This is a genomic window from Campylobacter canis, from assembly GCF_045504005.1.
Taxonomy (GTDB): Bacteria; Campylobacterota; Campylobacteria; order Campylobacterales; family Campylobacteraceae; genus Campylobacter_A; species Campylobacter_A canis.
In genome coordinates, this window is the sequence record NZ_JBJJXH010000007.1 from 1 (window position 1) to 110879 (window position 110879).

At 37.2% G+C, this 110879-nt stretch carries 93 protein-coding genes and 1 pseudogene; 55 read left to right on the top strand and 39 right to left on the bottom strand.

The window, feature by feature from the left end:
• A partial coding sequence (locus ACHJH3_RS07840) for a cache domain-containing protein (RefSeq protein WP_407064337.1) occupies positions 1 to 1034 on the bottom strand: 1034 nt, incomplete at its 3' end.
• 112 nt (positions 1035 to 1146) lie between these two features.
• On the bottom strand, positions 1147 to 2265 hold the full coding sequence (gene tgt, locus ACHJH3_RS07845) for a tRNA guanosine(34) transglycosylase Tgt (RefSeq protein WP_407064338.1): 1119 nt from the start codon (positions 2263 to 2265) through the stop codon (positions 1147 to 1149).
• Between the two features lie 36 nt (positions 2266 to 2301).
• Between tgt and ACHJH3_RS07850 the strand changes: the two genes are divergently transcribed.
• The 6 genes from ACHJH3_RS07850 to mog are packed head-to-tail and all read left to right on the top strand — an operon-like array spanning position 2302 to position 9876.
• Positions 2302 to 3717: a COG3400 family protein gene (locus tag ACHJH3_RS07850; RefSeq protein WP_407064339.1), complete on the top strand. Its 1416-nt coding sequence runs from the start codon at positions 2302 to 2304 to the stop codon at positions 3715 to 3717.
• Between the two features lie 43 nt (positions 3718 to 3760).
• On the top strand, positions 3761 to 4801 hold the full coding sequence (gene aroB / locus ACHJH3_RS07855) for a 3-dehydroquinate synthase (RefSeq protein WP_407064340.1): 1041 nt from the start codon (positions 3761 to 3763) through the stop codon (positions 4799 to 4801).
• Positions 4798 to 6390 carry a mechanosensitive ion channel domain-containing protein gene (locus ACHJH3_RS07860; RefSeq protein WP_407064341.1) on the top strand — a complete coding sequence of 531 codons (1593 nt, stop codon included), beginning with the start codon at positions 4798 to 4800 and terminating at the stop codon, positions 6388 to 6390. Before aroB ends, ACHJH3_RS07860 begins: the two co-directional genes overlap by 4 nt.
• A complete protein-coding gene (gene mtaB / locus ACHJH3_RS07865; protein ID WP_407064342.1) occupies positions 6387 to 7631 on the top strand; it encodes a tRNA (N(6)-L-threonylcarbamoyladenosine(37)-C(2))-methylthiotransferase MtaB in 1245 nt (414 codons plus the stop codon). The genes ACHJH3_RS07860 and mtaB overlap by 4 nt, the downstream gene beginning before the upstream one ends.
• Entirely contained in the window at positions 7618 to 9285 is a 1668-nt protein-coding gene (locus ACHJH3_RS07870) for an AAA family ATPase (RefSeq protein ID WP_407064343.1), read from the top strand. The genes mtaB and ACHJH3_RS07870 overlap by 14 nt, the downstream gene beginning before the upstream one ends.
• 51 nt (positions 9286 to 9336) lie before the next feature.
• Positions 9337 to 9876, top strand: a complete 540-nt coding sequence (mog, locus tag ACHJH3_RS07875; protein ID WP_407064344.1) for a molybdopterin adenylyltransferase — start codon at positions 9337 to 9339, stop codon at positions 9874 to 9876.
• Positions 9877 to 9944: 68 nt separating this feature from the next.
• Here the strand turns inward: mog and ACHJH3_RS07880 are convergent, their stop codons facing one another.
• From ACHJH3_RS07880 to pbpC, 20 genes are all read right to left on the bottom strand, one after another.
• Positions 9945 to 10682, bottom strand: a complete 738-nt coding sequence (locus ACHJH3_RS07880; RefSeq protein WP_407064345.1) for a glycosyltransferase family 2 protein — start codon at positions 10680 to 10682, stop codon at positions 9945 to 9947.
• The gene (locus ACHJH3_RS07885) at positions 10679 to 11455 is read right to left on the bottom strand and encodes a polysaccharide deacetylase family protein (protein ID WP_407064346.1); all 777 of its coding nucleotides are present in this window, start codon (positions 11453 to 11455) and stop codon (positions 10679 to 10681) included. Before ACHJH3_RS07885 ends, ACHJH3_RS07880 begins: the two co-directional genes overlap by 4 nt.
• A complete protein-coding gene (locus tag ACHJH3_RS07890; protein ID WP_407064347.1) occupies positions 11452 to 12441 on the bottom strand; it encodes a glycosyltransferase in 990 nt (329 codons plus the stop codon). Before ACHJH3_RS07890 ends, ACHJH3_RS07885 begins: the two co-directional genes overlap by 4 nt.
• Complete coding sequence (locus ACHJH3_RS07895) at positions 12438 to 13493, bottom strand: glycosyltransferase family protein (protein ID WP_407064348.1); 1056 nt, start codon at positions 13491 to 13493, stop codon at positions 12438 to 12440. Before ACHJH3_RS07895 ends, ACHJH3_RS07890 begins: the two co-directional genes overlap by 4 nt.
• Complete coding sequence (locus tag ACHJH3_RS07900; protein ID WP_407064349.1) at positions 13490 to 14467, bottom strand: glycosyltransferase; 978 nt, start codon at positions 14465 to 14467, stop codon at positions 13490 to 13492. The genes ACHJH3_RS07895 and ACHJH3_RS07900 overlap by 4 nt, the downstream gene beginning before the upstream one ends.
• Positions 14464 to 15267 (bottom strand): polysaccharide deacetylase family protein, encoded by an 804-nt coding sequence (locus ACHJH3_RS07905; RefSeq protein ID WP_407064350.1) that lies wholly within the window; start codon positions 15265 to 15267, stop codon positions 14464 to 14466. The genes ACHJH3_RS07900 and ACHJH3_RS07905 overlap by 4 nt, the downstream gene beginning before the upstream one ends.
• Positions 15264 to 16466 (bottom strand): O-antigen ligase family protein, encoded by a 1203-nt coding sequence (locus tag ACHJH3_RS07910; RefSeq protein ID WP_407064351.1) that lies wholly within the window; start codon positions 16464 to 16466, stop codon positions 15264 to 15266. Before ACHJH3_RS07910 ends, ACHJH3_RS07905 begins: the two co-directional genes overlap by 4 nt.
• Positions 16459 to 17547, bottom strand: coding sequence for a glycosyltransferase family 4 protein (locus ACHJH3_RS07915; RefSeq protein WP_407064352.1), 1089 nt, complete (start codon positions 17545 to 17547; stop codon positions 16459 to 16461). Before ACHJH3_RS07915 ends, ACHJH3_RS07910 begins: the two co-directional genes overlap by 8 nt.
• Positions 17544 to 18437, bottom strand: a complete 894-nt coding sequence (locus ACHJH3_RS07920) for an ELM1/GtrOC1 family putative glycosyltransferase (RefSeq protein ID WP_407064353.1) — start codon at positions 18435 to 18437, stop codon at positions 17544 to 17546. Before ACHJH3_RS07920 ends, ACHJH3_RS07915 begins: the two co-directional genes overlap by 4 nt.
• Positions 18434 to 19312, bottom strand: a complete 879-nt coding sequence (locus tag ACHJH3_RS07925) for a lysophospholipid acyltransferase family protein (protein ID WP_407064354.1) — start codon at positions 19310 to 19312, stop codon at positions 18434 to 18436. Before ACHJH3_RS07925 ends, ACHJH3_RS07920 begins: the two co-directional genes overlap by 4 nt.
• 51 nt (positions 19313 to 19363) lie before the next feature.
• Positions 19364 to 19963 (bottom strand): DedA family protein, encoded by a 600-nt coding sequence (locus tag ACHJH3_RS07930; protein ID WP_407064355.1) that lies wholly within the window; start codon positions 19961 to 19963, stop codon positions 19364 to 19366.
• Between the two features lie 200 nt (positions 19964 to 20163).
• The gene (locus tag ACHJH3_RS07935; protein WP_407064356.1) at positions 20164 to 20376 is read right to left on the bottom strand and encodes a MetQ/NlpA family ABC transporter substrate-binding protein; all 213 of its coding nucleotides are present in this window, start codon (positions 20374 to 20376) and stop codon (positions 20164 to 20166) included.
• 324 nt (positions 20377 to 20700) lie between these two features.
• Entirely contained in the window at positions 20701 to 21477 is a 777-nt protein-coding gene (locus tag ACHJH3_RS07940) for a MetQ/NlpA family ABC transporter substrate-binding protein (RefSeq protein WP_407064357.1), read from the bottom strand.
• A gap of 264 nt (positions 21478 to 21741) precedes the next feature.
• Positions 21742 to 22416, bottom strand: a complete 675-nt coding sequence (locus ACHJH3_RS07945) for a methionine ABC transporter permease (protein WP_407064358.1) — start codon at positions 22414 to 22416, stop codon at positions 21742 to 21744.
• Complete coding sequence (locus tag ACHJH3_RS07950; protein ID WP_407064359.1) at positions 22416 to 23372, bottom strand: methionine ABC transporter ATP-binding protein; 957 nt, start codon at positions 23370 to 23372, stop codon at positions 22416 to 22418. Before ACHJH3_RS07950 ends, ACHJH3_RS07945 begins: the two co-directional genes overlap by 1 nt.
• A gap of 17 nt (positions 23373 to 23389) precedes the next feature.
• The gene (locus tag ACHJH3_RS07955) at positions 23390 to 23536 is read right to left on the bottom strand and encodes a hypothetical protein (protein WP_169974737.1); all 147 of its coding nucleotides are present in this window, start codon (positions 23534 to 23536) and stop codon (positions 23390 to 23392) included.
• A gap of 20 nt (positions 23537 to 23556) precedes the next feature.
• Positions 23557 to 23712 carry a hypothetical protein gene (locus ACHJH3_RS07960; RefSeq protein WP_169940971.1) on the bottom strand — a complete coding sequence of 52 codons (156 nt, stop codon included), beginning with the start codon at positions 23710 to 23712 and terminating at the stop codon, positions 23557 to 23559.
• 20 nt (positions 23713 to 23732) lie between these two features.
• Positions 23733 to 26351: a valine--tRNA ligase gene (locus tag ACHJH3_RS07965; RefSeq protein ID WP_407064360.1), complete on the bottom strand. Its 2619-nt coding sequence runs from the start codon at positions 26349 to 26351 to the stop codon at positions 23733 to 23735.
• Between the two features lie 138 nt (positions 26352 to 26489).
• Positions 26490 to 31682 carry an alpha-2-macroglobulin family protein gene (locus tag ACHJH3_RS07970; protein ID WP_407064361.1) on the bottom strand — a complete coding sequence of 1731 codons (5193 nt, stop codon included), beginning with the start codon at positions 31680 to 31682 and terminating at the stop codon, positions 26490 to 26492.
• Positions 31682 to 33850, bottom strand: coding sequence for a penicillin-binding protein 1C (pbpC, locus tag ACHJH3_RS07975; RefSeq protein WP_407064362.1), 2169 nt, complete (start codon positions 33848 to 33850; stop codon positions 31682 to 31684). Before pbpC ends, ACHJH3_RS07970 begins: the two co-directional genes overlap by 1 nt.
• A gap of 89 nt (positions 33851 to 33939) precedes the next feature.
• On the opposite strand from pbpC, the gene fumC reads away from it, so the two are divergent.
• The 19 genes from fumC to ACHJH3_RS08070 all read left to right on the top strand — a co-directional run bounded on the left by fumC (position 33940) and on the right by ACHJH3_RS08070 (position 54697).
• The gene (gene fumC / locus ACHJH3_RS07980) at positions 33940 to 35337 is read left to right on the top strand and encodes a class II fumarate hydratase (RefSeq protein WP_407064363.1); all 1398 of its coding nucleotides are present in this window, start codon (positions 33940 to 33942) and stop codon (positions 35335 to 35337) included.
• 100 nt (positions 35338 to 35437) lie between these two features.
• Positions 35438 to 35767 (top strand): hypothetical protein, encoded by a 330-nt coding sequence (locus ACHJH3_RS07985; protein WP_407064364.1) that lies wholly within the window; start codon positions 35438 to 35440, stop codon positions 35765 to 35767.
• Between the two features lie 170 nt (positions 35768 to 35937).
• Positions 35938 to 36927 (top strand): cation diffusion facilitator family transporter, encoded by a 990-nt coding sequence (locus ACHJH3_RS07990; RefSeq protein ID WP_407064365.1) that lies wholly within the window; start codon positions 35938 to 35940, stop codon positions 36925 to 36927.
• Positions 36928 to 37317: 390 nt separating this feature from the next.
• A complete protein-coding gene (locus ACHJH3_RS07995) occupies positions 37318 to 38475 on the top strand; it encodes a hydrogenase small subunit (RefSeq protein ID WP_173031044.1) in 1158 nt (385 codons plus the stop codon).
• 2 nt (positions 38476 to 38477) lie between these two features.
• On the top strand, positions 38478 to 40196 hold the full coding sequence (locus tag ACHJH3_RS08000; RefSeq protein WP_407064366.1) for a nickel-dependent hydrogenase large subunit: 1719 nt from the start codon (positions 38478 to 38480) through the stop codon (positions 40194 to 40196).
• Positions 40197 to 40205: 9 nt separating this feature from the next.
• On the top strand, positions 40206 to 40889 hold the full coding sequence (cybH, locus tag ACHJH3_RS08005; RefSeq protein WP_169940953.1) for a Ni/Fe-hydrogenase, b-type cytochrome subunit: 684 nt from the start codon (positions 40206 to 40208) through the stop codon (positions 40887 to 40889).
• Positions 40890 to 40892: 3 nt separating this feature from the next.
• Entirely contained in the window at positions 40893 to 41432 is a 540-nt protein-coding gene (locus tag ACHJH3_RS08010) for a HyaD/HybD family hydrogenase maturation endopeptidase (RefSeq protein ID WP_407064367.1), read from the top strand.
• Entirely contained in the window at positions 41432 to 42985 is a 1554-nt protein-coding gene (locus ACHJH3_RS08015) for a hypothetical protein (RefSeq protein ID WP_407064368.1), read from the top strand. Before ACHJH3_RS08010 ends, ACHJH3_RS08015 begins: the two co-directional genes overlap by 1 nt.
• Positions 42963 to 45191: a carbamoyltransferase HypF gene (gene hypF / locus ACHJH3_RS08020; RefSeq protein ID WP_407064369.1), complete on the top strand. Its 2229-nt coding sequence runs from the start codon at positions 42963 to 42965 to the stop codon at positions 45189 to 45191. The genes ACHJH3_RS08015 and hypF overlap by 23 nt, the downstream gene beginning before the upstream one ends.
• 53 nt (positions 45192 to 45244) lie before the next feature.
• On the top strand, positions 45245 to 45658 hold the full coding sequence (nikR, locus tag ACHJH3_RS08025) for a nickel-responsive transcriptional regulator NikR (protein ID WP_169940945.1): 414 nt from the start codon (positions 45245 to 45247) through the stop codon (positions 45656 to 45658).
• Between the two features lie 138 nt (positions 45659 to 45796).
• The gene (gene nhaA / locus ACHJH3_RS08030) at positions 45797 to 46987 is read left to right on the top strand and encodes a Na+/H+ antiporter NhaA (RefSeq protein WP_407064370.1); all 1191 of its coding nucleotides are present in this window, start codon (positions 45797 to 45799) and stop codon (positions 46985 to 46987) included.
• A complete protein-coding gene (locus ACHJH3_RS08035) occupies positions 46984 to 48228 on the top strand; it encodes a DUF2157 domain-containing protein (RefSeq protein WP_407064371.1) in 1245 nt (414 codons plus the stop codon). The genes nhaA and ACHJH3_RS08035 overlap by 4 nt, the downstream gene beginning before the upstream one ends.
• Complete coding sequence (locus ACHJH3_RS08040) at positions 48225 to 48767, top strand: GDYXXLXY domain-containing protein (RefSeq protein WP_407064372.1); 543 nt, start codon at positions 48225 to 48227, stop codon at positions 48765 to 48767. Before ACHJH3_RS08035 ends, ACHJH3_RS08040 begins: the two co-directional genes overlap by 4 nt.
• A gap of 37 nt (positions 48768 to 48804) precedes the next feature.
• On the top strand, positions 48805 to 49713 hold the full coding sequence (gene hypB, locus ACHJH3_RS08045) for a hydrogenase nickel incorporation protein HypB (protein WP_407064373.1): 909 nt from the start codon (positions 48805 to 48807) through the stop codon (positions 49711 to 49713).
• The gene (locus ACHJH3_RS08050; protein WP_407064374.1) at positions 49713 to 50000 is read left to right on the top strand and encodes a HypC/HybG/HupF family hydrogenase formation chaperone; all 288 of its coding nucleotides are present in this window, start codon (positions 49713 to 49715) and stop codon (positions 49998 to 50000) included. Before hypB ends, ACHJH3_RS08050 begins: the two co-directional genes overlap by 1 nt.
• Complete coding sequence (hypD, locus tag ACHJH3_RS08055) at positions 49997 to 51088, top strand: hydrogenase formation protein HypD (protein ID WP_407064375.1); 1092 nt, start codon at positions 49997 to 49999, stop codon at positions 51086 to 51088. Before ACHJH3_RS08050 ends, hypD begins: the two co-directional genes overlap by 4 nt.
• A gap of 165 nt (positions 51089 to 51253) precedes the next feature.
• On the top strand, positions 51254 to 52315 hold the full coding sequence (gene hypE / locus ACHJH3_RS08060) for a hydrogenase expression/formation protein HypE (protein ID WP_407064376.1): 1062 nt from the start codon (positions 51254 to 51256) through the stop codon (positions 52313 to 52315).
• Positions 52316 to 52329: 14 nt separating this feature from the next.
• Entirely contained in the window at positions 52330 to 52671 is a 342-nt protein-coding gene (hypA, locus tag ACHJH3_RS08065) for a hydrogenase maturation nickel metallochaperone HypA (RefSeq protein ID WP_407064377.1), read from the top strand.
• A 31-nt stretch (positions 52672 to 52702) separates the two neighbouring features.
• Entirely contained in the window at positions 52703 to 54697 is a 1995-nt protein-coding gene (locus ACHJH3_RS08070) for a hypothetical protein (RefSeq protein WP_407064378.1), read from the top strand.
• On the opposite strand, the gene ACHJH3_RS08075 is transcribed toward ACHJH3_RS08070, so the two are convergent.
• Complete coding sequence (locus tag ACHJH3_RS08075) at positions 54692 to 55471, bottom strand: TSUP family transporter (RefSeq protein ID WP_407064379.1); 780 nt, start codon at positions 55469 to 55471, stop codon at positions 54692 to 54694. The two genes, ACHJH3_RS08070 and ACHJH3_RS08075, sit on opposite strands and share 6 nt — an antisense overlap.
• A gap of 12 nt (positions 55472 to 55483) precedes the next feature.
• Complete coding sequence (locus ACHJH3_RS08080; RefSeq protein WP_407064380.1) at positions 55484 to 58030, bottom strand: YhdP family protein; 2547 nt, start codon at positions 58028 to 58030, stop codon at positions 55484 to 55486.
• Here ACHJH3_RS08080 and mltG point away from each other — a divergent pair.
• The 18 genes from mltG to ACHJH3_RS08170 all read left to right on the top strand — a co-directional run bounded on the left by mltG (position 57960) and on the right by ACHJH3_RS08170 (position 74895).
• Positions 57960 to 58922, top strand: coding sequence for an endolytic transglycosylase MltG (mltG, locus tag ACHJH3_RS08085; RefSeq protein WP_407064381.1), 963 nt, complete (start codon positions 57960 to 57962; stop codon positions 58920 to 58922). The two genes, ACHJH3_RS08080 and mltG, sit on opposite strands and share 71 nt — an antisense overlap.
• 60 nt (positions 58923 to 58982) lie before the next feature.
• Positions 58983 to 61193: an NADP-dependent isocitrate dehydrogenase gene (locus tag ACHJH3_RS08090; RefSeq protein WP_407064382.1), complete on the top strand. Its 2211-nt coding sequence runs from the start codon at positions 58983 to 58985 to the stop codon at positions 61191 to 61193.
• Positions 61194 to 62084 carry a lactate/malate family dehydrogenase gene (locus tag ACHJH3_RS08095; protein ID WP_407064383.1) on the top strand — a complete coding sequence of 297 codons (891 nt, stop codon included), beginning with the start codon at positions 61194 to 61196 and terminating at the stop codon, positions 62082 to 62084.
• Between the two features lie 5 nt (positions 62085 to 62089).
• Complete coding sequence (gene sucC, locus ACHJH3_RS08100; RefSeq protein WP_407064384.1) at positions 62090 to 63268, top strand: ADP-forming succinate--CoA ligase subunit beta; 1179 nt, start codon at positions 62090 to 62092, stop codon at positions 63266 to 63268.
• Positions 63265 to 64143, top strand: a complete 879-nt coding sequence (sucD, locus tag ACHJH3_RS08105; protein ID WP_407064385.1) for a succinate--CoA ligase subunit alpha — start codon at positions 63265 to 63267, stop codon at positions 64141 to 64143. Before sucC ends, sucD begins: the two co-directional genes overlap by 4 nt.
• A gap of 126 nt (positions 64144 to 64269) precedes the next feature.
• A complete protein-coding gene (locus ACHJH3_RS08110; protein ID WP_173031066.1) occupies positions 64270 to 64575 on the top strand; it encodes a 4Fe-4S binding protein in 306 nt (101 codons plus the stop codon).
• A 1-nt stretch (position 64576) separates the two neighbouring features.
• Complete coding sequence (locus tag ACHJH3_RS08115) at positions 64577 to 65698, top strand: 2-oxoglutarate synthase subunit alpha (RefSeq protein WP_407064386.1); 1122 nt, start codon at positions 64577 to 64579, stop codon at positions 65696 to 65698.
• Between the two features lies 1 nt (position 65699).
• A complete protein-coding gene (locus tag ACHJH3_RS08120; RefSeq protein WP_407064387.1) occupies positions 65700 to 66545 on the top strand; it encodes a 2-oxoglutarate ferredoxin oxidoreductase subunit beta in 846 nt (281 codons plus the stop codon).
• Positions 66542 to 67093, top strand: coding sequence for a 2-oxoacid:acceptor oxidoreductase family protein (locus ACHJH3_RS08125; protein WP_407064388.1), 552 nt, complete (start codon positions 66542 to 66544; stop codon positions 67091 to 67093). Before ACHJH3_RS08120 ends, ACHJH3_RS08125 begins: the two co-directional genes overlap by 4 nt.
• The gene (locus ACHJH3_RS08130) at positions 67090 to 67572 is read left to right on the top strand and encodes a flavodoxin domain-containing protein (protein WP_407064389.1); all 483 of its coding nucleotides are present in this window, start codon (positions 67090 to 67092) and stop codon (positions 67570 to 67572) included. The genes ACHJH3_RS08125 and ACHJH3_RS08130 overlap by 4 nt, the downstream gene beginning before the upstream one ends.
• A gap of 403 nt (positions 67573 to 67975) precedes the next feature.
• Positions 67976 to 69034, top strand: a complete 1059-nt coding sequence (locus tag ACHJH3_RS08135) for a tetratricopeptide repeat protein (RefSeq protein WP_407064390.1) — start codon at positions 67976 to 67978, stop codon at positions 69032 to 69034.
• A gap of 80 nt (positions 69035 to 69114) precedes the next feature.
• Positions 69115 to 69705 (top strand): LemA family protein, encoded by a 591-nt coding sequence (locus tag ACHJH3_RS08140; protein WP_407064391.1) that lies wholly within the window; start codon positions 69115 to 69117, stop codon positions 69703 to 69705.
• Between the two features lie 18 nt (positions 69706 to 69723).
• Positions 69724 to 70608, top strand: coding sequence for a TPM domain-containing protein (locus ACHJH3_RS08145; RefSeq protein ID WP_407064392.1), 885 nt, complete (start codon positions 69724 to 69726; stop codon positions 70606 to 70608).
• 85 nt (positions 70609 to 70693) lie between these two features.
• On the top strand, positions 70694 to 71584 hold the full coding sequence (locus tag ACHJH3_RS08150) for a TPM domain-containing protein (protein WP_407064393.1): 891 nt from the start codon (positions 70694 to 70696) through the stop codon (positions 71582 to 71584).
• A gap of 23 nt (positions 71585 to 71607) precedes the next feature.
• Positions 71608 to 72396, top strand: a complete 789-nt coding sequence (locus ACHJH3_RS08155) for a TPM domain-containing protein (protein WP_407064394.1) — start codon at positions 71608 to 71610, stop codon at positions 72394 to 72396.
• A gap of 10 nt (positions 72397 to 72406) precedes the next feature.
• The gene (locus ACHJH3_RS08160; RefSeq protein WP_407064395.1) at positions 72407 to 73297 is read left to right on the top strand and encodes a TPM domain-containing protein; all 891 of its coding nucleotides are present in this window, start codon (positions 72407 to 72409) and stop codon (positions 73295 to 73297) included.
• A 353-nt stretch (positions 73298 to 73650) separates the two neighbouring features.
• Positions 73651 to 74151 (top strand): PAS domain-containing protein, encoded by a 501-nt coding sequence (locus ACHJH3_RS08165; protein ID WP_407064396.1) that lies wholly within the window; start codon positions 73651 to 73653, stop codon positions 74149 to 74151.
• A 3-nt stretch (positions 74152 to 74154) separates the two neighbouring features.
• On the top strand, positions 74155 to 74895 hold the full coding sequence (locus tag ACHJH3_RS08170; RefSeq protein ID WP_407064397.1) for an imidazole glycerol phosphate synthase: 741 nt from the start codon (positions 74155 to 74157) through the stop codon (positions 74893 to 74895).
• On the opposite strand, the gene murG is transcribed toward ACHJH3_RS08170, so the two are convergent.
• Together murG and ACHJH3_RS08180 are read right to left on the bottom strand one after the other, a co-directional pair.
• On the bottom strand, positions 74873 to 75901 hold the full coding sequence (gene murG, locus ACHJH3_RS08175) for an undecaprenyldiphospho-muramoylpentapeptide beta-N-acetylglucosaminyltransferase (protein WP_407064398.1): 1029 nt from the start codon (positions 75899 to 75901) through the stop codon (positions 74873 to 74875). The genes ACHJH3_RS08170 and murG overlap by 23 nt on opposite strands.
• Positions 75898 to 77058 (bottom strand): FtsW/RodA/SpoVE family cell cycle protein, encoded by a 1161-nt coding sequence (locus tag ACHJH3_RS08180; protein WP_407064399.1) that lies wholly within the window; start codon positions 77056 to 77058, stop codon positions 75898 to 75900. Before ACHJH3_RS08180 ends, murG begins: the two co-directional genes overlap by 4 nt.
• 270 nt (positions 77059 to 77328) lie before the next feature.
• Here ACHJH3_RS08180 and ACHJH3_RS08185 point away from each other — a divergent pair, with 270 nt between their 5' ends.
• Together ACHJH3_RS08185 and ACHJH3_RS08190 are read left to right on the top strand one after the other, a co-directional pair.
• The gene (locus ACHJH3_RS08185) at positions 77329 to 79365 is read left to right on the top strand and encodes an ATP-dependent helicase (RefSeq protein WP_407064400.1); all 2037 of its coding nucleotides are present in this window, start codon (positions 77329 to 77331) and stop codon (positions 79363 to 79365) included.
• 9 nt (positions 79366 to 79374) lie between these two features.
• Positions 79375 to 79743 carry a rhodanese-like domain-containing protein gene (locus tag ACHJH3_RS08190; protein WP_407064401.1) on the top strand — a complete coding sequence of 123 codons (369 nt, stop codon included), beginning with the start codon at positions 79375 to 79377 and terminating at the stop codon, positions 79741 to 79743.
• A gap of 135 nt (positions 79744 to 79878) precedes the next feature.
• Here ACHJH3_RS08190 and ACHJH3_RS08195 read toward each other — a convergent pair.
• The 9 genes and pseudogenes from ACHJH3_RS08195 to ACHJH3_RS08235 all read right to left on the bottom strand — a co-directional run.
• Positions 79879 to 80373 (bottom strand): annotated as a pseudogene (locus ACHJH3_RS08195) (methyl-accepting chemotaxis protein); the annotation flags it as partial.
• 1271 nt (positions 80374 to 81644) lie between these two features.
• The gene (gene htpG, locus ACHJH3_RS08200; protein WP_407064402.1) at positions 81645 to 83510 is read right to left on the bottom strand and encodes a molecular chaperone HtpG; all 1866 of its coding nucleotides are present in this window, start codon (positions 83508 to 83510) and stop codon (positions 81645 to 81647) included.
• Between the two features lie 178 nt (positions 83511 to 83688).
• A complete protein-coding gene (locus tag ACHJH3_RS08205) occupies positions 83689 to 84573 on the bottom strand; it encodes an ankyrin repeat domain-containing protein (RefSeq protein WP_407064403.1) in 885 nt (294 codons plus the stop codon).
• 57 nt (positions 84574 to 84630) lie between these two features.
• Complete coding sequence (locus ACHJH3_RS08210) at positions 84631 to 85326, bottom strand: lysophospholipid acyltransferase family protein (RefSeq protein ID WP_407064404.1); 696 nt, start codon at positions 85324 to 85326, stop codon at positions 84631 to 84633.
• Positions 85307 to 86503: an SH3 domain-containing protein gene (locus ACHJH3_RS08215; RefSeq protein WP_407064405.1), complete on the bottom strand. Its 1197-nt coding sequence runs from the start codon at positions 86501 to 86503 to the stop codon at positions 85307 to 85309. The genes ACHJH3_RS08210 and ACHJH3_RS08215 overlap by 20 nt, the downstream gene beginning before the upstream one ends.
• Entirely contained in the window at positions 86497 to 87162 is a 666-nt protein-coding gene (purQ, locus tag ACHJH3_RS08220) for a phosphoribosylformylglycinamidine synthase subunit PurQ (protein ID WP_407064406.1), read from the bottom strand. The genes ACHJH3_RS08215 and purQ overlap by 7 nt, the downstream gene beginning before the upstream one ends.
• Positions 87159 to 87395 carry a phosphoribosylformylglycinamidine synthase subunit PurS gene (purS, locus tag ACHJH3_RS08225; RefSeq protein ID WP_169940805.1) on the bottom strand — a complete coding sequence of 79 codons (237 nt, stop codon included), beginning with the start codon at positions 87393 to 87395 and terminating at the stop codon, positions 87159 to 87161. Before purS ends, purQ begins: the two co-directional genes overlap by 4 nt.
• Positions 87396 to 87403: 8 nt before the next feature.
• Positions 87404 to 88114: a phosphoribosylaminoimidazolesuccinocarboxamide synthase gene (purC, locus tag ACHJH3_RS08230; protein ID WP_407064407.1), complete on the bottom strand. Its 711-nt coding sequence runs from the start codon at positions 88112 to 88114 to the stop codon at positions 87404 to 87406.
• Between the two features lie 12 nt (positions 88115 to 88126).
• Positions 88127 to 89446, bottom strand: coding sequence for a S41 family peptidase (locus tag ACHJH3_RS08235; RefSeq protein WP_407064408.1), 1320 nt, complete (start codon positions 89444 to 89446; stop codon positions 88127 to 88129).
• Positions 89447 to 89753: 307 nt separating this feature from the next.
• Here ACHJH3_RS08235 and ACHJH3_RS08240 point away from each other — a divergent pair, with 307 nt between their 5' ends.
• Entirely contained in the window at positions 89754 to 92327 is a 2574-nt protein-coding gene (locus ACHJH3_RS08240; RefSeq protein WP_407064409.1) for an ATP-dependent Clp protease ATP-binding subunit, read from the top strand.
• 62 nt (positions 92328 to 92389) lie between these two features.
• Complete coding sequence (locus ACHJH3_RS08245) at positions 92390 to 94726, top strand: pentapeptide repeat-containing protein (protein WP_407064410.1); 2337 nt, start codon at positions 92390 to 92392, stop codon at positions 94724 to 94726.
• Positions 94727 to 94744: 18 nt separating this feature from the next.
• Here the strand turns inward: ACHJH3_RS08245 and ACHJH3_RS08250 are convergent, their stop codons facing one another.
• Positions 94745 to 95806: a tyrosine-type recombinase/integrase gene (locus ACHJH3_RS08250; RefSeq protein ID WP_407064411.1), complete on the bottom strand. Its 1062-nt coding sequence runs from the start codon at positions 95804 to 95806 to the stop codon at positions 94745 to 94747.
• Positions 95807 to 95959: 153 nt separating this feature from the next.
• Here ACHJH3_RS08250 and ACHJH3_RS08255 point away from each other — a divergent pair, with 153 nt between their 5' ends.
• The 4 genes from ACHJH3_RS08255 (at position 95960) to ACHJH3_RS08270 (ending at position 100751) form a co-directional block, all read left to right on the top strand.
• Entirely contained in the window at positions 95960 to 96700 is a 741-nt protein-coding gene (locus ACHJH3_RS08255; protein WP_407064412.1) for a 4Fe-4S dicluster domain-containing protein, read from the top strand.
• Between the two features lie 12 nt (positions 96701 to 96712).
• On the top strand, positions 96713 to 99703 hold the full coding sequence (locus ACHJH3_RS08260) for a molybdopterin-dependent oxidoreductase (RefSeq protein ID WP_407064413.1): 2991 nt from the start codon (positions 96713 to 96715) through the stop codon (positions 99701 to 99703).
• A 91-nt stretch (positions 99704 to 99794) separates the two neighbouring features.
• On the top strand, positions 99795 to 100409 hold the full coding sequence (locus ACHJH3_RS08265; protein ID WP_407064414.1) for a hypothetical protein: 615 nt from the start codon (positions 99795 to 99797) through the stop codon (positions 100407 to 100409).
• 21 nt (positions 100410 to 100430) lie between these two features.
• The gene (locus ACHJH3_RS08270) at positions 100431 to 100751 is read left to right on the top strand and encodes a hypothetical protein (RefSeq protein WP_407064415.1); all 321 of its coding nucleotides are present in this window, start codon (positions 100431 to 100433) and stop codon (positions 100749 to 100751) included.
• Positions 100752 to 100772: 21 nt separating this feature from the next.
• Here ACHJH3_RS08270 and ACHJH3_RS08275 read toward each other — a convergent pair whose 3' ends face one another.
• Positions 100773 to 101969, bottom strand: coding sequence for an acetate kinase (locus ACHJH3_RS08275; protein ID WP_407064416.1), 1197 nt, complete (start codon positions 101967 to 101969; stop codon positions 100773 to 100775).
• A complete protein-coding gene (gene pta, locus ACHJH3_RS08280) occupies positions 101969 to 103348 on the bottom strand; it encodes a phosphate acetyltransferase (protein ID WP_407064417.1) in 1380 nt (459 codons plus the stop codon). The genes ACHJH3_RS08275 and pta overlap by 1 nt, the downstream gene beginning before the upstream one ends.
• A gap of 71 nt (positions 103349 to 103419) precedes the next feature.
• Here pta and flgH point away from each other — a divergent pair, with 71 nt between their 5' ends.
• Entirely contained in the window at positions 103420 to 104124 is a 705-nt protein-coding gene (flgH, locus tag ACHJH3_RS08285; RefSeq protein ID WP_407064418.1) for a flagellar basal body L-ring protein FlgH, read from the top strand.
• 42 nt (positions 104125 to 104166) lie between these two features.
• On the opposite strand, the gene ACHJH3_RS08290 is transcribed toward flgH, so the two are convergent.
• A complete protein-coding gene (locus ACHJH3_RS08290; protein ID WP_407064419.1) occupies positions 104167 to 107361 on the bottom strand; it encodes a S8 family serine peptidase in 3195 nt (1064 codons plus the stop codon).
• Between the two features lie 193 nt (positions 107362 to 107554).
• Here ACHJH3_RS08290 and ACHJH3_RS08295 point away from each other — a divergent pair, with 193 nt between their 5' ends.
• From ACHJH3_RS08295 to lpxD, 3 genes are read left to right on the top strand one after another with little or no spacing between them, the layout of a single operon-like run.
• Complete coding sequence (locus tag ACHJH3_RS08295) at positions 107555 to 109243, top strand: acetolactate synthase large subunit (protein WP_407064420.1); 1689 nt, start codon at positions 107555 to 107557, stop codon at positions 109241 to 109243.
• Between the two features lie 9 nt (positions 109244 to 109252).
• A complete protein-coding gene (ilvN, locus tag ACHJH3_RS08300; protein WP_169941008.1) occupies positions 109253 to 109714 on the top strand; it encodes an acetolactate synthase small subunit in 462 nt (153 codons plus the stop codon).
• Entirely contained in the window at positions 109714 to 110670 is a 957-nt protein-coding gene (lpxD, locus tag ACHJH3_RS08305; protein WP_407064421.1) for a UDP-3-O-(3-hydroxymyristoyl)glucosamine N-acyltransferase, read from the top strand. Before ilvN ends, lpxD begins: the two co-directional genes overlap by 1 nt.
• The last annotated feature ends 209 nt before the right edge of the window (positions 110671 to 110879 follow it).

A 110879-nucleotide genomic window follows, 5' to 3' on the forward strand; every position in this document is an offset into this window, starting at 1 on the left:
GGCTCTTTTATCTCATGGTTTAGGAATTTAAAGAAGGATATTAGTCCTGTTGAGATTAGGTTGAGGGGTTTGAGGAAGCGAGAGACGATGAATATCAGGACGGTAACAATGATTATTATAAAAAAGGTAAAAAATATCGTCTGTTCAAATAAAATTGTTTTCAATGTATCATCATAATCAGAAACCGAATTCGTAGAGCAAACCAACCAATTTAAAGTGTCATACATACTGCAAGCGGCTAATTTTTCATTGCCGTCTATGTTATATGAAAATGTTTTGCCGTTATGTTGATTGTAGTAGTTTATAAAACTTTCTACTACTTTTGCGCTATTTTCATCTTTTTCAACCACAAGCTTTCTGTCTGGATGATAAACCATGGTTTTTGCGCTCATGTCTATGATAAACACAACTCCGCTAGGACTATCTTTTATCCCGCCGAGTGATTTTGCAAGCTCATCTATAAGCATATCCATTCCAAGTACCGCAACTACTTTTCCATTTACTACAACAGGTTTTACGGCACTCATTACGAGCAAGCCTTTTGATTTGGTTACATAAGGAGCTGTAAATGCAAGCCCTCCTTTTGCAACGGCGGTCTTATACCAGCCGCGAGTTCTTGCATCGTATTGCTTATTTTGCATATTAAAAACAGCCACTTTAGGCTTCTTTCTATCTTCGGTTAATGATATGGTAGCCATTTCGCCGTCATTTGCAAAGCCTATAAAAAACTCCTCCAAGTTCATAAAAGTAGTTACATTAGCAAGGTCTTTTATCAAATTTGACCTATCTCCAAAAAGTAATTCATGGTTGTGCTCAAGATAACTTACCGCATCCTCTACAGCTTTTATCCTTGAGCTCATATACTCATCCACAAATATACTACTCGCAAGAGCCGTCGACTCCTTAGAACCGTGTGTGACATCTAAAAGAACGTCTTTTGTCTTACTGTAATTTATAATTGCCATTATAAAAAACACTACCGACAATAATAAAAATATACAGACAGCTATCTTGCTTGAAATTTTCCTCAACACCATAAACTCCTTTTTATATTTTTGTAAATTATTTTATTGGAGTTAATATTTTATTTATATAATATTAAATTACAATTAATCAATAAAACAAATTTGATTTTTGTGTAAAATTTTAGTTTCTTTTATTGTAGAAATTTCTTTTAAATTCGCTAAATTTACCTTGCAATATCGCTTCTCTCATCTGCTTCATCAAATTTAGATAGTAGTGCAAGTTATGCAGACTTGCTAAGCGGAAAAATGTAAGTTCGCGCGCTTTGTAGAGGTGATTTAAGTAGCCGCGCGAGTAGTTTTGGCAGGTATAGCATGAGCACTCTGGATCTATTGGTGCGTGGTCGTTTATAAATTTGGCCGATTTGATATTTATCTTGCCAAAGCTTGTAAATAAAGTTCCGTTTCGCGCATTTCTGGTCGGCATTACGCAGTCAAACATATCAACTCCACGCTCTACGTTTTCTACCAAATCTTCAGGCGTTCCAACTCCCATTAGATATCGCGGGCGATTTGCGTCTATATAAGGCATAACTCCCTCGACCGTATCATACATCTGCTGGTTGCTCTCTCCTACGCTTAAGCCGCCTATCGCAAGTCCGTCAAATTCCATCTCGCAAAGCGCTTGGGCGCAAAATTTACGCGCTTCATAGTCCGTCCCGCCTTGGATGATACCAAATATATTTTGCGTTAGTCCTGCCCCATTAGTTTGTTTGAATTTATGATAATCAATAGCCTCTTTAGCCCAATTTATCGTCCTTCTTATACTAAGCTCGACGCGTTTAGGCTCGGCCGGTAGGGCGATAAGATCATCAAGTATCATCATGATGTCCGAGTTTAGATCATACTGCGTATCAAGCACGCTTTTTGGCGTAAAATAGTGAGAGCTGCCGTCTATATGGCTTTTAAAGTGGATTCCGTGCTCATCCGGTTTTGAAATTTTGCTAAGAGAAAACGCCTGAAAGCCGCCGCTATCGGTTAAAAAAGAGCGGTTAAATTTGCTAAATCCATGAAGTCCGCCAAATTCTTTTACAACCTTGCTCGTAGGGCGTAGATATAAGTGATATGTGTTTCCTAAAATGATCTTGGCGTCTAAAATTTCCATCATATCTTTTGCGTCTAAACTCTTAACGGCGCCAACCGTTCCTACAGGCATAAAAACAGGGGTTTGTATGGTCGAATGAGCGGTGGTTAAAGTGCCTGCGCGTGCGTTGCCGTCCGTTTTATCTATACTAAAAGTCATTTTGCTATAATGTCCTTTTTAAATTTTGGAGTTGTTATGAAAAATATTTTGATAATTGCAGATGGAATTGTAGCAAAACATTTCTTAGAAAGATTGTTTGTAACCAAGAACAGTTCGCATCACTACAGTATCATAACCCACAAAGAGGGCATCGTGCCTAGCGGGCTTAAGATAGAAAATTTTTCATTTTATAACTTTGATCCAACCAGTCTTGATAGATTAAAACGCGCAGCTGACGGGTATTTTAGCCAGTTTTTGATAGTGCTTGAGGATAAATTTGAAGCTCTTAGCGTTTATAGAAATTTACGTCAAATAAGCAAAAAAACCGATATGCTTATCTTTGATACGTGGGGGCTTAATGACGATAATGAAATAAGCCAAGATAAGCATTTGACGCTACTTGACGGACGAAATATAATGACAATTAGGCTTATGGACTATCTTCCGGATATGCCAGTGATTGCCGACAATATAGGTCTTGGCGAAGGCGAGATAATGGAGGTCAAAGTTCCCGTGGGAAGCTCTTTCATGTATCGCCACATAGGCTCCGTGCAGCAGAAAAAATGGCGTATCGCTATGGTTTATCGCGGATCAAATTTTATGATAGCGCGTCCAAATTTGATGATCTTGCCAAACGATACCTTGCTGATAGTGGGTGAACCAAGCGTGCTTTTAAGCGTATTTAAAAGCATAAAGCGTGAAAAAGGGCAGTTTCCTAGTCCGTTTGGGTTAAATTTATATACTCTTTTGGATATGAAACACATGAGTCAAGGCGAGTGCATGAGGCTGATTGACGAGAGTATAGCGCTAAATGAGCGTCTAAATAATCGTCGCTTGTATATAAAAGTGATAAATCCGACGATGAATCCTGTCTACGAGAGGCTAAAAGAGCTTGAAGATAGCTCCATAATCATATCTTTTGATTATTTCTCATGCTCGGCTGGTGTGATAAAGTCTGATATTTTAGCATTTGATATAGGGCTTGTGATAACCGATAATAAATTTTTTAAAGCCAACAAAAAGCTGTTGTTTGATATCAAAAAGCCTGTTATGAAGATAGGAGTCGGGAATTTAAGCCAACTTAAAAAGGGTGTTATCTTAAGCGGAAGCGAGGATATGGAGAGCCACTCTTCGGTGATACTTGATTGTTGCTCGCAACTTGATGTGGATATCACGCTATATCACTTTGATACTATGAATTCAAACGATGATCAAAGTATCGTCGAGCACTTTGAAAATTTGTCTAAAATTTTCGGCAAAAAAGTTGAAATCATAAACGATAAAAGCGAAAATCCGCTCGTAAAACTTTCAAATGAAAAAAATCTGCTTCAGTTTATATCTTTTTCTAAAAAGATGAGCAGGAGGGATATTTTTGCTATTTTTTCAAACGATATGAACAGGCTTTATGGTAAATTAAGCGACAATATTCAAATTTTTATACCGATAAACTAGGAAATTTAGATAAAATAGAGTTAATAAAATATTAAGGCAAAGCGTGAAAATCGATATAAATTTAAAAGACGAATCAAGAAACTACACTGTTTTTATAAATGAGCTAAGAGAGCTTAAAATTGATACTAAAGTAGCCGTTATAACCAATCCGAAAGTCGCAGGATTGCACCTTAATGGCTTGCTTGAAAATTTAGAATGCAAAGAAAAATTTATAATAAGCGTGCCGGATGGCGAAGAGTATAAAAACCTAGGCACTATAGAGCAAATTTTAGAAGAGCTTTTTACCAGCAAGCTTGATAGAAGTAGCGTTATCATAGCTTTTGGTGGCGGCGTGATAAGCGATATGGCGGGATTTGCGGCAAGTATTTATCAAAGAGGGATTAAGTTTATAAACATCCCTACCACGCTTCTAGCTCAAGTTGATGCAAGCGTAGGCGGAAAAACAGGGGTTAATAATAAATTCGGCAAAAACCTAATCGGCTCGTTTTATCAACCGCGAGCCGTTTATTGCGAGAGTAAATTTCTAAAAACGCTTCCAAAGCGCGAATTTGCGGCAGGAGTAGCAGAAGCCATAAAGATGGCTGTGATGTTTGATAAAGATATGTTTGAGTGGCTTGAGGGCGCAAATTTGCAAGATGAAGCTAATTTGCAGCAGCTTATATATAAAAGCGTCCTTTTAAAAGCTAAAGCCGTTGAAGCCGATGAGCTTGAAAAGGGCGTAAGAGCGGTGCTAAACTACGGACACACCTTTGCTCACGTGATAGAAAACGAGACTGAGTATAAGAAATTTTTACACGGTGAAGCCGTAGCCATCGGTATGAATATGGCTAATGCTTTAGCCGTTAGAATCGGGCTTTTAAGCTTAGAAGAAAAAGACAGAGTTGAAAATTTGCTACTTAAATTTAACCTTCCGACAAGATATAGCATAGCTAATGCGGATAGCTTTTATGAAGCGTTTTTCCTTGATAAGAAGAGCGAAAATTCAGCTATCAAATTTATTTTACCAAAGGGAATTGGCGGATATGAGATAAGAAAAGATATCAACAAGGATATCGTAATGGAAATTTTAAGCGAGTTCAGATGAAAAAGTTGCTTGTATCTTTGGTTTTTTGCTTGTTTGCTTTTGGTGCAAATGAAGTGGCGCAGGATTATAACTCTACTAAAGAGGCCGCTTTGCTTGATTTAAGAACTGCACTTACTTCTATCGACGAGCAGTTATCGGGCAATATCTGGATAACAAGATACTCAAACTACAATACCTTTCAAAAGCTCACAGCCGAGCTTACAGAGGTTGAGGCTAATTTAAAAAAAGTGCCTAAATCAAACAGCGAAAAGATGCTTGAACTGCAAAAAAAACAGAACACGCTAAGAGAGCAGATAGAGCTTTTAAAAGAATTTGAAAAAGCGCCATTTTCGAGTATGATCACGGCTCCAGAGATAGAAAATTTACAAAAGATCACAAATCCCGTGGCTGTTATCTCGGGATTTTCTTACATAAAGCAGCTTAGAAGTGAAAAGGACGAGTATAAAGAGCGCTTAACTGGACTTGATAAGATCATAACCGAACTTAATAAAAAAGAGGAAATTTTATCAAATATCGTAAGACTGAACGATGATGAAAAATTTAAGAGCGATCTTATCGAGCTTAGGCAAGAGATAGTTGAATTTAACGCTGCTAGAGATATAGCTCAAACCACTTATAGCGTCTATGAAAAAAGAGTTAGCGAGGCTATGGATAGAGCAAGCGAGGATATAAAGGCTCAGGCTATAAAGGCTCTTAATATTGCAATTTTATTAGTTATTATCATAGTTCTTTCGTTTTTATTTAAATTTATCACCAAAAAGACTATAGCCGACAACGAGCGCTTATATACGGCGAACAAATTTATAAATTTGGTAAATATCACTCTTGTTATCGTTATCTTGCTTTTTGCCTATATCGAAAACGTAACTTATCTGGTTACCGTGCTTGGTTTTGCCTCGGCGGGTATCGCTATTGCTATGAAAGATATGTTTATGAGCATGCTTGGCTGGACGGTTATCGTTTTTGGCGGTAGTTTTCACGTAGGAGATCGTATCAAGGTGCGAAAGGACGGTGAAAATTTCGTAGGCGACATCATAGATATCTCGCTTTTAAGAATGACGATTTATGAAGATGTAACTCTGAATACTTATATGTTTAATCGCCGTGCAGGTCGTATCATCTTCGTGCCAAACAACTATATATTTACCGATCTTATAGCCAATTTTTCACACCAAGGCATGAAGACGGTTTGGGACGGTATAGATATCACGCTTAGTTTTGACTCAAACCATAAAAAAGCAATGTATATCATGAAAAATATCGTGCGCAAATACTCCAAAGGCTACACCGATATCGCCAAAAAGCAGATGAGCAAGCTGAGAAATCAATACAGTATTAAAAATCCAAACGTGGAGCCTAGAATTTTTTCTCTGATTGAGCCTCACGGTATGAAAATTTCTGTTTGGTATATGACAAATTCCTTTGCTACGCTAACTCTTAGAAGCACGATAAGTGCCGAGATCATCGAAAGTTTTGCGGCGGAAGACGATATCGTGATAGCATATCCTACTCAGACTCTTTATATGGATAAGCGTGTGCAGGCGGCAGAGAAAAAACCGATAGAAAATAGCGAAGAAGTAAGTTTATGAGAGAGAAAATTTACTTTAAAACCTTTGGATGTCGCACAAATATCTACGACACCGAGCTTATGAAAAGCTACATAAAAGACTACGATATCACAAACAACGAAAACGAAGCCGATATCGTAGTGATAAACTCATGCACCGTTACAAACAGCGCAGATAGCGGCACTAGAAGCTATATAAACAGCGTTAAAAAACGTGGCGCAAGGGTGATACTTACAGGATGCGGTGCGGTTAGTAAGGGCAGGGAGCTTTTTGATAAAAGCTCTGTTTTTGGTGTAATAGGGGCTAGTAAAAAAGAAGACATAAATTCGCTCTTAAAATTTAAAAACCCGTTTTTTGAGCTTGGAAATTTAGAAAGTATCGATAAAAATATCGTTACAAACTATGAAAATCACACTAAGGCTTTTATCAAAATTCAAGAAGGATGCGACTTCATCTGTAGCTACTGCATTATCCCCTCGGTACGTGGCAAAGCAAGAAGTATGGATGAAGAAAGCATACTAAAAGAGGCTAAAATTTTAGCTTCAAACGGCTATAACGAGCTGGTTTTAACAGGAACTAATATCGGCAGCTACGGCAAGGATACGGGCTCATCGCTTGGAAAGCTACTTCATAGGCTTGGGAGCATAAACGGCATAAAGCGAATTCGCCTTGGAAGTATCGAGCCAAGCCAGATAGATGAGAGCTTTAGAGAAATTTTAAAAGAAAGTTGGTTAGAAAGACACCTTCATATCGCGCTTCAGCATACAAGCGAAGATATGCTTAAGATAATGAGGCGCAGAAACAGAGCGCTTAAGGATATTGAGCTGTTTTTAGAACTAGCGGAGCTTGGATTTGCTCTTGGGACTGATTTTATCGTAGGACATCCGGGAGAGAGCGAGCAAATTTGGACCGAAGCGCTAGAAAATTTTAAAAAATTTCCACTCACTCACTTGCACTGCTTTGCTTATTCACCAAGAAACAACACTCACTCAGCAACTATGAAGATCGATGTGAGCGGAGATGTGGCAAAAAAGAGGATGAAAATTCTCCAAGAGATAGTGGCGCAAAATAATTTGAAATTTAGAAGTGATAATAAGACAGCTTTAAATATCTTAGTTGAACAGAAAAACGGTGAATTTTATGAAGGATTTGATCAGTTTTATAACAAAGCGAAGATAAAAACTGAAAAAGATATACAAAAAGAGTGGGTGGTATTAGATGAGTATGAGATCAAAAGCGAGGCAAACTATGCGCAAATTTAAACTTAGCAAAAAGGGAATCATCTTAGCTCTAGCCTTAATACTGGCTATCTTGATGCTTAATGTGGTCTTAAATAACCGACCTAAAAGCCTAATATATGAAAGTTACGAGCAATTACTTGACGGAAATTTGATTAAAAAAGCCATGGTAGCGCAAGATGAGATAATCATAACGACCAGCGGCGGACACAAATACTCTATCGTTAAAGATGGAATCGATATGAATAAATTGGTTCAAAAAGTGCCCGTAAGTATAGATAAAGAGTACCCTATCGTGCAAGAAATTTTAGCGATCATTTTTCTTATCGGGCTTGGTTACGGCGCGCTGTTTTTTTATACAAGATTTAAGCTAAGACAAAAAAACGAAAGCAAAAATAGCGAAAAAGTTAATGTTTATGATTCTGAAAATATCTTTGCAAGCTCGGTGATGCCTGCTATTTCAAACGTAAGCTTTAGCGATGTAGCGGGCATAAAAGACGTAAAATTTGAGCTTAGCGAGATAGTGGATTTCTTAAAAAATCCTATTAAATATAAAAAATTCGGTATTAAAATGCCAAAAGGTGTGCTTATGATAGGGCCTCCCGGAGTCGGTAAGACGCTTGTGGCAAAGGCCGTAGCTGGAGAGGCTAACGTACCGTTTTTTTACCAAAGCGGTGCGGCGTTTGTGCAAATTTACGTAGGAATGGGCGCAAAAAGGGTTAGAGAGCTGTTTTTAAAGGCTAAGGCTTACGCACCTTCGATAATCTTTATCGACGAGATAGATGCGGTGGGTAAAGTGCGCGGAGGAAGTAGAAACGATGAGCGCGAGGCTACGCTAAATCAGCTTCTTACCGAAATGGACGGCTTTGAGGATAACTCGGGCGTCATAGTGATAGCTGCAACAAATAGGATCGAGATGATAGATGAGGCATTGCTTCGCTCGGGCAGATTTGATAGGAGAATTTATCTATCGATGCCTGATTTTTCAGACAGAGTTGAAATTTTAAAATCGTATCTGAAAGATAAAAGCTCTAGCGTATCGCCTGAGGATATCGCTAAGATAAGTGTCGGATTTTCAGGAGCCGCGCTTGCCACTTTGGTCAATGAAGCTGCCATAAACGCACTTAGGAACAACAAAGGCACAATAGATATGAGTGATTTTGAAAGTGTGCTTAATAAAGTCTTGCTTGGTAAAAAACGAGTGCTTAGCTATAGCGACGAAGAGAAGAAAATTCAAGCTCTTTATCAGAGCGCAAAGGCTCTAAGTGCTTATTGGTTCGGGGTTGAATTTGAAAAAATTTCGCTTGTGGAAGATCACTTCAGAGCTGCCGAGCGAGAGATAGAGTCTAAGACTCAAATGCTTTCTCGCATAAAGGTATGCTTAGCCGGTATGAGTGCGCTAAAAGAGAGTAGGGATGATGTGTTTTCAAATGCGCATAGCGACATAGCAAAAGCAAAAGAGATCGCTCAAAATATGGTCTTTGAATACGGCATGGGCAAAACCCTTGTGCCAAATCCTGCCGATGTTGAGGCTATACTTCAAGAGGCTTACGGTGAGATATCGGAATTTTTACGCGGTATGAAGGATCAAACGGAAATAATTTGCGAATACATACTAGCAAATGAAAGTATAGACAAGGCGAGTATTAAAAATATAATACAAAGCTCTTATGAATGATTTGCAATAATATGCTAAAATCGCACATATTTTAAAAACGGAGTAAATTTTATGAAGATAAAAATAGGAATTTTAACGCTTAGCGATAGAGCTAGCGACGGTACTTACGAGGATTTATCAGGACCCGCGATAAAAGAGGTCTTAGATGGCTGGATAACAAGTGAATGTGAGTATGTGTATGAGGTGATTCCCGATGAGTTTGATTTAATCAAAGAAAGACTCATAAATATGAGCGATAACTTAAAATGCGATCTCATACTAACAACAGGTGGCACGGGTCCTGCGCTTCGGGATGTAACTCCTGAGGCGACTGAGGCTGTTTGTGAAAAGATGATGCCTGGCTTTGGCGAGCTTATGAGAACCGCAAGCTTAAAGTACGTCCCTACGGCCATTTTATCACGTCAAACCGCAGGAATTCGTAAAAACAGCCTGATAGTAAATTTGCCGGGCAATCCAAAGGCCATTCGTGAGTGTTTAGAGCCGATATTTCCTGCGATTCCTTATTGTATAGACCTTATAGAGGGCGGATATATACAAACCGATGAAAATGCAATGAAGGTCTTTAGACCAAAGCAAAAGAAGATTTCTTAGAAAACCTTCTTTTGTTAAAAGAAATTTAAAAACAAGTTGGTTATATTTGTTTTTAAATTTCTATAGAATTAACTTATTTCAAGCTCATACAGTTTTGCTTCTTTTAAGAAAGCATAGAAAGCCAAATTTGTAGAAACTATTAAACCTCTTTTTCCGTTTAAAAAATTTCTTCTTATAAAATAAGATTTAAAAAAAGTTATCGGGAATAAAAAGAAAAGTTTTAACACAGATGATTTTTTATTTTTATGAAATTTTTCTATTGCTCTTAAAGATGAGTAATTATTTATTTTATTGATATGAGATTTGATTTTATTGCTGCCGTAATCGTATATAAAATTTTTACTATTCTTGATTCTTCCATTAAATTTTATGCTTTCATGAACAAGCTTATCTGGATAGTATCCCATATTTTTTTTAAAAAATCTTATTCTTTGAATAAACCTGCCATATTTATTGAATGAGCCTAAATACATACTAGAAATTTTAATGTTCAGCGCATCTATATTATTGTCTTTTATGGTTTGTTCTATTTCTTTTTTTAATTCCGACGATAATTCCTCATCGGCATCCAAATTTAAAACCCACTCCTTAGAGCATAGGTTTTTTGCATACTCTTTTTGATCTGCATAGTTTGTAAAATTTCTATGATAAATTTTATCAGTATATCTTCTGGCTATTTCTAATGTATTATCACTACTTCCACTGTCCAGGATGATAATTTCCTCAAAGTCTTTAACGCTTTGTAAAACCCTATTTATATGCCCTTCTTCATTTTTACATATAATATACACCGAAGCACTGATCATAATTTATTCCTAACTCTAGTAATTTTTAACCAAAAATCAATAAAACTTTCAGTTCCTAATATACCTATACGTTTTATTTCAAATTTGTCATCGCCTTTTTTATAAACTCCTCGTTTTACGGTTACTGCGTTTTTATATCCTGCTTCCATACAAATTTTTGATAATGCAAAGTTATATTTTCCGTATGGATAAGCAAATGAATTACACTCTATTTTTGTAATTTTTTCTACTGCTTTTTTTGAGTTTTTTAACTCATCAACAACTTCTTTGATCTCTAGTTTTTCTAAATTTATGTGTGACATTGTATGCGATCCAAATTCTACAATATCGCACATTTGTATTATTTGTTCATTGTTAAGCATACAAGATAGAAAAGATGTATTTTTTTGATCCCAGTGATTATTTATTTGATTTGGAACAATGTAAATTGTAGCCTTAAATCCATATTTTTTTAGTATCGGATAAGCATTTTTATAATTATCCATAAAGCCATCGTCAAATGTTATACAAACTGCTTTTTTCGGTAGTGTTTTTAGACTCAATAATTCGCTTATAGTATAGCTGTTAAATCCATTTTTTTTAAGCCAAGATATATGTTTTTCAAAATCTTTCGGAGCTACTCTCCATTTATCAAATTTTTCGTTTTTATGTTCGTTTATGCTATGATACATTAATATTCTTGGATGATTATAAGATATCGGTATTCTCCACCAATTATACCTAAGAGATACTGCTGCTAGGCTTATTAAAAGCAGATAAAATAACCAAATCATTTTAATAAACTCTTATAGGCTTGTATATATTTTTGAGTCATAGTCGTTATGCTAAATTGCTCTTTTTTTTCTTTTATTTGACTAAATATTTCCATAAATTTATCATAGTTTTCATGCACATTGTTTAATTTTTCTGCAAGTGTATTTTCATCACGCCGAAATACAAGCTCTTTTCCTATTATATCCTTATGGTTTGAAATATCTGAAGCTACTAGAAGCTTTGCATATAAAATAGCCTCTATAAGAGATATTGAAAGACCTTCCGTTTCTGAAGCGATAACCTGTAAATCTGTTGAATAAACGTAGTCTGCAACATTTTCTTGAAAACCTTTAAATTCGACTTTGTTTGATATGTTTAAATCTTTTGCAAGTTTTTCCAAGTTGTTTTTTTCATTACCTTCACCTAATATAATAAGATTAAAATCAAAATTAACTTTCGATAATGCTTTTAAAAGTAGATCGAATCCTTTAACTTTAGCCAATCTTCCGACTGCTAAAATGTTAAAATTTTTACCAAGTTCTATTTTGTGCGGTGTTTTTGTCGCGACCCCATTTGTAATTAATATATTTTTTTTGGAATTCATGTACTCCATTGTCTCGGTAGAGACAGCCACTCCGATATCTGCATAAGAGTTGTTCTTTTTAAATTCAGCATTATGCCTAGTCACGACAAGCGGTATTTTGTAGTCTAAAAATAACTGAGCATATTTCATTATCTCAAGTTCTTTTGTATTGTGACAATGAATTATATCCGGTTTTATTTTTTTTAAAATTTTAGCTGTTTGCAATAAAAAAATAGGGTTGTATCTATTTTTTTCAAAATCAAACTCAATCAGTGTTACTTTTTCTTGCTCTAGGTATTTTTGAATTTCTGATTTACTTAAAATATATACATCATGTTTTCTAGACATCTCATTACAAAGATCCGTGCAGACTTTTTCGGTTCCTGCAAATTGAACCCAATGAAGAGTATGTAAAATTTTCATACTGTCTCTCCATTTTTATAAATAATATCTTTCCATTCGTAGTTTTCACTAAAACTTTTATTATATATAGTCTCTATCATAAATTTACTCACTCTTTTTGCATTAGCTATTTCTAAAGCTTTCCCTCTTCCTCTTTGTGCTATTTCAATAAATTTGTCATTGGTTAAATAGTCTTTTATTTTATTAAAACAATCATTTGGATTGTCAAAATATACTATCTCTTTACCGTCCTCAAAAAATCTTTCAAATCCATTTATCCTGGGACTAAATGTGCAAATACCTGCCCCCATAAATTGAGCCATTCTATCGCTTGCTCCTAGAAATTTATTAGAATGATCCGCTTCTAACTTATCATCTCTGTTAAAATTAATAGCTATCTTTGCTTTTGCTATTTCTTGAAAAAAATCATCTCCAAATACGGGCTTATTACCAAGACTTGCATAAATTTTGCATTTTATGTTGTTCTCTTTGCAAAATTTATCCAACAAGGTTGCAAATTTATATCTTATATCTTCTTTATAGTCACGTGCTATATATATGATATCCGTCTCTTTTCTTAAGTCGTATTTTTTATCTAGCGTAGAGTCTGATATATTTGGAATAAATGCAAATTTAGTATTATGGTAAATTTTGCTAAGCTCTTCTAAATTAATAGCATTTGGATAAAAAAACACTTCAATCTCTTTTAAATTTTCGAAAAATTGAGGAATTTCTTGCAGGTGATCTACGTACCACTGTGCTACTTTTAAACCAGGAAGCTTTTTCTTTATTTTTTCTATGGTATTTGTTGTTATTTTTTCCGCTTTTCCCATAAGCAATAGATCTGGTTTTATGTTTATGCAAATTTCAATAAGTTTTTCATTCATTTTTTTAAGACCGCTATTTTTTATATTGCAAAATCTCAAGCTTCTTTCCCAGTCTCTATAACTAAAATCATATACAAAGTGTCCGTTTTGTATAAGACCGTGAGATATCTTCCTTTCCATTCCGTAAAAAAAGTTGCCATTATCATATTCGTTAAATATTGCACAATGTATTATTTTAAGACTCATTTTAAATTCTCATAATAATTTAATAAATTATTCAAGTAGCTACTAAAACTAAACTTATGTCGTTCATTATTTACAAACAAAGCAAACTCTTTGTTAAATTTATCATAATTTTCTTTTACTTCAATTATTTTTTTTGCACAATCTTCTTTATTTGGACTAAAGAGGAATTTGGAGTTTAATACCTCACTTATACCGCCAACCCTTGTTGCAATCAAGACATTTGAATAAAAAATGCCTTCAATTAAAGTATTTGGCAACCCTTCGCTTCTTGACGAGATAACTTGCAGGTTCGCTCCTTTTAAGATTTCTAATATATCAGTTCTAAAACCCAGAATGGTGACTTTATCGTTTAATTCAAGATCAGTTATAAGTTGTTTTAAATTATTTTCTTCTTTTCCTCTTCCTATTATAAATAACCTAAAATCAAAATTTAATTTTGATGAGGCTTTTATTAGTTCGTCAAAGCCTTTGATGTAATCAAGTCTTCCAATGGCAACTATGCTAAATTTTTCAGTAAGTTTTTTTGGTTGGATATCTACCTTTTCTATACCAAAATACAATACTTTGCTTTTTTGTCCTATGGTATTTGCTACTTCTTTAGAGACACTAATGACGTTTTGTATCTTGTTAAAAATTTTACCTTTTCTGATGTTATGTTTTGTAGCAACAAATTTTTTATTTATAAATTTATTGATAATGTAAAATATTTGACTTGCTTTGGCTCCGTGTGTATGTATTAAATCGTATTTAGAAACTATTTTGTATATTTCTAAATACAAAAAAGGGTTGTATCTTTTATCAAAACTTTTATATTCATACACTTTAATTTGACAATTAAGTTTATATGTATACTCACAGCCTTTTGGAACCACTAAGGCTACTTCGTGTTTTAAACAAAGGGCGTTTAGTGTTTTTATTATAATATTTTCAACTCCTCCAAAAATAGTAGAACAAGAAATATAGCAGATTTTCATCTTGCTCGTCCTTTTTTTATTTTAAGCATAAAGCTTAATATGCCGCTTCTTCCACTTATTAATATTCTTGGTATTTCATGATTTGAATAGCTACTTTTATATACATCGTTATGTGTTGTAGTTGCAAAATGATAGTATTTTTTGGCTATTTTAACGCATTTATCATTCAAAAACCCAAACGGATAGGCAAAACTTTTACATTCTATACAAAAAGTGTTTTCTATAAGTCTTTTTGATTCACCTAATTCAAAATCTAATTCTTCCTCGTCTAGATTTGGCAAATTAGCATGTGTTATTGTGTGAGAACCAATCTCTATAATACCACTCTTTAAAAGTTCTCTTACATCATTGTTAGACAGCATTATCTCTTTGTTCAGTTCATTGCTACTTTCCCCACTGTCTCTATCTTTTGCCCAGTTGTTATTCAACCTGTCTACGACAATAAAAATGGTTGCTTTAAAGCCGTATTTTTTTAGTAAAGGCAAAGCATTTATAAGGTTATCTTTATATCCGTCATCAAAAGTTAAAATTATTGATTTTTTAGGTAAGTTGCTTGAAATTTCACTCAAAAAATAGCTTGTAAAACCATTTTTTTTCAACCAAATAAGATGTTTTTCAAACTGTTTTGGTTTTACTCTCAATCTATTGAATTTTGACTCTTTTTCATCTAAATGTTCACTTATCATATGGTACATTAGTACTCTTGGATATGCTAAGTCAATATCCTTTTTCCACCATTTAAAACGTATGGAAAATATCGCAAAAAAAATAAAAATTAAACAAACTATAAAATATATCAAACTACTGCCTTGTCTTTCATTGCCAAAAAACTAAAAATAGTAACATAGCTTAGAAGTTCTTTTGAGCTAAAAATTCCAAAATCAAATTGGCAAACTACATATATATAAAAAAACATTATCATTATTTTATAATTTTTATTTTTAAGTATAGTTAATAATATATATAAATTTATGGTTGTAAAAAATATAAAACCGACAATCCCTGTGCTAAAAAGGATTTCCATAATCATATTATGTGGAGCTGAATAATTTGGGTTAGTTAAAAATGGAGCATTTGGTAGATATTGAAAGCTATCTAGCCCGTATCCAAAAAATGGCTGCTCTATAATTTTGCTAAACGTATAGCTCCATATACCAAGCCTATGGCTGGAATTACCTTCAATAAGCTGAGAAAATCTATGTTGTAGACTATCCGATAATAAATAAAAAATCATGATTGTAGATAATATAATTATAACTAAAATTATATGATTTTTTGTGACAGTTTTTAAATTAATTAGATAGTAAAAAGATATGGCTACTATACTTGCCACCCATGATGAGCGAGAAAAAGAGAATGCTACCAAAGTAACAAAAATTAATAGCAAAATATTTTTGAGCAAGCTATCTTTCAAGAACACTAATATCGTAACAAGACCTATTCCTGATATAAGACCAAAGCCGTTTCTGTTTCTAAGAACTCCTGTTAGACCATATCCGGAATGACTGTTAAAGATAATGTATTGATATTTGTATATCAATTGAAACAATCCTCCTGCAGCAAGAATACAAATGCCGAATATAAAAAAGTATATTAAATCAGAGTCTCTAAAAAAAGATAATTTGTAAAAATAGCAAAGAGCTAAAAATACAAAGGCAAATCTAAGTACAAAGTAAATAGTATGATGCCAAGATTTTGGACTTAAAATACTATGGTTTAATAAGTTTGAAGCTATCATCACGAGACAAAGCCCTGAAAATAAAAACACTATAGGTTTTATGGATGTTAAAATATCCTTAATAATATGCCAGCTCCTGTAATATACAATATGTGTTATAAATAATAAATTTAGTAAAACCCAACCTATTTGATATATTGCATTATCAAATGGTATAGACGTGCACCAAATAAAAAGCGTAAATATAAACACCAACTCAAAAGTAGATTTTGTTTTGAGATAACAGCCAATTTTTTTTACTTGAAATTTAAAATTATTCACTTAGAATTTCCTTGTATAGCTCTATAGTATCTTTGCTCATATTTGCTAAGTTAAAAGTTTTTGATATATAATTAAAGCCATCAAATTTTAGACCTTTTGCTTTTAGTATTTTTTTTGCTAATTCATTTTCATCTGTAGGCTCAAAAAAATAACCATTTGTATTTTCTATTATTATATCTTTTACACCCCCGTGATTACTTGCTACAACAGGAGTGTTTATGGATATAGCTTCAGCTATGCTTCTTCCAAAACTCTCTGGTTTTATTGATGGACTGATTATGACATCGCAAAGCTTATAAATTTGAGATATGTTGTTAACGTTTCCAGTGAATATTACATTTTGTTCAACTTTTAGCTCTTTTCTTATATTGAGAAGCATTTCAAAATATTTTTTACGTTTTTTATGTACACTTCCTACAATTAATGCTTTTATATTGGGGTGTGTTCTCTTAATAATACTAACAGCCTTTATTAGTGTTTGTATATTTTTAGTTTGAGAGATCCTGCCTACGCAAGCAATTATAAAATCATCTTTTTTGTATCCAAAATTTTCTCTAATAGTATACTTGTCTGGAAGTGCTTTAGGATCAAAGTTTGATAAATCCACCCCTCTAAAAATCACTTTTATTTTTGAAGTGGGAGTTTTAAAGTGTTTAATGACATGATTTTTAACATAGTTGCTTACGCATATTATCCTGTCGGCCTTTGTCATTATTTTACTATAGCAATTTGGGGAATTTAGTCCATGAACAGTACTTACTATTTTAAAATTTAAATTATGTTTTGCAAAATATAAAATCCATGCAGGAAATCGACTTCTAACATGAACGATATCCGGAGATATGTCTCGTAGTATTCTTCTAAGAATAAATACTCTAGGTATAAAAGTTAAAATATTTTTGCTAAAGACATTGCATCGTATATGCTTTGTTTTGCTATTTTTAAGTTGGTTTAGTAAATTTCCACCACCACTTATAATAAACGACTCTATATTGTTTTTATCAAATTCTTTGGCCAGTTCTATTGTCCCTCGCTCAACTCCACCTTCATTTAGCTCAGGTAAAATTTGAACTACCCTCAAAGCTTAACCTTTGATATTATTTCTTTTAAGTCTAATTTTTTTGTTTTTTTAAAAATAATATTTTCTTTGTATATTTGAATTAAATTTTTATTTTCTAGTGTATTTATGAAATTGTCAAATTTATTGTATTTATCTTTTTTTTTAAGAGGTATTACAACGACACTGGCATTTAGATTTGAAACGCTTTCGCTTATCATGGACACAGAATCTTGTGTTATAAATACAAATTCACAATGTTTTAGAAAGTCATATATGGGATTTATTTGATCTTGGCTATAATTTACAAAAAAATCAAAATCATCATACAAAAGAGCATCTTGTACTTTTTGCGGAGTCCTTGGTGACGTTGTTATTAAGAATTCATACTCTTTAAATTTATTTTTTATAAGATTTATTAAATCAACTACAGATTCGTCCATTGTAAAGCTTTTGTTGTTGCCCCCTATAATAAATCCTATTGACTTTGCTTTTGGTTGATAGTAATTTGTCTTTTTCAAATAATTTATATTAACAGGAAGTTTAATGATGCTTTGCTTGTCTTTTTGTTGGTTATGATAAGTAGAAAAAATAATAGTAAAATTGTCTCTAAAGCCTTTTGGATACATCATTGATATATTTTTAGCCTTAAATTTTTTTGCAAAAAATTTATTTGCATAATATGTGGTTGAGCCTGCTGATATAATTAAATCGTAGTTTTTTAATTTTGGCTTTTGATAATTAAAAATCTGAATATAAATTCCCGCAAAATCAAGAATATATGATAAAAGCTTTAATATTTTGCTTTTATATGAAATTAATATAATTTCATACTTTAAGCCTTTTAATATACAAAAAGCTTCGCTTTGACTTTGATGACCTATTCTGCCATCACTTATTATGAGCGTTTTCAATCTATTTTCCAACGATTATGCATCCAGAACCACTGAGCTGGATCTATTCTAACAACTTCCTCAAAAATATTATTTATACCTTGAGTTATACTTAATATATCAGTGTTTTTATCTCCTGTAGGTTTAAATTCAAAATTTTTCACTACTATTTTATATTTGCCATTAGGTTGTCTTAATGCAAATATTGGGATGATTATAGGATTAAATTTTAACTTTAATGATCCAATGGTTTTTGATGTTTTGCATTCTCTGTTAAAAAATTTAGTTATTACAGAATTTACATTACCAGCTTTTTGATCAATAAGCAGACCTATATTGTGATTTTCTTTTAAAAATTTTACCATTTTTATCATTGCATTGTCTTTGTTTGCTACCTGATTGCCAAATTTTTGCCTAAATGGAATGGTGATATTCTTTTCAATTAAAGTATTATTTCCTTCTCGGCCAACGATCATTAATTTAAACCCTATAGATCCAAAATAATGAGCTAAAACTTCCCAGTTTCCGAAATGAGCGGTCGTGAAGAGTATCGGTTTTGTATTGTTTCTAGAAAGATTATTAACAACATCTAATGCTTCTTGAGGGTTTTCTAGAAAGTCTTTTAGTTTTTTTTTGTTATTATAAATCAGAAGTATTTCGTTTATAACTATTGCTAAATTTTGATAGTTTTTTTTTGCTATTTCGTAAATTTTTTTATCTGTTAGTTCCGGGTACGCTAATTTTAAATTTGAGATCGCCATTTTCCTTCTTGAAGGTATAATCTGAAATATAAAAATAGAAATACATTTTAGTGTTTTGAGCATAATATTTTCGGGCAAAATTTTAGATAGCCAGATAAGTATTATTGCTAAAAAATATTCAAATCTTTCTCTCAAGATATTAGCCTTTTAAAATAGTTATTCATTATAACTAAAAATATTTTAACCTTATTTAAAACGTTTTAAATAAGCTATGTATATTAAAGCAAGAATCAGTACTAGACTAAGCAAAATAAATGTTATCTGGGTTAAATATTGCGAAATTATTTCTTTATTGTCCCCTAGATAATACCCTAACGTAAGCAAAATCGCCACCCAAATTCCAGCACCTAGTGTCGTATATAGAGAAAATTTAAGCAGATTCATCTTGGCAAGTCCTGCAGGAAGACTGATGTATTGACGAATTCCCGGGATTAGCCTGCAATTAAATGTAGAAATTTCACCGTGCTTATTAAAGAAATTTTCAAATTTTTGCATTTTTTCTTCTGTAATTCCTACAAATTTGCCGTATTTTTCTATCAGACCTCTTCCGAAAAAATAACACAAGTAGTAGTTAAACACAGCTCCTCCTAAAGAGCCTCCTGTGCCTGCTAAAAATGCTATAATGATGTTCATTTCGCCTTTGCTTGCAAGATATCCCGCAGGTATCATAACTATCTCGCTAGGAAATGGAAAAAACGAACTTTCCAAAAACATCATGCAAAATATCCCAATATATCCCCAGTCGCTAACTGTCTGAACTATGAAATTTATAATATCGTTAAGCAAAAAAGCCCTTTATAATTTAAATTTAAAGAGAGATTGTAGTGAAATTTGATTTAAAACTTTATTGCAAAAGAGACTTGGTAGGTCTTTTTATTTAAAACACAGGCAATATCGCGCCTTGATAGCGTTTGATTATAAATTCTTTCGCTTGAGGGTTTGTTAGGGCAGTATTAAGTGCTTTTGCTTTATCGCTACTTTTCTCGTTATTGGACTATCGGTATCTTATATGATAAGAGTGACTTTTGACAGGGGGTCATATCTATATCAAGCACGAAATTTGTGCTTATCGGCGGTAAATCCACATCGTTAAACAAGCGCGGGATTTGCACCTCTTTAAGCTCTATAAATTTTAGGTTTTTAGGATTTTTCACAATATCGTGTAAAGTGGCTTGAGTAGCTTTTTTATATATCTTCATAATGCCATTTTATCGATAATTCTAAGCACTATGTTGCCGTTGCTAGAATCGTATGTGATAGCGACTTTCGAATTTTTTAGACATTTGATGTTTTTGCAGTAAAAGCCCATCTGTTCAATATGAACGCCTACGGTTTAACCAAATTTAAGCCTCGGTTTTTATTTTACTCATCAAAATACGGCAAAGGTTGGAATGAATTTGCATCAAGATTGCCTTGATCTGTGGCTATGTTTTTTGGGGTAAAGTAACGAATTATCTCTTTTATCACAAATTTTTAAAAGCTTTTGTGTAAAAGCAAAGGAGGGCGAACCCTCCAAAAGTAAATTAAAATGACGGAAGTATAGCACCTTCGTATTTGCTCTTTATAAAGCTTCTAATTTCATCTGAATTTATGGCTTTATTCAAAGCTTTTGTTTTAGAGCTATTTTCATTGCCAGCTTTTACTACCACGTAGTTTGTATAAGGACTTTCTGTGCTCTCAAGAGCAAGTGCGTCTTTTGACGGGTTTAGCTTGGCGTTTAGAGCGTAGTTTGTGTTGATAACAGCTATAGTTACATCTCCAAGCGTTCTTGGAATTTGCGCCGCTTCGATCTCGCTAAATTTTAGATTTTTAGGATTTTCCACGATATCAAGTGGAGTTTTAAGTGGATTATCGTTTAGTTTGATAAGTCCTGCGCTTGCAAGCACGTCTAGTGCGCGGCTTTCGTTTGTAGGATCATTTGGTATCGCTACGGTGTCGCCATTTTTTAGCTCGTTTAGATCTTTTATCTTAGCCGAATAAACTCCCATTGGCTCAAGATGAACACCTACTGTTTTAACCAGATGAGTGCCTTTGTTTTTATTAAATTCGTTTAAGTAAGGCAAATGCTGGAAGAAATTTGCGTCAAGATCGCCGTCTTCGGTTGCTAAATTTGGGATCGTGTAGTCGTTAAACTCTTTTATTTCAAGCTTAAAGCCTTCTTTTTCAAGTAGAGGTTTGGTAGCTTCAAGAATTTCTGCGTGAGGAACAGGTGTAGCGCCAACTATGATTGTTTTAGCTTTATCGGCTGAGCTTAAAGTTACTGCAAGTAGTGCACCAAGTAGAATTTTAGAAAATTTCATTTTTTATCCTTTAAATTTTAAATACAGCTAATTCATTTAAAAGGATAGTATAGGCGAGAAGCTTATTAAATTTCTTTTTAAATGTTTAGCTTGAACTAAGCACTTAAAAAGAAATTTGTGCTTAGCGTTAGTCTTTCGACGACTTAAATTTTACACAACGACACATTTCGCACATATCTGATTTCATTTCAATCCTTTCTTTTAAAATAATTTTGAGATTGTAGATAAAAAATATTTAAAAAAAAATAAAAGTAGCACAAAATGCTACTTTTTTGTTATTTTGTAGAGTAAATTTCCGATTGACTGGAAAATTTGAACCATTATGATTAAGATAACTACGGTGTAAAGCATGATATCAGGTCTAAAGCGCTGATATCCGTAGTTGATCGCAACCGCTCCAAGACCGCCTCCGCCTACTGCTCCCGCCATTGCCGAAAAGCCGACAATAACTATCAAGGTAAGGGTTATGGCAGATATTATGCCGGGAAGCGCTTCAACGAACATTATCTTAAATATTATCTGCGAATTTGAGGCTCCAAAGCTCTTTGCGGCTTCAATTATGCCTCTATCAACCTCTTTTAGTGCGCTTTCAATGAGCCTTGCGATAAAAGGAGCAGCACCTATAGTTAATGGAACTATCGCAGCCGTAGTGCCTATACTTGTTCCCACTATCATTTTGGTTAGCGGAAAAAGAACTATTATGAGTATTATAAAAGGAAAGCTTCTAAGCGTATTTACAAGTATGTCAAGCACGAAATATAGCTTTTTGTTCGGCTCAAGTCCATCTTTATCGCTAAGCACCAAAAGCACCGCAGGGATAAGCCCAACTGCAAATGCAAGCAGCGTGGAAACCAAGCTCATATAAAGCGTCTCATTTATCGCAGGAAGTAAAATTCGCTCAAACACGCTTAGAAATTTAGAAAAATCTATCCCAAACATTACGCCACCTCCCATAAAACGCCACTTTGCTTGATATACTCTAGCACTTTTTGCTCGTCTTCTTTATCTATGTTTATCACAAGCGAGCCAAGGACGTTTTCGTTTAGCTTTTCAAGCTTGCCCCAAACGATGTTAAAATCAACATTTAGTGTTCGCGCCATATGAGTTATGATGCTTTTTTGCGCTACTTCTTTTGGAAAAAACAAGCGTATATTAACACCACTTTGAGGTAAAATTTCAACCTCTCCTAAAAATTCCTTCATCTTCTCATCCGGCTTTAAAAATAGATCTTCGATGCTTCCTGAGCCTATGATTTTGCCATGTTCTAGAAGGATCGCTCTATGCGCGGTTGATTTTACCACTTCCATCTCGTGAGTAACGATAACTATGCTTATTTTTAACTCGCGATTTATCTTCTTTAAAAGCTCGAGAATCGAATTTGTCGTATTTGGATCAAGGGCCGAAGTCGCCTCGTCGCTCAATAAAATTTTAGGATTTAAGGCAAGCGCTCTTGCTATGGCTACGCGCTGCTTTTGACCGCCGCTTAGTTCGCTTGGATAACTTTTTGCTTTGTTGCTTAGTCCTACGAGTTCAAGAAGTTCGCTTACTCTTTTTTGAATTTCGCTTTTTGGATATTTCCAAAATTCAAGCGGAGTTGCGACGTTTTCAAATACGTTTTTTCTAGCCATCAGGGCAAAATGCTGAAATATCATACCGACATCTTTCCTAAAATGTCTAAGCTCATTTGCGCTGATATCTTTTATTTCTTTGCCATATACTTTAACAGAGCCGCTTTTGTAGCTCTCAAGTCCGTTTATGCAGCGAAGCAGGGTGGATTTACCCGCTCCGCTATGTCCGACAAGTGCGAAAATTTCGCTCTCATTTACCGTAAAACTAACATCATCTATGACTCTTGTATCGCCATAGTATTTGATTAAATTTGAAATTTCTATCATTAGGTTTGCGTGCCTTATTATTTAAATAGAAAATAATAAATTACATAAAACCAACTAAGAAATCCATGTATAATCGCCCACAAAATGCTTTTGTTTGCGCCCCATGATAGAGCTACCGCAACGACTGTTCCTAGTGTAAATCCACCAAATCCTAAACCCTTCATGTTCATCCTTTCTACGGTTATTATCTTTTATTTTTAATTAGCAGATGATATATCACATAAAACCAGCTAAAAAATCCATGAATTATAGCCCATAAAATACTTTTGTTTGCACCCCAAGAGAGTGCGACCGCTATCAATGTACCTAAAGAAAAACCGCCTATTCCAAAATATTGCATTCCTTCTCCTTCCTAAAAATTTATTTGCTGAATTTTTTAAGCTCAGCTTCTACTTTTTCAAACTGCTCTTTTGCGCTTGCAAGACCGGCTTTGTTTGTCTCTATGACATCAGCAGGAGCATTTGCCACAAATTTTTCGTTATTAAGCATGTTTGAAAGCTTAATTATCTCTTTTTCAAGCTTGTTTTTCTGCGCGGTTAATCTACTTATCATTGCCGACATATCAACTCCTTCAAGCGAGATAAATACCTCTAAATTTTCACTTACATCGCATACGGAGTCATTTATTTTCTCAGTGCAGAATTCTATCTCTTTGCATTTTGAAAGTAGGGCAATATATTCTTTCGCGTCGTTTAGATCTATATCTTTATTTATCTTTATATAGGCTTTTGAAATTTTTGAATTTCCTAGATCGATAGTTGCTTTTGCACGTCTTATGGCAACTATCGCTTCAATTACCAGTGAAAAAATGCCTTCGATTTCTAAATTTTGCTCTTTTATCTCAGGATAGCGCGAGATCATTATCGAGCTAGAGCTTTCTAAATTTGTACCGCTTAGCTCGTGATATAGGTATTCGCTTATAAAAGGCATAAAAGGACTTAATAACCTCATCGCCTCTTTAAACACGCTTCCAAGCTCTTTTACGCTACTTTTATCGGCTTTGCTAAGCTCGATCCCCCAGTCGCAAAACTCATCCCAAAGGAATTTATAAAGCGCATTTGCAGCGTCATTAAAGCGGTAAGCATCAATATTTTCGCGCACCTGTTTAACGCACTCGTTAAAGCGGCTAGCCATATAAATTCCAAGCTTAGTTTTAAGCTCTATCTTATGAATATCTTCAAATTTGCTCTCGTTTAGCAGCAAGTATTTGCTGGCGTTATAAAGCTTGTTGGTGAAATTTCTTACTAGCTTCATCTTATCGTCGCTTAGCTTTATATCTCGCCCTTGAACTGCAAGCAAGGCAAGCGTAAAGCGCAAGATGTCCGCACTATACTCCTCAATACTATCAAGCGGATCTATGACGTTTCCAAGGCTTTTACTCATCTTTCTACCTTGCTCGTCCTTAACTAAAGCATGCAGGTATATATCGCTAAAAGGAAGCTTGCCTAGTGCATTTTGCCCCTGAAACATCATCCTTGCAACCCAGAAAAACAAGATGTCAAAGCCTGTTATAAGAAGGTTATTTGGATAAAATTCAGCTAAATCGTTTTCAAACCATTTTTCATCTTTAAGCTCATCGCCGTTACCCCAACCAAGCGTGCTAAAAGGCCAAAGACCGCTAGAGAACCAAGTATCAAGCACGTCCGGATCTTGATGAAAATTTTTGCTTTTACACTTTCTGCACTCTGTCGGTTCGTCCTCATCAGCCCACTCATGACCGCAATCATCGCAATAAAAAACGGGAATTTGATGTCCCCACCAAAGCTGGCGAGAAATACACCAGTCGCGAAGTTCTCTCATCCAAGCGTTAAAGCTATTTATCCAGTGCGGAGGATAAAATTTAGCAAGACCACTTGCCACATCTGCAATCGCTTGATCGGCTATCTCGCGTTTTACAAACCACTGCTTTGAGATATAAGGCTCTACGGCATTTTTGCAGCGGTAGCAGTAGCCTACTTGATTTTCATAGTCTTCAATCTTTTCGATATTGCCGATTTTTTCAAGCTCTGAAACTATGACATCTCTTGCTTCAAGGCGCTCAAGACCCTTAAAGTGCGCGCATTCTTCGTTTAGGATTCCGGCCTCGTCAAAGCATGTGATAAAATCCAAATTATGGCGCTTGCCGACTTCGTAGTCATTCATATCGTGAGCCGGAGTAACTTTAACAAGTCCTGTTCCAAACTCCATATCCACGTGCTCATCGGCAATTATCTCTATCTTGCGGTTTATGATAGGCAAGATTACTTTTTTACCTATTAAATGCTTATATCTTTCGTCGTTTGGATTGACCATTACGGCTGTATCGCCGAAGTAAGTTTCCGGACGAGTCGTAGCGACTACTACAAATTTACTAGGCTCATCGGCAAAATAATACCTGATATGATAAAGCTTGCCTTTGTTGTCTTTGTGCTCGACCTCGATATCGCTAAGCGCTCCGTCATGCGTACACCAGTTTATCATGTAGTTTCCGCGAACTATCGTGCCGTTTTCATAAAGCTTTACAAAGGCTTTTTTAACGGCTTTTTTAAGCCCCTCATCCATGGTAAATCTTTGGCGACTCCAAGCAGGAGTTATTCCAAGGCGGCGCATCTGATGAACTATCATTCCGCCGCTTTTTTCCTTCCATTGCCATACACGATTTACAAACTCTTCGCGTCCTATGCTCTCTTTTGTTATTCCTTGAGCTAAAAGTTGCTTTTCAACGACGTTTTGAGTAGCTATGCCTGCGTGATCAAGTCCCGGCTGCCAAAGCGTCTTGTATCCGTCCATTCTTTTATATCTTGTCATTATGTCTTGAAGCGTAAAGGTAAGAGAGTGTCCTATGTGAAGCGAACCGGTTACATTTGGAGGAGGCATCATAATGCAAAATTTGCGACCTTCTTTTTGGATATCTTTGTTTGCATCAATCTCGAAATATCCGCGCTCTTCCCAAATTTTATAAAATTTTTCTTCAACCTCTTTTGCGTTGTAAAAACTCACTTCAAATCCTTTTAGGTTTTATCAAAAATGCTCGATTTTATCAGAATTTTACTAATAGGGCGATTAAATTTATAAAAGTAGGCTGAAATTTAAGGATAATAAAAGCGGCTTTAATTAACAAAGCCGCTTTTTGTGAAGTTATTTTACGATGAATTCTTTTTGAGCTAAATCGTAATCGCTCATGCTCTCATCATACATATTTTCAGTTATGACTGCAGGAAGCATGCACTTGCCGCTCATCACAACTCTAAGCGGAGTGTAAAGGGTAAATGGCGTCTTATCCTTTTCATTCACGTATCCTGAGCTAAGAGAGTAGAATGTAAGCACTCTATCATCAGCTATCACGTTATGCTCCACATTTAGAGTATTTGTGGTTGCTTTGGTTCTTAAATTTGGAGCTATGTTTTCGTTTATGATCTCAAAGCAAGGGCTGATTTGCTCGTTTATAACTCCGTTTCTTATGTAGTCATCGGTTTTGATCATAAGCTTAGAGTATATCACATCGTTTAACTTAAGGTTGTTGATATCTATCTCTTTGCCGTCTTTGCCGACAAATTTTCTCATGATATCAAGCCCTTTTTTATCAAATTTGTGATTTATCTCAAGCGGCTTGTAAGCATAGCTTGTCACTCCAAGATATACGCTTGAACCTTTTTCAGGCACGATCGTGATCTCGGGCTTGATAGGCGTGATATTTATAGCGCCGAGTCCGTCAAATTTAAGCTCGTGACCGTCGCTGATAAGCTTAAATTTATTCTCGCCGCTTGTGTCTTTGATGTATTCTCTAAGTGCTCTTAGTGTAAAGGCTCTCTCTTGAGTCGAGTAGAGTTTATCTACTCGCTTGATCAGATAATCCGCCATCTCATCACTAAATGCATTTTTCTCAAAGTGGTTTGCATGGATTAGCAGCATAAACGCGGTGTTTCTGATCCTTGAGCCAAAGTTATCAGGCAGGTCGCTTTCTTTATCGTAAAAAGTTTTACTTATCTCTTTTAGTACTTTTGAGCTTTCTTTGTTTAGCCCTTCATTTTTTAAGATAGCTGCCATCAAGTAACCATCAAGCGCGCTGTTTGTATATCTTTTTTGATCATAAAGCGCATTTAAAACCGAGCGATCAAGCTTCTTTTGTCCGCTTAAGATATAAGCTGCATATAGAGCTTGGAAATTGTCGTTTGAGCCAAAATTTTCAAGCCATTTTATCGCTCTTGATTTTACCGCTTTATCTATTTCAAAGCCTGATTTTTCAAGCGTTAAGATAGTATCTATGGCATAAATCGAAGCGAAGTTATTTGTATAGCTTAGCTCGCTCCAGTAGCCAAAACTTCCGTCGCTCTTTTGCATTTTAATGAGGTCGTTAAGTCCCGCATTTAAAAATCTCTTAACATCGGCTTCATCGGCTTTTGCTTGAGCTTTGCTTTTGTCTTTGTTTGTTAAAACCATATAGTTTAGCTCTAAAAGCCTTGAAGAGCGTTGCTCTGAGCATCCGTAAGGATAGTTGATAAGCTTATCGCTATTTGCCCCAAGCATGCTTTTTATAGAATTTGACGCATCTATTCTTATGCTCTTAAAATCACTATCAAGAGTTATTGTTTTTTGCTCGCTTGCTTGGAATGATTTTGCAAAAGTGCTAAGCGGATAAGGGTGTATAGCGTCAAAATTTAGCTTATGACTATAAGTTTCCTTGCCGTCATTTGCGCTAAATTTCAGATATGACTTGCCTGTTTCGTTTACGTCAAGTGCAACTGCTATCTTTAAATTTTCATTTGGTTTTAGACTTATCTTATCTTTTTCGAGTTTGGCTTTTAAATTTGTCTCAAGTGTTAAATTTAGCTCCTTGGCTTCGTTTGTGGTATTTATAACTCTTAAGATGTAGTTTATGTTATCGCCTTTTATAAAGTAAGCGCTTTGCGTAGGTTTAAGGATGATATCGTCTTTTACATCAACGGCTTTTATGCTACTGCCTAATTTATTTTCAGTTGTCGCTATGACTGCTAAATTTATCTGAGAGTTAAAGTCGCTTGGAACCTCTACATCAAAGCTAACATCTCCGTTTGCGTCGGCTTTTGCTGTTTGCATTTTGATATAGGTTTTGATGTTTTTCTTATCGACAGGGCTTGCAAATTTCGCCATTCTCATCTCCATTAGAGCCATAGCGCCGTCTCCACCGAAGCTAAGAACTTTACCTTCTTTTTTAAACCCTGTCAAATTTGAGTAGATGTCAAAGTCAATAACGAAATCAGCAAGCATCTTGTCAAAGAATTCAAGAGGGCTTTTTAGTTTTTGATTTGTGACTTGAAGCACTCCCTCATCAACCGCAAAGAGAGTAACTTTTGCGTTTGGATCGGTCTTTACGCTTGCTTTAAATTTGGAGTTTGATCTAACCGTTTTTGGTGCATTTACACTTACGTTTAGCATTCTGTGTGATTTATCAGCTTTTGCATAAACCTTATCGTAAGTTCTAAACGGAAGCAAGTCATTATCAGCTACACGCACAATCGTCGCGCTTACATATAACCCTTCAAAGTCAAAATCAAGCTCAAATTTGGCGTTTGCGGAGTTGTTTTGGATATTTACTACTTTGTATTTTTTAACTCCGTCGCTTTCAAGAGTGATGATACCAAGAGCGTTTTTAAGCACAGAACTTACATCAACGCTCATCACGTCGCCCTTTTTGTAGCTTTTTTGATTTAGCTTGATTTGAGCTTTGGCAAGCTCTTTTGTAGGCTGCAAGGAGCTATAGTCCCAACCGCTTACGTCGATACGAACGCTCGCGCTATGTCCGCTTGAAACGTCGCTTATTATAACTTCATAATCACCACTTTGCGTAAAATTATATGTAAAATTATTTGTATCTTGAGATAAATTTTCTACCAGCTCATAAGAGCTGTTCCATCTTAATACGCCTTGACTATCGAAGTTATAACTCCAAATTTTTCTTTTTATCTCGATAGCCTTTGGAGTATCTTTTATCTCTTCTGATGTAAAAGGATCAATGCTAATGAAGCTAAAATTCACGTTTTCATTGGTATCTACGTAGTCTTTATCGGCTTTTATGCCCACCATCGATTTAAAAGGATATATGGTTAAATTTTCGCTTGAACTTACGTTTTTGCCATCATCATTTATGCTAAATACAATCGCGCCTCCAACGATACTTGCGGTATATTCAGGTCTTAAATCGGATATTTTAAAAATCTTGCTTGCCTTGCCGTTGTTATCAAGAGTTACAGGTTTTTCTATCTGGTTTAAGCCGTTATTTTTTAGCTCGTCGTTACTAAATTTAAAGTCTTTAAATTTATCGTTTTTATACTCTGTTTGATAGAGCTGAAGGCTTACGTTTCCTTGTAAATTTGAAGCAGGCGAGCCAAAGAGATAATTACTTTGCAAGTCGGCTTGGATTATCTCGTCTATGCCGTAAATTTTCTTTTTAAGCGCTATGCTGTTTTTTATGCGTTGAGGAGTGAATGACTCAACCGAAAAATTATATTCGCCTATGATTTTATTTGCAAAGATTATCTCAAATCTAAACGAGCCTGTTAGAGCCGAGTTGATAAATTCATCGAAATTTATTACGCCAAGTTCGTTGGTCTGAAAATTTTTATTTAAGATGATTTTATTTTGCGGATCTTTGATTTTGATTTTAACCGGCATCTTTGCAAGAGCTTTAAACAGCTCGTTTTTGATGATTATCTCGCCTTTTATATTTTCTTCAGGTCTTATGATATTGCTTGCAAAATGCACGTAAGCATCGTATTTTTCGGCTCTATCGCCGGTTTGAAAATATCCGTTTGAGTTTAGCTTTTCGTTTTGAGCAAGTATTATAAACCCTTGTTCTTTTCCGAGACTAACGGTTGCGGAAGCTATATCTTTACCTATGTCTTTTTTATTAAATTTAAAGACACCCTCGTCGTTTGTTATGCCTGATGCGATTACGTCGTTTTTGACCGAGTAAATTTTAACGTCGGCATTTGCTACTACGGCATTTTGGCTAAGTCTTGAAGCAAACAAAAACACTTCATCGTTTGAGACTTTTACGTTAAGTCCGATATCGCTTAGATATACCGCCTTTTGCGCTCTTTTATCCTTGTCGTAATAAATCGTTATGAGATATACGCCATCACCGCTATTTGGAAAATCAAGCTTTATTTTATGCTTTAAAATTTCGTTTTTAACTCCGCCCAGCTCGTAGTTTTTGCTTGCAACTTCTTCGACATAAGAGTTTAAATTTGAGCTATTGAAATTTAAAAAATATCTATAGTTTTGCTCTTTTAGCTTTTCTACTACTACTTTAGCAGTAGGAGTATTTACGCTTTCTATGCCGATTTCGCCGATGTTTGAGATATAAAGCATATTGTCGCTAAATTTTAAAAACGGATTTAAATCGCCAAATTTTATATCAAAATCAACCCGCTCTCTTACAAGTGCATAGTCATCTCCAAAGCCTTCGTTAAAGATGATTTGATACTTGGTTTGAGGCTTAAATTCGTCACTTGTGATATCTATGAAATAATAATACCCCTCGTTTGCCATACTGTCTGAGGTGTAGTATGTTTCGCTTACTTGAAAGCTCTCAACTCCTTGTATCTTTATAAATTTCTTGATGTTGTTATCGTAAGTTGATATCCAATCTTTTAAATAAAGCCTAGCAGCTAGCTTGCCGCCCTCAAGACTCTTGGCTTCAAGCATATCAAGGATGAGGGTTCTTGCCTTTGGATTATCGACGAAATTTGGTTCAGAGAAGTCTTGATTAGCGGAAATTATGTAGTCATCATCTAAATTTCCGCCCGCTATATTTTTTAAATTTTTAGATATAAAAAATTCTAAATTTTTAGGCTCTTCAAGTATCTTTATGACAAAACCCTTGTCGCCATTTTTTGTTATTTTGTATTTTACGTCGTGTTTGGATAGGTTGTCTTTATTGTAAATTTTTACGTTTTTTACGAATTCCTCTTCGGTTAGCTTGTCGTTAAAATTTACCGAAAAATCCTTGCTTGAAAATATAAATAAAGAATCAAGTATAAAATTTCCTCCATAAAAATTAATCGAAGATTCGCTATTTTTGCATGTATAATCAACCCCTTTTCTAAAGCCGTTTTTTGGATATACGATCAGGTAGTCTTGCGCATATTCATATACGGCATCAAGCTGTGGAGTGCACTCTAAAAGCTTTTTATGCGTTATGGTGCCGATTTGTGATTTTTTAAACGGCTTATCTTTTGATATGCCAAGCATTATGCTTTCGCCGTCGGCATTTTTAAGCTCACCCGTCAGGATAAAAGCATTGAGATTAAAAGCTAGCAAAAGCATAGCCAGTAAAGACCTTAAAAGCATTAAAACCTCCTTATTTCGATATTTACTTCACTTAAATTTGAATTTTCATCCAGACATCCGATCTTGTGCTTGCCAAAATCTAAAAACAGCATATTATCCATGCCGTTTTGGCTTTTTTGCCACTCGTTTTGATTTAATTTATAATAAATTTCATCACCGATATATGCGTAACATTTTAGCACAACTTTAGTTGCGTTATCGTCACTTAATAAAATTTGATTGTTAAACGGCGCAGCTATCAGCGGTCTAAATTTTTTAAACTCATCATAACAAGGGCTGTTTAGCAAATCATCTTTTGAAATTTGGTTATTTTTAAGCAAAAACGCTATCTCTTCGCTACGAATCATCTTGCACTTATCTTTTGGTAAAACTCCCTTGATAAGCTCGTCTTCTTGTTTGTTTCTGCACTCTTTAAACGCAAAAGCGTCAAGGCATGTAGGTTCATAAGCTATATTTTCGGGTCTATTTATAAAGCTTAAATTTTCTCTTTGCGCAAGCAGCTTAAATATATCAAAAACCGCTCTTGAAGCATCGTGAATTCCGCTTAGATTGTCTGTTTTTTTGCCATTAAAATTTCCAAACCAAACAGCCACGGTATAGTTTTTATTAACTCCTATGGCGTATATGTCGCGTGAGCCGTAGCTTGTACCCGTCTTAAAAGCTATTTGCGGAGTATCTTTGGCGTATTGCCATATCATCCCAAGGTAAGCTCTTGATGCGCTTGAGAGCATTTTAGCGGTTAAAAACGCACTTTGCGGGCTTATGAGCTGCATGTCTTTATCTATGATTTTGCCCGCTACTTCAAGCGGTTTTAGCCTGCCTTCGTTTGCGTAGATAGTGTAAAGATGAGCTAAATTTAAAAGACTCATCTCAGCGCTTCCTAAAGCTATACTCTCGCCGTAAAATTCCTTGCTTTTTTGGACTAAATTTAACCTTTTAAGCAGCTCGTAAAGAGAATTTTCGCCAAGTTTGTTGTTTAAATTTACAGAAGGGATATTTAGGCTAAGAGCAAGCGCTTCGGTAGCCGAAACCAGTCCTAGAAATTCGTTGTCATAGTTTTTAGGAACGTATTCTCCAAGGAAAATTTCCGTATCTATCATCTGCATTTTAGGCGTTATAATCCCCTCGTCAAGCCCAAGTGAAAATATAAAAGGCTTTAGGGTTGAGCCCACGTTTCTACTCATTAAAACGCCGTCGTTTTGCCCTTCAAACGCTCTTTCGTCATGTGAGCCTACATAGGCTATAACGCTCATATTTTCATTGTCTATTATGATTCCTGCGGCATTATGAGCCTTTTTTTGGATAAAAGAATTTGCCGTAAATTTTAGATTCGTATTTAAAATTTTTTGGAAACCAAGATCTAAATTTGAGTTTGATATACCGCTTTTTAGAGCGATTTGAGAGTATTGCTTAGCCTCAAAAGGGGCGCTAAATCTTTGGTTTTTAAAAGGCTCTTGTTTAGCTCTGTTAAATCCGCTCTTATCTATCACTTTAGCTTCGTAAAGTAGCTTTACGACACGGTTTTTAAGCGAGTTTATATTTGATTTTTTATCAAGACGATTTGCGTTTGGGTTTTTAGGAATCGTGCTAAGAAGAGCCATTTGAGCAATGCTTAGATCTTTTAGATTTTTATTAAAATAAAACCTCGCAGCCGCCCCAACGCCTTCTATATTGCCGCCATAAGGAGCGAGATTAAAGTAAAATTTTAAAATTTCATCTTTTGTGTAGTGCCATTCAAGCTGAAAGGCGGTAAAAATTTCTTTGATTTTATTTGCGTATGTCCGCTCTTTCGGGCTCATCATGCGGGCTACTTGCATTGTTATGGTTGAAGCTCCTATGCGGTTTTTGTGGGTTAAATTATGAAGCGCGGCTCTAGCCATCGAAAAAGGATTAAAGCCAAAATGGTAGTAGAAGTATCTATCCTCAAAGAGCAAAACGCTATCTTTTAGCACTTTTGGTATATTTTGAGCGTCAAAACGCCAAATTTTATCCTTGCTTGGACGCATTGTGATTATCTTGCCGTGTTTGTCAAATATAATTACCGAATTTTCTCTTTTTAAAGCGTTTTTATTAAGCGGGTAGGCGTAGTCTAGCACCAAAAACAGTGCAAAGCAAACGGCGCAAAAAACGGTTATATAGATGAGAGGCTTGATTAATTTTTTATTCATTGTAAAATTATATCAGATTTTATGATTTGGATTAAATTTATAAAATATCATATATAATTACTAACATTAATTTTTTTAAAAGGAAAGACATGGATTACCGCATAGAAAAAGACACTATGGGCGAAATTCAGGTGCCAAACGATAAGTATTGGGGTGCTCAAACCGAAAGAAGTTTTGAGAACTTTAAAATAGGCGAAGAGAAGATGCCAAGAGAGGTCATTAAAGGCTTTGCATATCTTAAAAAAGCTTGCGCCATAGTCAATCACAAGTTAAACAGGCTTGATGAGTCAAAAACCAAAGCCATATCACAAGCCTGTGATGAGATTATAGACGGCAAACTGTGCGGAAATTTCCCTCTTGTAGTCTGGCAGACAGGTTCAGGCACGCAGTCAAACATGAACCTAAATGAAGTTATCGCAAACAGAGCCACTGAAATTTTGGGAGAGGACTTTAGGGTAAAAAAACTCGTTCATCCAAACGATGACGTAAATAAGGGCCAAAGCTCAAACGACACGTATCCGACTGCGATGAGAATAGCCTTTGTGATAGAGCTTCAAAAGCAGCTTTTGCCAGCTATCAGCAAGCTTAAAAAGACTTTAGAGAGCAAGAGCGAGAAATTTAAAGATATAGTCAAAATAGGGCGCACGCACCTTCAAGACGCTACTCCGCTAACCCTTGGACAAGAGCTTAGCGGATATGTCGAGATGCTAAGAAAAGCGCAGCTTCAAGTAAATGACTCTATGAAATATCTTTGTGAGCTTGCTATAGGCGGAACCGCCGTAGGAACGGGACTAAATTCGCACCCTGAGTTCTCAAATTTAGTAAGCGAAGAGTTAAACAATCTAACTAAAAGCGAGTTTAAATTTATCTCTCATCCGAATAAATTTCACGGGCTTACAAGCCATGACGGCGAGGTGTTTTTAAGCGGTGCGCTTGATGGACTAGCCGCAAATTTGATGAAAATCGCAAACGACATAAGATGGCTTGCAAGCGGTCCAAGATGCGGTATAGGCGAAATTTTTATCCCTGAAAACGAGCCTGGAAGCTCCATAATGCCGGGCAAAGTAAATCCGACGCAGTGCGAAGCGATGACGATGGTATCGGTTCAAGTCATGGCAAATCACTTTGCGGTAACTCTTAGCGCCTCTCAAGGAAATTTCGAGCTAAATGTGTTTAAACCGGTGCTTACTTATAACTTGCTTCAATCAATCAGACTTTTAAGCGATGCGATGATAAGCTTTAACGATCACTGTGCTGTGGGGATTGAGCCGAATTTAAAAGTGATAGACGGCTATTTGCACGGCTCGCTTATGCTAGTAACTGCGCTAAATCCTTATATAGGATATGAAAATGCGGCTAAAATAGCTAAAACCGCTCATCAAAACGGCACCACGCTAAAAGAAGAGGCTGTAAATTTAGGAATTTTAACAGCTGAAGAATTTGACAAATACGTTCGTCCAGAAGAGATGACCTATCCTAAAAAATAGACTTAATTTTACCTCGCTTAATGCTTTGGCGAGGTAAAATTTAAAAACCTCTAAAATTTCGCCTTAAATTTCCGATTTATTTATCAGGTAAAGACTTGATATGAATATAAATTTAAATTTAAGCGGATTTAACCTCTATACCCCTAAAGAACATAGGAATTTGGAGAAGGCAAAACAGCTTTCAAGTGAAATTTTAACCTCTTCAAACGAGAGTAGCGACGAGATGATTAAAAAGCTAAAGGAGATCTTAAAAGAGCTTCAAAAGCAGCTTGAAGAGATAAACGCCAAAATAAAAGAGCTGAGTAAAAACGAAAATCCTTATGCAAAAGAGATGCTAAAGAGCTTAAGCGTCCAAAGCGCTACTATAAACGGTAAAATTTTACAGATAAACTCTCAAATTTTAAATATTATGCAGCAAAATTTAGGTTAAATTTAAAAAGATACATGATCGTTAAGATCGGTTTGAATTCTGATCTAAATTTTATTAATTATCGCTCTTATTCATTGTATTTGCCTGCTAAATCCATGATGACTTAAAACAAAAGCTAAAATTAAAATATCGGCTTGTAAAATAACCTAAAATTTAGGAGAATTTTGATAATGAATTGCGCTTATAAAGACTATATGCACCATGAACCCATAGAAAGACACTCATCTAGTCATGGTGATCACTCTCATGGACACTCCCACAACCACTCTCATAAAACGACAAATAAAAAAGCATTGAAGCTAGGTATTGTAATTACCGCTGTTGCTATGGCGGTGCAGTTCATATACTCCATACTTACAAATTCTTTAGCGCTTCTAAGCGATACTTTGCATATGTTTTCTCATGTGTTTGCGCTATCTTTGAGCTATTTTGCCATCTGGCTTAGTGAGCAAGAAGGAGCCAAAGAAAGGACGTTTGGCTTCCATAGGGCTGAAATTTTAGCCGCTTTTGTGAATTCTATTACGACTGCGATTTTTGTCGTGTTTATCTTATATGAGGCGATTTATAAGCTAATTAGACCCGAGCCCATAGATGCTAAAACGCTCATAGTCATAGCCGTTCTTGGGCTTTTGGTAAATGCTATAACGGGCTATATTTTACTAAAAGCCGATATGGAAAATATAAACATAAAATCATCCTTTTTGCATATGATGAGCGATCTGCTAAGCTCCGTAGGCGTAGTTATAGGAGGTATTATCGTTTATTTTACGGGCGCTTACTGGATAGATAGCCTGCTTGCTTTGGTTATAGCTTTTATGATAGCAAAGTGGTCTTATTCTCTTATAAAAGCCAGCTTAAATATCTTGCTTGAAACCTCGCCTGTTAAGATTGACGAGGTTAAAAATTTGATTGAAAGCCATGAAAAAGTGCTTCAAGCTCATGATATCCATATAGTTGAAATCACGCACAATATGTATGTTTTAACCTCTCATATCGTTATAAGTAGCGACGACGCTCTTAAATTCGGTCAGATATCAAATGAGCTTTCTTGCGAACTCTTATACGAATTCAACATAGGACACTCGACGTTTCAGCCCGAATATAGCGATACCGTCTGGAAAAAACTCAAAAATACCAATGGCTCTAAAATTTTCGGATAAAAATTATCTTAATTTGTAAAATTTAAATTATCTTTTTTATTTTAGAAAAATTACTATTTTATTACTGTGTTAATACGTTATTGATAAAATCGGCTTGCAAAATATGTTTTTAAATATCTTATAAAAACTGAAAATAAAGCCCATTCCGAATATAATATAAAATATTTATTAAATTTTTTATTTAATTTTTTTAATAAATGTTAAATAAGAAAAATAGTAGTAATATTATGAGATTGCATATGTAATATTATTTTTATATTTTAGGTAATACTTACGCTCTGTAATCACCAAATTTATAACTGTTAATCAAAATTTAAGCTTTTACAAACCATAATTTAATATATGCAAATATGGCAGATTTACTAAATATCTAACTTAAAAGGAGAGAGTATGAGAGAGGATGTCCTAGCTAGGATAAACGAACGTCTTAATCTTTTGGCTAAGATGCCAAGAGTAAAGAATGATAGCTCTATCACCGAGGCTTTAAGGGCAAAAGGCTTTACTCGTCGTGATTTTATGAAGTGGGCGGGTGCGATGACTGCTTTTATGGCGCTTCCTGCATCTATGACGCCTATCGTCGCAAAGGCTGCGGAGTTAAGCGATCGCTTGCCTGTGATTTGGCTTCATATGGCCGAATGTACGGGCTGTTCTGAAAGCTTACTAAGAACGGATACTCCTACGATTGATAGTTTGATATTTGACTATATCTCGCTTGAATATCACGAGACTATCATGGCTGCTTCAGGCTGGCAGGCTGAGGAGAATTTAGAGCATGCTATAGAAAAGTATAAAGGAAAGTATATTCTTTTAGTAGAAGGTGGTATCCCTATGGGTGCTACCGAAGGATATCTTACCGTAGGACCTCTTGGCTATACGGGATACTATCATGCAAAACACGCTAGTGAAAACGCCGCGGCTATCTTTGCTATCGGAACCTGTTCTAGCTTTGGCGGAGTTCAAGCGGCTAAGCCAAACCCTTCAAATTCTCAAGCTCTAAGCAAGGCTACAAGCAAACCCGTTATAAATGTCCCTGGCTGTCCTCCGAGTGAGAAAAATATCGTTGGAAACGTGCTTCATTATATTTTATTTGGGACTATTCCTTCGCTTGATGTGTTTAATCGTCCAAAATGGGCTTACGGGCTTAGAATTCATGATCTTTGCGAAAGACGCGGACGCTTTGATGCTGGCGAATTTGTCCAAAGATTTGGTGATGAAGGCGCAAAAGACGGATACTGCTTGTATAAAGTCGGCTGCAAGGGTCCATATACGTTTAACAACTGCTCACGCGAGAGATTTAATCAGCACACAAGTTGGCCGGTTCAAGCAGGTCACGGCTGCATAGGTTGTAGTGAGCCTGATTTCTGGGATACAATGGGACCGTTTGAAGAGCCTATGGGCGATAGACTTTACAATACCGTTTTGGGGCTTGGCGCCGATAACGTAAGCGATAAGATCGGTATAGGAGTTTTGGCTCTTGCAGGTATTGGTATGGCAGCGCACGCAGCTATCGCTACTTTTGCAAAAGATAAAGATGAGAAAAAGGCGTAACAATGAGCGAACAAAGAATAGTAATAGATCCCGTAACGAGGATTGAAGGACACCTTCGAGTAGAGGTTGTCGTAGATGAAAATAACGTAGTTAAAGAGGCTTATTCTGGCTCTACCTTATGGAGAGGAATAGAGCAGATAGTAAAGGGTCGCGATCCTAGAGATGCGGGATTTTTTACTCAAAGAATTTGCGGAGTTTGCACATATTCTCACTATAGAGCGGGAATTGTCGCCGTTGAAAAGGCTCTTGGTATAGTTCCTCCGCTTAATGCAGAGCTTACTAGAACGCTTATGAACGCAGCTCTTTATCTTCACGACCACGTTGTGCATTTTTACCAACTCCACGGACTTGACTGGGTCGATATCGTCTCCGCGCTTGAAGCAGATCCGAGAAAGGCTAGCGAAGAGGCGTTTAAATATTGCGAAACTCCGTATGCTACGGGAGCGGATAAACTAAAAGAAGTTAAAGAAAAGGTTGCGGCATTTGCAAAAAAAGGAAATTTAGGACCGTTTGCAAACGCCTACTGGGGGCATAGTACATATCGCTTCACTCCTGAGCAAAATTTGATAGTGCTTTCACACTATTTAGAATGCTTAAGTATGCAAAGAACCATAGCTCAAATGATGGCTATATTTGGCTCTAAAAACCCGCATCCGCAAAGCTTAACAGTAGGTGGCGTAACCTGCGTTATGGATCTTTTAAGTCCGTCAAGACTTGGTGAATATCTAACCAAATTTAAAGAGACGGTTGATTTTGTAAATCGCGCTTACTATCCTGATATCTTAATGGCTGCTAAAGCTTACGGAAACGAGCCAAGCGTACTAAATGACGTAGGAGTGGCGAATTTCTTATCTTATGATGAATTTTTAGTCGGCAGAAACGATAATTTATTCCAAAGCGGTATAGTTCTAAACGGTGATTTAAGCAAGGTTTATGAAGTAGACGATATGAAAATAACCGAAGAGGCTACTCGCGCTTGGTATAAGGATGATAAACCGCTTCATCCGTATGACGGAAAAACAGATCCTAACTATACGGGGCTGGTTGATATGAAGACCCTTGACGGGCATGGCAAGATGGTTGATACTAAAGTATTTGACGCTAAGGGTAAATATAGCTGGATAAAAGCTCCAAGATATGAGGGCAAGCCTATGCAAGTAGGCCCTATCGCAAGTATCGTGGTTAATTATGCAAGAGGAAACAAAAGAGTAGTGCCTATCGTGGATAAATTCTTGCAAGAGACAGGACTTCCGATAAGCGCTATATTCTCAACACTAGGAAGAACGGCTACTCGTATGCTTGAGGCGAAAGTAGTTGCCGATCACGGCTTAACGGCATTTAATAACTTGATTGAAAATTTAAAAACAGATCAAGAAACTTGCGCTAAATACGTAATAGACAATAAAAAAGAGTATAAAGGCTACTTTGCGGGCAATGCTCCAAGAGGCGCTTTATCTCACTGGTGCAGAATTAAAGACGGCGTTATAACAAACTGGCAAGCGGTAGTTCCGTCAACTTGGAATGCTTCTCCAAAGGATGCAAACGGCATTCGCGGATCATACGAGGAGTGTATAATCGGGCTAAAGATAGCCGATTTAACTCAGCCGCTTGAAATTATTCGTAAAATTCACTCTTACGATCCATGTATCGCTTGTGCGGTTCACGTTATGGATACTAAGGGAAATAAGATTAGCGAATACAAAATAAATCCAAATTTGTAAGGAGGATTTATGTCACATCATAAACCCGATCGCATCAGCGAATACGAATTTTCGATAGGTCTTAGGCTTACGCACTGGATTAGATTTGTAGCGATTGCATTTCTAGTCGTAAGCGGGTTTTATATATCTTATGTGTTTATAGCTCCTGAGGTTACTAACGAGCCTACGATATTTTTAAATGCAAAATGGCGTGCGGCTCACCAAGTGGCGGGATTTATACTCATTGCGGTTACGATATTTAAGCTTTATCTTTTCTTCTTTGATAAGCTTAGTAGAAAAGAGCTTGCAAGTATTTATGATTTCTTTAGTCCAAAAGTTTGGATAGCGCAGATCAAATACTATATATTTTTAGGACCGCATCCGCACCTAAGAGGCGTGTATAACCCGCTTCAGTTTGCGTCATATTTGTTCTTTTATCTTGTGCTTTTTGTGATCTGCCTAACAGGCATGGTGCTTTATGTGCATGTTTATCACGAAGGGCTTGGCGGGCTATTTTATGAGCCGATGAGATATTTTGAGGAGCTTATGGGCGGACTTGCAAATGTTAGAACGATTCACCGCGTAGCAATGTGGATCATAATGATATTTGTTCCGGTTCATATCTATATGGCCGTATTTAACGCGGTTAAAGGCAAAAACGGTGCTATGGATGCCGTTGTAAGCGGATATAAATTCGTCAAAGAAGAGCACTGATATATGAAGGTGCTCATCCTTGGCATCGGTAATGTAATGTTCTCCGACGAAGGTGTCGGAGTTCATTTTACCGAAATGATAAAAAGAAACTACAAATTTACTCACGAAACTAACTCTTTAGATTTTGTTGACGGCGGCACCTTGGCGATAGCTTTAACTCCGATTATAGCGGAATTTGACTATCTTATAGTGGTTGATTGCATAAGCGCTGATGAATCAAGCATAGGCGATGTCTATTTTTTCGACTACGAAGCGATGCCAAATCAAATTTCATGGGATGGCTCGGCGCATGAGGTTGAGATGCTTCAGACTCTTCAGCTTATGGATCTAGCCGGAGACATGCCAAAGACTAAAATTTTAGGCGTAGTTCCAAAGCGCATAGAGCCTATGAGCTTTGAACTCTCAAGCGAAATTCAAGCTAGTGCCAAAGTCATGGAAAAAACACTGCTAAAGCACCTTGAAGAGCTTGGATTTAGCTATGAAAAAATCTCAAATTTAAATATAATAGACCTCGCAAACGAATACAAAAACAAAGGCATCTGATGATACTAGTTTATGAATTTGAGTATGCAAACTCAAATGAAAATTTGGCGTTTTTTCTAAATTTTTATGTTAAAAAAAGCGGATTTCCTTGCGGCATAGAGCAAGAAGGTTTATATACAAGGCTTTATTTAGAAGGTGAGCAGGAAGAACTTTTAAAATTTTCTGATGAAATTTCAACTCTCATACCGCACTTTATATTTTTATCAAATTCTCGTGTTTTTGTAAGCGATGAGTTAAAAGGCGAGCAAAAAGAGTTTAAAAACACTCTTTCAAACATCACTCCAAAGATGATACAAGATTTTCATGAAGGCAACATTTCAGCTTGTGAAAACGAAATTTTTAGTGATGTTAAGCTATTTAAAGATGATAAATTTGAAGCGGTTTCAAAAGAAAATTTTAAAGAGCTTTTGGATTTTGCGATTTTAAGTTTTAAAAAAGGAGAGAGTTTAAAATTTAAAGATTTGGAGGGAAATTTTGAAATTTTAAACTTTGCTGAGTTAAACGGTAATTTTGATATCCTAATGCCTACCAAGCTTAAAAATTTGCCAAAAATTTTTATATCCGATCAAAATTCGCAAATCGCTCTTGCAAGCTACGAAAAACCTGTGGGGGAGCTTAAGACAAGCACTCTTTACAGGCAAAACCACCCAAATGCGCCGCATTTTTTTGATGTGAAAGCTCCTAGGGACATATTTATCTACGCGCTTTGCGAAAGACTTTTTGAGGAGGGTGTAAATTTCATCGCGCTTAAATGCGATAAAGAGCTTTTTAAAGCTACAGTTTTAGAAAACGAATACATATTTTCAAATGCTCAAATTTATTACAAAAATGGCTTTGGAGACTTCATAGAGGCTTCAAAGGATAAAAATTTAGCCAACTTTTATCTAAGTGCAGATGAATTAGGCATGAAAGATGAAAATAAACTTAGGGTTTTTTTAAGCAAATTTGAAGATGACGAGTTTAAAATTTATACTAAAAATAACGATTTTGAAGTGCTAAATTTACAAATTCCAAGCAGTTTTGAAGAGATTTTTGAAATGATATCAAAAGAGGAGGGCGGAGATAGGCTTGTGTCAAATTTTAGCGCAAATTTTCCTCTTGCAAGCGGAGATATAAATGCCACAAATAGCTTTTTTTCACTGTTTTGCATAGTCGGCAAAATTTTTGGCTTTGATGACGATTTTAAAAAAGCGGGCATTAAACTGCTTCAAAACGCGATGGATTTTAACGGACCTAAGGGACCAAGGCTTGATTTTAAAATGGCTTCAAAAACCGGCTTTGACATCGTTAAATTTGTAAGAAGTGGCATGAGCTTTCGCCTAGCCGGAGTTGATGATAAGATTTTAAGCTTTGGTTATCTTGAGTCGTTTGCACATTTTATAGCCGATTTTTGCGATGTTTTAAGAGAGGATTTTGAGTTTAAGCACATTGTTTTGCAAGGCTCTTTGTTTGAGTGTAAGACTCTTTCGAATTTGATGACAAAGCACTTAAGAGTAGGCGTTAGCGCAAAATTTAGCAAAGGACTTTCGCTTGAAGAGATGCGTAAAGTATGAAATTTCAGGTCTTGTTCAGGGGGTCGGATTTCGTCCTTTTGTCTATAATTTAGCTCTTAAATTCGCTCTTTTCGGCGAAGTATATAATGATGACGAAGGCGTTAAATTAACCCTTTATGGCGAAGATGAGGCGTTAGCCAAATTTGATAAAGCATTGATAGATGAGCTTCCTAGTCTAGCTAGAATCGATGAAATTTTAAAATTTGAGCTTGATGATGTTAAATTTAGTGACTTTAAGATAATTCCTTCAAAATCTGCTAAAAAAAATGCGCCTATCTTGCCCGACTTTGCACTTTGTGTTGATTGCGAGCGAGAATTTTATGATGTCACGAATCCTCGCTATCACTATCCTTTTATAAACTGTACTAACTGCGGACCTAGATTTTCAATCATCAAATCACTTCCGTATGACCGTATAAATACGACTATGGATAAGTTTAAGATGTGCGAGTTTTGCGAGAGTGAATATAAAGACCCAACCAACAGAAGATATCACGCTCAGCCGATATCTTGCCCAAACTGTGGTCCAAGACTAAGCCTAAAAGATAAATTTGGAAAAATAGTAACAACAGTAAACGAAAGTGTAAAAACCGCCGCAGAGCTTATGAATGAAGGTAAAATTTTAGCCGTCAAAGGGCTTGGTGGCTTTCATCTGGTGTGTGATGCTACAAACGAAGAAGCGGTAAATGAGCTAAGAGCTAGAAAGCACCGTCCTAAAAAGCCTTTTGCTATCATGTGTAAAAATTTGCAAAATGCTAAAAAACACGCATATATAAGCCCTGTCGAAGAGCAAATTTTAACTTCAAATTTAAAGCCTATAGTGGTTCTTGAAAGAAAATCTGAGTCAAATTTGTCAACTCAAATCGCGCCAAATCTTAATAAAATAGGTATATTTTTGCCATACACGGGTGTTCATCTTTTGCTATTTGAATACCTAAAAAACGACATTGTGGCGACTTCCGCAAATATTTCAGGTGAGCCTATAATTTATAATGAAGCCAGCTTGCTTGAAAAAATGAGCGACGTGATTGATTATTATCTTGATAATGACCGAGAAATTTGCTCTCCAAGCGATGATAGTATAGTTTTTGTTGCGGATGATGAGCCTGTTTTTTTACGAACCAGCAGGGGGGTAAATCCTAAATTTTTGCATACTAATTTTAAAGATAAACGCACTATTTTAGCAGTGGGAGCGGAGTTAAAAAACCAGTTTGCTATATATAAAGATGGCGAAGTGATGATAAGCCCTTATATAGGAGATCTTAAAAATATAGCGACTTATGAGAGGTTTTGCTCTTTAATTGAGCTTTTTGCCCAGGTTTATGAGCTTAAATTTGACGAGATAATAGCCGACTTGCATCCTTATTTTTTAAATTTAAAATGGGCGAAAGAGTATGCAGCTAAAAACGGGGCTAAAATCACTCAAATTCAGCACCATTATGCTCATTTGCTATCGGTTATCTTTGAGCATAATCTTGATATAGATAAAAAATATCTCGGTTTTTGCTTTGACGGGACCGGGTATGGAAGTAACGATACGATATGGGGTGGGGAGATTTTACTCATCAATGGCAAACAATATGATAGGATTTTTCATTTTGATGAGTTTTTATTGCTTGGAGGGGAGAGTAGTATTAAAAACATATATAAGATAGCTTACTCGATAATATTAAAATATCACTTGGAGGAAACTGCTGATCAATTTTTAAGCAAATTTAACTCTCGTGAGTTAAAAAATTTAAAAACAATGCATGATAAGAAAATAAACTCTGTTGCCACAAGCTCGCTAGGAAGGATATTTGACGCGTTTGGTAGCATTATACTAGGACTTGATACTATAAGTTACGAAGGTGAAGCCGGAATGGAGTTAGAAGCACTTTATGATGAAAATTTGGATGTAAGCTACAAATTTGAAATAGCGCAAAACAAGATAGAATTTAAAGACGCTTTCGCGCAAGCCTTAAAAGATGATAAAGTTATAGCCGCTACAGGCTTTATAAACGGACTTTGTGAAGTGGTTGCTAAAATAGCCATCTCAAAAAGATATGATGTCCTGCTTTCAGGCGGGGTCTTTCAAAATAGAGTTTTCTTAAAAAAAATAATTAATATTTTTAAAGATAATAACATAAATTATTATTACAATAAGAACTTGCCTACTAACGATTCTTCCGTATCTATCGGACAATTGACGTTTGCATTAATATAAATATAAGATTTATATCATATAATATTAATATAAATTCACTTAAAGGAGTTACTATGGATGAAATTATAAGATTCAGCGTTTCTTTACCGAAACAACTGCTAGATGAACTTGACAAAAAAGTAAGCTCGCAAGGTTATGCGTCCAGAAGTGAATTTACTCGAGATTTGATAAGAGAAAAGATCATTAGCGACAGTTGGAAAAACGCAGATGAAGAGCTTATAGGAGTTCTTACTCTGATATACACTCATCATCAAAACGACCTTGTAGTGAAAATGATGAATATAGAGCATGACGCAGAAATTCATATCACCTGTACGACTCATGTCCATATAGATCATCACAACTGCCTTGAAACGCTAGTATTGCGTGGCAAAGCGGCTTGCATAGAGAAATTTTGCGAAAAGATAGCAGGTCTTAAGGGGGTTAAATTCGCAAAGCTGACCAAAGCCGCCGTTCCTCAATCCTAACTTAAAAACAGGCGAATCAAGCTACAAAATTCGCCTGTTTAAACTCCTATTTTGATATTTTTATTTTATTTCATATTTAGTAACTTAATGATAAAATCGAATATTTATTGAAAATTTATTACTTTTAAAGGCTAAATATTGAGTAGTTTTTCTTTTCGAAAATTTGTAAATCACGAAGCAAGTTCTGGCGTATTATTGATGTTTGCCGCAGTCCTTGCTATCATCTTTCAAAATGGATTTTTAAGCGATTTTTATAACTCTTTTTTGCGTATAAATATGGGATTTTCATTTGGCGAATTTGAGCTTAAAAAGCCTCTTATACTCTGGGTAAACGACGGTCTTATGTCGATATTTTTCTTTCTTTTGGGGCTTGAGCTTAAGCGTGAGATAGTAGAAGGCGAGCTAAGAAATATATCTCAGGTTATCCTGCCCGTAGTGGGAGCTATAGGCGGTATAATCGTGCCTGCGCTTATATTTTACTCGCTAAATCACAATGACGCTTTTGCAGTTAAGGGTTGGGCGATACCGACGGCTACGGATGTCGCATTTGCGCTTGGCATTATTATGATTTTAGGCACTAGAGTGCCTGCAAGCCTTAAAATTTTCTTAGTTACGCTTGCGATTATCGATGACGTTTGCGCCATTTTGATAATTGCTATTTTTTACAGCGGCGATCTTTCGATAATTTCTTTTGCAGTTTCTGCAGTGGCTATCCTTGGACTTTTTGCTCTGAATTTCTTCAAGGTAAATAGACAAGCCGTATATCTTATTTTGGGCATTATACTTTGGGTCAGCGTTCTTAAATCAGGTGTTCATGCTACGCTTGCGGGAGTTATCGCTGCATTTTTTATACCGATTAAGCCCGATACCAACGGCAAATCCATGCTAAAAGATATCGAGCACAACCTGCACGGCTACATAGCGTTTTTTGTTTTGCCGGTTTTTGCCTTTGTAAATGCCGGAATTTCTCTTAAAGGAATAGGCGTAGAGCAACTTCTTCATCCCGCTTCAATGGGCGTTATTTTGGGTCTTTTTGTCGGTAAGCAGCTTGGCGTTTTTGGATTTTGTATGATAGCAATCAAGCTTGGATTTGCAAGATTGCCTAAGTATTCAACCGTGCTTCAGTTTTACGGACTTAGCGTGCTTACGGGCATCGGCTTTACGATGAGTTTGTTTATAAATTCGCTTTCTTATAACGATACTTACGAATTTGCTTACGCCGATAAGCTTGCCATCCTTATAGCTTCTTTTATTTCGGGGCTTGTTGGATATATCATACTTTATTTTGCGGGACGAAATAGAAAAACGGTAAAAGAAAAGAAGATATGAATATACTAAATAAAAATTTCCTTGCCAACGAACTTGTAAAGTGGCAAGAAAGCGGACTTGTGGATCGTTTAACCGCACAGCGCATAGCTCAAAGTTATGGAATTGATTTGCAAAACATAAGCGATAAAAACAGCCTTATTTTAAAGCTTGTGGCGTATCTGTTCTTTGCGCTTTCTCTCATAACTCTCGTGGGTGCTAATTGGGAAGAGATACCGCGTATAGCTAGGCTTGCTATAGTAGTAAGTGTTACGGCTTTTGTAAATTTAGGCGCATTTTATATGCTTAAAAAAGGCAATGAATCTCAAAGCACGGCTCTTTTTTTCTTGGGAAATTTTTGTTATGGTGCGGCTATAGCTCTTATAGCTCAAATTTATCATCTTGGAGAGCATATGCCAAACGGCATTCTTCTTTGGGCTATCGGCGCATTTGCGATCGCACTTTCTTCTGAAAAATCGATAATAACGGCTCAAGCGCTTATCATCGCGCTAATTTGGTTTGTTTTAGAGCTTGAGCTTAAAACGCTATCGCACGGCATAGTTATATTTTTTGCTTTATCTATATTTTCCCTTTTAAAAGAAGAGTCAAGACTGCTTACTTCGGCGCTTTTTGTAGGGATTTTTATCTACTTGGTTTCAGATATCACCAACTATTACGGAGGAAGTGAATTTTGGCTGATAACTAGCAACAACCTCATCTTGCTATCTCTTGGCTATCTGCTTCTTTGTTTAGGAATTTCTTTTGCTTTGGAGCATTTTAATCGCTTTTTAACGGCAGAGTATTTAAGAAAAGCTTCTATATCAATAGGACTATTCACGCTGCTTTTTGCAATGACTACAGATAGCATTAGGTATTACGGTTATGAACCTCAAATGAATGATGTCTTTGTATTTTACAAGGGTTTTTACGGCACCATGTATCTTGCTTTTGTCTGCGGTGCGCTTGCTTTATCTCTTATATTTAGGCGATTTTATACGGCAGGACTTTGCGTAGCGATGCTTATCTTGCCGCTTGTTATCGGATATGCGTTTGAGTATACCGATGCGGTTTATTCGTTTTTAAGCGTATTGGCGGGCGTGGTTCTTATCAAACAAGATTACGTCAAGCTTGGACTATTTGCTATTTTTGCGGTGGCTATCGTTAGATATATCGATCTAATAGGCGATTACATAGGCGCTAGTTTGTTATTTTTAGCCTTTGCGGTTACCGTGCTTGTTGTTTCAAGAAAAAAGAGGGCAAAATGAAATTTAATCTTATTTTTTTAGCCATAATTTTTCAAATTTTAGCTCTTTTTGGCATGCTTGGCTATGCTTACGCTCCGATTTATTTTGGAAAAGAGATTAAAGTAGATGTTAGCTTATATGATCCAAGAGATTTATTGCGTGGAAATTACGTAAGTTTAAATTACGATTTTTCAAGACTTCAAGATGATTTACAAAGCGAAAATTTAGAAGGAAATAAAATTTTTGCTATCTTAAAAGAAGATAAAGACGGCATTTATAAATTTGAAAAACATAGCTTTAAAAAGCCTGAAAGCGGAGTATTTTTAGCAGGCAGGATACCATCTTATAGAAATTCGGCTATCTTTGGGGTTGAGGCGTTTTTCTTGCCTGTTAAAAGAGCTCTTGATATGGAAAGAGATATCACTCAAAACGGCGCATTTGCGATTATAAGCGTAATGGATAACGGCAAAGCAAGAGTTAAGGATATAGTTTTAAAGCCAAGTATAGAGCTTGATTTAAACGACGGCGCGGACGAAAGAAATTCTGAACCGAATTTATAACCGGAATATAATAAAATTAAAAAACAAAGGAAATAAAATGTGTAAAGATTGCGGATGTTCGCTTAGCGGACACACTCATGCCCATACTCATGCTGACGGTACGAGTCATTCTCACTTGCATGATCACGCTAAAGATCACGGTCATGGTTCAAATCATGAGCATAGCCACGCACACGAGCATATGCATACTCATTCAGACGGCACTACTCATGCTCATTCTCACGATCATGAAGGCGAACACGGACACGGATCAGGTCATGAACATCACCACGAGCATGCCCATCCTGTGCTAAACGACAGCAAAACAGTCGAGGTAATTACGAAAATTTTATCTCAAAATGATAAAGAAGCAGCGCACAACAGAGCTCATCTTGACGAACACGGAATTTTGTGCGTAAATTTGATGAGCAGTCCCGGAGCTGGTAAAACCACCTTGCTTGAAGCGACCATAAAAAGCGGTAAATTTAAGATAGGTGTAGTCGAAGGCGATCTTGAAACCAACCAAGATGCCGATCGTATAATAGCTGCAGGAGCAAAAGCTCATCAGATAACCACCGGACAATCCTGTCACTTGGATGCCTTTATGGTGCATGAGGGGCTTCATCACTTGCCGTTAAACGATCTTGATCTGGTATTTGTAGAAAACGTTGGAAATTTAGTCTGTCCGGCAAGCTATGACGTAGGCTCTCACTTTAACGTCGTGCTTCTTTCGGTACCTGAAGGAAGCGATAAGGTATCGAAATACCCTGTGATGTTTCGCTCGGCGGATCTTGTGATCATAACCAAAACTTCGCTTTTACCACACTTTGACTTTGACGTTAAAAAAGTGATAACAGAAGCTAGAAAGCTAAATCCAAAGGTCGATATCATCGAGCTTGACTCAAAAACGGGCGAGGGTGTAGAGAAGTGGCTTAAATATCTTGAGCTTAAAAAGGAGCTTAGATAATGTGCCTGTCTATCCCTTCAAAAGTGCTTGAAGTAGATGAAAATAACGTCGCTTTGGTTGAGACCTTAGGCGTGCAAAGACGCGTTAGCCTTGATCTCATCGGCGAGCCCGTGGAAATTGGCGAATATGTGCTTATCCATGTTGGATACGCAATGGAAAAAATCGACACCAAATACGCGCTAGAAAGCCTTGAAATTTACCGCCAGATAGCAGCTGATATGGCTTCAGGCGAGATAGACGAGGAAGAGGGCGATATGGGACTAAGCGATATGAGAGATAAAATTTGAACCTCATAAACGAATTTAGAGATAAAAATCTCATCTTAGCGCTTTCGAATTTGATTAAAAAAGAGAGCGTTGAGCCGCTAAATATAATGGAAATTTGCGGCGGACACACCCATAGTATCATGAAATTCGGGCTTTCTCAGCTTGTGGGCGAGCATATAAATTTCATCCACGGTCCGGGCTGTCCCGTTTGCGTCATGCCAAAAAGTCGTATAGATGAAGCCATAAAGCTTGCATCGCGCTCTGACGTGATACTTTGCACGCTTGCGGATATGCTTAGAGTGCCGGGCTCTTACACCAGCCTACAAAAGCTTCGCAGCGAAGGAAGCGATATAAGAGCGCTTTATTCTCCGCTTGATTGCATTAAAATAGCTACGCAAAACCCTGATAAAAACGTGATATTTTTTGCTATCGGATTTGAAACCACTACGCCCATGAGTGCAAATTTGGTTCAAAAAACAGTTGAGCTTGGTATTAAAAACCTGTTTTTTCATATCAACCACATCACCGTTCCAGCACCCGTTAAAACCATACTTGAAGATAAAGACGTAAGGATTGACGCATTTTTAGGACCAAGTCACGTAAGCGTTATCACGGGCTGGGGGATTTATGAAGAAATAGCAAGCGTGTATAAAAAGCCCATTGCCGTTAGCGGATTTGAGCCGCTTGATATAATGGATAGCATACTGAATTTGGTTCGTCAGCAAAATAAAAGCACGCATGAAATTTACAACGAATACGCTCGCGTGGTAAGTAAAGATGGAAATTTAAAGGCAAAAGAGCTTATAAATCGCTATTTTGAGCCTTGCGATTTTGAGTGGAGAGGGCTTGGCAATATCGCAAATAGCGGTATGAAGCTAAGAGATGAGTTTAGCTATCTTGACGCTAGAGTTAAATTTGACTGCTTTGTTGAGAGCAAAAAAGAGAGCAAAGCCTGTATATGCCCTGAAATTTTGCGTGGGCGAGCTAAGCCGTTTGAGTGTAAAATTTTTGGCAAGGCTTGCACTCCAAAAAGCCCGGTAGGGTCGTGTATGGTTTCAAGCGAAGGAGCTTGCGCGGCATATTATAAATACGGCGGCATAACGGCTTAAAGAGCTGCGATTTAAAAGCTTTTGCATTAAATTTATAGAATTTAGGCTGAAATACACGCAAACTGCAATATCTGATGTATATCATAAATTTGCGTTTAGATTGATTTGCAAATTAATTTATCAAGCGAAAAGATTTGCGTGTGATATTAAATTTAGGATATAAAAATGGATAAGATAATGCTAAGCCACGGAGGTGGCGGCGAGGAGATGAATTCTCTTATAAACGATCTGATTTTTAAAATTTTTGATAATGAAATTTTAAGCTCAAGCAACGATAGCGCGATTTTAGATCCGTTAGGCTTTACGAGCGAGGATTTTTTAAAAGAGCCAAAAGAATTAAGCGGGGCTGATGATAAAAAAGCTAGTAAAAAGATAGCATTTAGCACCGATAGTTTTGTCGTTACTCCGATATTTTTTAACGGCGGAGATATCGGTAAGATCGCAGCTTGCGGGACGATAAACGACCTTGCCATGGTTGGCGCAAAAGCCAAATATCTTAGCTGCTCGCTTATCATAGAAGAGGGGTTTAGCTTAAGCGAGCTTGAGCAAATTTTAACCTCGCTTGCTATCACCGCAAAACAAAGCGGTGCAAATGTAGTATGCGGCGATACAAAAGTAGTTCCGCGCGGTAAATGCGATAAAATTTTTATAAACACTTCAGGAATCGGCGAGATGATAGCTCAGCCTTGCGAGCTTAAAAATTTAAGAGCCAGAGCTAAAATTTTGCTTTCAGGCGATATAGGCAGACACGGAGCTGTGATACTTGCAAGCAGAGAAGAACTTAGTCTTGAGGGCGAGCTTAAGAGTGATTGCAAGAGCCTAGCGGGTGTTGTTGAGGCGCTTTTTGAGGCAGGAATTAGGCCTTTGTGCATGCGAGACGCGACTAGAGGAGGGCTTTGCGCTGCATTAAACGAATGGGCGAAAGATAGCGGGCTTGATATATTTATAAAAGAAGAAAACATAAAAGTAAGCGATGAAGTAACGGGTGTGTGCGAGCTGTTTGGATTTGAGCCTTACGAGCTTGCAAACGAAGGAACCTTTGTGCTTGCGGTTGATGAAAAAGACGAGCAAAAAGCGCTTGAAATTTTACGCAAATTTGATGCAAACGCAAACTCGATAGGAGAAATTTTAAGCTCCGATAAAGGACGAGTGATACTTCAAAACGCTTACGGCTCAAAGAGATTTTTAGAAGCTCCTAAAGGCGAGCTACTGCCTAGAATCTGCTAAATTTAGGATTTAAGATGCATGAGTTAAGTATAGTTCAAAGCCTAGTATCTCTTTGTGAGCAAAACGCAGCTAAGCAGGGCGCAAAAGAGATCACTAAAATCGAGATAAAAGTAGGGCGCTTAAGCGGAGTGGAGCCGCACTATCTTGAAAGCGCCTTTGATGTCTATAAAAACGAAACTATTTGCGCAAACGCCGAGCTTATAATAAACCTTCAAAATGTCGTTGTTGAGTGTACCGAGTGCGAATTTAGCGGTGAGCTTAGCGAAAACGACTTTACCTGCCCAAATTGCCAAGGACAAAATTTAAAGGTAATTGACGGCGAAGAGATGTATCTCATGCGACTTGAGATGAGATAGCTTGGTGTGATATAAAATTAAAGGGCGATATTTGATAAGACAAGAAATTAGGGATAAATTTAGCAATCTTTTAAAGACAATAACAAAAAATGACACAGATATCATAAGCAGATTAAGCGCTATGGTTGATTTTATAAGACCGAAAAGTAGCGATGAGACACAGGAGTGCTTGATTGCTATTGATATGCTTGTCGAATTTTTTAATAATAAAAGCAAAGAGAGCGTTGATATCAGCAACGATATAAATTTGTTTTTTATAAAGCTGAAAATTTCTACAAATATAAGCAGTTTTGGGATCTTGTCTAAAAACGGATTTGCTTATGAGATAAAGGAGCGCTTTTATAATAAATTCCTACCAAGTCCTCCTGATAACGGCGAACTTAGGCATATATTTGCCACTTTGTTCAACAAAAAAGACGACTATGTCTGGGTGCAAAAGATAGATGATGAAATTTGGGAAAGGTTTTTTGCGACTCTGTTTTCAAATTCCATTCACATACATCAGGTTAAAATTCACTTTTTTCACGAGCTTTTGTATGCCACAGAGATGATGTCCGTATGGATAGCCGCGCAAGAATTTGACGATAGCTTCGTAAGGCTTGATAAAACTCTTTTAAATAGAGATTCTGCGTTTATAGCGCTTCAAAGAGATATAAGCAAATTTGTTCATAAAAATCAAAAAGACCGACTTGATATACACTCTACGACTCTTGATATTAAGCACTTAGAAGTGCTTTTTAATCAATGCGAAAGACAGATAGCCGATCTTAAGAAAAAATCGGTAAGCCTTGGTATATCGCTTCACGGAGCTTATAAGCTGGAGCGCTTAAAGCAGATATTAACAAGAATAAGAGATGCAATAGAGCTTATTAAAAAATTTGATACCAAAGAGGCTCACCTTACTCTTGTGCGACTTTTTAAAGAAGCCGTTAGGAAAAACGCTACTAAAAATTCTCTCACCGAAGCTTATAAACAAAGCAGTCGCATCATCGCTAAAAGCATCACAAACAACATAGGCGAGCACGGAGAACACTATATCGCAGATAGCGTAAAAGAGTATATAAAGATGTTTTTAACCTCCGCAGGCGCAGGTATCATTATAGCTTTTATGGCGCTTTTGAAGATCAAAATCGTGCAAGCTGATTTTTCGATAGGGACACAAACTATTCTTTCAAGCTTAAATTACGGCTTGGGATTTGTTTTTATCCATCTTATCGGATTTACCGTAGCAACCAAGCAGCCTGCTATGACGGCATCAACCTTTGCGCAAGAGGTTGAAAGAGATGATGATAACAAAGCAAATCAAAATAGGCTTATAGAGCTTATATTTAAGGTTGCAAGATCTCAGTTCGCCTCGGTAATGGGTAATGTCGCTTTAGCTCTTTTGATCTCTTTTGCTATAAGCTGCTTTGCAATAAACAGGGGCGGGGTAATTTTAAATAACGATGAAGCGGGATATTATCTTAAGAATTTAGAGCCTCTGGCGCCGCTTTTATACGCTGCGATAGCCGGAATTTGGCTGTTTTGCTCGGGGCTTATCGCAGGATATTTTGACAATAGAGCCGATTGTCTGCAGCTAAAGCAGAGGTATTTTCATCATCCTTTATTTAAGAAGTTGTTCAAAGAAAACACCAGAGAGAAAATTTCTTACTATTTACACGACCATCACGGAGCTATTATGGGAAATTTTATCTTCGGTGTACTTCTTGGCATTACGCCGTTTGTCGGGTATTTGATTAAGCTGCCTTTGGATATCGCTCACGTGGCATTTTCAAGCGCATATTTGGGATACTCATCTACACATTTAGGAATTTCTACTTATGAGTTTTTATACTATCTATGCTGCGTTTTATCAATAGGGCTTGTTAATCTAGTCGTTAGCTTCGTAATCGCTTTAAAAGTATCCCTTGTCTCAAGAGATACTTATATAGGCAACTTTTTTAGCTTTGCAAAGAAGCTGTTTTTAGAAATTTTAAAGCAACCTCATAGACTTATTTTGCCGTTTAAGGATCATAAGAAACTATAAAACTCCGCTCATCATCAAAGTAGCTATTATCACAAGAAGTAAAGATATCAGAAATTTTATCTTTTCTATGGTTACTTTTTTGATAAGCTTGGCACCTGCAAAAGAGCCCATAAAAGCACAAAGTGTAGCGGTAAGAACTAGAGACAAATTTGCATTTATGGCTTGAGTATGGAAATTTAGCCCATAAACGATAAGGCGAGATATATCAACCATAATGGCTATAAAAACGCCTGTCGCTATAAATTCGCTCTTGCTCATGCCACACTTTATCAAAAACATACTTCTAAAAGCGCCTTGATGTCCTGAAAGTCCACCAAAAAATCCGCTTAAAGCTCCGCCTAACGGCAGAAATTTAGGCTCAAATTTCATCTGTTTAAATTTAGGCGAAATTTCAACTATCACAAAGAGCAGTATGAGCGTGCCTATGATAAATTTTATGCTTTCAACCTCTATCTGTTTACCAAAAATTTCATAGTTAAAAAGAGTATGCGCCGAGCTTAAAAGATTAAGACAAAAAGCTCCTATAAAAGCAAAAATCATTGCAGGAATTCCAAATTTGATTAAAATATTTTTATTAAATTCTCCCGCAAAGAGCGCGCCTTTAAAGATATTGTTTGCAAAATGCACCGTCGCAGTGATCGCAATAGCTACATCAACGGGAAAAAATATCGCCATAACGGGCATAAGAAGCGTGCCAAGTCCAAAGCCCGAAAATAGCGTAAGCAGGGCGGACAAAAGCGCGGCAAAGCTAATCGTAACGATCTCTAAACCCATCTTTTGCCTTGATTATTCAAATATTAAAAACGGAGCCTCAAGCACGTTTTTGATGATATTAAACGGCGACATAAGCGTATCTGCAAGCACTTGAGTGGAATATTTTGGATCATCAAGCGTTCCTCGAACCTTTATGACCGTAGATATGCTTCTATCCTTGCCTAAGATGATTTGATTTACGATAGGGATTGAGCCGATTATGGAGCTTGCGTCTTTTAAAAGCTTTAATTCCAAGTCTATATCGATATTTTTAGTAGCTAAGTCTATAGTGCCGCGACCTGCTATATCGGCACTTGAGCTTTCTAGATCAATCGCTACGAACTCTATCAAATTTCCTTTTTTCTGGAATAAAATTTTGCCGAATTTGATAGGAAAGCCCTTTTCCGTAAAGTCCGGTGTCTTAAAGATAATCAGCGACGGAACCGAATTTAAGAAGGTTAAAAGCCTGTTGTAAAATGTATAGTCGCTTAAATTTGCGCCGTGCAATCTTACTTCACCTTTAAAGTCATCCGTGCTTGTTCCTAAAATTCTAAGTTTGAAATTTCCTTTTTCAAAGCTGTTTTTGCCTATTAGAGAATTTACAAATTCTCCGCTAATATCATTTGCTGACATATCGAATTTATCAGCCGTTTTACTAAGGCTTAAAGTGCCGCTGGAAGGCTTTGCTTCAAGCTTCAGGCTATCTTTATCCACGCTTCCGTTATAGCTTAAAAAATCCATCGTTCTATTTATATCATATATCATAATTGATGATTTTATACCGCTAAATTCGATATTTATATCCTTGCTTTGATTGTTATCATCGCTCTTAAGCTCAAAATCCAAATCCTTGATATCCACAAAAGTCTTGCCGTCTTTTACTCTGAATTTAAGCCGGTCCGTAGCGCTCTTGCCCGATATTATATTCTTTGAAATTTTGATATCAAAGCTATCGCTGTCATAATCACTCCCGTCTTTTTCAGCTAAAGGCAGGCTAAATTTAGCATCTTTTAAACTCAAATCTATATTTTCAAAATCCTTTGCAACAAGTGTGAAATTTCCGTCCTTTATGCCTATATCTTTAAGCAGGGGGGAGTGGTTGATGACATCTTTTAGGTTGTTTATAGTTATCTTGTTTTCATTGCCAAACACCAAATTTACTTTAGGATCTTCTATATCAAGAGTGACATCTTTTTTGCTAAAATCAAGCTTAGCTTTTAACGGCAAATTACCGAATTTGACTATCTCATTGCCGTCTATATTTAGATCAAATTTCTTTATATTGCCGCTTATATCGGCATTTTGCTTAGCTATATCCACATCTACTTTTATATCCGCGTTAAAAAAGTCCATTCCGCTATCGGCGGCATTTACTAAAACCTTATCGTTTGATATATTTATGTCGGCGTTTTTTACGTTAAATTTCGCTCCTGCGATATCTATGACACTATCTTTGGTGTTAAATTTGCCATCTATCTTCATATCAAGCTTATCAAAATTCAGATCAAGCTTGAGTCTTCCCTCTGCCTTACCGCTTTTTTGCTCGATAGGTATATCTATATGATACGCTTTTAGGATGGAATTTACCTGCTTATCAAATGCTGCACTTGCCTTTAGATCAAGCAGCAGTCCCGCACCCTTTTCATCAAAAATTTTATAAATTTCAAGGCTTGTGCCGTTTAAATTTTTACCCTGCCATTTTGGATTTTTAAGGCTAAATTTCAGAGTTTCGTTTTTAAGCTCAACTTTTACTTCTTCTACCGTAGCAGGCGGGAGTTTGGCATCAAATTTGGCTTTTACGTTTTTAGAAACACCGTTTGCCTTAAGCTCTTTTAAGTAAAAATTCTCGGTTTTTAGGTCAAATTTACCGCTTAAATCTTGCACGAAGTAGTTATCCGCAGTCACATATCCGTATATCCAATTTTTCACGTCTTTATTAAGCTCAAGCTTTGCGCCAAGCTCGTCCATGAAGCCCTTTAGACTGCTTGCGTTTATGTCGCTTATGGTGTAGTTTAGCATCTCATCTTTAAGTTTTATGTTTGCTTTGCCGTTTAGCTCGTGGCTTGAAAATGTACCGTTAAAATCATAAATATTGTTTTTTATATCCGCGTTTGCATTGCCTGTTAGATTTACATTAAAGTCTTTAAAAGCAAGCCAATAAACATCGATATTAAGTCCGTTCGGCTGAGGAGTAAATGTCGTATCAAGCGTTAGATAAGCCGTGTCGATGTGAAATGCGTTTTCAAAAAAGAGGATTGTAAATTCGTTGTTATCGAGTTTAATCCTCTCAAGCAATACCTCTTTAAAGAGCATGTCTATCCAGCCTATATTATCCGTTACTCTAAGCAAGCTATCGTTTGAGCTATCTTCTTTGCTGGTCTTTGGAATTTCTATATTTCTAGCTCTTAGAATTAGTTTTTTATCAAGTTTTATATATAATTGTTCGGCTTTAAATTCGCCAAGATCAATTTTTTCTACGTTGATTCCATGCTTTAACGTAGCTATAAGGATGGTTAAAAATATGATGATGAAGGCTAAAATATGCCAAATTTTTTTCATAATATGCGAGATAATATTCATTTTTTCCCTAAGTTTTCTTCTCTATCTTGCAAGACCCGTTGCAACAAGCGAGGTTATTTTCTTACCAAAAGGCAGTGTAGGCGAAATTATAACATATCTAAAGTCTAAAAATTTTAACGTAACAGCGCTGGATAAGCATATCTTAGCCTATATAGGACATCCGCAATCAGGCTGGATAGATGTGGGAGAGGGCAAGCTTGCTAAATTTGATTTTTTGCATAAACTAACCACCGCAAAAGCCGCTATGAGCGAGATTACTTTGATACCGGGCGAAACTACGGCTATATTTTTAAAAGATCTTGCCGTAAAGCTAAATTTAAACGAGCGAATTTTAAATGAGATTTATAGCTCATCAGCTCCTCTTGCCGACGGGTTTTTGGTGCCTGAAACTTATAAAATTCCTATCGGCATAAATGAAAATCAGCTTATCGAGCATCTTTTAAGAGAGTCTAAAGCGTCTCATGAAAATCTCTCCAAAAAGCTTTTAGGCTCATATGACGAGCAAAAATGGCAAGAAATTTTAATCACCGCTTCGGTTATCCAAAAAGAAGCAGCCGATGAGAGCGAAATGCCTCTTGTAAGCTCGGTTATACAAAACCGCCTTAAAAAAGGCATGAAGCTACAGATGGACGGGACTTTAAACTACGGGCTTTTTTCACACGAAACAGTAACCCCAAAGCGCATCAGAGAGGATAAGAGTAAATTTAACACTTATTTGCACGAGGGGCTTCCGCCAAGCCCAATTTGCACGGTTTCAACTACTGCGATAAAAGCCGCGATAAATCCTGAAAATTCGGAGTATCTATACTTCGTGCGCGACAAAAAGACGATGAAACATAAATTTAGCAAAACTTACGCCGAACACAATGAGCATATAAAATCCCAAAAGTGAATTTATGCCGAAATTTACGTTAAATTTGCTAATATAATCCAAAATTTATAAAGGCTAAATATGAGCGATATTATTTGGACCAAGACCGATGAAGCGCCTGCGCTTGCTAGCTACTCTTTGCTTGCGATTTTAGAAAATTTTTTAAACAAAGCAGACATCAGTATAAAAAGCGTTGATATATCGCTTGCAGGACGTATAATTGCAGCTTTTAGCGATAAGCTAAAGCCCGAGCAAAGAAGCGAGGATTATCTTGAAATTTTAAGCAAGATGACCGATGATAAATTTGCCAACATTATAAAACTTCCAAATATTTCCGCAAGTATCCCGCAACTAAATGCCGCTATAAACGAGCTTAGAGCCAAAGGATACGATATCCCTCTTTATGTAGAGGAGCCTAAAAACGATGAAGAAAAGATAGCTAAGCAAAGATATCAAAAAGTGCTAGGAAGCGCGGTTAATCCCGTTTTGCGTCAAGGAAATTCAGATAGAAGATCAATCCCCGCAGTAAAAGAATACGCCAAGGCAAATCCGCATAAAATGGGATCTTGGAACAAGGATAATAAAAGCGAAGCAAGCTATATGAGCAAGGGGGATTTTTATTCGAACGAAAAATCATACACTAGCAAAAAAGATGACGTTTTAAGGGTTGAATTTACAAATAAAAACGGCGAAAAAAGAGTGCTTAAAGATGATCTTAAAGTCCAAAAAGATGAAGTTATAGACGCTACTTTTATGAGTGTAAACGCCCTTAAAGAATTTATCAAAGAGCAAATTTCAGATGCGAACTCAAAAGAGCTTTTGTTTTCGGTGCATCTAAAAGCCACCATGATGAAGGTAAGTGATCCTGTGATATTTGGTCATTTTGTGCGCGAGTTTTTTGATGAAGCGTTTGAGGAATTTAAAGACGAGTTTAAAGCTCTTAAGATAAATCAAAACAACGGTTTAAAAGAGCTTTTTGAAAAGATCGCTACTCTTGATAAAAAAGTGCAAGAGAAAATTTTGGCTAAATTTGATGAAATTTATGCCAAGCAGCCTAGTTTAGCTATGGTAAATTCAGATCTTGGCATTACGAATTTGCATGTGCCAAGCGATGTGATAATTGACGCTTCAATACCCGTGATGATAAGAAACTCGGGCAAGATGTGGGATAAAAACGGCTTGCTAAAAGAGGCTAAAGCGGTGATACCCGATCAAACTTATGCAAGAGTTTATGAGAGCGTGATTGAGGATTTTAAGACTAACGGCGCGCTTGATCCAAGCAAGATAGGAAGTGTGGCAAACGTCGGTCTTATGGCAAAGAAAGCCGAGGAGTACGGAAGTCACGATAAGACTTTTATAATGAATGAAGATGGAGTTATAGAGGTTTTAAGTTCAAGCGGTGAAGTTATATTTAAATTTGAAGTTCAAAACGGCGATATATTTCGCATGACGCAGACAAAAGACGACGCGATAAAAAATTGGGTTGAGCTTGCTTTAAATAGGGCTAAAATCACAAATTCCAAGGCTATTTTTTGGCTTGATGAAAATCGTGCCCATGATAAAGAAATTCTTAAAAAAGTAAGAGAAATTTTAAACTCAAGCGATCTAAAAGGCCTTGATATAGAAATTTTAAGTCCGGAAGCGGCTTGCAAAAAGACGCTTGATATAATCCGCCAAGGCAAAGACTGCATAAGCGTAACAGGCAATGTGCTAAGAGATTATCTAACCGATCTTTTCCCTATACTTGAGCTTGGAACGAGCGCTAAGATGCTCTCCGTGGTGCCGCTTTTAAAAGGCGGAGGCGTGTTTGAGACGGGAGCGGGCGGGTCTGCTCCAAAGATAGCCGAGCAGTTTTTTGAGGAAAATCACCTAAGATGGGATAGTTTAGGCGAATTTTTAGCGCTAATTGCAAGCTTAGAGCATCTGGCAAATACAAAAAACAATGAAAATGCAAGAATTTTATCGCTTACTTTAAATCAAGCCGTTGCAAAATGGCTTAAAGAAAATCGAGCTCCGCTTAAAAAAGCGGGAGAGCCCGATAATCGCACGAGCCATTTTTATCTTGCGCTTTACTGGGCGGATGAGCTTGCGCAAAACGGCGGCAAACTCGCTGGTAAATTTCAAAATTTGGCCAATGCGCTAAAAGAAAACGAAAGTGTTATAAACAAAGAGCTTTTAGAAGTGCAAGGCGCTAAGATGGATATCGGCGGGTATTATAAATTTGATGATAAACTGGCGCAAATCGCCATGAGACCAAGTAATACACTAAATCAAATCATAAGAGAGGTTTAAATGAAAATTTCAGTTATCGGAGCGGGAAATGTCGGTGCAAGCGTAGCTAGCGCACTGGTTTTAAGAGAAGTTGCGGACGAAATCGCACTTGTTGATATATTTGGTAACGTTGCAGCGGCTAAGGCTATAGATCTTGCTCAAAGCGCGGCTGTTTTCGGTATCGATGTAAAGGTTAATGGCGGAGATGATTTTTTGCTTTTAAAAGATAGCGATATAGTGGTAATCACCGCAGGAAGCCCTAGAAAAGAGGGTCAGACTAGAGAAGATCTGCTTCTTAAAAACGCAGGCATCGTAAAAAGTAGCGTTGAAAATATCGTAAAATTTGCACCAAATGCGATAATCATAACGGTAACAAACCCGCTTGACGTGCTAAATTTCGTTGTTTACAAAGTAAGCGGTTTTGATAAAAAGCGCATTATCGGTATGGCTGGCGAACTTGACTCGGCAAGGCTTAAATTTGAAATAGGTCAAAAAACAGGACTTAAAAATTCAGAGTTTAATGCTCATATTATCGGCTCTCACAACGACGATATGCTAGTTTTGAAAGAAAATGTCAGCGTAAATTTAGACGAAGCAAGCTTTAACGAAGTGGCTCATGAGGCAAAAACAGGTGGGGCTAAGATAGTAAAACTGCTTGGCACATCGGCGTATTATGCACCGGGAGCTGCGGTGGCCAAGATGTGTGAGGCGATAGTTAAAGAGTGTGATGAGTGGCTAAGCTGCTGTGTGGTCTTGGATGAAAATTTAACTTGCGGCAGGCGAGTAAAGCTTGGTAAAGACGGAATCAAAGAGATAAAAGAGCTTAGCCAAAACGAAAAAGAGGCTGTGCAAAAAAGCCAAGATGATATTAAGAAAAATATAGAATTTCTTATCCAAAGTAAATTTTTCTAAGTAAAATGAACATCCACGAATATCAAGCAAAAGCTATTTTAAAGGAATTTGGCATAAACGTAGCGGGCGGCAAGCTCGCTTACTCAAGCGATGAGGCATTGCAAGCCGCAAAAAAGCTAAATGGGGATAAATTCGTCATTAAAGCCCAAATTCACGCAGGTGGTCGGGGTCTTGGCGGTGGCGTAAAGATAGCTAAAAGCCTAAGCGAAGTTGAAAGTATCGCAAAAGATATGCTTGGCATGAGCCTCATAACTCCCCAAACCTCAAAAGATGGTAAGGTCGTTAGAAAAATTTATATTGAGGAAGCACTTGATATAAGCAAAGAAATTTATCTAAGCCTCGCCTTTGACAGAAAAGAGGAAAACATAAGCATAATCGCCTCAAAAGAGGGCGGAATGAGTATAGAAGAGACCGCCAAGGATCATCCCGAGCTAATCAAAAAAGTAAATGTAGATCCGCAGATCGGACTGCGCGACTTTCATATCTTAAATTTGATAGGATTTTTTGGATTTAGCAAGGAGTTAAGCCTAAAATTTAGCGAAATTTTAAAAAAGCTTTATCAAATTTATATAAGCAAAGATGCGAATTTGATAGAGATAAATCCTTTGGTTTTAACTTCTAAGGATGAATTTTACGCGCTTGATGCGAAGATGAGCTTTGATTACAGCGCCGTTTTTAGGCATAGCGAAATTTTAGCCCTTAAAGATGACGATGAAGAGGAGCCAAGTGAGCTTGAAGCCAAAAAAAGCAGGCTTAACTACGTCAAGTTAGAAGGCAATGTAGGCTGCATAGTAAATGGTGCCGGGCTTGCTATGGCTACTATGGACATCATCCAAAACGCAGGCGGAAAGAGTGCAAATTTCTTAGACGTAGGCGGTTCGGCAAACCCTGCAAGCGTGGCAAAAGCCTTTGAGATAATACTTCGCGATAAAAATGTAAAATCGATATTTGTAAATATCTTTGGCGGTATCGTAAGGTGCGATAGGATTGCCGGCGGAATTTTAGAAGCGGCTAAAGAATTTGAGCTAAAAACCCCTATCGTAATCAGACTTCAAGGGACAAATTCGACCGAGGCTATGGATATGCTAAAAAGTGCGGAGTTAAAGAATTTGCATGTAGTTGAAAATTTGCTTGATGGCGCAAGATTGGCCGTTAAATTCGCAAACGAAAAAGATTTAATATGAGCATATTAATAGATAAAAACACGAAAGTTATCGTGCAGGGCTTTACAGGCAAAGAAGGGACATTTCACTCTCAAAGCTGCTTAGAGTACGGCACTCAAATTTTAGGCGGAGTAACTCCTTTTAAAGGAGGGCAAATTCATCTAAATTTGCCCGTTTTTGACACGGTAGAGCAAGCCGTAAATGCCACAAAAGCCGATACTAGCTTAGTCTTTGTGCCAAGCGCCTTTGCAAAAGACGCTGTAATCGAAGCTGCGGACGCCGGCATAAAGCTAGCCGTAGTCATCACCGAGCATGTGCCTGTGCTTGATATGCTTCACGCTAAAGCTTATGCGATCAAAAAAGGAATGCGTATCATCGGACCAAACTGCCCTGGTATTATAAGCTCAAACGAGTGTAAGCTGGGTATCATGCCAAGCTCTGTCTTTAAGCGAGCTCAAACAAACATCGGCATTATATCTAAATCAGGCACATTAACCTACGAAGGTGCAAATGAGATCATCAAAGCGGGCTTTGGAATTTCAACCGCCGTGGGTATAGGTGGAGATGCCGTTATAGGCATGGCTTACGAGGAGCTTTTAGAGCTTTTTGAAAATGATGATGATACCAAAGCGATACTTTTAATAGGAGAAATCGGCGGAGATCTTGAAGTAAAAGCCTGCAAGATGATAAAAGAGAAAATTTCAAAGCCGATAGTTGCCTTTATCGCAGGAAATTCCGCTCCAAAAGGGCGTAAAATGGGTCATGCAGGAGCTATTATAAACGGCATAGAAGGAAGTGCGGAGTATAAGATGAAAGCACTTAGAGAAGCAGGTGTGTTTGTCGTGGATACTCCTACTGATATAGGGGCGAAATTTAAAGAGATAATCAAAATTTAAAGCGGACCGGATATATTCGCTACTTAAATAAAAACTAAAATAAATTTTATCTATTTTTTGAAATCTTAAATTTAAGTAAGATTATATAAAATTGCTGAATTTAGAAATTTTAAGCAAGGAAAACAGATGTTGATAAAAGAGGGTGTTGCAGTTTGGGTTGATACGACTCGCTGTAAAGCCTGTGATATATGCGTTAGTTATTGTCCTGCAGGTGTGCTTGGCATGAGGCTGGAGCCAAGTGCCGTGCTTGGCAAGATGATAGAGGTAGTGCACGAAGAGGCCTGTATAGGCTGTAGGGATTGCGAGCTTCACTGTCCTGATTTTGCGATTTATGTAGCCGATAAGGGCTTTAAATTTGCTAAACTTAGCGCGGAGAGTAAGGCTAGGGCCCAAGCCGTAAAAGCCAACCGCTACGAAAAGCTAGGAGCCTAATATGAGAGAGATCATATCAAGTGGAAATGAGCTCGTTGCCCTAGCTGCGATAGATGCGGGATGTAACTTTTTTGGCGGCTATCCGATAACTCCTTCAAGCGAGATAGCTCACGAGCTAAGCGTTCTTTTGCCAAAAAACGGCGGCAAATTTATCCAAATGGAAGATGAGATAGCGGGAATTTCAGTAGCTCTTGGAGCTGCTATGAGCGGAGCTAAGGCTATGACGGCAAGCTCGGGACCCGGGATCTCGCTTAAGGCCGAGCAGATAGGGCTTGGATTTATCGCCGAAATTCCGCTCGTGATCGTAAACGTAATGCGCGGAGGACCAAGCACAGGACTTCCTACACGCGTATCACAAGGCGATATCTTGCAGGCAAAAAACCCGAGCCACGGCGATATAAACAGCATAGTTATCGCTCCTGCAAGCTTAGAGGAGTGCTACACTGAGACTATTCGCGCCTTTAACCTAGCTGAGCGTTTCATGACGCCTGTGTTTTTGCTGCTTGATGAGACGATAGGGCACATGCACGCTAAGGCAATTTTGCCTGAACTTAGCGAGCTTGAAATTTATAATAGAAAGCAGTTTGAAGGCAAGGCAAGCGAGTATAAGCCCTACAAAGCCGCAAGCGATGAGCCGGCGACTTTGAATAAATTTTTTAAAGGCTACAGATATCATATCACGGGGCTTCATCACGGTGAAACGGGCTTTCCTACAGAAGACGGCAAGATAGTAGAATACAACATCAATAGGCTGTTTAACAAGATAAATGCTCACACCGACAAGATAGACTCTTTTGAGGAGTATAGACTAGATGACGCTGAAATTTGCATCATAGCTTACGGAAGCGTGGCAAGAGCTGCCAAGGAGGCGGTTGAAATTTTACGCAAAGAAGGCTTGAAAGTAGGGCTGTTTAAGCCTATTACGTTATTTCCGGTAGCAAAAGAAAAGCTAAAAAATATCAGTACAAAATTTGAGAAAATTTTAATCTGTGAGCTAAATTTAGGTCAATATACTGGTGAAATTCAAAAAGCAACGCTCAAAGAGAGCTTTAAAACACTTCACAAAGCAAACGGACGACCGATCAGCCCGCAAGAGATCATCGCCAAGATAAGGGAGTTTTAAGATGGCATTTAACTACGATAAATATCTAAGAATAGACAAGATGCCGACCCTTTGGTGCTGGGGATGCGGTGACGGAGTGATACTTAAAGCGGTCATTCGCGCTATAGATAAGCTCGGCTGGGATATGGATGATGTCTGCGTGGTTTCAGGTATCGGCTGCTCCGGACGATTTAGCTCATATATGAACTGCAACACCGTTCATACGACACATGGACGCGCGATAGCCTACGCAACAGGTATAAAACTTGCAAATCCAAACAAACACGTGATCGTAGTAACCGGTGACGGAGACGGGCTTGCTATAGGCGGCAACCACACTATACACGGCTGTAGGCGCAATATCAACTTAAACCATATCCTTATAAACAACTTTATCTACGGGCTTACAAACTCCCAAACCAGCCCAACCACTCCGCGCGGAATGTGGACGGTGACGGCTCAGCATGGAAACATCGATCCAAGCTTTGATGCCTGTAAGCTTGCAATCGCTGCAGGAGCGACATTTGTAGCTAGGCAAAACGTTATAGAAGCTACAAAGCTAGAGAAAATTTTAGCCGAAGGCTTTGCTCATGACGGATATAGCTTCTTTGACGTGTTTTCAAACTGTCATATAAATTTAGGCAGAAAAAACAAGATGGCTCAAGCCGTGCAAACACTTGACTGGATTGAGTCGCTTTGTGTAAGCAAAACGAAATTTGATACTCTTAGCGAGGATGAGCAAAAGGGTAAATTCCCACTTGGAATTTTGCATCAAGACACAACCAAAACCGAGTATACCAAAGCCTACGATCAGGTGATAAAAGCGGCTAAGAGTGGAGAGAAAATCGACTTTGGAGCGATGATATGAAAAGACAGCTTAGATTTGTAGGTGTGGGCGGTCAAGGTGTTATACTAGCGGGTGAAATTCTAGCCGCAGCCAAGATAGAAGAGGGCGGATACGGGGTTAAGGCTTCTACTTACACATCGCAGGTTAGAGGAGGGCCGACGAAGGTTGATATCTTGCTTAGCGAGGATGAAATTTTATATCCTTATGCAAACGAAGGCGAGATAGAATTTATGCTTGCGACGGCTCAGGTAAGCTTTGAGCTATTTAAAGAGGGTGTTAAAAACGGCGGTATCATCGTCATAGAGCCAAATTTGGTTCACGCAAGCGATGAGGATAGAAAAAGGTGGCAAATTTATGAAATTCCCATCATCACTATCGCAAAAGACGAGGTCGGAAACGTCATAACTCAAAGCGTAGTTGCGCTTGGTGTGGCGGTCGAGATGAGCGGGTGTATGGATGCAAATTTAGTGCGCGAAGTTATGCTCTCAAAGGTGCCGCCAAAGGTGCATGAGGCTAATACAAAAGCTTATGAATTAGGTATAAAATATGCAAAGGAGATACGAAAATGATAGGAATATTTTACGCAACAGGCAAGGGCGATACGCAAAAAGCGTGCGAGTATGTGGCAGCTAAACTAGGCGGCGAAGCTAAAGCGGTTAAAGACGTGGCACAGGCAAGTGAGTTTGAGGGCTTTGATCTTTTAGTATTAGCAAGCTCAAGTTATGGATTTGGCGAGCTTCATGAGGATTGGAAGGCAAAGCTAAATTTGCTAAAAGAGGCAAATTTAAAAGGTAAAAAAGTAGCTTTAATAGGAGTTGGCAATCAAGAGCGCCACGGCGATAACTTCTGTGGCGGGATAGTTGAGTTTTTGCCTTTTGTAAAAGGAGCCGCATTGCTTGGCGCAAGAGATAAGGACGGATATAAATTTGATTACTCATCTGCATTTATAAACGGTAAATTTATCGGGCTCGTGCTTGATACAAAGGGCGACAAAGAATACGAAAAACGTATAGATAAATGGGCAAGCGAGATAAAAGCTCAAATTTAACTTAAAAATAAGACTAGGTGATATTGTCGCAAATTACCTAGTCTTAAAATAACTACATCCATATACATATCTTAAAATATACTTGCATTTATCTTGTATATAATGCTAAATTTGCTGCCTACTAATGAATATATCAAATCAATAAATTGATATCATGTTTCAAAAATTATCATTTATCCATTTCCTGTACAAACCGTATTTATTAAACATAAGCCTTAAAGAAAAAAGTAGTATAATCAAAATAGACAAAATTTATTAAGTTAGATATTAAAAAATAATTATTTATCTTTTTAGTATTTATTTAATATAGTTAGTGCATAAAATAAGTGATTACAAATCTGTTTTAAATCTATTTAGTAGCGTTTTTGTTTGTATTATCAACAAAACATCCAAGGAGGATAGTATGAAAAATTTGGTTTTAGCTATGCTTATGTCGGCTTCTTGTCTTTCTTTTGTCTCTGCAGGACAAGATTACGCTAACGGAGTTAATGCAAGAAATAAAGGCGACATGGTAAGTGCGATTCAGTTTTTTCACGCCAGTTGTTTTAATAAAAATAACGATTTGGCTTGCTATGAGGCGGGCAAAATTTATGAATTCGGCTTTGGCGGAAAAGTAAAAAAAGATCAGTCTTTAGCTCAACAAGCCTATCAAAAATGCTGCGACAAAACAGGCAGAAGCGATTGTTGCTCTAAAGTCGGAAAGGATAGTGGCGGAGGACAAATTCAGGAGGGATCTGATTTTTCCAGGTACGTAACCGCGTGTGAAGGCGGCGACTCCGTAGCATGCAATAAGGCTTACAAAATAAGCAAAGAGAAATTTTTTGCGCAAAAGTCTTGTGATCTTGGCGATTTAAACGGTTGTAGCGATCTTGCTAGTTTTTATTACGGCGCTAATGATTACAAAAAAAGCTTTGAACTATGGGAGCAAGGTTGCAAGAAAAATCACGGACTATCTTGCCGAAATTTGGCATATTCTTATAAAGAGGGTAAGGGCGTAAGCCAAGATGTGGAAAAAGCCATTAAAATTTTAGAACCGCTTTGCGAAGGCGAAAGGCCTCAAGATTGCTTGGTTTTAGGGATTATATATAAAGACGATCAATACGGGGAAAAAGATATACTAAAAGCTTATAATTTTATTAGCAAGGCTTGCGCAAGCGGTAAATCCAAAGACTCTTGTAAGGTCATTAATAGTCCTGATTTTATGGCGGCGGCTTGCGATGGCGGAAACGGCGAAGCATGCAGAAATTTAGGCTTTGCGTATGCGGCTCAAAAGGATCCTAAGGCGGTTGAGTATTTTGAAAAGTCTTGCGAATATAAACTTGCCGCAGGCTGCACGGGACTAGGGTTTTTGTATTTAAAAGGTGGTTTAATTGAAAAAAATGAGGCTGAAGCTAAAAAATACTTTAAGTTAGGTTGCGATTTGGGAAATAAAACAGGCTGCGATGAGTTGGCGAATTTTTAAAATCATTGGTAGTTAGTATTTAGAGTGTTTTTATATCAATGGAGCAAAAAATAAAATAAAATCACCAAGAAAGGTTTAAGATGAAAGGATTGGCAGGACTTTTAGTCGTAGTTGCGATTTTTGGAGGAATTTTCTTAAAATATTACAATCAAGTTCCGACACTTGACGAGACAACCAAAGAAAAGTGGTCGCAGGTGCAAAACCAGTATAAGAGGCGTGCTGATCTGATACCGAATTTAGTTAGCACGGTGCAAGGATATGCGGCTCATGAAAAGAGCGTATTTGCAGAAGTTACCGAGGCTAGAAGCAAGGTTTCTCAGATAACTATCAATGCAAACGATGCTAGCGATCCTGCAAAGATAAGAGAGTTTATGGAGGCTCAAAGACATCTTGGGGGCGCCTTATCAAGACTTATGGCAGTGAGTGAAAACTATCCGCAGCTAAAAGCCGATCAAAATTTTCTAGCTCTTCAGTCTCAGCTTGAAGGCACTGAAAATCGTATCTCCGTTGCAAGGAAGGATTATATAGCTTCGGTTAAGGAGTATAACCTAGCTCTTAGAACTTTCCCCGGAAAATTTGTGGCTCAAATTTTTCATCCCGAGGCTAAGCTGAAAGATACTTTTGAGGCTAGCGAGAGCGAACAAAACAGACCGGAAGTTTCGTTTAAATAGCAACACAAAGGAGCTATTATGAAAAAGATCTTGTCGGTTTTGCTTCTTTTTGCGTCTATTTTTGCTGCCGATATCAAATTCCCCAACCTCACCGGCAGAGTAGTCGATGAAGCAAATATACTAAGTAATTCGGCAAAAGAGAATTTAACTAAAATTCTTGCAAACCATGAAGCAAATACTACAAATCAAGTTGTTGTAGTAACTTTAAATTCTCTTCAAGGAAGAAGTCTGGAAGAGTACTCTCTTGAGCTTGGTAGATACTGGGCTATAGGACAAAAAGATAAAGATAACGGAGTATTGTTAGTAGTAGCTCCAAACGAAAAAGAAATTCGTATAGAAGTAGGATATGGTTTAGAAGGATCATTAACGGATGCTACAAGCCATGAGATAATACAAAGAGTAATAGTTCCTAAATTTAAAGATGGAAATTTCGAACAAGGTATATTAGACGGAGTAGCTAAAATCATAGATTTCATAGACGAAGACAGCGGGAATGATTATGTGGGAGATCCTCTTGAGGATATCTTCTACACTCTTTCTTCGGGTGTTGTCGGAGGTTCGATTATCTTGGTTTTTGTTGGCGGGATGATTAAGAGGTTTAGGATAGTTAGCGATATCGCTACTTCTATGCTACTATCGGGCTTGATGGGATTTTTTATCGGTGTTCTTGCCATTGCATTTACCGGCTCAGCTATGATCGCGATAATTGTTGCTTTGGTTGTTACAATAGCAATTTTTATATTTGCCTTTGACAAGATAAGAAAGATGCCAAGAGGACTTTTGAAAAGCGGTGGCTTTGGCGGCAGTAGCAGCAGTGGAGGCTTTAGCGGTGGAAGTAGAGGAGGCGGCTTTAGCGGCGGAGGCGGAAGCTTTGGTGGTGGCGGAGCTAGCGGAAGGTGGTAAAGCTATAAAATTTATGAAATAGAGTTTAAGTTTACAGAAAGCTAATTTTAGTGACTCTGTAAATTTAGCCCAAAAGGGAGGTTTCATGAGAAAGATATTGTTTGTTTTACTTACTTTTATATCACTCTTTGCAGATCAAATTTTACTTCCGGAGCTTACGGGTAGGGTTGTGGATGAGGCAAACATACTAACTAAAGGCACAAAAGATAGCCTAACTGCGACACTTGAAGCCCACGAAAAAGCAACCGGCAGTCAAATCATAGTCGCAACTATAAAATCGCTTGATAAATACTCCATAGAAAGTTACTCTTTAGCTCTTGCAAGAAAGTGGGCTATAGGTAAAAAAAATAAAGATAACGGAGTGTTGTTGTTAGTAGCTCCAAACGAAAAAGAAATTCGCATAGAGGTTGGATACGGATTTGAAGGATTTCTAACCGACGCCATAAGCAAGAGTATAATTGAAAAGGTAATGGTTCCGAAATTTAAAAGCGGTGATTTTGAAGAGGGAATTTTAGGAGGCGTTGCTAGAATTTTGGATTTTACCGATGAAGATGCAAGTAACGATATAGTAAAAGAGCAGGTATTTGTCGATAATGTTTTGCTTGTCATTGCCTTTTTGATAGCGTCTTGTTCCGTTTTTATATTTATAGGTAGGCTAAGCGGACGTAGAGTTATAAGCGATGTAGGCTCTAGTATCTTTGGTTCGATTATAGTCGGAGGTTTTGCGGGAGCTATCATTAGTGCGCCTATAGATCCTATAATATATAAAACATTAGCCATTTTAGTCGGCATGGTAGCTGTTTTTCCTTATGTTTTTAAAGAGATTAGGCGTACGCCTGATGAAAAATTAATATATGGCTGGGAAAAAGGAGTTGATAGCTATAAATACTTCGTTGAAAGCGAAGGTAGTAGCGGCAGTGGCGTTAGTGGAGGCGGCGGAAGCTTTGGCGGTGGCGGAGCTAGCGGAAGATGGTAGATTTAAGATAAAAGGAAGTTTTTATGAAGAAGTTTTTGATATCTTTAATGGTTGTTTTTAGCTTTGCTTTTAGTGAGGGAAATTTCCCTGAGCTTTCAGGTTCCGTCATAGACAAATCAGGTCTGTTGAGCGAATTTGCTAAAAGCGATCTTGATAGAATGATAAATGAGCATGAGAGTAAGTATGGCAACAAGCTTATAGTGATTGTGATGCAGCTAAAGCAAGAAGAGGATCTTGCGCTCTATAGTCAAAATCTTGCAAAGCACTGGAATATCAATGACAAGACTGCTGTTTTAGTTGTGGATTATAGCTTGCAAAACTACGCAAATTCAAGGGCAGCTATCGTAACAAAGAGTGATTGGCTTAATGGTGGTTCGATAGCGTATGAGATTATAGAGACTAAGCTAAGAGAAGGAAGGATAGATGGCGCTTTAAAGCTTGGAGTTGTGAAGATTTTGGATTTTATGGATGATGACAAGAGTAATGACTACATAAATCATCCATATGAAGATGCTACTATAGCTATGTTTGGGATTTCGATAATTGGAGGGTTGATTTTATGGATTATAAGCCATAAGTCAAATCTTACTTTTTTTACCCAAGTCGGCATGTCTTCCGTGCTTGCAGGTATGCTAACCGTATTTTTGATGAAAGCCCTGCCTTACGGCTTGCCGTCTTTTATCTTTTTTGGCATTGTTTTTGTGTTTTCATTTTTAACTATGCGCGTAGAAATGAGAGATGATGGAAGCAGGTATGTAAATTTAGGCATTTTAAATTCTTTGTTTGGCCCAAAGAAAGCAAAAGAGGGTTAAGAGATTACAAATGAAGAAAATTTTACTACTTTTAACTGCTTTTTTATCTTTGTTTGCAAGTGAAATTTCATTCCCCAACCTTACCGGCAGAGTAGTCGATGAAGCAAATATACTAAGTAGTTCGGTAAAAGAGAATTTAACTAAAATTCTTGCAAACCATGAAGCAAATACTACAAATCAAGTTGTTGTAGTAACTTTAAATTCTCTTCAAGGAAGAAGTCTGGAAGAGTACTCTCTTGAGCTTGGTAGATACTGGGCTATAGGACAAAAAGATAAAGATAACGGAGTATTGTTAGTAGTAGCTCCAAACGAAAAAGAAATTCGTATAGAAGTAGGATATGGTTTAGAAGGATCATTAACGGATGCTACAAGCCATGAGATAATACAAAGAGTAATAGTTCCTAAATTTAAAGATGGAAATTTCGAACAAGGTATATTAGACGGAGTAGCTAAAATCATAGATTTCATAGACGAAGACAGCGGGAATGATTATGTGAGGGATCCTAGGATGGATGCTTTTTTTAGCTTTACTAGTATTATGGTAGTTGGTGGATTTGTCTTGCTTTTTATAGGCGTTATCTTTAAAATTAAATTTTTAAAAGACTTTGGATTAACTTCTTTTATGTCTGCATTTGCAGGTATTTTTTCATCCTCTTTTTTAGATATTTTTTTAAAAGGCGATGTGGCTTTAGTGTCTTTTTTATTGCTTGCAGCTTTTTTTATACTATTTTATCCTATGGTTAAAAAGATGAATAGCACCAAAAAAAGAAGATCTAAAGGCGGTTTTGGAGGTAGTTTTTACAGCGGTTCAAGTGGCGGTGGCTCAAGAGGCTCTTCGGGTGGTGGCTTTAGCGGTGGTGGCGGAAGCTTTGGCGGTGGAGGAGCTAGCGGAAGGTGGTAAAGCCATAAGTGGATTTTGTTTAAACAATATAACTTTGGCTATAAAATTTAATAAAAAATTTTAGTTTTTAAAAGCTTTTTAAATTTAACTTAAGAATCAAGCTGTGCTTAATCCATTTTAGCAAATCATATAATCTATATTTTTTGTAAAAATATAAACAAATTTTAAAAATATCCATAAAAATCTTAAAAATTATATCTATATTTTATTTTTTATATTCTACAATATATACATAGATATCGGCGACTGAATTTATTTGGTAATTTACATTAAAATTACGCAAAACTGCTAAAGTTCGAAATTTTATATTATACGCTGATTATTAGATGTGATTTTAAGGAGTTTTTGATAGCATGGGTGCAGAAAAACAGTACTTTGTAAAAGAGAATGAATTTATCGTTTCAAAGACTGACACAAAGGGTAAAATTACCTATTGTAACGAGCCGTTTTTACGTATAGTCGGAGCAAATGCAGCAGATCTTCTTGGCAAACCTCACAATATCATACGTCATCCAGATATGCCAAGAGTGGTTTTTAAGCTTTTGTGGGATAGAATTAAGGCTAAACAAGAGATTTTCGCCTTTGTAAAAAACAAAAGTTTCGATGGTGGATTTTACTGGGTTTTTGCAAACGTTACAGCCTCTTTGGACGCTCAAGGCAATATCGTGGGATATCACTCGGTAAGAAGAAGACCGAATGAAAATGCCGTAAAATTTATAGAAGGCGTTTATAAGCAGCTTTTAGAGGCTGAAAAGAGCGGTGGGATGGATGCTTCAAGCAAGTTGCTTGAAAAAATTTTAAAAGAAAACAATACGACTTATGACGAGTTGGTTCATAAGTTGCAACGTGGATAAAAGATGGATTATTCTTCAATTTTTAAAGATATAAAAGAGATAAAAAACGAGATTGAGGCGCTTTGTCAAACTAAGATAGAAGTAGAAAGTAATCAACTAGGGGTTAATAGCTTTAGTTTTCTGATTGATTCCATTCAAAAATATGAAATTCTAAACGGCCGTAAAAATAGCCAATATTTTAAGTGTGTCTTTGACAACGAGGATTATTATAAAAACATAAGCATATATCTTGATCAGATAATTAGAAAAATTTCTATAAAAACCGAAAAAAAAGGCGTAAGCTTAGAAGTTAGCGATATGCTTGCAAAAGCTTGTCAAAATATAAAATTTATAATCGGCGTTTTAACGGTAGAGTATGGAAATTTGCTCAAAGAGGACTCAAAGCGTTGGATTTCAAGAAACGGCGGCCAAAGACGTAAGATCAAAACCGCTTTAGCTGAGCTTATAGAATTTCAAAAGAGACTTGATGAGACTCTTAAGACTAGAGCCGTAGTTATATCTAATGTAATCTTAAAAGAATTTAAGATGCTTTATAAATTTTTTCTTTATAGTATCAAACTTGCCAAAGAGCGACACGATGAGTTGCTTTTGGTTGAGATCGCAGGAATGACGGATAAGATTATATCAATGATAGAGCCGATATTTAGCGACGAGAGCCTAAAGACTGATGAGTTGATATATTATTATTTGACCTATGAGCTAAAAGAACTTAAGGTCGATTCTATCGGTGAGAAGTTATCTTAGCTAAAATTTCATCGACTATTTTTTGAGAGCCGTTGAGGCTTATTTGAGCGCCTAATCGGCTTGAGATTTCTTCTAGATTTATTGAACTTATAATATCTAAAATTTCATTTTTGTCGATTTTGCCGTCTTTTTGAAAGCAAAATTTAGCCAAATTTTGATCTACTAAAAACTTAGCGTTGTAAAATTGATGATTTTTAGCCGCGTGAGGGTAGGGGATAAATATTGTAGGCAAACCGCTTGCGCAAAGCTCCCATAGAGTGCTCGCTCCGGCCCTGCTTACGGCAAGATCGGCAGCGCTCATCTTTGCCTCTATCTCTTTGCTAAATTCAAACAGATCAACTTCAACTTCTAGCTTTTGATACTCTTTTTTTAACTCGTTAAATCCGTTTTTGCCGCATTGATGAATGATATTTACACCCATATTTTTTAAGTCTAAAGCCAAATTTAAAGCAAGCTCGTTTATAGCCGCCGCACCTTGCGAACCGCCTAGAAAGATTATGTTTTTAAGTTCGCTTCTAACTCTTGACTTTTCAAAAAATTTGCTTGTGACAGGGTAGTCAAATTTAACTTTTTCGTAAGAGCTAAAAAATCCTTTGGCAAAAGGTTTTAAAATTTTATTAAGCTTGCCTGTTACGGCGTTTTGTTCATGGATAAAAAGCGGCAAATTTGAGATAATTGCTGCAAATGCCGCAGGAGCCGCACTATATCCACCCACGCTTATAACGGCTTTAGCACCGACCTCTTTAAAAATTTTACGGCATTTAAAGGCTAGATTAAGTATATTAGCAAGCGAAGCAAGCTTGCTAAAGCCTCTTTTGTTTACCACTCCTTTGCTTGGCAAGAAAATTTTATCTTCAAAATTCTCATCGTCTTTAAACCACATCATATCCTGCCCGCTGGATGAGCCGATAAACATAGTCTTTTCGCCTCTTCTTACGAACTCTTCGTTTAGACTTTTAGCAATCGCCAAATGCCCGCCGGTTCCGCCTCCGCTTATGATGATCATCCCTTTGCCCTTTTGCTTACCATTAATACCATGCCTATACCTATGCAAAGCGCAAGTATAGAGCTTCCTCCATAGCTTAAAAACGGCACGGCGATTCCTTTTATCGGCGTGATTGATGTGATGCCGTAGGAGTTCATTAGAAACGAAAGGGAGATAAGAAGCCCAATACCTAGGCTAAATAGGTGATACACTTTGTTTTCGCTTCTTGAAGAGACTCTAAAAATTCTATAAAGCAAAAAAACCACTATAAAAGTAATTGCCGATACGCCAAGCACTCCGATCTCTTCGGCTATGCCTGCTAGCACGAAGTCGGTATGAACTTCGCTTAAAAATCCAAGCTTAAACACTCCCGCGCCAAGCCCCTCTCCGAAAAATCCGCCGTGTTTTATAGCGTTTAACGAGTGTGAAATTTGATAAGGCTCGGGAGCATCGGCTACTCTTAGAGCGTTTGCTAAATTCTCAGGAAGCATTGATAAGACCATGTTTTGTATCGTGCCCCACCATGATTTGATACGTAAAATTCTATGCTCGGAGGTTGCTATGGCAAGAGTTGCAAGCGCGATTGCAGCTATCGCGCCAATTCCAAACAGTCTTAAACTTGTGCCCGCAAAAAACGCCATCATGATAAGAGTAAGGGCCAAAACCACCACTTGCCCAAGGTCGTTTTGCAACACGGCTATAAGATAAACCACGATCAAAAACAAAAAGGCGTAAGGCAGGATAAGCTTAAATTCCTCTTTTAGGCTCTTTTTGCTGTCATCTATCTTTCTTGCAAAGCTCCAAGCTAAAAAATACACAAATCCGATTTTAAAAAACTCAACCGGAGCCAGTGAAAAACCGGGCAAGCGTATCCAGCGTTTAGCTCCTCCGGCATCCGTTACCATAGAGCTTGGAAGTGCGTGCATAAGCCCCATAGATAGTCCGCAAACGATAAAAAGAGCAAACCCTATCCAAACAAGCGCTTTGTCAGGATTAAGTAGTGATATACTCCACATCAAAAATATGCCTAATGCACCTACCGCAAGCTGTCTAATAAAAAAATGATATGTTTCGTAATTGAAGTAAAGTACCGCAAAAACAGGCAAAGATAGCGAAAAGATAATGCCTATGGTAATAAGCGCTACACAGGCGTAAAATATCTGTCGATCTACTTGCAAAATCTCTCTCCGCTTTTTGAATTGGGCTTTGATTTTACTTAAAATTTACTTACAAAGATGTTAATTTGTATCAGAAATTTGAGATTATTAAGGTTAAATTTATAAAGCAAAATGGATATGTAAAATTTATAAAATTTAAAGTCGAAATTTGTTTTTGCGGTATTGTAAATTCGTGCTAATTTAAAATTTAGATTTACAAAAGCCTATTAAATTTATCAACTTCAAATTTAACTTATCGTATAATCACGTCTTTTTAAAAGAGAGATTTGTATGCCCCTTTCAAGACTAAATACCGAACAATACGCCGCCGCTACCGCTCCAGCCGGACACAATCTAGTAATAGCAAGCGCAGGCACAGGCAAGACATCTACCATTGTAGCGCGCATAGCTCACTTGCTAAATTTGGGCGTTAAGGCGGAAAAGATACTTTTGCTAACATTTACAAATAAAGCCTCAAGCGAGATGATAGAGCGTTTAAATAGGTATTTTGATAAAAAAATTACTTCTAAGATTACCGCAGGGACGTTTCACTCGGTATCTTATTCTCTTTTAAAATCGCTTGATAAGGGCGTAACTTTAAAGCAGCCAAGCGAACTAAAAACTCTTCTTAAAAGCCTTGTGGATAGGCGTAAATTTTATCATTTAAGCGATATTAAGGCTTACGGTGGAGCCTATCTTTACGATCTTTATTCGCTATTTCAAAATTCCGTCATAGACGGAAATTTCGCCGACTGGTTAAAAGGGCGAAGTGACGAACAAGCCGTATATGCTGAAATTTACGAAGATGTTTTAAGGGAATTTGAAGAGGAAAAGGCCAAATTTGGTTACGCGGACTTTAACGATCTGCTTATAAAAATGAGAAAAGAGCTTAAAAAGGGAGCCCCGTTAAGCTTTGATGAAATTTTAGTCGATGAGTATCAAGATACTAACACCTTGCAAGGCTCGCTTATTGAAGCGTTTAACACCAAAAGCTTATTTTGCGTCGGTGATTTTGATCAAAGCATTTATGCTTTTAACGGGGCAAATATCGAGATAATCGGCTCTTTTAAAGATCGCTTCTTAAACGCTAAAATTTATGCGCTAAATACGAATTATCGAAGCAGTTCAAGCATACTTGCACTTGCCAATAAAGTCATCTCAAACAACCCGCGCTTGTATGAAAAAAAGCTGATCGTAAGCAGAGATGATAAGAAATTTGCACCTCCGCGTCTGCTGGTTTATGAAGAGCTTTTTGATCAGTACTCAAATATCGCTGAAATAATATCAAACTCAAAATTTAAGCACGAGGAGATCGCTATCATTTTTCGCAACAACTCAAGCGCCGACGGTCTTGAAGTCGCACTTAGAGAGCGTGGGATAAATTCCAAGCGTAAAGGCGGGATAAGCTTTTTTGAAAGTAGAGAGATAAAAGCACTTATGGATCTTATGGGTATTATCATAAATCCAAAAGATATCATGGCGTTTATCCATATCTTTGAATACGCAAAAGGAGTCGGTGCCGCACTTAGCAAGGAAATTTTTGATGCTTTGGTTAAGCTTGGACACGGAAGCGCGGTTGAGGGATTGTTAAATCCTGACGATAGTGTGAATTTGTTTGAAAAAAAGATGCGAAACTATCAGCTTGGTCTTTTTGATGAGATCGATGAGATCGGCGAGATGTCAAGATTTTCTAAACTTGGTTTTAGTGAGAAATTTTTTGCTCATCCTATACTTAAAATGCAAAAATTAAGCGAGAGCGGGGCGATGTTTTTGTATGAAATTTATAACTTTTTAATTAGAGCAAAAAGGCTTACTAGACCGAATTCCTTGATAAATGAGATAAAAACAAGCAAAATTTACGCTCTTGTGGCTGAAAATTTAGCAACCAAGCGCGCCACTATGAAAAACGGCAATGTAGATGAAAGCGTTAAACAAGAGGCTAAAGAGCGGATAATGGCAAAGACTGAGGTATTAAGCGAACTGTCTAAAAACTACTCCGAAGCCCAGAATTTCTATAATTTCATCACACTAGGCAGTAACGAGATGAGTAGTGGCGAAGGGGTAAATCTTTTAAGCGTGCATGCGAGTAAAGGGCTTGAGTTTGAGCAGGTTTTTATCGTGGATCTTGCGCAAAATCGCTTTCCGAATTTAAAGCTTATGAGTATGGGTGGAAGCCTGGAAGAGGAGCGAAGGCTGTTTTATGTAGCTGTTACGAGGGCTAGAGATGAGCTTTTTTTAAGTTATGCAAAATACGATAAAATTAAAAAAATCAACTATCATCCAAGCTGTTTTTTGGTAGAAGCAGGGATGGCGAAGAGTGAAATTTAAGGAAATATTGTGCCAAAGATAAATTTTAACGAGATAAAAAGTATAGAGATCACAAAGCAAAATGCCGAAAATTTTGAGCAGTTAATCGACATAAGAACTCCTTACGAGTGGCATGAAACAGGCGTTATCAAGGGTGCTAAGCTAGTGTATTTTTACGATAACGACAGAGTCTTTAATCCAAAATTTTTAGAAGAAATTTTAGCCGTTGTGGATGTAAATAAACCCGTGGCGCTTATTTGTAGAAGAGGAGTGCGAAGTCTGATGGGGGCTGAAATTTTAGCTTCAAGCGGACTTTTTAAAGAGATTATAAATTTAAGCGGCGGTATGTCAAAGCTATTGTTTGAAGGTTATGAAACGCAAGAGATAAAAAATCAGTAAGTTTAAAACTAAATAAGTGCTTTTGAGTTGAATAATATAAGTTCATAAATTCGCTTTTTAAAAGCTAAATTTATGAACACTTGGCTTGATAGACATATAAAATTTTAATTAGCAATCCAGTACTGGACTACAAAATTAGGTGCTAAATTTAGATAGCTTGTTATTTAGCGTTTCGGTCATTTTGCTTAAATGCTCGGTCGCACTTGCAATCTCTTCAACGCTTTTTGCGTTTTGAGCCGAGCATTCGGCTATATCAGACATTCCTTGCAAGATCGCATTTACGTCTTGGCCCGTTTTGATATAGTCTTCAACTGCTTTATCTGACATCAAAACGGCTTTTTTCATGCTTTCGTTCATCGAAACTATCTTGCCCTTAACCTCATTGACAACCGAAGTTAGCTCGCTGATTTGCTTTGAGTTTAAATTCATCTGCGCGCTTGAATCAGATATCGCTCCTACTATGATATTTATGGTCGAATTTATCTCTATGAGTGAATTTTGAGTTCTTTCAGCAAGAGTTCTTACCTCATCGGCAACTACGGCAAATCCTCTTCCGTGCTCTCCTGCGCGAGCGGCCTCAATGGCGGCATTAAGGGCGAGTAAATTCGTCTGATCGGCAATCTCGTCTATAACCGATAGTATATTTCTAACTTGCTCGGCGTCTTTATTTAGCTCTGAAATTTTATTTGCCAGTGCAAGTTCGGTTTGAACGCTTGAACTTATTTTATCGCTTAGGCGAGAGATGGCTTCGTTTGCCGTATCGATCTGATTTATGGCATTTTGCATATCGCTTTTGCCCTGTTTTGCATCTTCTATGGAGGTTTTTATCTGATCTTTGATTAAAGAAGCCTTTGCGGTAGTTTCATTTGTTGTCATCAAGGATTTTTCTACATTGTGTCCTGTTTGCAAAGATGTCGCCGATAGCTCGTAGGCGACTGATGAATTTTCAGTTGATAAATTTTTGGCTTCAGATATCAGGCTTTTTAAGTTGTTCGTGGCTATTTTTAAAAGTCCTAATGCGCTATTTTTAAAATCGGTACTAATTTCTACAGCTAAATTTCCGCTTGAAATTTCTTTCATAATACTTTCGATGCGAGCAGGCTTTGCTCCTAAAATTCCTTCGGTAACCTTTGTGCTAAGGTATGCGAAGAAAAATATCGTTAGAATTACCACCGCAGAAAGGACTAAAAATATATTTTGCATATTATCAAGTTTATGCTTGTATATGCTAAATTCGTTTGCAGTTCTATTTTCAACCATGGTAAAAAATTCATTTATGGGCTGCATAATGCTTGCTTTGTAGTTATTATAGTTGTCGCCAAAGACTAAATTCATCGCTTTTTCTTTTACTTCGCTTTGATTATAGTGAATCGATGAAGCGGACCTCATCATATCCATAGCTTCAAATTCAAGTTTTGCTAGATCGAGGGATCTATTTTCGGCGTCTTCTAGTTTTTTAAACTCACTATCGCTAAAACCCTCTTTTTTCATAAGTTCTTTTAGCGGTATTTTTTCATTTGTATCTATGCGAGGGACTTTGCCGTTTCTTATATCCAGGACTTTGTTGTATTCTTTTTCATATATTTCGTTACCGTTTGTGGCGACGAATAATCTAACGAATTTGGTTAGATCATCCGAGCTTTGACGCAGTTCATCGGCTAGCTTGTATGAAATAAGCTGTTTGTTTGAAGAATTTGTAAGCTTGGCTGATGTCTCTTGCATTTTCAAAAAGACAAAGCCAAGCGCAACTATAAAACCTATGCAAAAAAGAGTAACAACTCTCTGAAAATTTTTTGAATAAACTATCTTCGTCATTGAGCGCAATCCCCTTACCCCGCGTCAAATTTAGGTTTTGTAATTATATTTTTTTTGATTTTAAAGTATTATAAAATTATAACTTTTTATAAAGCCTTTAATATTATTTTAATCAAACTCTTACTAAACTCGGACGGATTTTCTAGGCTCATTCCCTCATTTAGCTTCGCCATATTAAGCAACAAATTTGAAACATCATGCACCATTAATTCATTTGTGGATAGTTTTTCAAAAATTTCATGATCTGGATTTATCTCAAGTATAGGCTTTGCATTTGGTATATTTGACTGCCCCATTTGTTTTAAGATGGTCTGCATAGCAAAATCAGGATCGTTTTTGTCATAGACTAAAACGGCTGCCGATTCGCTAAGGCGCGAACTAAGCTTTACGTCTTTTACATCATCTTTTAAAATTTCGCGCATCTTGGCTAAAATTCCCGCGTGCTTACTCTCGTCCACAGATTTACTATCATCTTTTATCTCGCTATCTACGTCAGAGTGAGTAATTGATTTGATAGCGGTTTTGTCAAATTCATTTACCATAGGCATAACGATAGTGTCAATCTCTTCGTCCATTATAAGTACTTCTATGCCTTTTTTCTTAAAGCTCTCTAGCAAAGGAGAATTTTTAAGCATAGATTCGTTGTTGCCGCTTATATAGTAAATGCTTTTTTGATCCGTACTCATCGCCTCTTTATACTCTTTAAGGCTGATTAGCCCATCACGCTTGCTTGATTTAAACAAGCACAGATCTAAAATTTGCTCTTTGTCGTTGCCAAAGCCGTATAGCCCTTCTTTGAGCACTTTGCCAAACATTGCGTAAAATTTTATGTATTTTTCTCTATCTTTATCTTTGAGTTTGGAAAGCTCACTTAAAATTTTCTTTACGCTTTGCTCTTTTACGTTTCTCATTATCGCATTTTCTTGTAAAATTTCACGGCTTACGTTTAACGGCAGATCCTCTACATCGATAATTCCGCGTACAAATCTCAAGTAAGGAGGCAGAAGTTCTTTGGCATCATCGCTTATGAAAACGCACTTCACGTATAGCTTCACGCCACTTTGATAATCAACGCGAAACAGATCAAACGGCTCAGTCGCAGGGATGTAAAATAGTGTGCTGTATTCGATCTTGCCTTCGGCTTTAGTGTGTATATGAAGCAGCGGATCAGTCTCGTCGTGGCTGATTTGTTTGTAAAAGTCATTGTATTCACCAGTTTTTATGCTAGCTTTATTCATTCTCCAAAGAGCGGAAGCCTTGTTTATCTGCGTGTTTTTGCTTTCATAGCTTCCTTCTTTTTCTCCTTCTTTTGGCTGTATATACTCTTCTTTATCGGCAAATATCGGATAAGGGATGTGGTTTGAATACTTCTTGATGATATTTTCTATTCTATAGATATTGCTAAATTCATCATCTTTAAGATGTAGAGTTATGGTTGTGCCGTGACTTTCTTTTTTAGCCTCTTTTATCTCGTAGCTTTTTGCATCGGAACTCCATAAAAACGCTTCATCTTCAAGCGCCTTCTTGCTTAAAACTTCTATCTTATCCGCAACCATAAATGCCGAGTAAAAGCCCACTCCAAACTGACCTATAAGAGAGCTATCCTTTTTCGCTTTATCGCTAAGCTCTTTTAAAAAGCTCTTTGTGCCGCTTCTTGCGATGGTGCCTAGATTATTGATTAGATCTTCTTTGTTCATTCCGATACCGTTATCGCTGATGGTTAGCGTCTTTTTATCTTTATCAAAGCTTATGTCAATCCTTGGCGTATAACTTAGGGCTTTGTATTTTTCATCCGTTAAAGATAGATAATTTAGTTTATCAAGCGCGTCTGAAGCGTTTGATACAAGCTCTCTTAAGAAAATTTCCTTGTTTGAGTATAGCGAGTGAATCATAAGATCAAGCAGCTGACTTACTTCTGTTTGAAATTCAAATTTGTCTGCTTTTTTTGGCATATTTTTCCTTTTGTTTTAAAATTTTTAGCAGATTATACTACAAATTGCTAATATTTTCAAGATAAATATAATAAACTTGATATAGATAGTATCAAGCTTGATTGAAATTTTAAAAACCAAAAGGAGTAAAAATCAAATTAACATGCAAATGGTATCGTTTAAAAGTATATAAATTTGGCTAATTTGTTTTTAGCAGATTTAATATTTCTTTGCTATCGTAATTTTTTGCCTGCTCTTTTAAAAATTTGCAGCTATTTTCAAGCTCGCAAAGTCCGTGTTTAAGTAAAATTTCAATGACTTTGTCATTGTCTAAAATAGAATTTATAATTATAAAAGCCTCGATCTCTTTAGGATTAAATTCACTTAATTTTATAAATTTAAGCGCTTCTTCTAGAAATTTTATCCTGCCTTCATAAAAATTTTTAAATTTATCTGTTTTTACAAACTCTCTTTCTTTGCTGTTGTCTAACTTATTTTTATGGATAGAAAGTCCGCTATTTCCAACAAATCCACTTATATCCATTGCAAGAGAAAATAAAATTCCAGTAGTATCCCTTGCGCCATTATCAAGAAGGTATTTAAAGAGCTTAAATTTATTAAAAGAGCAAGCGGTGGATAAAAGCTCCTTAGAGTTTATATCAGCTCCGTTTTTAACTAGAATTTTAATGAGTTTTAAAGCCTCATTTTCTTTTAACCATTGACCACCATCAATGTCAAGTCCTAAAACCATAGACATATGAAGCGGTGAAGAGTTGTCTATTTTATACATATTATAATTTAGATCGGGCTTAAATTTAAGAACTTTTTCTATACGCTCAAAGTCAAATTTGCCGGTATTTCCAACTTTACTATTTATAATGAAAAATGAAAAAATTCGTTCGTTGTATTCATTAGTCTCTTTATTTATCAAATTTGGATTTTCATCCAAAGCTGCAAGTAGCTTATCAAGCTCTCTATCAACTTCTTCGTTTGTAATATTTTCATCATAGAACCTATCAAAATTTACTTCATGTCCAAAGCTTAGTGCAAATGCAAATATGAAAATGGCTAAAATATTTTTCATGAGTTTCCTTTTTAAATTACCAGATTAGGATTATATTATAACAGTTAAACGATAAATTTAACTCTTGGTATTTTGTCTTAATGCAAGCTCGGCATCATAAACCTCTTGCATCTTTTCCCTGGCAGTTTCAAGCCAGTTTTTGTCGCTTGTGTCTATTAAATCAAGGCAGATGATCTTCACTTCGCCGTTTTTAAAGCTGAAATTCGTAACGTCAAGGATATCCGTGCCTACAAGCACGATAGGCTGTATCTTTAAATTTAGCTTATCGGCGATGATTTTTGCTCCGCCTTTAAATGGCAAAAGTTTGTTTGTTCGCGAGCGAGTGCCTTCTGGAAATATCGCCAAGACTCGTCCGTTTTGGACTCTATCTTCCGCCTCTTTTACGATCTTTACAAGCGCATGTTTGCTCTCGCGATCTACCGCAATCATCTTTGGGATGTCGATTATCTTACCTATGATAGGGATTTTTTTGATCTCTTTTTTTGCAAGCCAGCAGATATTTTTAGGATGAACCTCTTCTAAGACGATGATATCAAGCATGCTTTGGTGATTCATTATTATCATATTGGCTTCATCGTTAAATTCGCCTTCTATCTTTAACGAGTATCCTCCGCAAAGCCTTTGAAATCTTCCCCAAATTCTTCTGATGGGCCGGTTGTGCTTATTAAAAGCCCACATAAAAAAGACTACCCAAAAGACAGACAGGATAAAAGTAACGGCGAAAAATGCCGCTTTAATTCTTGAAAAGATCATCTTTTAGCACCCATCCTATCTTACCATCTTGCATAAGCACCTTTTTATACTCCTCTCTCTCGCCTAAAATTTCAACCTTTTGTTGCTCTTTGGTAGTGTGAAAAATGGTTGAATTTTGAGTAGGCAAAATTTTTACATTGATATTTTCTTTTAGAGTTGCACTTCCAAACGGATTGTAGGTGTATAGTCCGTAAGAGCCGAAAATGAGAGTTGCGACTAAGTATATATAGCTTTTTTTGATTAAAAACATCACAAAAGAAGCCGCAAGCAGGGTGTAGCCTGCTATGTTTTTATAGTTTTCAAACTTGCTTTGTTTCGGATTTAGTCCTATTTGAGTGCTAATCTCGTCATCTTCAACCAAGATAGGAAGCAAAAAGCTGATAAATTTTTTCTCTTTGAGGCTAAAGTAATTAAAATCAAAATTCTCTCTTGTCGGCTCAAATACGGCAAAATAATATCCGTTTTGAGAAGTTAAATTCCCGCTTATAGAGTCAACCCCTTGTTTGATAATGCTCTTATCATCCATATAAAAGTCGGCTATATTACCGTTTTTAGAGCTTATCTCTACGACCATTATGAGGTTTTTATCGTCAAATTTACTCGTTTTATGCTTTTTTACTTCAAGAAGATCGGCTACCACATGGCTAAATTTTTCATCGCCCTTTACCTCTTTAAATTTAGGCAGAGTAACGATTGTGCTTGCGGTTTGAAAAAACTCGCCGTTTCTTTTTAGATTCAGAGTTATTTTCGGGTTTTTAGGCTTTGAGGAGTTTGCTTCTAGATAAATTTCGCTCTTATATACTCCGTTTCCGCTATGCTCCCACTGCAAATTCGGATTTAGCCATTTGATGTTTTCGCTCTCTTCGATTATAGTTTGGATATCAACTGTTATATTATCTTGAGTATCAGCAGTAAGAGTAAATTTAAAAATCTCGCCTTCATAGGCTTGCTTTGGCATACCTGAATATTTTAAAATGAGCTTATTTGGCTCTACATACTGATAAATTTGCGTATCTTTTAGGTTAAATTCAGGCTCATTGGTAGGAGCGATGTTTTCCGGAATTTTTGGACGTTTTATAACCTTATCGCTTCGCTCCTCTTTCATCATATCAAAGACGCTTGGCTCTTGAGCTAAAGCAAAAAGAGCCACAACAAGAGCTGTAAAAAGCCTTAGCAAACTAGCCCTTTAAGCATCTTAAGCCCGTCATCCGTGCCTAAAATTTTCTCGCAAGCTCGCTCAGGATGAGGCATGAGTCCGAAAATTCTTTTGCTTTTATCACAAATTCCCGCTATCGCATCAATCGAGCCGTTTGGATTTAGCTCTTTGCCGTCTTTATCGCAGTATTTTAAAAGCACTTGTTCGTTGTCGTACATGCTTTTTAGAGTATCTTCATCGGTGTAAAAGTTTCCCTCTCCGTGAGCTAACGGGACATTTACTATCTCGCCGACTTTTAAATTTGAAAGAAATTTATTTGAGTTGGCTATAACTTTAAGATGATGATACTTTGATATAAAGCTTAAATTTTCGTTTCTTCTCATTGCTCCCGCAAGCAGTTTTAGTTCGCAAAGCATTTGAAAGCCGTTGCAAATTCCTAAGATATATCCGCCTTTTTGAGCGTGCTTTAAGACGGCTTTCATGGCAGGAGAAAATTTAGCTATCGCTGCCGTTCTAAGATAGTCTCCGTAGCTAAAGCCGCCCGGAAGCACTATAAGATCGGCATTTATCTCATCTTGCTTGTGCCAAATTATCTCCGTTTGACATCCTAAAATTTCAAAAGCATACTCGGTATCCGTTTCGCAGTTTGTTCCGGGAAATAAGACTATGGCGACTTTCATACTATGATCTCGTAATCTTCTATCACGGTATTTGCCAGCAACTCCTCACACATCTTTTCAAGCTCTTTTTTTGCCGATTGCGATGATGAGGCGTTAATATCAAGTACGATTTGTTTGCCGATACGAACGTTTGAAATCCCGCTAAAACCTAGTGATTCTAGCGCGTGTTCTACCGCTTTTCCTTGAGGATCCAAAACACCGTTTTTAAGCGATACATTTACTACTGCTTTCATTTTTGCCCTTAAGATAAAATTCTTTTTAATACTTCTTCGTAAGCCAATTTTACGCTTCCTAAATCCTGTCTAAATCTATCTTTATCTAATTTTTCATTTGTGGTTGCGTCCCAAAATCTGCAACTATCAGGACTTATTTCATCGGCAAGCAAGATATTTCCGTCCTTGTCTACGCCAAATTCGACTTTAAAATCAACCAACTTTAAATTTCTATCCGCAAAGAATTTAAACAGAGTGGAATTTATCTCTCTGCCGATATGTTTAAGTCTGTCAAGATCGTTTTCGCTCTTTACAAGTCCCATAGCAAGGCAGTGTTCGTCATTTACTAAAGGATCTCCCAGCGCGTCGTCTTTGTAATATAGCTCAACCAAAGCAAAAGGCAAAACAGTCCCTTCAGGTATGGCTAGTCTTTTGGTAAGAGAGCCTGTCGCGATGTTTCTTACTACAACTTCAAGCGGTATTATTTGACATTTTTTGACAAGTTGCTCCGTATCGCTTATGGTTCTTACAAGGTGGGTGGCTATGCCTTTTTCTTTAAGAAGTCCAAAAATTTGCGTAGAAATTTTGTTGTTTAGCGCTCCTTTGCCTGCTTCGTTACCTTTTTTTTCTGCATTAAAAGCTGTCAGATCGTCTTTAAATTCGGCAATCAAAAGATCAGGATCATCGGTTGCGTACATCCTTTTGCCTTTTCCTTCATAAACCAACTCTCGTTTTTCCATAAGCTTGTCTCCTTATTTGAATTTTAGAACTTTTATAGCGTCAATTGCTGATTTTAATTGCAAGTCTTCATTTACTTTTTCTTGTGATAGTGTCGTTTTATCCTCTTTGCTTTCGTCTTTTTTGGCGGTTGAATTTGTATCTTTTTTGCCGTCATCTAGCTTGCTAAGCTCATTTGTAAGGTGCTTTTTAAGCTCGTTTTCTTTGATGGCAAATGCATGAGTATCCTCAAGAGGAACTTTGCCAGGATGAACTATAAGATCAGGCGTTACACCTACGGCCTGTATAGTGCGACCACTTGGCAGATAGTATCTTGCGATAGTTAGACGGATGGCTTCTTTGTCATCTACCGGAAGGATTATCTGCACGCTTCCTTTACCGAATGTCTTTTCGCCGATAACTACACCGCGCTTATGGTCTTGCAATGAACCGCTTACGATCTCGCTTGCGCTCGCACTTCCTCCGTTTACTAAGATAGCTAGCGGAAGGTTTGTTATTTTGTTGCTTTTAGAGGCTTTGTATTCTGAATTTTCGCTGGCGTTTCTGCCTTTTTGAGATACTATCACGCCGTTATCTATAAATAAATTTGTAAGACCTACGGCTTGATTTAAAAGCCCGCCCGGATTATTTCTAAGATCAAGAATCATGCCTTGCGCTTTTGGGTATTTTTTAATGAATTCTTCGGCTTTTTGGGTTACGTGCTTATCGAAATTTGTAACGCGAAGATATAGTATATTTTCATTTTCTATCATCTTAGCATAGACCGATTCTACAGATATTATATCCCTAATTAGCTTTACGTCAAACGGCTTTGGCTCGCCTTTTCGCACTATCGTTATGGTAATTGGGGTTTTTGGTTTGCCGCGCATTTTATTAACGGCTTCTTCTATCGTTGTTCCAAGCGTGGCATTTCCGTCTATTCTTAAGATGATGTCGCCGCTTTTTATCCCTGCTTTATCCGCAGGAGTGCCTTCGATAGGCGATATAACCGTAAGTGCGCCGTCTCTTATGCCAACCGTTATGCCAAGTCCGCCAAATTCGCCGTTTGTTTGAACCTGCATATCTTTAAAGGCTTTTTCGTTTAAGAATCCAGAATGCGCATCAAGGTTGTTTAAAAGCCCTTCGATCGCCTTATCTACGATCTCTTTGAATTTCATATCATCTACATAGTATTTTTCAACGGTTGATATTGTTTTTGTAAATTTTGATAAAGCTTCAAGTCTAGCGCTTGCGTCATCTTCGTTGTTTTTTGCGTTTAAATTTATGGTTATCAAGCCGGCTGCAAGAACTGTCGAGATAAAGCCTGAAGCAAAAAAAAGTTTTTTCTTGTTCAAAAAATTCTCCTATACATTAATTAAATGAGATTAATTTTAATGAAATTTGGCTAAAAATCGGCTAAATTTAAAAGAAATTGTATTAAGTAAAATAAGAAAATACACACCAAATTTAGCTTTTAGAGATTTTAAAAAATTAGTTTAAAATCAAAAAATAAATTTTTGTGATCTATTAAAATTTGAGCATAGTAGCTTTTAAAATTTGACATATTAAAAGATTAAACTTAGTAAATTCACTAATAAAACTTGACAATACTTCACTAAAGTTATATAATATAAATAATATAAAACTAAATAAGGAGATAATATGGCAAACATAGGCGAAAGCTTAACTGCACAGATGCAAGAAACCCTTGAAAACGGTATAAGTTTAGCTTTGCACGCTAAAAATCCGCAAGTTATGCCTTTGCACGTTTTTTGGGGTTTGGTGACGGACTCGGCTTCCATACTAAATCAAGTCTTTAACCAGATGTCAATCTCAAAAAATGCTGTTGAATTAGAGGTCAAAAGCAAAATTTCAAGCCTTGCTACAAGCTCAAACGTAAGTAAGGAAAATATCCAAATTTCTCGTGAGCTTTTAAATTCGCTTGAGAGCGCGAAGGCTCTTATGGTAAGTATGGGCGATAGTTTTATAGCGGTTGATACTTGGATAATTTCCGCTTTAGAGCTTAAAGAGATAAGAGAAATTTTGGCTAAATTTACCGATGTGCTTGAGATCAAAAAGAGCTTAGAAGCTATAAGAGCAGGGCGCAAGATAGACACTCAAACAAGCGACGAAACTCTTGATAGCTTGGAAAAATTCGGCATCGATCTAACTAAAAAGGCTATAAACGCCGAGCTTGATCCGGTTATCGGGCGAGATGAAGAGATAACTAGGATGATGCAAATTTTAATAAGAAAGAGCAAAAATAATCCTATCTTGCTTGGCGAACCGGGTGTAGGAAAAACGGCGATAGTCGAAGGGTTAGCTCAAAAGATAGTTTCAAAAGACGTTCCCGTAAGTCTTATGAACAAGCGAGTTATCGCGCTTGATATGAGCGCTCTTATTGCGGGCGCAAAGTATAGGGGTGAATTTGAAGATAGGCTAAAAGCCGTCATAAACGAGGTAAAAAGCGCTGGAAATATCATACTTTTTATCGATGAAATTCATACTATCGTAGGTGCGGGAGCGAGCGAGGGAAGTATGGACGCGGCAAACATACTAAAGCCTGCATTAGCGCGCGGAGAGCTGCATGCCGTGGGTGCAACGACGTTAAAAGAGTATAGAAAATATTTTGAAAAAGACGCCGCACTTCAGCGCCGATTTCAGCCTATTGACGTAAAAGAGCCAAGCGTAAATGAGGCCTTGCAAATTTTGCGCGGTATAAAGGAGCGTTTAGAGGTTCATCATAGCGTAAGCATAACCGACAGCGCTTTGGTAGCGGCTGCAAAGCTAAGCGACCGCTATATCTCAAACCGCTTTTTGCCAGATAAGGCGATAGATTTAATCGATGAAGCGGCTGCCGAGCTTAAGATGCAGATAGAAAGCGAGCCTTATGAGCTGGCTAAGATTAAGCGCGAGATAGTAACGCTTCAGGTTGAAAAAGAGGCGCTCAAGATGGAAGATGAGACTAAAAACGAAGAGCGTCTTAAAGAGATAGAGAAAGAAATTGCCGATCTAAACGAGAAAAAGCAAGCTCTTGAAGTGAAATTTGAAAATGAAAAGAGTGTCTTTAACGGAATTTCAAATGCAAAAAAAGAGATAGAAACTCTTAAAAACGAGGCTGAGATAGCACGTAGAAACGGCGATCTTCAAAAGGCCGCCGAGATAGAATACGGCAAAATTTTAGACGCTTCAAACCGCCAAAAAGAGCTTGAGGTAAAGTGGGAAGAGATGAAAAAGGCGGGCGTGTTGCTTAAAAATCAAGTTGATGAAGAGCTTGTTGCGGGAATTTTAAGCAAGTGGACGGGAATTTCGGTTTCAAAGATGCTAACGAGCGAGAAGCAAAAATATCTGATGATAGAGGACCACTTAAGAGATAGCGTGGTAGGACAAGATCCTGCGCTTCACGCTCTAGCAAGAGCTATTAAACGAAATAAAGCGGGACTTAATGAGGGCTCTCGTCCGATAGGATCGTTTCTTTTCCTTGGTCCAACAGGCGTGGGCAAGACGCAGTCGGCTAAGGCTCTGGCTAAATTTTTGTTTGATGACGAAAGAGCGCTTATCCGCTTTGACATGAGCGAATATATGGAAAAGCACAGCGTCTCAAGGCTTCTTGGAGCGCCCCCAGGATATGTAGGATACGATGAGGGAGGACAGCTAACCGAGGCCGTTAGAAGGCGTCCGTATAGCGTGATACTATTTGACGAGATAGAAAAGGCGCATAAAGATGTGTTTAATATCCTGCTTGGTATCATGGATGACGGGCGAGCTACTGACAATAAGGGTGTGACGGTTGATTTTAAAAATACGATCATTATCCTAACCTCAAACATCGCTTCAAATTTTATTATGGATTTAAAGGGTGAGCAGAGGGAAGAGGCTGTTAAAAATGAGCTGAAAAGCTACTTTAAGCCAGAGTTTTTAAACAGGCTTGATGATACTATCATCTTTAATCCGCTAAGCGAAGAAGGTTTGGTTCAAATCGTAGCAATTATGTTTAAAGAGCTTGAAAGGACGCTTCTAAATCGCGGCATTAAAGCTAGCATGAATGAAGAGGCTAAGAAATTTATAGCAAAGGCCGGATTTGATATAGTCTATGGCGCTAGACCGCTTAGACGCGCACTTTATGAGCTTGTTGAAGATCGCCTAGCCGATATGATACTAAAAGACGAGCTTGAAAGTGGCGATGAAATCGTGATAAACTCAAACGGGGAAGGTATCTTGATAGAAAAAAATTAGATGCATTCTTGATTTAGTCTTGGATATACCAAGACTAAATTTAAATTTTAATAGGATATAGCTTGGAAAGAACGTCTGAAGTATTAGAGTGTTTTAAAGAAAAAAATGAAAAGTTAAAAGAAATTTTTGGTAATAACAATGTTTATAGTGAAACGTTTACTAGTGTTTATGGATTTAAAAAATTACATGTTGTGCGAAGAATTTCTAAGCTTGATACTTTGAATAATGAAAGATTACAAGAAATTATTAAAAATGATAATATTAAATTTAAAAATTGCGACTTTGAATACTTATTTGTAAACGACTTTAAAAATTTGATTTTTGAAAAATGTAAAATTGAAGGATTTGTTTCAAATGAAACAGATGAAAATATAAAAGAAAATTTAACTTTTAATGAGTGTGAATTTTCATATGACATAGAGTTAGCTCCAACAAATTATAAAAACATAACTTTTAGTAACTGTGAAATTAAATCTAATATAATTGCAAAAAATGTGAAATTTGAAAATTTTGATTGCAAAAATAATCATTTTTTAGGATGTGTTGATTTTTCAAATTCTACTTTTGATAACAATGTGTTTTTTAACAACTGTATTTTTGATGATTTATCTGATTTTCATGAGTGTCGTTTTAAAGATACTGCATGTTTTTACGGTGTAGAGTTTAATTCGGCTTTTAATTTTAGCCAATGTGTATTTGAAAAGAATATAAATTTAGTAAATTCTAATCTAAATTTCACAATTAATGTTATAGAAAATACAATAGAAAACGAGCATAAAAGAAGAGAGAATAGAAATAAGAATGGTGGAAGCAGTAAAGAAAAAGTGGCAAATGATTTTAGAGATTCGTTTCGCCTTTTTAAAAGTGCTTTGATTGGCGAAAATAATCTTCTCGATGCTAGCAAATACAGAAAAATGGAGCTTTATTGCAAGGAAATAGAACTAAAAGAAAAGCTAAAAAATGAGCAAATCAAGATAAGGGAATATAATAAAAAGCTAAATGATAGCAGTGAGTCAAGCAATACAATAAATATCACACATAACGAATTAATAATTAATTTAATGTGCGGGTTGTTTCTTGGATTTTTATTGTGTTTAAGCAAATTTCATCAATTTGGCTTGATTGAGTCTGCCTTAACGTCTTTTTTGGCTATATTGCTTGTCTATACAACCTATATCATAGTTGCTTTTTCAATATATTTTGTCTATTATGCTAGTCAAAGTTATCAAAATATTAGAAAATCCGTAAAAAGAATACTGGCAAAAAAGTTAATAAATTTTGACACATGGGTTGATTATGTCGTTTTGCGTATTTATAGAAATACAAGCGATCACCATACAAATTTAAATATAACTTTTCAATTTGTGCTGATGATGATTTGTGTTTATTGGCTTAATGTGTCGATATTAAATAAATTTCATGAATTTGCTATTGGATACGAATACTTTTATATTTTAGCAATGCCTGTTATGATCTTGTCTATTTTTGGTGTTATATTGCATTTAGAAAAGCAAATGTCGGATCATTCTCTTGCCATTTGCTTGCTTTTTGCGTTTGTTGTTACGCTACTGTATCCTATTACGCTACACTATTCATATGCTTTGTTTAATATAGTGTTTTATATCACAACGATAGTTTTTGCGTATTTTTTATTTTTAGTAAAAAATAATTTAGTAGTTATTGTAACTAGAGGATTATTCTTGCTGATTATTATGATAGTATTGATATCTGAACCAAGGCTTATAAATCCGACTTATAGGCTTTTTAGCCAGACAAATACGCAAAATGAAAATTTAAGCAAACTTCTATCGTCGCTTGATTATGATATTTTATCTCATCTAACAAAGCTTTCGTATGAGATTTTGGACGCTGATAAAATTAGTGTTTTAAATGAGGAAAAAATATTACAACAAAAAGAAATTATTATTCAGAATAAAAATAGGCTTAAATACAATATCAAAAAGTTGTTAAAGCAAGAAGATGGCAGGCTTAAATATATCCTAAAAAACAAAGATAATCCAAAAGAAATTTTTAACGATATTAAATTTAGATCCAGCCTCTTGGATTTGCTATATATAATAGATGGCGCATTTCAAAGAAATTTAAAGGATATAGAGATAAGAGATGATTTTAGAGTGCTTTGGGAGGATCAAAACGTAATTGAAAATGAAAAAGAAAAAATAGCGAATTTGTTTAGCGAAAATAGAGACAGGATTGAATCTAAAATAAAAGCAATATTAGATAATAAAAGCGATTACAATAAAATTTATAGAGCAATTGCAAAAGATGAAATATCAAGAAGCCACAATGCTACTTATATTTTATACATTTTACTGATGATACTTTGCGTCTATTCATTTACTAAAACGGCTAGAAAAGCCTCAATCGTATCGGGATAAATTTAAAAATTCGCCTTACTACTCCGCAAGTTCCTCTGCGATTTGGGCTGCCAGCTTTAGCTTCTCGCTATCAAAATGCGTATAAATTCTAGATGTATTTAGGCTCGCGTGTCCGAGTGCTTCTTGGACTAAAACGAGATCTTTTTGCTTTTTATATAACATTGTCGCAAAGGTGTGGCGAAGCATGTGAGCGCCGTTTTTTTCCTTGCGAATTCCGGCTTTAAACAAAATTTGCTCGACTATCCTACTTACGTAAGCTTGCGTTAGGCGCGTGCCTTTTTTGTTTATAAAGAGATAGCCTTCTTTATTTATGTAGTTTATCGCTATCGCGTCAAGATGAGCTTCTATGAGGTGGCGCTTTATCATTACTATTCTGTATTTGTTGCCTTTGCCCCGAATTCTTATAGTGTATAAATCGCCATCTTCCGTTATATCCTTGCGCTTTAAATTCAGAGCCTCGCTTACGCGAATTCCCGTAAATATTATCGTCTTTATGATGAGCTTATTGCGGTTTGTATTTACCTTAAAGTCGCTATTTTCGATAGCCTCTAAAAACCTCTTAACTTCCTCTTCGCTCATAAATTCAGGCAGTTTTTGTCCCCGCGTTCCGCTTATGCCGCCCCAGTTTTTAAGCGAGATATCGTATATGTGGGCTCTACCGTCTTCTTCGTTTTGCTTATCTAAAAACGAAAAGAAATTTATAACCGAAATTCTGTAGTTTTTCTTACTTGCATCACTTAGTCCGCCCGTCGTGCTAGCTAAAATTTCGCTTAAAAGCTCTTCGTCTATCTGTTTTAAACTCTCAAGCTCGTAAAGGCAAAGCGTCTCATAAATTTTTTTAAGCGGGTTAAAGTAGGTATTTATGCCGGTAAGTCCAGCGTTTCTGGCTGATTTTACAAGTCCGTCAAGCTCGTTTATGCTCCTTACACTACGGCTTAAGGAATAATTTACGCTAGCAAGAGCTTTTGGATCTCTTAGCTCTTTGTTTGAAAGCGAACTTAGTTTAAATTTAACGTATCTCGTTAGCCAAAAAAGAAATGACTTTTCAAAACTATCTTTACAATCAAGCGGGTATTTCAAATGTTTTCCTTGCAAAATTTTAAATAATGGAAATTATATCAAATTTATACACCTGAAAATATAATTAAAATAAAAAGTTAAATTTAACAATAACTTTAAGTTAATTTATGTTAAATTTCTCAAGTTTTAAACTTTTTGATAAAGGGGAAAAGAATGCAATCAATCTGTAATTCGCGTCGCAGTTTTATGGCTGCTGCGGGACTGTTTGTTGCGGCTACCGCTTTAAAAGCCGCGCCGACTAAGTTTGAAGAGGGTAAAGGGGAGCGCTTTGGTATGGTAATAGACCTTACGCGCTGCATCGGATGTCAATCCTGTACTATGAACTGTGCTATGGAAAATGACGTTCCTGCAGGGATGTTTAGAACTATAGTTTCAGAATATGAAGCTTATGCAAAAGACGGCAAAAGAGCTGCTATGGCTTCACTTCCTAGGCTTTGCAATCACTGCGAAAGTCCGGCCTGTATCGATATGTGCCCAACCGGCGCAAGTCATCAAAGAAGCAACGGTATCGTTAAGATAAACAGCAGCGAGTGTATAGGCTGCGCGCTTTGTGTTGAGGCCTGTCCGTATCACGCAAGATATTTTAATCCAACTACTCTAAAAGCCGATAAATGCACATTCTGTGATCACAGACTTCGAGCGGGACTTCTTCCAAGCTGTGTGGAAACCTGTGTAGGCGGAAGCCGTATAATGGGCGACTTAAACGATCCAAATTCAAATATCAGAAAATTTTTAGCAACTCACAAGACTATGGTTATAGATAGTCCGAAAAATACAAATCCGCAAGTGTTTTACTACGGAGTTAGCGAGGTTTTAACCAAAAACGACGTAGAAGCGGAGAAGGAAGCAGGCTATAAACGAGTCGTTCATTGGAACGAAGAGATAACGCTTTAAGAGGAGCTAAAGATGCAAAGACGAGATTTTATTAAAAAAGCTATGATTGCCTCGGCTCTTCCTGTGGCTGCCGTTGCAAGTAAAGATGAAAAGATAGATGATTATAAGGTTCAAGGAAATTCCCATGAACCGGAATTTAAAGTAATAGACGGTAAAGTCGTGATGAATGAAGGACACTCCATAGTATTTTCTATGTGTCACGGGTGCACCACAAAATGCGGTCTTAGGCTTCATATAGACGATAAAAATGATCGCGTTCTTCGCTCGGTGGGAAATCCATTCCATCCGCTTGCAAATTTCCACTGGATGCCTTATAACACCTCTATAAACGACGCGCTAATAGCTACGACCAGAAGCGGCAATGACGATCAGCGAGCTACCGTTTGCGTTAGGGGTGCTATGCTTCCTGAGATGCTTTATTCGCCGATTAGAATTCTTTCTCCGCTTAAAAGAGTTGGCAAAAGAGGCGAGGGCAAGTGGCAGACTATTAGCTTTGAGCAGCTTATAGAAGAGGTCGTCGAGGGTGGAGATCTCTTTGGAGAAGGACACGTAGACGGTCTTCGCGCTATCTACTCCGATGAGCTAATCGATCCCGAAAATCCCGAATATGGCACCAAGCGCAACCAGCTTTTAAGCTTTTATCTATATGACGGCAGAAGCGATATCGTTGATAGATTTATGAAAAAGTCATTTGGCACCGTTAATCACTACTCACACGGCGGAATTTGCGGCGGCGGATTTAGAGCGGGCGGCAAGATAGCTCACAACGCGGGCGGATTTGCTCATACTAAGCCTGATTATGAGCACTCTAAATTTAGTATTTACTGGGGCACTTCGCCGGGTAATGGCGGAAATCCTTTCCAAAAGCAAGCTAAGATGGTATCTTACGCAAGAAGCTCGGATAACGGATTTACTTACGCGGTCATCGATCCGACGGTTTCAAATTCTATCAAATACGCCACAAGCGATAAGGCTCGCTGGATAGGCATAAAGCCCGGTATGGATTCAGCGCTTGCTATGGCGATGATAAGATGGATAATCGAAAATGAAAAATACGCTACAAACTACCTCATCCAGCCGAATTTAGAGCAAGCCAAGCTGGCGGGTGAAATTCACTGGTGCAACGCAACTCATTTAGTCATAACTCAAAAAGGACATAAAGACTACGGCAAATTTGCGCGAGTTAATGACGAGTGGCAAGTATGCTCGCAAAGCGGTAAAATTCAAAGCTACAAAGTAAACGAGCCTGCCAAACTATACTACAAAGGCAAGATAGAAATAGAAGGCAAAAAAGTAGCCGTAAAAAGCTCTATGCAGCTTCTTAAAGAGTCAGCCTTCAAGCACACGATGAAAGAGTATTCAAAGCTTTGCGGCGTGAGTATGGATGATATACTTTGGCTTTGTGAAAATTTCACAAAAAACGGTCGCCAAGTAAGCACGAACGTGCACGGCGGCATGATGCATACGCAAGCCGCAATGAGTACTTACGCGATACTTTGCTTAAATACACTCATGGGCACTTACGGCTACAAGGGCGGGAACGTAAACGCAAGCGCAGGCACGCATAAATTTATGAGCGGTAGATATGAGCTTGAGAAATTTGACGGCGCATATAAGCCAAGCGGTGTAAATTTGTCCCGCTCGGGCAAATACTACGAGACAAGCTCGGAGTTTAAGCGCAAGGTAGCATCGGGTGGTACTGGCTATCCTGCACAGCAACCTTGGTATCCTATCTCTATGCCGCTTATAAACGAAACTCTTACAAGCCATGCGGTTGGATATCCTTATAAAGCTAAAATTTTTATAAACTACATGACAAACGTCATCTACGGACAAGCGGGACTTGAAACGGCGGTGAAAGACTCTCTAAAAGATAGCCGAGATCTGCCGCTTTTCATCGGTATAGACGCGTTTATGAACGAAACAAATGCCTATGCCGACTACATCGTGCCTGACGGGTTAAATTTAGAAAACTGGGGTATGCCAAACGCACTTTGGGGAACTATAACCAAAACCTCGGTTGTGCGCTATCCTGCCGTTAAACCAAGACAAGATACTGATAATAACGGCACACCGATAGACGTGGAGCTATTTTATATCACCATCGCTAAAAAGCTTGGGCTAAAAGGCTTTGGCAAGGGTGCATTTAAGGATAAAGACGGCAATGCTATGGACCTTGACACTAAAGAGCAGTTTTATGCAGCCGCACTTGCGAATTTAGCCTTTGACGGCGAAGCGGTAAGCGACATCAGCAAAGAAGATGCCGAGCTTAGTAAAATTCACAGAGTTATGCCAAAGATAGAAAAATACCTCAAAAAAGAAGAGGTGGCAAAGGTCGCTCACGTACTTGCAAAAGGCGGAAGATACGATGATTATACGACTGCATATAAGGGCGATAAGGCAACCGTAAAAGTGCCTGCACCAAATCCCGCCTCTATATACTACGAGCCGCTTGGCGGACATCGCCACTCTATCACGGGCGAATACATGCCGGGTACGCCTACGCTGATGAAGCCGGTAGCAAGCGATGGAACTCCGCTTGAAAAATTCTTCCCGAAATCCGAGTGGAAATATCTAGTAAGCTCGAAAAAATCAAACGCGCAGCACTACTACACTATAATGAGCGATAGGATGAGAAGCATACATCCCGTAAATTTCGTGCGTATCAGCGAAGATATAGCAAAAGAGCAGGGCATCAAAACAGGCGATGAGGTCAAAGTCGTAACTCCGTACGCAAGCGCAAAAGGAACTGCGTTTGTAACAAACGGCGTTGCAAAAGGTGTTATAAGCCTTGAGCACGGATTTGGGCATACCGAATTTGGCGCTAGAACTCACTATATAGATGGTAAACCGGCACTTAGGATAGAAGGAACCGAAGTGGGTATAAATCACAACCTGCTAGGACTGCTTGATCCAAAACGCAAAGGCAAATTTAGCCTTAACGACTGGCTTGTAGGTACCTGCGCCAGACAAGCGTTGCCTGCAAATATCTATAAAATTTAGCCTTTTAGGCGCTAGGCTAGCTATCTTGGCTAGCCTAAATTTCTCAAATACATAGTAAAATATCTCTTTTAAAAAGCAAACAGGAATAATCTTGGAAAAACTTAAAGAAAAAATCATATCTTCATATCTGTTTATAATCTTCATACAAAGACCTTTTAAAGGCAACGGCTCATTTTTAAGAACTCTTACATCTGCTTTTTTAATGGCTATGGTTGCTATGTGTTTGGCATTATCATTGGATGGATTGAGGCATATATATTTTTATAGTGATTATAAACCCTTAAATGAGCTTACTAAAACAACAGGCTTAGTAGAAGCGGCAAATTACTGGTTAAAAGGAGAAGGAAAGCTCATAGTAAAGTCCGATAAGGACGGCTATATGCGTTACTATATAGATAAGGGAGATAAGAAAATTTATGAACCCGTTATAGGTAAAAGAGTAACCATATATAGTAAGACTATGCCTTTAGGAGAAGATATCCTTCAGCTAGAAGATGGAAACGGTAAAATTCATATAAAGTATGACCGTGAAGAAAAACTTAAGGCGCCGCAAAAATATAAAAACATGATATATGCATGTATAAATATAGCCGTCTTTTTACTACTTATAGTATGGTTTTTAAACCGTAGAGATTTTACAAAACCTAAATTTGTTAAACCGCCAAAAGTAAAAAAGAAAAAGAAAGTAAATCGTGATGAAAAGTAGGTGTAAATTTAGGAAATTTGTATGAGCTTGCTATATTTTAAATGCCCAAACTGCGGTAATGAAATGAAGAAGATATCAAAATTCAAAGATTTATTTGTCAAAAGAAATTTGGTCTGCAAAAACTGCAATAGCGAATTTAAGCCATCAGGTTTTTTTACTTTTTGGGTAGAGAACATTACTTTTCTATCTCCCGTTATTGTAATAGTTTTTGCCCATTTTACACAAGAAATTTTATTTTCAAATACTGACGGCACATTTTTGGTTTCGGTTGCTATAGGAACTGTCCTATACCTAATATTTTCAGCTTTTTTAACTTATCTGATACCATACAAGAAAAAATAATGCGCAAATTTACGCATTATTTTAACTGTTTTCTATAACTCTTTTTGTCTCAAGCGCTATTTCTAGCTCCTCGTTCGTCGGTATTATCAGTGTTTTTATGACGGCTTCTTTATCATCCACACATCTTGCACCGCTTGCTCTGGCGAAATTTAGCTCGTGATCTATCTTGATACCAAGGTGCGGCAGCTCGCTACAAATTTTACTTCTTGTATTTGGTGCGTTTTCACCGATACCGCCTGTAAATATAAGCGCATCAACGCGTCCAAGCACGGCATAGTAAGCTCCTATGTATTTTTTGATACGGTAGCAAAACATCTCAAAAGCAAGATGAGCTCTCTCGTCGTGCTCCATTTTAGCAACCACTTCGCGCATATCGTTTGAACCGCAAATTCCAAGAAGCCCGCTCTTTTTGTTTAAAAAAGTATCGATCTCGTTAGCCTTTAGTTCGCCTAAATTTAGCAGATAAGTGATAATCGCAGGATCCATATCCCCGCTTCTTGTGCCCATTATAAGACCTTCAAGCGGGCTAAGTCCCATCGAAGTATCTACGCTTTTACCCTCTTTAACTGCACAAACCGAAGCACCGTTGCCAAGATGAAGCGATATGGCGTTAAATTTCTCATACTCTATGCCAAGCATTTTTGCCGCGGTTTTTGTAACGTAGTGATGAGATGTGCCGTGAAAGCCGTATTTGCGTATATGCAAGCGTTTGGCTAGATCATAAGGCAGTGCGTATCTGTAAGCAAATTCCGGCATGTTTTGATGAAATACCGTATCAAAAACCGCCACATGAGGGACGTTTTCGCCGCTTTCTTTCATGGCGTTTCTTATGCCTGCTAGGTGTCCCGGGTTATGAAGCGGGGCCAGGGCTGAATTTTGCTCGATTTTAGCGATCACTTCGCTATCAATTCTAGCTGAAGTGCTAAAACTCTCTCCGCCGTGAACTATCCTGTGTCCTATGCCGTCAAGCTCGCTTAGGTTGTGCAAGATATTTGATACCGCAAATAGCCTATTCATGATCTCAAGACCCTCGTGGTGATCTTTGATCGCCAGCTTTTCTTCGTAAACGTTGTCTGTTTTTGTATCTTTTAATTTCGCATAAGAGTTACTTTCTCCTATGCGCTCGATAAGTCCCGTGGCGATTGCGTTGTTGTTGCTCATGTCAAAAAGCTGAAATTTTATAGATGAGCTACCGGAGTTTAAAACTAAAATTTTCACTATTTGCCTCCTGCTTGTATGGCTGTGATTAAAACCGTATTTACTATATCTTCTACCGAACACCCTCTGCTTAGGTCGTTTACGGGTTTTTTAAGTCCCTGCAAAAGCGGTCCTATAGCGATGCAGTTTGCGCTGCGTTGAGCTATCTTATATCCGATGTTGCCGCAGCTTAAATTTGGAAATACAAATACATTTGCTCTGCCGGCTACGTCGCTATTTGGCAGCTTTTTTTGAGCTACTTGCATATCTATAGCCGCGTCATATTGCATAGGTCCGTCGATGACTAAATTTGGCTCAAGCTCTTTTGCTATCTTAAGTGCCTCATGAACCAAATCCACATCTTCGCCGTATCCGCTATCTCCCGTAGAGTATGAAAGCAGGGCGACTCTAGGCTCAAGCCCGAAGTAGCTAGCGGTATTAGCCGAATCAATCGCTATCCTAGCTAGAGTTTGCGCGTCAGGCTTTGGATTTATCGCACAATCTGCGTAGATTAAAATTTCTTCATCCATACACATTACAAACGAGCTTGATACAAGCGGTGTTTGCGGTTTTGTCTTTATGATTTCAAATGCGGGGCGTATGGTATCGGCGGTGGTGGTTATGGCTCCGCTTACCATGGCGTCGGCTAAGCCTGCTTGAACCATCATGGTGCCAAAGTAAGTTTTATCCAAAATCATCTCTTTTGCTTTTTCAAGCGTTACGCCCTTGTGCTTTCTAAGCTCATAAAGCTTGCTTGCGAAGCTGTCTTGATACTCGTTTTTGTCTAAATTTATGAATTTTATTCCTTCTAAATTTACGCCAAGCCTATTTGCATCTGATTTTATTTTGCTATCATCGCCAAGCAAGATTAGATTTACAGCTTTGGTTTTCATGAGAAGTTCGCTGGCTTTTAATATCCGCTCATCAGCGCTTTCAGGTAAAACTATGGTTTTTTTATCTGATTTTGCCTTATCTACAAGCTCTTTTTCGAATTTATAAGGAGTGATAATGTCTTGTTTATAAGTTAAAATTTCATCCAAATTTGAGCTTATAAAGAGCTTTGAGTTTTTGTTTATCGCTTTTAAATTCTCGGTGCAATAAACAGGAGTGTTAAGGTGCTTGGCAAGCATTAAATTTAGCTCGAATTTGCCTATGTTTCCAAAGGCTTCACATCCTCTAGTCGCGATAAATTCGTACTCTTTTTTAAGCCTATCAAATTCTTTTATGATATCTTTTATCAGCTCTTTTTCCCTATCTTCTCTAAAGGCCAAAATCGCTTCTTCAATGCTTACAAATCCGCCGATAGGCTCAAAAATCGTTATATTTTTAAATTTTGCTGATATAATTTCATAAATTTTTGAAAAATTAGCAGTTAGCAGATAAATCCTATCAGTTTTCATCTTTTTTCCTTGATTAGTGGAACTTTAATTGCTTAATTTTATCATAAATATCTATACTAAGGTTAAATTTTATGAAAGCTAAATTTTATTTATCTATGGCTTGTATCGGAGTGATTTTTAGCGGATGTGTGCCGAGTGCTGATCCTAAAATAGACATGAAGCCGCCTGTATATGTAGAGCAGCTTCCCGCCAAGCAGATAAATAATCAGCCAAATACGGGTAGTCTTTTTGGACGAGGGGATAATCCTTTATTTTCGGATAGAAAGGCTATGAACGTAAATGATATCGTAACCGTAGTAATAAGCGAGAGTGCAAACCAAAGTTCCACAGGCAAACGAAACACCAATAAAGACAGCACCATAGGGCTTGGAGGAGGGGTGTTTACCGCAGGATCTTCGCCTCTTTCTCACGCGGCGGATCAGTTAAATAAATTCGGCGATATAGGCTTTAAGGCAGGTACGAAAAACGAATTTAGCGGAGGAGCTTTGAGTTCTCGCACCGAAAGCTTTAAGACAACCATATCAGCTCGCATTATTAAAGTGCTTGAAAACGGCAACTACTTCATCGAAGGCTCGCGCGAGCTACTGCTTAACGGCGAAAAGCAGATAGTGCAACTAAGCGGCGTAATAAGACCTTATGATATATCAAATTCAAACGAAATCGACTCAAAATACATAGCTGATGCGAAAATTTTATATAAGACCGAAGGGGATGTGGATAAATCTACCAGAAAACCTTGGGGAACGAAGCTTATGGAGGCTATCTGGCCGTTTTAAAATTTAATAGCCCTCAAATTTGGAGGGCTATTTTGTGTTTAATTAAAACATAAAGCTAAATTTAGCATTTAAACCGTTTGATTTGACATTATCTCTAAAAGCTCCTATGTAAGATAGTCTAACGGAACCATTTTTAAATATTTTCGCTTCTAAACCGGCATCTATAGTAGTTAGATCGGTTAGTTTTTCTCCTTCTAATCCTATGCTACCGTTTGCTCCTAATCCTACGGTTGTGCTAGGAGCTTTTTGACCAAATAGTCTATTATAAGCTATATTTGCATTTGCATTAAAAATACCAAAAGCATAGCTTGGTTTTATACCTATGGTAGCTACGGCAACATCTCTGTTATCTTTACTTGCGGTCATGGTATAAACACCTATTTGTTGCTCGCTTGTTTTAACTTTTGCATTTATATAACCAAATCCTACATAAGGTGAAAGAGCGAAATTTGCCGACTCTATGCCTTTATGGCTAATATCTGCATATACCATTGCGATAGCCTCTTTATTTTTGGTTTTTGTGTTTGATACATACTCGACTATGCTGGAGCTGCTTTCTTTATGGCGTTTGCCCATTGTGTAAGTTGCCATAGTGTTTAGCTTAAAGTCACTTATGTCGGTTTGAGTGTAGATACCGAAATTTGAGTTTAGAACTTTATAGTCTTTTTCGCCGTCTATTTTTGTCAGTGTTTTGCTTAGTCCAAGCACACCGCCAAATCTTGTGTTATCGCTTGCCATGCCGTCTGCGCCAAAGATTTGACCAAATGTTTGAGATTTGGCATCAACGCTATCGTATTTGAAGTTGTGAGCTATAGTTGTAGTCCAAAAAGATAGTCCGCTATATGTATCGTTGGTATTTACGGCATTTATATTCGCTTTGTGTCCTGAGATGGAATTTCTAAGTAAAATGCTATTTAAAACAGATGTGTTTTGTGCGGCAAAATTTCCATCGTTTGCAAGCGTCTTAAATGTAGCTTTTGCTTGATCCGGTGTAGCAAAAAGTAAATTTCTATATAGATCGCTTGTTTTAAGATTGTTTCTAGCCACCGATCTAAATCCGACACTAGCATTTGAAGGAGCTAAAATCGCTGATTGCTCTATGAAATTTGCAACTTCTTTTTGATTTGACGAAGCGGCAAAATCTCCCATTTGCTTTGAGTTTTTCTTTACATTGATTTTTAATTTATCATTTGCAAATTCTTTTGTAAGGTTAAAAAACGCATACTCTTTAGCAAATTTTGTCTTTTCATGCCCGATAAATGCTCCTTGGGCGCTATAGCCTCTAGTTAATGAAGGAGATTTCATTAGTTCGACTAATTCATCGGCATTTTCAGATATTCCGACTAGAGAACCGTCTTTGAAAGTTACATTTACGTTCGCACTTCCCGGTCTAGTAAGCAAAAACGCACCGCCGTTATTTATAGTTGTCGTTACGACATCTGATGTGCTTGTTTTAGTTACCTCTTTCCAGCCTGTGCTTGAAGGCACATAGTATTTTCTTTCTTTTAAAATTTCAAGCGAGCCGCCATTTTCTACGACTACATTGCTTTTTGTTAAAGATTGATTTAAGGCTGAAATTTTACCTCCGTAGATAGTAGTATTTCCCGTAAAGGTATTATCTCCGACTAAAGTAAGCGTGCCGCTTCCTCTTTTAACAAGCGAGCCTTCATATCCTTCTGTTGCTCTTTGAGCTCTTGCTTTTTCTCTTGCCGTTTCAAACACCATCTCGGCTTTTTCTTCAGCCGTTAAAGAAGCTTTTGCATTAAGTAAAGCCTTCCTTGCGTTCCAAGTCGCAGCTTCATTGTCGTCTTCCGTTTTTCTATGTTTGATTGCTACATCCGAAATGTTGTTTAACCAGATATCATCCACTTCCATACTAACATCAAATTTTCCTAAAAATTGTCCGGGACCAAACATCGCTTTACCAAGATCAAGGATACCCCAACCCCATCTTGCATCAGGAACTCCTAAATTTGATGTCCAGTCTTGAAGCGCAACGTCGCTATTTGGCTTTGTTTGTCTAGCTGTAGTTAGCATAGTATCTCTAGCTTGTTCGTTTGTCATATAAGAGTATCTTTCCATTATAATCCCAAGCGCACCGCTTACGTGAGGAGCTGCGCTTGATGTTCCGTTTGGAGCCCTATATCCCGGCTCTCTCGTTGAATTATCAAGCGTGCTTGAGTATATTTTAATAGCCGGAGCGGAAATAGTCCACCATTTTGAATGTCCGGCAAAATTGTAGTTTTGTTGGTGAGGATATCTTTTGTTTGTATAATCGTCTTTGTCGTTTCCCGTTACGTTTATCCATAATTTCTCAACATCCGGTCTAAAATACGGAAGCATAGCTCTAGTAAAAGACTCGGCCATATCACGCCTGTTTCCTGCCGTAAAAACTTGCACTATTTTTTTATCTAAAGCTATCTCATAAGCGGCATCTAAAAAGCTTTTTTCATTATCTACTACGAAATGATAGTAAGCTTTTTTCGCTTCATCAAGATTTTTTAAATACATATGATCGTTCGGTTTCGTTGTTTCTTCTGCAAAATTTAATGCTCCGTCTTTAGTATTCCAATAATAACCAAGAGCTCCTTTAAATGCAGAATTTACTTTTCTATTACTACCCCAGCTGTTGTTTATGACACGAACCCCTTTTTCTGCAAGCGCAGAATATACGCTCTTAAAATATCCGTAATCTTGAGTGGGTCCATATGTCATACTATCCGTTCCGCCCGTGTTTCCAGAGTACAAAGTAGCTCCAAAGGCAACTCCGTGCATTCCCTCGCCGTTTCTGTTTGCAGACATGGTTCCGCCGACAGATGTTCCATGTCTATCGTTCGTGCCTAAGATAAATTCTCCGCTTACATCAAATTTATCGCCTTTTTTAAATTCTCCCTTGTCTTTACCGTCAGGATATCTCATTCCGTTTTTTGAATATGTTCCTGTTGCTTTTATAGCCTTAACTCTTCCTCCTTTAAATTCAGGATGAGATAAAAGCATGCCAGAATCTACTATTCCAAGCGTAATACTTTTGCCTGAATACCCTATTGAGTAAGCCGTAGAACTATTTATATTATCAAGCCCCCAGTTGGCTTTATATTCATCGCTTTCCCAGCTTGAAGTATTGCCTAAAACACCCATTTCTTTGTAGGCGTTTGCACTACTTGCCAGCAACATACATGCAAATATCGACAATGTAATTTTATTAGCGTTTTTATTGCTTTTAAAACTAGCTATCATTGTTGTCCTTTTTAATTTGATCGATAAAAATAATTGATGGAATTTTATATTTATTAATCTTTAATATTAATTAATTTATTTAAAATATATTTTATTTTAATTTATACAAATACTTCATTTTTTTATTGAATCATCTATTTTTAAAATTTTTAAAGATATAATAAAGTGTAAATTTCAAGGCAAGGGCAAAAAAATGAAAGAGTTAAATGGCTCGCAGATGATTAGCGAAGCGCTATATAAAGAGGGTGTTGATATAGTTTTCGGATACCCAGGCGGTGCGGCTCTTAATATCTATGATGAGACTTATAAGCAAAGATACTTTAAGCATATTTTAGTTCGCCACGAGCAGGCCGCCGTCCATGCCGCAGATGGATATGCAAGAGCAAGCGGAAAGGTCGGAGTAGCTTTCGTTACTAGCGGTCCTGGATTTACAAATGCCGTTACGGGTCTTGCTACGGCATATTCTGATAGTATTCCTATAGTGCTTATAAGCGGGCAGGTTGCAAGCTCGCTTATCGGCACGGATGCCTTTCAAGAGATTGATGCGGTAGGAATTTCTCGCCCCTGTGTGAAGCATAACTATTTGGTAAATAGCATTGAGGAGCTTCCAAGAATTTTAAAAGAGGCGTTTTACATCGCTCGCTCAGGTCGTCCGGGACCCGTTCATATCGATATACCAAAGGATATAACCGCAGCAATGGGAAATTTTGATTATCCCGAGGAGATAAAGATGCTTACTTATAAGCCTACTTATAAGGGCAATGCAAAGCAGATTAAAAAGGCTGCCGAAGCGATATCTGTGGCAAAAAGACCGCTTCTTTACCTTGGAGGAGGGGTTGTAGCTTCAGATGCCAGCGAGCTTGTAAGAAAATTTGCTAAAAAGACGGGAATTCCTGCCATAGAGACTCTAATGGGGCTTGGAATTTTATCTCATGATGATGAAAATTTGCTTGCGATGGCGGGCATGCACGGAAGCTATGCGGCAAATATGGCTTTAAGCGAGGCTGATTTGCTTATCGCACTTGGAGCTAGGTTTGATGATCGTATCACCGGTAAATTAAGCGAATTTGCAAGATACGCGAAAATCATTCACGTAGATATCGACCCAAGCTCTATATCAAAGATAGTAAATGCTCATTTTCCAATAGTGGGCGACTTAAAATCAGTGCTTGAAGAGCTCATACAAAGAGTTGAAGTAAATCCTGAAAACATCAAAGACTGGAAAGATATCCTCTCTCGCTATGACAAGCTAAACCCGCTTGCTTACAGCGACAGCGATGAAATTTTAAAGCCGCAGTGGGTCATAGAAGAGACTGCCAAGATAGCAGGCGATGATACGATCATATCAACTGATGTCGGACAGCACCAGATGTGGGCGGCGCAGTTTTATCCATTTTCGCGCCCAAGACAGTTGATTACCAGCGGAGGTCTTGGTACGATGGGTTACGGACTACCTGCAGCAATGGGCGCAAAGTGTGCGAACCCTAGTAAAACGGTTATAAATTTTACAGGCGACGGCTCGATACTAATGAACATCCAAGAGCTAATGACAGCCGCAGAAAATGGCATAGCAGTTATAAACATTATATTAAACAATAACTTTTTAGGTATGGTGCGCCAGTGGCAGACGTTTTTTTATGAGAAGCGCTACTCATCAACTGATCTTAGCGTGCAACCTGATTTCGTAAAGATAGTAGAAGGCTTTGGTGGAGTAGGATTTGTCTGCAAAACCAAAGATGAGTTTAGAAATGCGCTAAAAGAAGCGATAAAGCTTGACAAGGTAGCTATGCTTGACGTTAGGGTTGATCGCTTTGAAGATGTGCTTCCTATGGTGCCTGCTGGAGCTGCGATATACAATATGATACTAAAAAGCAAGGAATAAATGATGAGTATAAGAAGAGTAATTTCAGTCATCGTTCTTAACGAACATGGAGTGCTTTCGCGTATCTCAGGGCTTTTTGCAGGACGTGGGTATAATATCGATACTCTCACGGTCGCTCCGATACCGGAAACAAATTTATCTCGCCTTAGTATCGTAACGGTGGGCGATGAAAGAGTGCTAGAGCAGATCGTAAAGCAACTACATAAATTGATACCGACATATAAAGTAATAGAAACAGGCGAATTTGTCGAAAAAGAGATGGCGCTCGTAAAAATTCCGCTAAGCGAAAATTTCGGCGGACTTGACGCTATACTTAAGGCATATAACGGAATAGTTGCGAACACAAATGAAAATTTTATCGTTGTTATGGTGGCTGACGATACGATTAGGGTTAATAATTTCTTAAAAGCTATCAAAAAATACAATCCTGCCGATATTGTTCGCGGCGGGTCGGTTTTAATGGATATGTGATGAAACTAAGTGAAATTTATAAGATTTTAGAGATTGAATTTAAAGGTAATGATTTTGAGGTAACTGCACTAAATTCGCTTGCTAATGCAAAAAGTAGCGAATTAAGCTATTGCGACGGCGAAAAAAACGCCAAATTTATTTCAAATTCTAAGACCGGAGCTATACTAATAGGCGAAAATTTAAAGGAATTTGTGCCTAGCGATACGCATGCTATAGTAGTTGAAAACGCGCATTTGGCATTTGCGATTTTAAGCAAATTTTTTGCAAAAGAGCTTTTTGCAAGCTCTCCAAAAGAGACTCAAATTTCACCCAGTGCCAAAGTAATGCAAAATGTTTATATAGGCTCAGGCGTAACGGTGGGCGAGGGCAGTGTGCTAATGCCGGGAGTGTTTTTGGGTGATAACGTAAAGATCGGTAAAAACTGCATCTTGCATCCCAATGTAGTCGTATATAACGACTGCGTAATCGGCGATGAGTGCCACATAAACGCAAATGCAGTTATCGGCTCTGACGGCTATGGATATGCACACACCAAAACTGGCGAGCATATCAAAATTTATCACAACGGAAACGTGATTTTAGAAGACTTTGTTGAGATTGGAGCATGCACTACGATAGATCGCGGAGTATTTGAGCCAACTATCATCAAGCGTCACACTAAGATAGATAATCTTGTGCAGATAGGTCATAACTGCGAGCTGGGGCAGGGCTGCTTAATAGTAGCTCAAACAGGACTTGCAGGCTCAACTAAGCTTGGTAGAAACGTCGTGATGGGCGGGCAAAGCGGCACGGCAGGGCATCTTAAAGTTGGGGATTTTGCTCAGATTGCCGCACGTGGAGGAGTTGGCAAGAATATTGAAGGCGGCAAGAAATACGCAGGAGCTTATCCTATAATGGAGCTTGGCGAGTTTTTCAAACTGCAAGCTAAAATTTTAAGATTTTTTAAGAAAAATTAGATTTTAAATGCTCGTATATTGCCTTAAATTTTACTCTTTATACGAGCAAATTTTATTTGTTTATGTAAATTTAGATATTTGATCTATTTAAATTTTCTTTTTGTGTTTTGCAAATTTAGTATAAATAAAAAGAAGAAATTTAAACAGAGACAAACGATAAATTTGCCTCTGTTTGTATATATTAGCTAGATAAAGAAACTAAAAAGTTT

What these genes read in the sequence shown, in the direction of transcription:
- tgt (WP_407064338.1), bottom strand. Translation starts at nt 2,265, where the DNA reads ATGACTTTTAGTATAGATAAAACGGACGGCAACGCACGCGCAGGCACT.
- ACHJH3_RS07850 (WP_407064339.1), top strand. Translation starts at nt 2,302, where the DNA reads ATGAAAAATATTTTGATAATTGCAGATGGAATTGTAGCAAAACATTTC.
- ACHJH3_RS07860 (WP_407064341.1), top strand. Translation starts at nt 4,798, where the DNA reads ATGAAAAAGTTGCTTGTATCTTTGGTTTTTTGCTTGTTTGCTTTTGGT.
- mtaB (WP_407064342.1), top strand. Translation starts at nt 6,387, where the DNA reads ATGAGAGAGAAAATTTACTTTAAAACCTTTGGATGTCGCACAAATATC.
- ACHJH3_RS07870 (WP_407064343.1), top strand. Translation starts at nt 7,618, where the DNA reads ATGCGCAAATTTAAACTTAGCAAAAAGGGAATCATCTTAGCTCTAGCC.
- mog (WP_407064344.1), top strand. Translation starts at nt 9,337, where the DNA reads ATGAAGATAAAAATAGGAATTTTAACGCTTAGCGATAGAGCTAGCGAC.
- ACHJH3_RS07880 (WP_407064345.1), bottom strand. Translation starts at nt 10,682, where the DNA reads ATGATCAGTGCTTCGGTGTATATTATATGTAAAAATGAAGAAGGGCAT.
- ACHJH3_RS07885 (WP_407064346.1), bottom strand. Translation starts at nt 11,455, where the DNA reads ATGATTTGGTTATTTTATCTGCTTTTAATAAGCCTAGCAGCAGTATCT.
- ACHJH3_RS07890 (WP_407064347.1), bottom strand. Translation starts at nt 12,441, where the DNA reads ATGAAAATTTTACATACTCTTCATTGGGTTCAATTTGCAGGAACCGAA.
- ACHJH3_RS07895 (WP_407064348.1), bottom strand. Translation starts at nt 13,493, where the DNA reads ATGAGTCTTAAAATAATACATTGTGCAATATTTAACGAATATGATAAT.
- ACHJH3_RS07900 (WP_407064349.1), bottom strand. Translation starts at nt 14,467, where the DNA reads ATGAAAATCTGCTATATTTCTTGTTCTACTATTTTTGGAGGAGTTGAA.
- ACHJH3_RS07935 (WP_407064356.1), bottom strand. Translation starts at nt 20,376, where the DNA reads ATGAAGATATATAAAAAAGCTACTCAAGCCACTTTACACGATATTGTG.
- ACHJH3_RS07940 (WP_407064357.1), bottom strand. Translation starts at nt 21,477, where the DNA reads ATGAAATTTTCTAAAATTCTACTTGGTGCACTACTTGCAGTAACTTTA.
- ACHJH3_RS07945 (WP_407064358.1), bottom strand. Translation starts at nt 22,416, where the DNA reads ATGTTTGGGATAGATTTTTCTAAATTTCTAAGCGTGTTTGAGCGAATT.
- ACHJH3_RS07950 (WP_407064359.1), bottom strand. Translation starts at nt 23,372, where the DNA reads ATGATAGAAATTTCAAATTTAATCAAATACTATGGCGATACAAGAGTC.
- ACHJH3_RS07955 (WP_169974737.1), bottom strand. Translation starts at nt 23,536, where the DNA reads ATGAAGGGTTTAGGATTTGGTGGATTTACACTAGGAACAGTCGTTGCG.
- ACHJH3_RS07960 (WP_169940971.1), bottom strand. Translation starts at nt 23,712, where the DNA reads ATGCAATATTTTGGAATAGGCGGTTTTTCTTTAGGTACATTGATAGCG.
- ACHJH3_RS07970 (WP_407064361.1), bottom strand. Translation starts at nt 31,682, where the DNA reads ATGCTTTTAAGGTCTTTACTGGCTATGCTTTTGCTAGCTTTTAATCTC.
- pbpC (WP_407064362.1), bottom strand. Translation starts at nt 33,850, where the DNA reads ATGAATAAAAAATTAATCAAGCCTCTCATCTATATAACCGTTTTTTGC.
- fumC (WP_407064363.1), top strand. Translation starts at nt 33,940, where the DNA reads ATGGATTACCGCATAGAAAAAGACACTATGGGCGAAATTCAGGTGCCA.
- ACHJH3_RS07985 (WP_407064364.1), top strand. Translation starts at nt 35,438, where the DNA reads ATGAATATAAATTTAAATTTAAGCGGATTTAACCTCTATACCCCTAAA.
- ACHJH3_RS07990 (WP_407064365.1), top strand. Translation starts at nt 35,938, where the DNA reads ATGAATTGCGCTTATAAAGACTATATGCACCATGAACCCATAGAAAGA.
- ACHJH3_RS07995 (WP_173031044.1), top strand. Translation starts at nt 37,318, where the DNA reads ATGAGAGAGGATGTCCTAGCTAGGATAAACGAACGTCTTAATCTTTTG.
- ACHJH3_RS08000 (WP_407064366.1), top strand. Translation starts at nt 38,478, where the DNA reads ATGAGCGAACAAAGAATAGTAATAGATCCCGTAACGAGGATTGAAGGA.
- cybH (WP_169940953.1), top strand. Translation starts at nt 40,206, where the DNA reads ATGTCACATCATAAACCCGATCGCATCAGCGAATACGAATTTTCGATA.
- ACHJH3_RS08010 (WP_407064367.1), top strand. Translation starts at nt 40,893, where the DNA reads ATGAAGGTGCTCATCCTTGGCATCGGTAATGTAATGTTCTCCGACGAA.
- ACHJH3_RS08015 (WP_407064368.1), top strand. Translation starts at nt 41,432, where the DNA reads ATGATACTAGTTTATGAATTTGAGTATGCAAACTCAAATGAAAATTTG.
- nikR (WP_169940945.1), top strand. Translation starts at nt 45,245, where the DNA reads ATGGATGAAATTATAAGATTCAGCGTTTCTTTACCGAAACAACTGCTA.
- ACHJH3_RS08035 (WP_407064371.1), top strand. Translation starts at nt 46,984, where the DNA reads ATGAATATACTAAATAAAAATTTCCTTGCCAACGAACTTGTAAAGTGG.
- ACHJH3_RS08040 (WP_407064372.1), top strand. Translation starts at nt 48,225, where the DNA reads ATGAAATTTAATCTTATTTTTTTAGCCATAATTTTTCAAATTTTAGCT.
- hypB (WP_407064373.1), top strand. Translation starts at nt 48,805, where the DNA reads ATGTGTAAAGATTGCGGATGTTCGCTTAGCGGACACACTCATGCCCAT.
- ACHJH3_RS08050 (WP_407064374.1), top strand. Translation starts at nt 49,713, where the DNA reads ATGTGCCTGTCTATCCCTTCAAAAGTGCTTGAAGTAGATGAAAATAAC.
- hypE (WP_407064376.1), top strand. Translation starts at nt 51,254, where the DNA reads ATGGATAAGATAATGCTAAGCCACGGAGGTGGCGGCGAGGAGATGAAT.
- hypA (WP_407064377.1), top strand. Translation starts at nt 52,330, where the DNA reads ATGCATGAGTTAAGTATAGTTCAAAGCCTAGTATCTCTTTGTGAGCAA.
- ACHJH3_RS08075 (WP_407064379.1), bottom strand. Translation starts at nt 55,471, where the DNA reads ATGGGTTTAGAGATCGTTACGATTAGCTTTGCCGCGCTTTTGTCCGCC.
- mltG (WP_407064381.1), top strand. Translation starts at nt 57,960, where the DNA reads ATGGTTAAAAATATGATGATGAAGGCTAAAATATGCCAAATTTTTTTC.
- ACHJH3_RS08080 (WP_407064380.1), bottom strand. Translation starts at nt 58,030, where the DNA reads ATGAATATTATCTCGCATATTATGAAAAAAATTTGGCATATTTTAGCC.
- ACHJH3_RS08090 (WP_407064382.1), top strand. Translation starts at nt 58,983, where the DNA reads ATGAGCGATATTATTTGGACCAAGACCGATGAAGCGCCTGCGCTTGCT.
- ACHJH3_RS08095 (WP_407064383.1), top strand. Translation starts at nt 61,194, where the DNA reads ATGAAAATTTCAGTTATCGGAGCGGGAAATGTCGGTGCAAGCGTAGCT.
- sucC (WP_407064384.1), top strand. Translation starts at nt 62,090, where the DNA reads ATGAACATCCACGAATATCAAGCAAAAGCTATTTTAAAGGAATTTGGC.
- sucD (WP_407064385.1), top strand. Translation starts at nt 63,265, where the DNA reads ATGAGCATATTAATAGATAAAAACACGAAAGTTATCGTGCAGGGCTTT.
- ACHJH3_RS08110 (WP_173031066.1), top strand. Translation starts at nt 64,270, where the DNA reads ATGTTGATAAAAGAGGGTGTTGCAGTTTGGGTTGATACGACTCGCTGT.
- ACHJH3_RS08115 (WP_407064386.1), top strand. Translation starts at nt 64,577, where the DNA reads ATGAGAGAGATCATATCAAGTGGAAATGAGCTCGTTGCCCTAGCTGCG.
- ACHJH3_RS08120 (WP_407064387.1), top strand. Translation starts at nt 65,700, where the DNA reads ATGGCATTTAACTACGATAAATATCTAAGAATAGACAAGATGCCGACC.
- ACHJH3_RS08125 (WP_407064388.1), top strand. Translation starts at nt 66,542, where the DNA reads ATGAAAAGACAGCTTAGATTTGTAGGTGTGGGCGGTCAAGGTGTTATA.
- ACHJH3_RS08130 (WP_407064389.1), top strand. Translation starts at nt 67,090, where the DNA reads ATGATAGGAATATTTTACGCAACAGGCAAGGGCGATACGCAAAAAGCG.
- ACHJH3_RS08135 (WP_407064390.1), top strand. Translation starts at nt 67,976, where the DNA reads ATGAAAAATTTGGTTTTAGCTATGCTTATGTCGGCTTCTTGTCTTTCT.
- ACHJH3_RS08140 (WP_407064391.1), top strand. Translation starts at nt 69,115, where the DNA reads ATGAAAGGATTGGCAGGACTTTTAGTCGTAGTTGCGATTTTTGGAGGA.
- ACHJH3_RS08145 (WP_407064392.1), top strand. Translation starts at nt 69,724, where the DNA reads ATGAAAAAGATCTTGTCGGTTTTGCTTCTTTTTGCGTCTATTTTTGCT.
- ACHJH3_RS08150 (WP_407064393.1), top strand. Translation starts at nt 70,694, where the DNA reads ATGAGAAAGATATTGTTTGTTTTACTTACTTTTATATCACTCTTTGCA.
- ACHJH3_RS08155 (WP_407064394.1), top strand. Translation starts at nt 71,608, where the DNA reads ATGAAGAAGTTTTTGATATCTTTAATGGTTGTTTTTAGCTTTGCTTTT.
- ACHJH3_RS08160 (WP_407064395.1), top strand. Translation starts at nt 72,407, where the DNA reads ATGAAGAAAATTTTACTACTTTTAACTGCTTTTTTATCTTTGTTTGCA.
- ACHJH3_RS08165 (WP_407064396.1), top strand. Translation starts at nt 73,651, where the DNA reads ATGGGTGCAGAAAAACAGTACTTTGTAAAAGAGAATGAATTTATCGTT.
- ACHJH3_RS08170 (WP_407064397.1), top strand. Translation starts at nt 74,155, where the DNA reads ATGGATTATTCTTCAATTTTTAAAGATATAAAAGAGATAAAAAACGAG.
- murG (WP_407064398.1), bottom strand. Translation starts at nt 75,901, where the DNA reads ATGATCATCATAAGCGGAGGCGGAACCGGCGGGCATTTGGCGATTGCT.
- ACHJH3_RS08185 (WP_407064400.1), top strand. Translation starts at nt 77,329, where the DNA reads ATGCCCCTTTCAAGACTAAATACCGAACAATACGCCGCCGCTACCGCT.
- htpG (WP_407064402.1), bottom strand. Translation starts at nt 83,510, where the DNA reads ATGCCAAAAAAAGCAGACAAATTTGAATTTCAAACAGAAGTAAGTCAG.
- ACHJH3_RS08205 (WP_407064403.1), bottom strand. Translation starts at nt 84,573, where the DNA reads ATGAAAAATATTTTAGCCATTTTCATATTTGCATTTGCACTAAGCTTT.
- ACHJH3_RS08210 (WP_407064404.1), bottom strand. Translation starts at nt 85,326, where the DNA reads ATGATCTTTTCAAGAATTAAAGCGGCATTTTTCGCCGTTACTTTTATC.
- purQ (WP_407064406.1), bottom strand. Translation starts at nt 87,162, where the DNA reads ATGAAAGTCGCCATAGTCTTATTTCCCGGAACAAACTGCGAAACGGAT.
- purS (WP_169940805.1), bottom strand. Translation starts at nt 87,395, where the DNA reads ATGAAAGCAGTAGTAAATGTATCGCTTAAAAACGGTGTTTTGGATCCT.
- purC (WP_407064407.1), bottom strand. Translation starts at nt 88,114, where the DNA reads ATGGAAAAACGAGAGTTGGTTTATGAAGGAAAAGGCAAAAGGATGTAC.
- ACHJH3_RS08240 (WP_407064409.1), top strand. Translation starts at nt 89,754, where the DNA reads ATGGCAAACATAGGCGAAAGCTTAACTGCACAGATGCAAGAAACCCTT.
- ACHJH3_RS08255 (WP_407064412.1), top strand. Translation starts at nt 95,960, where the DNA reads ATGCAATCAATCTGTAATTCGCGTCGCAGTTTTATGGCTGCTGCGGGA.
- ACHJH3_RS08260 (WP_407064413.1), top strand. Translation starts at nt 96,713, where the DNA reads ATGCAAAGACGAGATTTTATTAAAAAAGCTATGATTGCCTCGGCTCTT.
- ACHJH3_RS08270 (WP_407064415.1), top strand. Translation starts at nt 100,431, where the DNA reads ATGAGCTTGCTATATTTTAAATGCCCAAACTGCGGTAATGAAATGAAG.
- pta (WP_407064417.1), bottom strand. Translation starts at nt 103,348, where the DNA reads ATGAAAACTGATAGGATTTATCTGCTAACTGCTAATTTTTCAAAAATT.
- flgH (WP_407064418.1), top strand. Translation starts at nt 103,420, where the DNA reads ATGAAAGCTAAATTTTATTTATCTATGGCTTGTATCGGAGTGATTTTT.
- ACHJH3_RS08290 (WP_407064419.1), bottom strand. Translation starts at nt 107,361, where the DNA reads ATGATAGCTAGTTTTAAAAGCAATAAAAACGCTAATAAAATTACATTG.
- ACHJH3_RS08295 (WP_407064420.1), top strand. Translation starts at nt 107,555, where the DNA reads ATGAAAGAGTTAAATGGCTCGCAGATGATTAGCGAAGCGCTATATAAA.
- lpxD (WP_407064421.1), top strand. Translation starts at nt 109,714, where the DNA reads ATGAAACTAAGTGAAATTTATAAGATTTTAGAGATTGAATTTAAAGGT.